This window comes from Streptosporangium vulgare (assembly GCF_042428775.1).
In the GTDB taxonomy this organism is placed as follows: Bacteria; Actinomycetota; Actinomycetes; order Streptosporangiales; family Streptosporangiaceae; genus Streptosporangium; species Streptosporangium vulgare.
The window spans coordinates 224,680-340,022 of sequence record NZ_JBHMBS010000004.1 but is presented as its reverse complement, the minus strand read 5'-3'; the positions used below and the strand labels follow the sequence as shown (position 1 = coordinate 340,022).

Below are 115,343 nucleotides of genomic sequence, written 5' to 3'. Positions count from 1 at the left end.
CCTGCAGCTCCGCGACGGACTGGCCGACGATCACCCGGTCGCCCGGCCGGACCAGCACGCGCCGGGCGAGGCCGGAGTAGTGGCTCTGGATGCGGGCGGTGCCGCCCGGGTGGGTGAGGACGCCCGGGGCGGCGACCGAGATGCGCAGCTCGGCGGCGAACGCCCAGACCAGCCCGCCGGCCATCACGATCATCACGACGAAGACCGCGATCCAGCCCCGGGGGGTGGCCAGCAGGGTGGGGGAGTCCAGCTCGTCGGGTTCGCGCATCCGTTGCAGCGCCTGGAAGCGGAATCTCATCGCGGTCTACTCCTCCGTCCGGGGCCGGGAGCCGAGGACGAGCTCCCCGACGGTGCCCTCGAGGAGCGGGTCGCGTCCCGAGGCGGTGGCGAAGGCGCCGGTGTCCCCGCCGCCCAGGCCGCACAGGGCCAGGTCCATCGCGGTGGCCACCAGGTAGAGGGTCTGGTAGAGGACGCCCACGTGCTTGAGCACCAGCGGGTAGGCGACGGTCTCGTACTTCCACATCACCCGGCCGAACCGGGCCGCCACCAGCAGCACCACCTGCGGGTCCGACTCCATCATCGCGGCGTTGCGCGCCTCCCTGACCAGCGCGTCGGTGGCCTTGCCCGGTTCGGCGACGAGCTCCAGCTCGTGCCGGTCGGTCGCGTAGTGCCACAGCCCGGACGGCAGTCCCTCGCACGCGGAGACCAGCGGGTAGACCTCCAGCTCGTGGACGGCCCCGCCGCTCGGGTACGGCCGGCTGGCCAGCCGCTGGCCGTCGCTGCCCGTCATGGTGCCCCGCCTGCGCAGGCTCCGGTAGAGCAGCTCGCCCAGCTGGGCGAGGGTGATCGGCGTCTCCTGGTCGTGGGCGCGGATCGAGGTGCGCCGTTCGAGCACCTCGGTGAACGACGGCTCCCTGGCCGCGATCTCGTCCAGGTCGGGCACCGGCAGCGTGACCGTCCGGATGCCCGAGGGCGCCGGGGAGACCGGTTCCGGCGGGAAGCGGTCGCCGAGGGGATAGGTCCCGCCGTACCCGGAGGCCGTGGCGGGGAAGCGGGTACGGGAGTGGAAGGCCAGGTCGGCGGGGTTCCACTGCGCGTAGGAGAGCTCCGTCGCCTCCAGGTCCCCGTCCGGGCCGCCGGGGGCCAGCAGCCCGGCCGTGGCGAGCAGCCGCAGCAGCGGGACGGGCGTCCCGGTGTTCCAGGTCGCCAGCTCGTCGAGCAGCCCGGCGGTCCCCGGCATCAGCTCGACGGCCAGGTGACTGCCGGGGGCCCGCAGGGTCAGCGTGCCGTCCACCAGCCGCGCCTCGGCGAAGCGCGACAGCCGTACGGGTCCGGCCGGGGCCGCCGCGGGCAGCGTCGAGCCCCGGCCGACCGGATAGAGCCTGGCCGTGACGGCGCCGTCCACCTGCACGGCGTGCTCGACCATCCCGGAGGTGTTCAGCCCGCGGAACAGCAGGTGCCAGCGCAGCAGTCCCGCCTCGCCGTCCGCGGTGGTCACCGCGGCGGCGAGGGCGGCGTCGTCGTGGTCGCCCTCGCTGAGCAGCTTCAGTGCCGTCGACTGTCCCTGGGACAGGTTCCTCAGTTCGAGGGCCGTGGTGGCGAGCTGGACGCGCTCGCCGGAGAACGACGCGCCCCGGCGGAGCCGGGAGACGATGATGGGGTTCATGGGGACCGTCCGTCTCAGAAGAACACGTTCCAGGAGTTGATCTCGTCCTGGGGGGTCGGGCGGTCGAGCCAGCCGAGTCGCACCGGTGTGTCGTAGAGGCGGCCGGGGGCGAGGCGGCGCCAGAAGTGCCGCAGGCCGGGGGCCATCACCTTGACGACGTTCAGCTCCAGGTCGGGACGGGACTGGTCGAGGACGATCACCTCGGAGCCGGCCGCCTCGATCGAGTCCACGCACCGGCGTACGCACTCGGCCAGGTCGGTGGGGGCGGGCGGGCCGACGGTGGTGGCCGGCTGGTCCGGGTCCGGCAGCAGCCAGGGCTCCCGGGCGATCACGGCGCCCTTGCACCAGGCGAGCATCTCGGGGTCGTCCACGCGGTAGAGCGTGTTGCCCTCCTCGTCACGCCGCTCCACGCTGGGCAGGAACTGGTTGAGCTCGGTGAGCGCGCGGAACGCCGCGATGCGCGGGTCGGGGTGGCTGCCGAAGCCGACCATGATGTCCTCGGCCTCGTGGCGGCGCCGGGAGACCGCGGCGAACACCGGGACGCCCACGTCGGTGGTGAGGTCGAGCATCCACAGGTCGCGGTCCATGCCGTCGTAGAAGGCCCGCAGCTCGCCCACGTAGGGGTCGTCCAGCGAGTCGAGGTCGAAGCCGGGGCGGGGCAGCCGGTTGTACCACCACAGCGCCACCGAGTCGCGTTCGACCAGCTCGCAGATGCCCTGCAGGATGGCCTCCTCCATGGTGTTGCCCGCGGCGCTGCCGTTGGAGTCGGCGATGCAGAAGAAGTGGTCGTAGAGGTCGGGGTGGCCGTACCAGGCGTAGGCGGCCGGGACGAGCCGCTCCTCGTCCCGGGTCAGCGACCAGGCCCGCGACCAGTCGAACGGCATGTTCTCCGGGAACGGGTCGGGCACCTGCTGCAGCCGGTGCGCCGGGTCGGCGTTCCACTCCTTGCGCCCGGCCCGCTGCTCGTCGGAGAAGAGCAGCATCCGGTCCGGGTGCACGGCCGTCGCCGGGTCCAGGTCGGCGTACGCGGCCCGGATGACCGGCTCGTCCCCCCGCCAGACCCCCGAGTAGCGTTCGATCGCCTCGCAGACCGCGCTGACCTTCGCCTGGATCTCCGAGCGCCCCTTGCCGCCGCTCTGGCCGCGCAGGTTGCGGCGGAGCAGGTCCATGCTGTCGTTGACCATGGCGAAGTTGTGGCCCGCGGCGTAGCTGAAGGTCAGGCCGGTGGGGTCGGCGCCGATCGACATCAGCTTGGTGATCGCGCCGAGGTGCGGGCTGATGTGCCGCTCCAGCCGTTCGAACGTCTCCTGCGGCTGGTTGACCCGGTAGCCGCCGTCGGTGACGTGGTTCGCCTGCCGCGGGGTGAGCACGATCTTGGGGTCGTCGTCGGGCGGCGTGCCGCACGACGGGCACTGCGGCTGGCGGACGAGCACGTGCCTGCTGGTCTCCAGGGTCGCGAGGTCGAGGGCGACCATCTGGCCGCAGAGCGCGCCCGGCTCGCCCGTCGCCACGATCCTGGCGACCTCGGCGGCCAGCATCCCGGCCAGCGCCAGCGGCCCCGCCGTGATCTGCGCGCGCACCGGGTGCAGCGGCGTCCGCTCGCCGCGCTTGCCGGCGAGGTAGCGCTCCAGCTGGCGGTTGCCGCTGAGCCGCTGGGCCAGGCACGACCAGCAGCCGGTGTGGTCGGGGTCGAGGTAGGGGCCGAGCCACGGGCTGACGCCGCCGGGCTTGGCCAGCAGCCAGGGCAGCCCGGACGCCAGCTGCAGCGCGTTGCGGCCTTCCAGGGCCGGGTCGAGGTAGTCGTCGACGAGCACGACGGAGACCCCCTCGGCGGGCACCTCGCCGATCGCGCCGGTGCCCACCTTCAGCCCCAGCTCGGTCAGGGCGTCCACGACCGGCGCGGCGTCCACCCCCTCGGCGGCCGAGACGGTGACCGGCGTGCCCTTCGTGACGGCCGCGGGGTCGATGCCCAGCGCGTCCCAGTAGGCCAGCACCCTGTCCGGCAGGTCGGGCCTGCCCTCCGCGAGGTGCCCCGCCGCCTCGTAGCGGCGCAGCGTGGTCAGCACCGTGGTGAACGGCACCGTTCCCGACAACTCCTGGACGATCTCGCTCACGGTCCTGCGACCGTCGAGGTAGGGCAGCACCGCCGCGGCGGCCTTCCCCGGCACGAGGTAGTCCATTCCCTCCGCGTACAGGAAGACCCGGGATCCGTCCACGACCTCGACATGGAAATGAGCCTTCAGCCGTGGACTCTCCATCGTCATCCGCCTTTTTTATATCAAGCTCTCGACACCCTCTTCATTGCGGATTTAAACACGAGAAGACCTTGATGGTGAATGCGCAAAAAATTGTACGCATCGCCCGGCCGATACTTAGGTCGCGGGCGCGGGAGCCTCAGTATCGCCGCGGCAGGCGGCGGCAATCGGCCTCACAACCGGATCCTCGCGAAAGACGGGCATGCAACCCGTTGAGATCCAGATCAAGAAAATGGGACGATGAGGCATGGCTCCACTTCTTCACCGAGACAGAGAACTGACTGTATTCGGGGAGGCAATTGACGAGCTCCGGTCAGGAAGGCCGACGGTCGCGTCAATCCTCGGGGAGAACGGGATGGGCAAGAGCTCTCTGCTCGGCGCCATTACCGAGATGCTTCCCCAGCGCAGCCGGGTGTTGCGGGCACGCTGCCATCCGAGCGAAAGTCATTTCGCCTACGGCATGGTCCGCCAGCTCTTCGACCCGGTGCTCGCCTCCGGCGAGCGGACCCGCAAACAGTTCGACCGCGCCTCCGGCGGCGACGGCGCCGCGACCCACGACCTGCTGCTCAACCTGTTCCACCTCACCCGGGACCTGGTCGCGGACCACCCGGTGGTGATCGCGATCGACGACCTGTCCTTCGCCGACACGCCGTCGCTGCGGTGGTTCTCCTACATCGCGCGCCGCCTGGACGACCTGCCGGTGATGATGGTCGCCACGCTGCCGGGCAGCACCCCGGCCGGCCCGGCCGCGGACCTGGGCAAGCTGCCGTACGCGCGGTTCGTCCAGCTCAGACCGTTCTGCGCCACCTGCACGGCCGACTTCGTCGCGGAGGCGCTGGGCGCGCCGCCCGACGTGGAGCTGGCCGCGCTCTGCCACACGCTGTCGCAGGGGAACCCGCTGGTGCTGCGTGAGCTGACCAGCCGGATGCGGCAGGCCAGGGTGAGCCCGGGTGAGCCCGACGCCGACCAGGTGCTGGAGATCGGCACGGCGGCCCTGTCCGACACCGTGCTCGAATGGCTGCACGACCACGACCCGGTGGCCTCGGAGCTGCTCACCCAGCTCGCCGTGATGGGACCCGAGACCGACATCACGGTGGCCGCGATCCTGCTGAGTCAGGGCGAGCCGCAGATCCGCCAGGCCCGCCGGGCACTCGTCCAGGCGGGCCTCGTCACGGAGGGGCCGCCGGTGCGGTTCCGCAACCCGCTGATCCGCGCGGCCGTGCTGTCGCGCATCGACAACCAGACCCGGCTCGGCCTGCACGAACGCGGGGCCGCGCTGCTGGACAGGCTGGGCGCGCCGGCCGCGCAGACCGCCGAGCACCTGATGCTCACCGACTCCGACTGGGGGGTCCCGGTGCTGCGCAGGGCGGCCACCGAGGCGGTCGCGGCCCGTGAGTACGACGACGCGACCCGGTACCTGCGCCGAGCGCTGGCCTGCTCCGGCGACGCCGCCACCATCCACGAGCTGACGTTGCAGCTCGGCATGGTCGAGCTCCGCCACGACCTGGACGCCTGCGTCCGGCACGCCGAGGCGCTGGCCACCACCGCGCCCGACCCGGCCCGGCGGGCCAGGTCGCTGCTGAACCTGGCGAGCCCCGCGCTGGCCGCCAGCACGGTGGGTGTCAGGCCGTTCGTCACCGCGGCCCACGAGCTGGCGACCGTGGCGGACCCGCCGAGGGAGCCGCTGCTGCGGCTCACCGCGCAGGGCGTGCTGTCGGGATACCGCACCGGGCTGCGCAGGTCGCTGCGGATGGCCGTGTCGGGCGTGCAGGACGCGCCGGCGAAGGAGTTCTCCGGCGCGCTGGCGGCGATGGTCGCGGCGGGCGGGCGCTATCCGGACACCGCCAGGCGGCTGGCGATGCGAGCCACCAGGGAACGATCCCGCAGGGATCGGCCGGTCGGGACCGGTCTGGTGGGCGCCGCGCTGGCGTTCGGCTGGACGGGACGGCCGGAGGAGGCGCTGGACGTGTGCGCCAGGATCCTGCAGGACGCCCGCACCTGGGACCAGCCGGATCTGCACGCGCTCGGGCTGCTCCTGCGGTCGGACGTCGGCCACCGGCGGGGCGAGTCGGCCGACAGCCTGCGGGACGCGCTCGACGCGCGGGAGGGGGCCGAGCTTATCGGCGCGCGGGTGCTCGCCACGGCGGCCCGCGCCTGCGGCGCGCGGGCCCTCATCCGGCTGGACCGCGTGGAGGACGCCGCGGCGCTGATGCGCGACACGGTGACCCCCGCGGACGCCCATCCCCTGGTCAAGAGCATGGTCCTGGAGGTCCAGGGGCTGATCGCGGCGGCGGCGGACGACCACGTCACCGCGCTGAGCCTCTTCCTCGACTGCGGGCACCGGCTCTCCGCCCGCGGCATCACCAACCCCGCCTGCCTGCCCTGGCGCGCCCACGCCGCCCAGGCGTACACCGCGCTGGGCGAGCACTCCGCGGCCCGTACGATCGCCACCGAGCCGCCGGGGAGCCGGGACCACGCGCCGGACGCGCAGCCGTCGCACGCCAGGGTCGTGCTCACCCCCGCCGAGCAGCGCGTCGTCGAGCTGGTACGGCAGGGCATGAGCAGCATGGAGGTCGCCGAGCGGCTCTGCCTGAGCAAGCGCACCATCGACACCCACCTGGGCCGCATCTACCGCAAGCTGGGCATCCGAGGACGGCACCAGCTGTCCACCGCCCTCGGTCTCTGACCGGTCTCTGACCGGCGTGGGTGATTGGTCGGACTGTTCACCGGTTTGGACTGTCACCGCCCATGGAACTCTGACCGGTCTCCGATCGGCGCGGGTCACCGGTTCGGCTGTTGACCGCCCTCGGACTCTGACCGGTTTCTGTACGGAGCGGGGTCAACCCGTCCGGCTCAGCCTCCGATCACCGTGGGGCCACCGGTTCGACGGCCCTGCCGATGCCCAGCCTCGGTTCGGTGACCAGATACAGCCCGGTCGCGTCGTCGGTGCCCGGGTGCGCCGTCCGGCTCCCGGTCTTCCCGGCGACCAGCTCGTTGGCGAGCACCATCGCGTCCAGCGGGGCCGCGCCGCCGACGCGGGTGGCGTCGTCCAGGTCGGTCAGGCCCGAGGTGATCGAGGCGAAGGCACCGTCGGAGGGCGCCGGGGAGTCGCCGCCGCGCTTTCTCATCAGCTCCGGGTACTGCCCCCTGGCCAGGCGCTGGGCGAGCCAGAAGTAGCTGTTCTTGCCCCGGTACTGCTCGTAGAACCCGGCGACCATGGAGAACATCCGGCCGTAGGCGTTGCGGTAGTGGGACTCGTGGAACCCGAGCGCCTCGCGTTCGGTGACCTCACCGGCGTGGGTGGACAGGATGCTCGCGGCCGCCAGCATGCCGCTGTACATGGCCAGGTGCACGCCGGTGGAGAGCAGCGGGTCGAGGAAACAGGCGGAGTCGCCCGCGAGGAAGTAGCCGGGGCCGCAGAAGCTGTCGGCCGAGTAGGAGAAGTCCCGCTCGACGCGGACCTCGCCCTCGAAGCGCCCGCCCGCCACCAGCTCCGTCACCGTCTCCGACTCCGCGACCAGGGCGTGGAACATCGCCTGCTGCGAGGGGAACTCGGGCCTGCGGGCCAGGAAGTGGTCCTGGTGGGTGACGAAGCCGACGCTGTAGACGTCGCCGCTGAGCGGGATGACCCAGTACCACCCGTTGAGGGCGGAGATCACGTTGATGCCGCCCCGGGGGGTGCGGGGGAGCAGGGCGCCACCCTGGTAGTAGCCCCAGATGGCGACGTTGCGGAAGACGTCGTGCGGCCGCCGGTCGCGGAAGTGCTGGGAGGAGAGCACGCCGGCACGCCCCGAGGCGTCCACCACGAAGTCGGACGGGGACTCCCGGAGACGCCCGTCGTGCGTCCACTCCACACCCACGGCGCGCTCGTCGTCGAAGAGGACCTTCTTCACCTGGGCGCCCTGGACCACCTCGACGCCCTGGTCGGCGGCGTGCCTGAGCAGGACGTCGTCGAAGTCGGCGCGGTCCACCTGCCATGACCGCACCTGGTCGCCGAAGAGGTCCGGCCAGTTGATCGTCCAGTCGCGCTCCGCGCCCCAGCGGAGCAGCAGCCCCTCCTTGACCTGGTAGCCGCGGGCCTCGATCTTCTCCCGGGCACCGACGAGGTCGATGATGGCCCGGCAGGAAGAGGAGATCGACTCGCCGATGTGATATCGGGGGAAGAAATCCCGTTCCAGCAGGCGGACCCGGGCACCGGCCCGGGCCAGCAGCGCCGACGAGATCGCTCCCGCCGGGCCGCCGCCTATCACCACCACGTCAGGCGCCATGAAATGCCCCTCCCTTGCGAGAATTGCTCACTCCGAAATCATCGCAAGAGTGGGGAATCTTGTTAATACGTATTTATGCTCATCGTGATACGCATTTATCGACTAATTTCCGCTGGTGAGGCCGAAGACCGCGCCCAGGGGGTCGGCGAACAGGCCCGATCCCAGCGGGCGGGCCCCGGCGGCCAGGGCCGCCGCGGCACCTCCGGTGTCCTCCGTGCTTGCGGCGCCTCCGGTGTTCCCGGCGGTATCTGTGTCTTCGGCGGTCCCGGCGGTCTCGGGGGCTTCGGCGGTCTTGGCGCCGATGGTGCCGGGGACGCCGAAGAACGGCACCCAGCCGGTCCTGGACGAGGGGCGGATCACCAGGGGCACGTCGCCGTACAGGCCCCGGTAGAACTCCTCCGCCGCGTCCGGTCGGGCGGTGTGCAGCTCGCAGGCGCACAGGGCGCCGGGTTCGTCCACCAGGACCACGCCCTCGTCCCTGCCGCCCTCCCAGAAGCCGACCGCCGCGCCCGAGGGGTCGACGGCCAGGCAGAGACGGCCGTCCTCACCCGCGGGCACCGGGCCCATCACGACCCGGCCGCCCAGGGCGCCGACCTCCGTCCGGGTGTGGTCGAGGTCCTTGGAGGCCAGGTAGACGTTCCACGACGAGCCGGGCGCCATGCCCGTCGGGCTGGGCCCGAGGCCGCCGATGATCTCCCCTCGCAACGTGATGAGGTGGTAGCCGCGGTTGTTCTCCCTGGTGAACTCCCAGCCGAACAGGCCGCCGTAGAACTGTTTCGCTCCGGTCAGGTCGACGGTGATGTGGTCAACCCAGCAAGGTGTTCCCGGGCCGTACGAGGTCCGCCGGGGCATGGTGTCTCCTGGATCATGTCGTCGATGAGTGCCGCGGCCTCCTCCGCGCCACCGAACTCCGGCATGAGCAGCCGGTAGCGGGGCGCGTCGGCCAGGTCCGAGGTGTTCGGCGGCCAGGCGTGCGGCTGGAAGGCCCACGGTTCCAGCCTGCAGCGGTCGCCGTCCCCCTGGCAGAGCCTGACCAGCGTGGGCGGGGCGAGCCTGGCGGTGACGGGGACGATCGGGCCCAGTACTTCCGGGCGGACCAGGACGGACTCCCCGGCCAGCGTCGGCTGGGTCCGCCGCCAGGTGCCGGGGTCGTTCTCCGGGCCGATCAGGCCGCCGGTCCTGGCCGATTCCAGGGCGCTGCCGCGCAGGTCCAGCGGGACGTGGAAGGGGAGGGTGTGGCCGGTGGCCCGGTCGACCACGAGGAGCTGTCCCGACACCGGGCGCCAGGACCGCCCGGCCAGCGCGGCCGCCAGGCCGGCGCTGGGCGAGCAGGAGCTGCCGACCAGCGCGACCGTCGCGTCGTCCTTGGTCATGACGACGGCGCGCATCGTCAGGAAGAGATGGTCGAGCACGGCGAAGGGGGGGAGAGGGGGTGGCATGGTGCTCCATCCGCGGAATACGCGACGCTGCAGCAGCATCCCGTCGGGACGGTGGACCAGCAGCTCCCCGTCCGACGACTTGCCGGTGAGAAGCTTCACGACCAGTTGTGGTTCGCCGGTCTCCACGAGGTGAGGGCCGAACATGAACGCCAGGTCGCCGGGGCTGAGCTCGGTGAGCACCATGATGGTCATGCCGAAGAAGCTGAACAGCAGGGGCAACTAACCCCCCTTACGGGTGTCTAACTGTAAACGCTCGTACAATAGCCTCAAACCCGGTCTACTCTCTCAGATAATGTCAGTCCCGCAAATACCGCTTTTGCTGACATTTCTGGCTGCTCCAGCAAGGGAAGGTGTCCCGAATTAGGGATTGTCCGAATATCGCATCCGGGCACCGTCTGCCGTAGCGTTTCCGCGTTGGTGACGAAGGTGGGCATGTCCGAGTCACCGATGATCACCATGGTGCTCGCCCTGATCCGGGTCAGGTCCTCCGGCGGGTGCCGGTGCGCGCTGAGGGCGGCCATCGCCCCCGAGTCCAGCTCGGCCCAGGAATGTCCGCCGATCACCGCGCGCAGCCTGGCCCGCAGTTCGGGGTGCGCCTCGGTGCCGCGGAAGATGTCCGGCGGTGAGCTCATCCACAGCTCGGCCATCTGTTCGCGCCCGCCGCCCGCCCTGCGCACCATCATGAGCTCCATGTAGCGCCGCCGGGCCGCCGGGTCGGGCGGCGCGCCGCCGAGCGTCGGCGCCGCGAGCACCAGGTTTCGCACGAGCTCGGGCGCCTCCAGGGCCATCTGCAGCGCGACGCTGGAACCGAAGGAGAGGCCCACGACCCGGTCCGCCCGCTCGGCCTCGGCGATTTCGGCCAGCCGTAACGCCAGCGTCGGCAATGTCGTACCGGGGCGCAGCGGTTCGGAGCCGCCGTGACCGGGAAGATCCACGCCGATGTGCCGCCAGCCCGGCAGCAGCTCCCACAGCGGCCTCCACAGCGTGAGGTCCATGGTGTAGCCGTGCACCCACAGCACCGCCGGGCCCGTCCCCGAACTGACGATCCGCAGCCCGTTCACGCGGACTCCCTGAGGGCGGGTTTCCCGAGGGCGGGTTCTCCGGCGACCGGTTTCCCGAGGGCGGGTTCTCCGGCGACCGGCTCCCCGGCGACCGGCTCCCCGAAGGTCGCGCAGAACTCCCGGTAGGCCACCACCGCCACGTCCCTGCTGTCGAAGCGGGGGACCGCCCGCGGGTTCAGCCGCTCCCAGATCACCGCGTCCTCCTCCAGCGCGCGCTCGCTGCCGTGGATGAGCAGCGGCAACTCCCCACGCTGCTCCGGGCGGACCCCGATCGCCACCCGCGCCACGCACCCGCCCCGCTCGTACGGCACGGCGGCGGTGACGATGACCTGCTCCCAGCCCGGCGGCCCGAACCGGGTGACGACCACGCCGGGACTGTAGGCGCGGGCGAGGAAGCGCGCCCGGGTGACCTGCGACCCGGAGGTGTTCCCCGGCTTCGCCCCCATGACGAACTCGCCCTCGATGACGAGCTCACCCTCGTCCCCGTCCCGGTGTGCCATCCCGCGCAGCCTCGGCACCTTGTGCACCTCGGTGAAGTGGTCGATGTCGAAGGCATTCTCCACGACCAGCGCCGGATCGGCGGCGAGCGGCCTCACCACGGCCGCCGTGAGCGGGTGGGTCGTCTCCAGCTCCTTGAGCGCCCTGGTGAGCCCCCGGTCGTCGTCCGGTCCGTCCGAGAGGCGGACGAACACGGCCTCACCGGAGACGATCACGTGGTGCTCGCGCACCGACAACCGCCCGGTGGCCTCGCCCAGCGCGATCCGGCGGCCGTGGAACGGGCAGACCAGGCAGCCGCCCGAGAGCCGCCCGCCGTACCCGAGATGCGCGCCCCGGTGCGGGCAGTCGGCGTCGAAGACGCGGATCCCCGTCTCGTCCCGTACGGCCACCAGCCGCCGGGTCCCGATCTCCAGGGGGGTCACCTCGGTTTCCAGCTCCGAGGTGAAGGCCGGAAGGTACCAGCCGGAATGCGGTGCCGTCGAATGCTCCAGGTGTTCCGGATGTCTCACGTTTGACGTCATCAGCCCATCGCCTCCAGGAGCCGGTCGGCGGCGATCGCCCCGCTGGCGATCGCCCCCTGAACCCACGGCGGTCGCGTTCCCGAGACCGTGGCCTCGCCCGCGAAGAACAGGGTGTCCGCGACCGGTTCGGCCCAGACGGCGGGAGCCCGCTCGGCGCCGAGCAGCGGCGCGGTGAACGCGCCCCGGCTCCACGGGTCGGCCCCCCAGTCGGCGACCTCGGTGTCCAGCACCCGGGCCCGCGCGGTCCAGGGCAGGGCGACCGCGAGCAGGGCCGACAGCCCCGGACCGGTCGCGGCGCGCACGCAGGCCGCCGCCGCGTCCCTGGCCACGATCAGCGCCTCGGGGCGTCCCTCGCGGCAGCTCACGAAGCCACCTGCCCCGTCCGCGTCGAACACCGACGCCGTCTCGGGCGCGAGGACGGACAGGGTCACCACGACGCAGCAGCCGTCCCCACCGGCGAGGGCCCGCGCGGCCTCGGCCTTGTGGTCGGGCAGGTCCTTGACGGTGAGCGTGCCGTGGGTCACGACGGAGGGCGGCACGGTCACCACCACCCGCTCGGCCTCCACGACCCCGGCCGGCGTCTGCGCGTCGACCCGTCCCGGCGACCAGCCGAGCACCTGGACGGGGCAGCCGGTGCGCACGTCGAGCCTCGCGGCCAGCCGTCGCGGCAGCAGGTCGAACCCGCCGGACACCACGAACTCCCCCCGCCCGGCGGTGTCCCCCCGCTGGGCCTCGGCCACGCCCCGGGCGCTGAGCCGGTCCGGATCGGCGGCCCAGATCTGGCGGAACCACTCGCTCGCCACCGGGTACGGCCCGCCCCTGTCCCCGAGCCAGTCGTTCACCGACTCACCGGCCCCGGCGCCCTCGGCGTTCAGCCTGGCCTCCAGCGCCCACGGCGGATTCGGCGTGCGGGCCAGCGCCCCCATGGGACGGCCCACCCGCCCGCTGACCACCCGGGCCGCGGTCGGCCGCGGCGCCGTCTCGGTCTTCACGATTTCGTGGACGGGGTTCCGGTCGCCGTGGACGACCTGCGCGCCCAGCTCCAGCGAGGGCCCGCCGTCCGCGGGACGGAACGTCCGTATCCGGCCACCCACCCGTGACCTGGCCTCGACCACCACGGTACGCACCCCGGCCTCGGCCAGGCGGGTGGCGCAGGTCAGCCCGCTGATGCCCGCGCCGATCACCAGGACCTCAGTACGCATCCCCGCCTCCCAGCTTCGCCGGGACGGCGCCCGGCTCCGCAGGAAGGGCGGCCAGGTCCGCCGGGAGGTCGTCCAGGTCCACGGGGAGGCCGCCCAGGTTCACCGGGAGGGAGCGCAGCCGCCGGGGGATCATGGTGGCGGCCCAGGCGGGGTTCGCGTCGGCCAGCGACGCGGCCGGGAACCGCCTGGCCAGCCGGGACAGCAGCACCGCCCCGGTCTGCCGGACGAGCTGCGCCGCCAGGCAGAAGTGCGGCCCCCCGCCGAAGGCCAGGTGCGGGTTGGGCGTCCGGTCGAGCAGCAGCTCCCCCGGCCTGTCGAAGACGGCCGGATCCCGGTTCGCGGCGGCGACGACCGCCAGCACCCGGGCGCCCTGGGGCACCTCCCCGCCGGGCAGTGTCACGTTCCCGACCGCGACCCTCGCCGTGAACGGGATCGGCGCCTCCAGCCGCAGCAGCTCGTCCATCGCCGTACGCGCCAGCTCGTCCCCGCCCTCACGCAGCGCGGCGAGCGCCTCCGGCCGGGGCAGCAGCCAGTACAGCGCGTTGCCGATCGCCTCGGCGAGCGGCTGCCACCCGCCCACCACGGAGAGCCCGAGCACCCCGAGCATCTCCGGCCGGGTGAGCCGGTCGTCGGCGGCGAGCCGGGTCAGCGGGCTGGGCGCGGCGACCGCGCAGTGCCCGTCCAGGAACCGGCTCAGCTCCGCCATGGCCGACCTGCCCAGCGCCGCCACCTGAGGCCCGGCCAGCGGATCCAGATTGATCGAGGCCGCCTGGGCGAGCTGCGCGAAGACCTTCCTGTCACGCTCGGCCAGCCCGAACAGCCGCAGGAAGACCGAGGTGGCGAGCGGGCTCCCGATCTCCCTCACCGCGTCGACCACGGTCTCGCCCGCCAGTCGTTCGAGAAGGTCGTCCACGTCGGCGGCGATCCCCTCGGCCACCGACGCGATCGCCGCCGGTCCGAGCAGCAGCAGTCCCGGCGCGCGCAGCCGCGTGTGGTCGGGCGGGTCGGTGGTGAGCATCGACGGTGGCAACTCCTCGCCGCGCGCCCGCCCCTGCTGCCCGGCGCTCGCGGAGAACCCCCGGTCACGCAGTACGGCGGCGCAGTCGGCGTGCCCGGTCACCAGCCACAGGCGTGACATCGCGTCGTAGTGGACGGGGGCACGGGAGCGCAGCCAGTCGTAGGCCGGATAGGGGTCGGCCCGTCCCGCGGGGGAGAAGGGGTGGGACAGGTGGGCGGGGAGCCGGATCTGAGTGCCTGCCGTCACGCGTCAGTTTCCCTTGCTGTCACTTGCCTGATCAGGTACCTGGCCGGATCACCGCACACGCCGGGTACCTGGATGGATCACCGCACACGCGCGTTGCGCCAGCCGAACGTCAGCGCGGTGAGCAGCAGGCCGCCGGCCGCCCACAGCCCGAGCACGAGCGCGACACGGCCGAGCTCCCAGCCGCCCGCCGGTTCCACGACGGTGAAGCTGTCCGGCAGGAAGACGGCGCGGAACCCCTGCGCCATCCACTTCACCGGGAACAGCGCGGCCGTGGTCTGCATCCACGCGGGAAGCTGGTGGAAGGGGTAGAAGACTCCGGAGATGAACTGCAGCACCATGAACACCGGCGTCACGATCGCCGCGGCGGAACGGCTGTTGGGGATCGCCGCGCTGTAGGCGATCCCGGTCAGCGCGCACGTGACGGTGCCCAGCGTCAGCACCCAGGCGAGGGTGAACCAGCGCTGCGCGGTGCTGGGCAGGGGCAGCCCGAACGCGGTCACCGCGATGCCCAGCAGCAGAGCCATCTCCACCACGGTGGTCACCACGACCTTCACCAGCTTGCCGATGAAGTAGGCGGACTTGGGCATCGGCGTCATCGCGAGCCTGCTGATGAGGCCGGTGTCCCGCTCGATCGCGATGTTGATGGCGAGCCCGGAGAAGGCGGTGCTCATCACACCGGCGGCCACGATGCCCGCCATGAAGACCTGCCGGAAATCGGTCTCGGTGCCCTGCACCTTGCCGGTGAAGATCGCGCCGAACACCACCAGCAGGATCACCGGGAAGAACAGGGTGAAGACCAGCGACTGCCTGTTGCGGAAGAACGACTTCAGCTCGACCGACGACCGGGCGGCACTGGCCCGCCACAGATCGGGCAGCAGTCCGCGGCCGGGCGCGCGGACGGATTCCATGACGCTCACGTGTTCTCCTCCGGCTGCTGTCGGTGCCGGTCGATGAGGTTGAGGTAGATCTCCTCCAGGGTGAGCCGGTGCACGATCAGCTCGGGCAGCTCGGCCCCGGCCCAGGCCCCCAGCAGGGTCACCAGCTGGGTCGGCTCCGAGGTCAGCACGGTGACCGGGTCACCCGCGCCCGTCGGCCCCGGTTCGAGCACCGCTCCCCTGGGCAGGTCGGGGAGGTCCCGGCCGGCCAGGGACTCGGAACGCCGGAACGACACGGTGGCCGGGGTCGTCTCCCGCCCGCCCAGCTCGCCCGGCGGCCCGCAGGCCACCAGCCGCCCGCCCGCGATCACACCCACCCGCGTGGCGAGCGTCTCGGCCTCGTCCAGGTAGTGGGTCGTCAGCACCGTGGTGCAGCCACGCCCGGAGAAGAACCGCACCAGCTCCCACGCCTCGCGGCGGGCGACCGGGTCGAGCCCGGTGGTGGGCTCGTCAAGGAAGATCAGTTCGGGGTCGCCGATCACGCCGACCGCCACGTCCAGGCGGCGCTGCTGGCCGCCGGAGAGTTCCGTGGTCTTCTTCTTCTCGTACGTTCCCAGGCCGACCATGTCGAGCACCTGCGTGGGCGGCAGCGGCCTGGGGTACATGGCGGCGAACTGTCTCACCACCTCACCCACGGTGAGATCGGGGTAGGCGCCGGTGGACTGGCTGACCACCCCGAGGCGCGCCCGCCATTCCCGAGGGTCCCTGGCCGGATCCTGGCCGAGGACCTTCACGTCTCCACCGCTCCGCCGCCTCACTCCCGTCAGTATTTCGACGGTCGTGGTCTTCCCCGCGCCGTTCGGCCCGAGCAGGGCGAACACCTCGCCCGGGTGCACCCGCAGGCTCAGATCGGTGAGCACGGTGTGCTCTCCGTAACGCTTGCTCAGACCGGTGACGGCGACCGGATCGTTTTCCGCGGCGGCGGAAGCCATCGACTTAATCCTCCGATGGAGACGGGAACGGGAACGGCATGGCGATTTTCAAACGACGCTGGAAAAGGCGCCGGAAATCAGGTGCAGCAGCAGCAGGGGCAGCAGCAGTAGTAGCAGGCCTCGGACTGGGCGCCGGCCGAGATGTCGGACAGGTCGCCCTCGCTGAGCTCGGCGGCGTCGACCACCGGCGTCTCAGGGATGTGGAACTCGAACTGCCCGGTGGCCAGGCCCACCTCCCACAGACCGACCTGGACGTCCAGGTTGCCCTCCTCGTGCCCCTCGGGGATGTGCCGGACGATGAGGATCTCGGCGCCCTCCGGGACGACCAGCCCGGACTCGGCCAGCGCGGCACGCGGGTTCGCGGTCAGCCGGGCCGCGTACTCCTCGTCCGACCAGGCGGTGATGAGCGTGCGGGTGTAGGCGTTGATGAATTCCGCGCGCTCCTGCGGCTCGAGTGCCATGCGATTCTCCCTCTCGGGTGTTTGCCGCCGCTTTCTGCGTTGGCAACTGAAATGGACTCTCGCATGCCCGGCGGCGCATACCAAGACTTAATTTATTCGCCATTCATGTAAGTATTGATACCTTCTTCTACGCGGTGTTACATTAGCAGCATCCCACAGTACGGATGGAATCATCAATAATACTCAATACGTATATCCGGTGCCCGTGAATACGTAATGGAGATACTTAGGCACGTTGAACGGAGGTGTCGGTGACCACTACCGGCACGCGGTTTCCCCCCGGCCCGTCCGGCCCGGTGGACATGGGAGACATGCGCAGCGACCCGCTGGGGTTCGTGACCGGCCTGGCCCGCCGCTACGGCGACGTCACCGGCCACCACGCGAACGGCGAGACCGTCTTCATGGCGCACCGCCCGGATCTCGCCCGGCACATCCTCAAGGACAACGTCGGCAACTACACGAAGGAGAACACGCCGGACGACCACATGCTGCGCCCGCTGCTCGGAAACGGCCTGCTCACCAGCACCGGCGCGGAATGGTCACGTCAGCGCCGGCTGTGCGCCCCCGCCTTCCGCCGCAGTGAGGTCGCCTCCTTCGACGAGATCATCACCGACGAGACCGCCGCCCTGCTGGCCCGCTGGCGTGGCCCCGCGGAGACCGGCGCCCCCCAGCCGATCGACCACCACCTCACCTCGCTCACCCTGTCGATCCTGACCCGCGCGGTGCTCGACGTGGACCTCGGCGCGGCGGGCGACGGGTTCGGCCGGGCGGTGGACGACGTCAACCGCTTCATCGGCCACTACGTACCCGACCCCGATCCCGACCCGGCCGACACGGTCCGCAGGCGGCAGGGCTACGTACGCGCCCGCGCCCTCCTCGACATGATCACGCGTACGGTCATCGCCTCCCGCCGCGCCTCTCCCCAGACCACCGGCACCCTGCTCGACACCATGCTCGGCTCCCTCACGGACACCGACCTCCGCGACCAGGTCCTCACCCTGATCATGGCCGGTCACGAGACCACCGCCAAGTCCCTGACCTGGACCCTCTACCTCCTGGACCGCCACCCGGAGGAGGCCGAACGGATCCGCGACGAGGTCGACCGGGTCCTGGGCACCCGCCGTCCCACGGCCGAGGACCTGCTCGACCTGCCGCTGTGCCGCCGGGCCGTACAGGAGGCGATGCGCCTGTACCCCCCGGTCTGGCTGATCTCCCGCCGCGCGACCGGGCCCGACGAGCTCGACGGCCATCCGGTACCGCCCGGCACGCTCGTCTGCGTCAGCCAGTGGGTCCTGCACCGCGACCCCCGCTACTGGGACCGCCCCGATGCGTACGTACCCGACCGCTTCGACGGCGCCGACCTCCCGAGCCACCTGTACCTGCCGTTCGGCGGCGGCGAGCGTATCTGCATCGGCCAGCACCTGGCGCTGATCGAGGCGACGCTGGTCCTGGCGATGCTGTCCCAGTCGGTACGGCTCACGCTGGAACCCGGCTTCCCGGTGGAGCCCGAGGCCCTGGTGACGCTACGGCCCAAACACGGCATGCGCATGATCGTGAGCCCCCGATGACGCCCCCGACGACGCCCCGGGAAAGCACGGCACGCGCATGGCCGTGAATCCCGGCGACCGCGGAAAGCACGGCGGCACGCACATGGCCGTGACCCCCCGATGACGACCATGGGAAGTAGGTACGGCACGCACACGGCCGTGTCCCCCGACGTCCCCCCGACGACCACCGCCCGCAGCACGTCACGCACACGATCGTGAGCCCCTGATGACGACCACCCCCACCCCCCCGCACCCCACGGCGACCGTCACCGGCCACGACGACACCGCGCGACAGGCTCTCACCCCGCGAGATCCAGCCGCCTCGGCACCTCCGGCGCCTCCGGCACCTCCGGTACCGAACGCCGGCTCGTACAACCCCGCCGCCACCACGGCGGGCGGGATGGCGGGCGAGCTGGCCCGGCTGGAGGCCCAGGCGGCGCTCTCGTTCGACGAGGAGCTGAGCCTGCTGCGCGAGCTGGGCCTGACCGCGTCGGGCGGCCCGCTGGTGGAGGTCGGCGCGGGGTCGGGCGCGATCACCAGGCGGCTGAGCCAGGCCATGCCCGACCTGTCGCTCGTCGCCGTGGACATCGACCCGGACCTGCTCGCCCACGCCGAGGGCGCCGGTGCCGAACTGGTCGTCGCCGACGCCGCCGACCTGCCGCTGGAGACGGCGAGCGCGGGATACGTACTTCTGCGGTACGTCCTTCAGCATCTCCCCGATCCCGCACCGGCCCTCGCGGAGGCCCGCAGGATCCTGCGCCCCGGTGGCCGCATCCTGGTCACCGAGGTGGACGCCTCCTGCTGGGGCCTGGCCGAGCCGGCCTACCCGGAACTGGCCGGGATCCACGCCAAGATGGCGGCGACCCAGCAAGCCGCCGGCGGCGACCGCACGATCGGCCGCCGCCTCACCCGCCTGTTACGTGACACCGGCTTCACGGAGGTCGCCCTTCGCCCGTTCGCCACGACCAACGACACCCGACCGACGGATGACTTCGCCCCCCACCTCGGCCCGGGACGGCTGCAGCCGCTCCTCACGGCCGGCGTGCTGTCGCTCCGCGAGTTCGCCCTCGCCGCCGACCGCTGGAACCGGTTCCGCGCAGACCCCAACGCCTGGGTGATGCTCCTCGGGTTCACCGCAGCCGGTACCGCCCCCGACGCGCCGCCCGGCGGCCGTCACACCCCCGAAGGAATCCAGTGAGCACCAACGTCAAGATCTTCATCACGATCTTCTGCTACATCAGCGGCGTGATGGGCATCGTCACCGCCGTCTTCCAGGCCAGCACCACCCCCGCGAACACTCCCGGAGCGATCGGCTCCGGGGTGATCGGCGGCATCTTCCTGGTGGCCGGCGTCGCCCTGAGCCGCAAACCCCGCTACTAGAGCCGTCTCTTCGAGGAGGTGGTCGGCTGACCGGATCCGTCCGTCCGGCCGGTGACCACAGATTCGAGGGGGACCGGATCGAGCCGCCGACACCGGCCGATCCGGTCCGTGGACGATGGCACCGGCCGATCCGGTCCGTGGACGGCGGCGGGCGGACCACCGCCGGACCCCTGAGGCCCTCGCGTGCGGACACCGCCCTACGGGACGAAGTGCTCCGGCACGCCCGCGCCGGCCACGGCGATGGTGACGGCGGCGGAGGGATCGTGCCTCGTCGGCGCGAGGTTACTCGGACCACGGGGAGTCCAGGATGGTGCGCACGAAGTCCCCGCGCACGAAACCGGGAACGTAGTGGGCGAGCACGTCGGCCTTCACGTTGCCGAACGTGGTCTGCGGCTTGTGCCGGATCCCCTCGGTGAAGGCGTCGAGGATGCGCCGCTTGAAGTCAGGGCGCGGGTGCAGGGCCACGACCGCCGCCCGGTCGGCCTCGCCGATGTCGTGGTAGCCGATGCCCAGCACGTCGTACTCCACCCCCGCCGTCACCAGCGCCACCTCCGGCTCCATGAACTCGGGGATGCCCGGGGTGGTGTGCAGGGCGATCGCGGTCCACACCCGGCGGACGCCGTCCTCGGGCACCTGGTGCTCCCGCAGGAAACGGCGGGCCTCGTCGGCGCTGTCGACCTCGAAACGCCGTCCGCTGTCGTGGAAGGGCTCGCCCAGGCCGAGGTCGTGGAACATGGCCGCGACGTAGAGCAACTCGGGGTCGAAGTCCAGATTCCGGTTGCGCCCCTGAAGGGCGCCGAAGAAGTACACCCGGCGCGAGTGGTCGTAGATCAGCTCGCTCGCGCTGTCACGTACCAGCTCGGTCGCCTCCCTCGCCAGCGTCGAGTCCGGCACCCGTATCCCGGCCGGTGCGGAGAAGTCCCCGGTCATCGCCATCACCCCTGCTCACGATGCCCACCGGCCCCTCCGGCGGCACCTCCAATCTACGAACCGCCCAATCGTGACGCCATGACCGTGGGGCCTTGTAACCCACCGATACGGACACCGGCCGGGGGGTTCCGTACCGGACGGGAAGTCATCGGGCGGGAACGGGAAGTCGTCGGGCGGGGGCCGGGGCGGCGAGCGCCGGGCCTACCCGGTGCTCCTCGTGGAGGCGGGGGAGCAGCCACGGGTCACGAAGTAGATCTCCATGGAGATCGACCCGTTCGGGGCGGCGAGGTCGTGGAAGTTCCGGGTCACGGCCGTCCCGAAGACGCGCGGGTACGCCTCGCGGAGGGCGGCGTTGACCCGCGTGGCCAGGCGGACGCCCGCCCCGGCGCCGTCACCGGTGCCGAAGGTGAGGACCATGCCGACGCGCCGTCCGGTCAGACGCTCCCCGTACTTACGCAGTTCCTGACGTACCTGCGCGGACAGCGCGCCGTCACCGGTGCCGGGGACGACGCGGAAAGAGATCGTGGTCGGTTCCGCCCGTACGCCTCCGACGAGATCGGCGCAGGGGGAGGGGAGAGGCCGGGAACGCGCGGACCTTTCCCCACCCGGGGACTCCTCGCCCTCTCCCCGGTCTGCCTGGTCCTCCCGGTCTGCCTGGCCCCGGTCCTCCCGGTCCCGGTCCGCCTGGTTCTCCCGTGGGAACTCCTTCGCCGGGTTCGCCGGATTCGCCGGGAGTTCTTCCGCCCGAGCTCTCTCAGTCCCGGGTTCTTTCGCCGAAAGCCGGGCCGTCTCCGGCAGGGACCGGACGGTGTCCGGCCGGAGCCGGGTGGTGTCCGCCACGGCCTCGGCGGGCGGGGAAGGTGGCGCCTGCGTCCCCAGCATGAGGATCGTGAGCCCGAGCAGCAGGTTGGCGAAGAGCCAACAGGCCGTCAGGGGCGAGAGGTAGGTCCTTCGCCGGGCCGTCATCGCGAGGCCGGGATTCGCTCGGCGGCGTCCGAGACCTTGATCATGGTCGAGGTCCGGGCCACGGCGGCGGCGAGGTCGTCACAGGTGCTGTTGATGGCTGCCAGGTGCCCGCCCAGGAGTTCGACGGCGTCGCGCACGTCGATCGCGCTGCCGGCCAGCGCGTCCGTGGTCTTCCGGGTGGCGTCGAGGGTCAGGGTGAGCGCCTCGACCAGTTCGGTGTGCACCTTGCGCGCGGTGGTCCCGACGAAACCGATGTCGGCCGCCGTCCTGCTGAGCTCGGCCCCGAACCGCTCCGGAGAGGAGAGCCGCACCTGACCGAGTACGAGGCTCGCCTGGGTCAACGCCCCGCGAAGCCGGACACGAAGGGCACGAAGCGCCCGCTCCGCGACCTCCTCCCTGTTGTTCCGCGTGATGTTCTCGTACACGGTCCAGCAGATGAGGCAGAGGACACCGGCGAGGGCGCAGAGCGCGACACCGTCGAACTCGAACAGCCAGGGCAGCCTGCCGCCGAAGCCCTGCTGCCACATCTCCAGGAAAGGTCGTCGCGCCGCGTCCGCCCCACCGGCGTCGAGGACGTCGCCGTAGGCGCCCGAGGCCATCATCACCCCGAGCCAGGCGACGAGGACCGGCACGAAGACGAGGACCGGGCCGACGCCGGCGACGAGTCGTCGGCGCCATCGCGGTTCTTTCGACGTGGTGTCCACAGGTTCGTCGTCCACGAGGATGCTGTCCTCGGGGGCGAAGGCGGCGAACAGGTCGACCTCGCACCAGCGTCCGGCTCCTCCGGGATCGGTCATCGCGTCCGCGAGGTCGTTCAGCTGGTCCCGGCGGGCCGCCAGACGAGGGTGATCGGCGAGCTCGCGAAGCTCGTCGGCGAGCTCCGAGTCCGTCACGGACAACCGACATCCTCTCCTCGATGGTGTCTCCGTTAATGCCGGGCACTTTTCCGGCAATACGGACAGGCCGTTTCACGGTCCTGGAAGCCATGATCATTTTCGCACAGGGCGCGCGCACCGGTGGACGAAGTGAGGTGGCGAGGCGGGCGGATTCACCGGTTCGCGGTCACGAGGATCGGCCGGCCTCGGCGGCGCGGGTCCGGACAGGGGTCTCGGCAGGCTCAGGTCGTGCGGGCCAGGGCGGTGGTCGTTCAGGTCGTGCGGCCAGGGCGGTTGTCGTTCAGGCTGTGCGGGCGAGGGCGGTGGCCGTGCCGTCTATCAGGGCTTGGAGGCCGTGCTCGAAGGCGTCCTCGCCGAACGAGCCGCCGCTCTCGCGGAGCGCCGTGATCAGGGTGGCCTCCATGCCCCCGTCGAGCAGTCCGGCCAGCGCCGTGAGCCGGTCCGGCGGCGCGTCCGCCTGCTCCCGGCGCTCGGTCTGCTCCTGAAGGACGCACCCGTTGACGTAACGGGTGAGGGCGGTGATCGTACGCAGTGCCAGGGCCGGGGTGAAGCCCCGGCCGACCATGGCGGTCAGTTCCTCGTCGAACATCCTGACCGTCGCCGGGCCCAGGCTCGCGGCGTTGGCGACGAGGCGGGCGCCGTCGCGGTGGGCGAGCAGGCGGTCGCGGTACGCGCGGGCCCGGCGGGCGAGCCAGTCCTGCCAGGACTCGCCGTCGCGGGGCGGTCCCATCCCGGCGGCCAGGACGATCGCGTCGGCCATCCCGTCGAGCAGCTCCTGCTTGTTGCGCAGGTGCCAGTACAGGGCGGGTGACTGGACGCCCAGCTCCGAGGCGAGCCTGCGCACCGTGAGCCCGTCCAGGCCGACCTCGTCGAGCAGCCGCAGCGCCGTGTCGATCATCATCTGCCGGGTCAGGCCGGCTCCCCGCTTGTTCTCGCCCATCGATTGACACCTTAGCAGCGCTAAGGGAACATGACGGCGACGCGCACTTAGCGATGCTAAGGAAGTGCTGCCGGGAAGGCGCCGCCAAGAAAGCGCCGCCAGGAGAAAGCTCGCGCGCCGGACGTCCCGGGCACCTCGGGGACGCCGGTCACAGAAGGGGAGAGCCATGTCCACCACGCGAGAACAGCGGCTGACGAGGGCGCTGCTCACCTGCGGAGCCGTCGCCGGACCGCTGTTCGTCCTCGTCGTCGTGATCCAGGACTACACGCGCATGGACTTCGATCCCCGGCGGCAGCCGCTCAGCATGCTGAGCCTGGGCGACCTGGGGTGGATCCAGATCACCAACTTCGTGGTCACCGGGCTGCTGAACATCGCGTTCGCGGCCGGGCTGTGGCGGGCGCTGCGTCCGGATCGTGGCGGGGCCTGGGGGCCGTTACTGATCGGCCTGTACGGGACCGGCCTGGTCGGGACCGGTGTCTTCCGCTTCGAACCGGCGTGGGGCTACCCGCCCGGCGCGCCACGGGGTCTTCCCGACACCCCCGGCCTCGGCTACGTCCTGCACGGCGCCGCCTTCGGCCTGGTATTCGCCGCACTGGTCGCGGCGTGCTTCGTCTTCACCCGCTACTTCGCCGTACGGGGAGAGCGGGGATGGGCGCTCTACTGCGCGGCCACCGGCGTGGCGCTTCCCGCCCTCTACGTGCTGGCGGGACTGCTGTCGGACGGCGGCGAGGACTCCCGGCCGCTGAGCCTGCTCCTCCGCGCCATCGCGCTCCTGGGCTGGGGGTGGGCCGCGGCACTCGCGGTGCGGATGCGCGGGTCGTACACGCCTGCCAGGTCCGGCGCCGGGTGAGGAGAAGGTCATGGTGACATAGACGTGGCAATCACCTGACCAGAAGACGCGTGGGTTCGCTGAGTACGGAGGCCGCGGCGGGAAAGTCGGCCAGGCGGGCGGCCAGTGTCTCGACGGCGAGCTCGCGTGGTAGCGCGGTGTTGAACTTGAGCCCGTTCAGCGCCCTGTCGTCCACCTGCGGGTACCGGGGGTGGAGAGCGCGAAGGTCGGCGTGTCGCAGTGGTCCGGTGAGATCGGCGCGGAGCCTGACGTACAGGTCGTCCACTCGATGCAGGGGATCGGCCAGCGATCCCAGAGTGGCCTTCAGCGTGGCGTTGCCCCGGTAACCCGCCCATGTCCACCAGCGGAGGTCGCCGTCCTCGCGCACGATCACGGTGCCGTCGGGGTGGACGGTGTCGGAGATCTCGGCACGCACCTTGGTGAGTGCGTCGACGGCCCTGCGGGTGAGCCGTACCGGGGGGTCGGCGCCCAGGGCGACGTCCCGCATGGCGCGGGCCAGTGCGAAGGACGTGCCACCGGAAGCGGCGGACGTCCAGCGGGCCTCCCCTCCGGTTCCCTCCACGGGTTCGACGAAGCAGCGCCGCCGTTTCCAGTCGATCCAGTCGACCTTCCAGGTCCGCCCCGCCAGAAGCAGCAGGCGCGGCCCCTGAACCGAGGAGGTCAGCGAAGTGGGGTCGGTACGGCCGATCTCGACACTGCCGTTCAGCACGGTGAACTCCGGCGGCGCGGTGAACACCGCGGTCAGGTCCATGAAGTGGCGGCGCCCGAAGCGCTGTTCCGCCTCCGGGCCGATGAGCAGCATGCCGCCGTCCCGTTCGAGGAATCCCTCGGTGATCAGGTGGTCGAGCACGGGTTGGGCGGAACGACGTTCGAAGGGGGGCAGGCCGTCCCACCAGTCCGGCCAGAGCGAGTCGCCGATCCGTCCCTCCTGCAGGGTGAGCGCGAGGAGCTGCTGCGCGACGATGTGCCGTGGGTCCGGTGGCGGTTGCACGGGCTCGACGTAACCCGTGCCCCACAGACGCAGCAGTCCGGCCGCGGCGAGCAGATCGTCTCGGCTCAGCGCGAGCAGCAGGCAGTTGCGGGTACCGGCCGAGCGCCGTCCGGTACGGCCCAGCCGCTGCAGGAACGAGGCGACCGACCAGGGCGCGTTGATCTGGATGACCCGGTCCAGGTCACCGACGTCGACCCCCAGCTCCAGGGTGGAGGTGGAGACGATGACGCAGTCGCGGGCCTGGGCGAAGGCCTCCTCGGCTCGGCGGCGCTCGTCGGCGGAGAGCGAGGCGTGAGAAAGGAAGGTGGTCACACCGTGACCGCGAAGTGTCTCTCCCAGCTCTTCGACCATGCGCCGGGAGTCGCAGAAGACCAGCCGCTTCTCACCCGCGTGCAACGCGGCGATGACACGCGCCGCGTTGGCCACGGAGCCGACGTGGTCAAGCTCGATGTCGGGGGAGCGGGAATCGGCTGTCGTCTCGGGAGCGATCACCCGTGCGGGCCGGCCCGTACCGGCTCCCTGCAGCCAGGAGAGCAGCTCGCCGGGGTTGCCGACGGTGGCCGAGAGACCGATCCGCTGCAGTGGGCGTCCGGCCAGGTGGGTGAGGCGTTCCAGGACGCAGAGCAGGTGCCAGCCCCGGTCGTCCTTGGCGAAGGCGTGCACCTCGTCCACCACCACCGTCCGCAACTCCCCCATGAAACGCCGGTGGTCCACCCGGGTTCCGATGAGCATCGCCTCCAGCGACTCCGGGGTGGTCAGCAACACGTCCGGTGGGTCACGCAGGATCGACTGCCGTCGTGAGGCGGAGACGTCGCCGTGCCAGAGCTCCACCCGCCTGCCCAGCCAGGTCGCGTACCTCTGCAGCCGTGGCAGCAGGTTGTTGAGCAGGGCCTTGAGCGGGCACACGTAGATGACCGACAGGCCGGTCCAGCGCCGCTCCTCCATCATCGAGAGCAGCGGGAACACCACCGCCTCGGTCTTGCCCCCGGCGGTCGGGGCGACCAGCAGCGCGTCGAGCCCGTCCCCGATCGGGGTGAGGGCATCGGCCTGCAACGGCCGGAGCCGGGGCCAGCCAAGAGTGTTGCTGACGTGGTGGGCCAACGTCGGATGCAGCGTGGTCACGGCAGGTCGAGTTCCACCTCGTCCGCCGACACGGCCCGGCGCGCGCGGCGGTTCGCGTTGCGCTCGTCGTCGTTCAGTTCGGTGTGGAGGACCGTCAGCCGGTAGTGCTCGCGGGGGTCGAACTTCTCGTGCTCGGCCACCCGGTGCAGCACGTCCGCGACGAGCTTGCGCAGGAACGTCCGCGGTGCTGTCCCCACCCCCAGGCGGCCCGCGACGGCGTCGGCCAGTTCCTTGACGTAGCCGTCGTCGACCAGCGTCCTGATCCGGGCCTCTGCGGGGTTCCCCTCGGCGTAGAGGTCGCGTACGGCGCAGCCGAGCTGGACCAGCTTGTCGGTGTCGAAACCGGTGAGCCGGATCTGCACCGCGCGGGCCGTGTCGAACCGGGGATCGGTGTCGAAGTCGGTGGCCAGCCGCTGGGCGAGTGGCGTGAGCCGCTGCACTCCCTGCTGTCCGTCGTAGAACGCGGGGGTGCCGGTGATGACGAGGTACAGGCCGGGGAAGCGGCCCTTGTCGATCTCGTCGATGAGCTGCCGGAGCGTGTTGAGGCTCCGCTCCCGGATGTCGCTGCGCATTCGCTGCAACGTCTCGATCTCGTCGAGCACGACGAGCAGCCCGGGATGACCGCAGTCGCGCAGCACTGTCAGCAGGCCCTGCAGGAAGCCGAGCGCGTTCCCCGAGTCCAGGTCTCCCTTGATGCCCGCGTAGCGGCGAACCGACGCCGCCACGTTCGGCTCCCCGCCCACCCACGCCAGCAACCCGTCCGCGGTGGCCTGGTCCCCGGCGAGCCTGGCCCGGCGGTAGAAGCGCAGCGCGGTGGCGAAGGCGGGAGCGGTCTGGGCCGCCTTCTCCAGCCGGGACTCGATGAGTTCGTCGACCGCCGAGACCATCGCCCGCCGGTCGTCTTTGGCGATCCCGGCCGCGGCGCTCGCGTCGTCCTCCAGAGTGAGCAGCCAGGTGTCGACGATCTCGCGCAGCGCGCTCGGCGGGCTGCTGGCGGTGGAGAGCCCGCCGATCAGGGCGCGGTAGACGGTCTCCAGCTTGTGCAGGGGCGTCTGGGTGTCCGAGATCTGGATCTCGCTGGTCGCCATCCTCATCCGCTTCGCCCGTTCGGCGAGCCAGCGTGCGAAGAAGGTCTTGCCCGAGCCGTACTCGCCGCGGATCGCCTTGAAACCGGCGCCGCCCCCGGTCACGGCGGTGAGATCCTCGTCGAGCGCCTTCTCGAACCGCTCCATGCCGACCGCGAAGAGGTCGAGCCCGTTCTGCGGTACGGTGCCGCGCCCCAGGGCGTCGATGATCTGCCGCCGTCTCGCCCGGCTGACCTTGCGTGTCATGGCTGGCTCTCCTCGTCGAGAAACTGTTCTTTCAGAAGTCCAAGGTTCAGGTCGACGGTCCGGTCGCCGTCCTTGAGCGTGAGGACGTCGAGGCCGTCGACGTTGAGCAGCCGCTTCACCGCGACCATCAGCAGCCGGGTCCTGTCCACCGGCTCACCGATCAGCGTCGCCACCTCCGTCACGGCGAGACGGCCACCGCGAGCCTCCAGACCGTCGAGCAGCAGGACCATCTGGTCATCGGCGATCGCGGCGGGGGAGGTCCGCCGCTGGTCGGCGAACACGTCGGACGCGGTGACCCGTTCGCCGAGCGTTGGCGGACGGTTCGGGACGGACGGTTCGGTGGGTGCCGGAGCGAGGGGAGGGCTTCGACGTGGTGCGGGAGTCAGTGACCGCATGGGTGGCGGGGGCGGTGGTGAAGGTGGCAGGGAAGGCGGTGCGGAGAAGGGCAGGGAGATCGGCAGATATACGCGAGGTTCCCCCGATGCCGCTCTCGAGGAAGATGTATCCGTTGACGCCACCGGACGGCGATTTTCCTCAGGCAGCGAGCGGATCGGCTGCGAGAGCCGCTCGGTGCCGGGGAGGTGAATGTCCGCATGCTCGGGAGGCGTGGTGACCTGCCGGACCGGCGGCCGGTTCAGCAGGATCCGCCTGCGTCCGCGAACCGCCTGGGTCCACTCCGCGGCGGTCGGGCGAAGCCCACGCGGGGCGGCTGCCTGGGCGAACAGCTCGGTGACCGCGGTGGCCACGTACGGGTCCAGCCCGGAAAGCAGATCCAGTTCCGCGCCGGGGCGGACATAGGCGTTGCGAGTCAGTAGACGGCCCATGAGCAACGCGAGTTTGTAGCGATCGGTGTCCAGGTCGGGGCCGGTGGAGGGCTGGTGGGGATCGTCCCAGTCGGGGGTGTGCGCCTGCCGCAGCACGGGCTCACCGCCGTGGCGGCGGAAGCCGTCGCAGTCGAGGACGAATATCCGATACGGCGCGGCAGGCCGCCACAGCAGGTTGCGGAACGAGATGTCGCCGAGCACGAACCCGTGGCCGTGAAGCAGTTCGACCAGCTGGGCGGCGAGAAGGGCGATGGTGACCCGGCCCGCGAGGTCCGGCTGGTGCAGGTCCTGCCAGGACCAGTTGGGGGTGTAGAGCAGGTACTGCAGCTCGACCAGCTTGGACTTGCCGCCGATACTTCCACGGAACTCGTCGGGAACCTCACGCATGAGAAACCCGGTGACCCGGTCGCCGTGCAGGACCCGTGCCACCGGCCACGCGCAGTGCGCGAACAGCAGCTGCCGCTCCCCGAGGGGGAGGGCTTGGCCGAAGTTCACCAGGTCGGCGAGGGCGTGGCCGTTCACCGTCCCGGCCTGCGGCATGTACTCCTTGTAGACAAACGGGCCGGGGCCGTGCACGCGGGTGACCACGCCCTGGCCGCCCTCGCCCAACGGCTCGAGTTCCAGCATCAGCGAGGTGCGCTGCCGATCATGGGGGTACGTGCCGGAGGCCATCTCAGACTCTCCAGACGCAGATCGCCGTACGGTCGTCGTCGTAGCTTTTGGCACGGAAGCTCGACTGCCAGAAGAACTCCGGCAGAGAGGGCGGCTCCGCCTGGCTCCACCACGCCGAGAGCTGCTCACCGACTTCGCTGTTCCGGGTCAGTGGTGTGGAGATGCCGTCCGTGCAGAGCAGCAGCATGTCACCGGGTTCGAGGTAGGCGGTCGTGACCTCGACCTGTCCGGTGTGACCGGGAAGCGCGTGGGTCGCCGAGTCGACGACCGTCTCCTCGCTCTTCTTCCCGAAGCACTCCTCCCAGGTGCCCTCGCGCAGGAGGAACGCCGTGCTGTCACCAACTCGCATGAGGCGGACGCGATGCGGAGAGGTGTCCATGCCCTGGTCGATGACGGCGGCGAGAAACGTGGTACTCAACGCGTCCGCCGACACTTTGTACTGCGCGGCCTGCTTGCTGATCTCATCGGCGATGCTGTCGATGAGATACCCCGCCGCGTTTTGGAGGTCGGGGTACGCCCGGAGATCGGCGATGTTCCGGTAGGCGGACTCACACGCCAGGGAGGCTCCCGCGTGAGACAGTTCCTTGCTGCCGAGCCCGTCGGCGACACAGGCCAGTAGCTGGGCCTCGCCGGTCTGCCACAGCCCCATCGCGTCCTGACGAGGGGTGCCGTAGTAGCGGTGTGCGTCTCCTCGGATGGAGGCGGCCCGTACGATCAGTCCGGGCAGCGTGGCGCCGTCCAGCGCAGTGTCCGGACATCCGAGGTGGCCGGGATGGGGGGCCGGTAGTCCGCCGGGGTCCGAGTCCAGCATCGGCCGCCGGCCGATGACCAGCGGCTCCGGAATCACCGGGATCGACGTCACAGGTTCGGAGAGTGCCGGGGGCGGCGTCGGTGATTCGGGGAGCGCTGGGACCGGCGCGGTCAGTTCGGCTTGTGCGCTTCCGTGCGACTGCTCCACGTGAGGGGTTCCTCTGAGGCTTGGTTGGGGCGGGATCAGACGGGTTCGGCGGCCAGCACCGTGTAGCCCTTGGCCTGTTCGGGAAAGGCCATCAGCGCGCCGTTCGACGAATTGGCGGAGGCGACCGCCGACTGGACCACGGAGTTGAGCAGTTGCCGGGCGAACTCGCGGAGCGCCTGGGCGGGCGACACATCGCCGTCGGCGATGAAGGCTCTGAAGGTGGCCACCTGCTTCAGCGTCGCGGGCTGAACCTCACCGAAGCCGAAGGCCAGTATGGTCGGGCGGGCTCTGAAGTCGGGGCTGATCAGCCGCTGGTGGGCGGCATACCAGTCGTCCGTGGGCTGGCCGTCGGTGAGGAAGAAGACGGTAGGGCGGAACGGGGCGTGTCCGGCCTGCTTGAGCTCCCTGATGTCCTGCTCAATGGTGGCGCGGAGCAGCGAGAACGCGGCGCCGTAGTTGGTGACGCCCCGGGGGGTCAGCTGCGCGAACGACTGGACCTCGTTGAGGTCGGCGAGGGGGAGCAGCACTTCGGCGCTCGTGCTGAATCCGATGAGACCGAGCCGGGTCTTGTCGGCGACCACCGGGTTGCTGGCAATCTCCTGGTAGATGTTCGGGAGTTCCTGGTTGATGGCGTCCAACGGAGCACCCTGCATCGAGTAGGACTCGTCGCAGACCAGATAGAAGGGAAGTACTTGCTCACCCATCAGGTGGATCCTCAGTTCTCGGGAGTAGGGGCGCAGCCGTCCGTCACGAAGTAGACCTCCATGGAGATCGACCCGCTGGGGGCGGAGAGGTCGTGGAAGTTACGGGTCGCCGCGGTCCGGAAGATGTTCGGGTAGGTCTTGGGCAGGGCCGTGTTGACCCGGGTGGCCAGGCGGACCCCCTCACCGGCGGCGCCGTTGGCGCCGAAGGTCAGGACCATGCCGGCGTGCCGACCGGCCAGGTGTTTCCTGTGCTTGAGGAGTTCCTTCCTCACCTTCGCGGCGAGCGCGCCGTCGCCGGCTCCAGGGTTCACCCGAAATGTGATCTTGGTTGGTCTGGCACCGACGCCGCCGATGCGGGTCGCGCAGGGAGACGGCGTTGGTGATGGAGTGGGAGTCGGGGTACCGGTGCCCTCTCCGGCCACCGGTACGACGGGCCGCGGAGGTGGTGCCTGGGCTCCCAGCATGATGATCGTAAGGCCGAGCAGCAGGTCGGCGAAGAGCCAGCCTGCCAGCAGGATCGGCGTGGATCTCCGGCGTCGGGTGGCCATCACAGGCCCCTCGGTGAGGAACCGAAAGCAGAGCCGGGGACGGGAGTGGGAGGAGAGGTGTCGCCGGAGGCGGAGGTCTCAACCGCCTCGGCCGCCCGGTCCACCGCCGACTGCAGGCGGCTGATCGCGTGCCCCAGCTCGGCGAAGTCGCCTCCTGAGATCTCCTTCACCCGGACCGGCAGCTCGGCCAGGACCGTGGAGATCGCGGCAGGGAGCCGGTCGAGGGAGTCGTGCGTCTGCTCCAGGAGGGCGATCGTCCGGCCCGAGGTGTCGGAGACCATCTCGATCCGGGAGGCGTGGGCGTGCGCGGTGCTGGACCAGTCCCCGAGGGCTTCACGGATCTCCGTACCGGTGTCTCCGAACGTTCGGCGAAACTCGGCGGCCGTGACGACGAGGGAGTCGGTGACCTGTCCGCCGATGAGACCGACGGCTTTCTCCGTTGCCGCGCCGACCGAGTCGATCGAGAGGGCCGCGCGGTTGACCGCGCCTTCGATCCCCGCGGTGGTGGTGACGAGTTCGCCGACGCGGGAGTCGAGGTCGGTAATGGTGCCCTGGACGGATTTCATGGAGCGGGTGAGTTCGCCGTTGAAGGTGTCCTTCATGGTGGTGGTAGCGGTGACCAGTTCGCCGACGCGGGAGTCGAGGTCGGTGACGGTGCCCTGGACGGATTTCATGGAGCGGGTGAGGCCGTCGTTCAGGGTGTCCTTCATGCTCCCGGCGGCGGCGACCAGTTCGCCGATGGTGCTCTGGACGGACCCGGCCGATCGTTGCAGTTCCTCGACGAACGCGTGTCGCATGTCGAGGGTGGTCTGCGTGATGGCCGCGGCCAGCTGGTCCCCGACGTTGGCGACGGCTTGACCGGTGCTGGAGCCGACGGCGTCGATCGAGGCCGAAGCCTGTTCCACCGCCGCGCTCACGTCGTCGTAAGCGATGTTGACGGCCGCCAGGTGGGTGCGGAGGGCCGCCATGGTCTCCCGCACGTCCGACGCGCCGTTGGTCAGCGTTTCGGTGGTCTGCTGGGTGGCTTGCCAGGTCCGGGAGAGGGCGTCGACCAGTTCGGTCTGTGCTTTGCTCACTGCCTCACCGACACGGTTGATCTCGGCCACCGTCTTGGTCAGCTCGGCCCCGAACCGGGCAGGAGAGGAGAGCCGGACCTGACCGAGCAGCAGGCTCGCCCTGGTCAGCGCCCGGCGAAGCCGGGCACGGAGGAGTGCCAGATCATGTTCGGAGGTGTCGCCCCTGCGCTCCTCACTGTTTCGGGTGACGTTCTCGAAAACGGTCCAGGAGATGAGCAGGGCAATCGCCGCGAGCGTGCACAGGGCGATGTTGTCGAATTTGAAGAACGCATTCAGCCGACCGTCGAAGCCCTGCTGCCACATCTCAAGAAAGGGCTGCCGGGCGGCCTCGGAGCCGTCGGCCTGGAGAACCTTGCCGTACGCCTCCGTGGCCTGCCTCAACCCCAGCCAGGTGATGAAGATCGGGGCGAACACCAGGAAGGAACTCAGGAAGATGCTGGTCCAGCGGAAGGTCTTCTTTCGCTTCGTCTCCGCCGGTTCTCTGCTCGGGACGATGCTGTCCTCGGGCGAGAAGGCGGCGAACAGGTCGACCTCACACCAGCGCTCGGCCTCGTCGGAGTCGGTGATCGCACGTGCGAGGTCACTCAACTCGGCTTCACGGGCCGCAAGGCGGGGATCGGCGGCGAGTTCACGTAGCTCAGTGGCAAGCTCGTGCTTCCTCACGTACAACCACCACCCTTTCGATAATAAATTTGGACATTTCTCCATAAAGACGACTTAATGCCTTGTGTGGGCATGCGTGCGACTATATGAAGCATGCGACGCTTCTGTAACGGACGCATCAGAAAGAAGTGGGGTTTACCATCTCAGTGGCCTGAGACGAGAACGAGACAAGGGCTCGGAATGTGTCGAATGCGCCCCAAGGTGCGACGGTTGCCGACACCAACGATTGTTCTGTCGACGGCAACGTGTCGCCCCGGGGTGGCGGGGAGATGAGGTTTCCAGGCTGTCGGGTCGTGGCAGGGGTCGCTATGTGTCCTCTGTGCGTCAATCTGTGAACTTAGCACACGGGATAAAGTCTTGTGACTAATCCTTGATTTGTGTATCGTCACTGGCTGACAGACCTCGTTCACGTCTGGCTGATCGCGGCTCAAGCCGCGACGATCCCCTCGGAGGGTGTGTGCTGCCTGTGCTGACGCGTGATCCATGCGCGTTGGCGATAGTGCACCGCCCAGCGTGGGGGAGAGGAATAACGATCTGTGCGCGGATCTCTTATTTCGAAGTGCGCCATTTTCGCGTGTGTGATGGGGTCATAGCCTGGCCGGACGGTCGTTCTGCAATCTTGAGGCAGGTGCGAGTGGACCCCCTGGACCGTTCCGATCCCAAACGCATCGGCGACATCACGTTGCACGGACGGCTCGGGGCCGGTGGCATGGGCCGAGTCTTCTATGGCCTGACACCGGACTACGAGCAGGTCGCCGTCAAGGTCATTCGTGAGGACCTGGCCGGCCGAGCCGAGGTGCGGGCCCGCTTCGCCAGGGAGATCGACGCGCTCCGCACGGTTCAGGGAGCGGGCGTCGCGGGGCTCGTCGACGCCTCCGAGGAGGAGGACGAGCAGCCGTGGCTCGCGGTCGAGTACGTCCGAGGGTTGAGCCTGAAGGAGTTCGTCGAGTCGCACGGCACGCTCGCCGTCGATGACGCGGCCGTCCTCGGCGTTCTTCTCGCCGGCGCGCTCGGAGACATTCACCGGGCCGGCCTGTTCCACCGGGATCTCAAGCCCGGCAACGTGCTGATGGGCAGGGAGGGGCCCAAGCTCATCGATCTCGGGCTGGTCGCCTTCGCGGACGGCCCGTCGGACCTTACGACGTCGGAGTCGACGCTCGGCACACCCGCCTGCATGTCACCCGAGCAGGCCAACACCCCCAAGAACGTCACGTCGGCGACGGACGTCTACGCCCTGGGCGCGACTCTGCTGTTCGCGCTGACCAAGCACTATCCCTACGACGCGCCAAACCTCGCGGCGCTGTTCGTGCGGATCGTCAACCCCGAGATCGCCCCGAACCTCGACGGGCTTCCCGCCGCGTTCGAACCGATCGTCGCCGCGATGCTCGCGCACGATCCGGCGGCACGCCCAGAACTCGCGCAGGCGACGGCATGGCTCTCCGATCTGGCGACCGGCGACGGGACGCTCCTTCCGGCGGCTACTCGCAGACTGGCGGTGGCGACTTACATGGAGCGAGTATCCGACCCTCCGGAGATCGAGCCACCGCTTCCCAGAAGGCGCGATCTCAGTCAGGTGATCGTCCCCGGCTCCGTCGTCGCCCTGCTCGCCGCACGCCTGCGCGACGCCTACGCTTCTAACGCCCGTTTCTAAGAGGAGAGCCGTGACCGAGACCCAGTATCCGCCAGGTGCCCGGATCGAGGTCCGCGACGCCGAGTGGATCGTCCGCACCTGTGAGGTCAGAGGTGGCGGGCAGCGGATCACCGCGATCGGCGCGTCGGAGTTCGTCCGCGACGAGGACGCGGTGTTCTTCACCGAATTCGACACCGTCGAGCTGATGCGTCCCGAGGACACGATCCTGGAGCAGGACGAGACACCCCGTTTCGCCAAGAGCCGCCTCTTCCTGGAGGCCGTCCTGCGCAGGACGCCGCTGCCCCAGACGGAGAAGGGCCTCGCGCTGTCCGACCGTTTCCTGCTCGACCCGCTGCCCTACCAGCGGCGCCCGGCCGAGCTGGCGCTGAGAGGGCTCCGGCCGCGCATCCTGCTCGCCGACGTGGTCGGCCTGGGCAAGACACTGGAGATCGGGCTCATCCTGGCCGAGCTGATCCGCCGAGGCCGGGGCGAACGGATTCTCGTGGTCACCCCGCAGCAGGTGCTTGAACAGTTCCAGCACGAGCTGTGGACCCGGTTCTCCATCCCGCTGATCCGCCTCGACTCGGTCGGCATCGAGCGCATCCAGCGGCAGATCCCCGCCGGCCGCAACCCGTTCACCTACTACAAGCGGATCATCGTCTCGATCGACACCCTCAAGAACCAGGGAAAGTACGGCCAGCACCTGGAGAAGATGCACTGGGACGCGGTCGTCATCGACGAGTCGCACAACCTGATCGGCGAGAACAGCTTCCGCAACCGCCTGGCCAAGCTGCTGGCCCGCAACACCGACGCGCTGCTGCTGGCGAGCGCCACCCCGCACAACGGCGAGCCGAAGTCCTTCGCCGAGCTGATCCGGATGCTCGACCCGGCCGCGATCGCCGACGACACCCGCTACTCGGCGCGCGACATCGACCACCTCTACCTGCGCCGTACGAAGATCAACCCCGAGGTACGCGACCAGATGGGGAGCAAGTGGCCCGACCGGGGGCCCTCGGTCCCGGTCCACTGCCCGGCGACCGGCGCCGAGGAGAAGATCTTCGAGGAGCTCACCCAGGTCTGGCTGGCCGGAGACCAGCGAGCCGGCGGGCCGGTGGTCGACGCGAAGAACCGGCTCTTCCCCTATACGTTGCTCAAGTCCTTCCTCTCCTCACACGTCGCCCTCGCCAGCACGGTGAGCAAGCGGTTGAAGAACGCCAAGGAGACCCGTGAGATCGACGCGCTGAAGACCCTGCGCGATCTCACGGCGCGGATGAGCGACGACGACTCGGCCAAGCTCGCCACCCTGGTCACCCGGTTGAGGGAGATCGGCGTCGGCCCGCGCAGCGAGACCCGGGTCGTGGTCTTCTCCGAGAGCGTGCCCACCCTGGAGTGGCTGCGCAAGGTCGTCCCGGCGAAGCTGGGGCTGAAGGACGACGCGATCGACGTCATGCACGGCGGCTTCTCCGACACCCAGCAGCAGGAGATCGTCGAGCGGTTCTCGCTCTCCGACAGCAAGGTGCGCGTCCTGCTCACCGGCGACGTCGCCTCCGAGGGCGTCAACCTGCACCGGCAGTGCCATCAGCTGATCCACTACGACGTGCCGTGGAGCCTGATCCGGATCGAGCAGCGCAACGGCCGTATCGACCGCTACGGGCAGGAGAACCAGCCGAAGTTCGGCGCGCTGATCCTCACCTCCGAGGTCGAGGGGGCGAAGGACGACCGGACCGTGGCCGAGAAGCTGCTGACCAAGGAGTCGGCGGCCCACCAGAGCCTGGGCACCGCCGAGGCCGTCACCGGTGAATATCGCGCCGAGCGCGAGGAGCGCCGTCTCATCCAGGACCTGCTCGACGGAAAGAGCGTGGAGGAGTCGCTGGAGTCGCACGCGGCCGACGACTTCCTCGCCGACTTCTTCAACGAGGAGAAGAGCCTGGAGAGCACGCTCCCCCCCGAATCGCCGAAAGCGAAGGTGCCGCAGCTATTCGACAGCACTGAGGAGTTCGTCCACGAGTCCATCAGGACGCTCAAGCTCCTCGACGGCATGGAGGACGACGGCGAGATGCTCGCCTTCGAACCGCCGAAGGACCTGATCCACCGGCTCTCCGTGCTGCCCTCCTCCTACCTGCGCACCCATGACGTCAGGAAGCGGATGAAGGTCACCTTCAGCCGTGCGCTCGCCCAGCGCAAGCTCGACGAGGCCCGTAAGACCAAGACCATGTGGCCGGACATCGCCTACCTGTCCGACCTGCACCCGATGGTCGACTGGCTGACCGACAAGGTCCTCGTCCGGCTCGGCCGCAAGAAGGCGCCGGTCATCACCGCCGAGGTGGACGAGCCCGTCTTCCTCATCCAGGGCATCTACTCCAACAGGCGCGGTCGGCCCACGGTCGTGGAGTGGATGGCGGTCAGCGGACCGCCCGAGGCGCTTGTCGTACGGGACGACGAGATGGTCGAGGTCCTCAAGGCGGCCAAGGTCGGACCCGGAATGATCAACACGGGTCGGCAGCTGGATCTCGGGCCGCTCCAGCAGCTGGTGAAGCCCGCCGTCGAGGTCGCGCGCACCCACCTGGAGGAGCGCCGCGCCCGCTACGACGCGGAGGTGGTCGCGCCGCTGAACGCCTACCGTGCCCAGCTCTCCGACTGGCAGCAGCTGACACTCGACGGCGTGCACGTCTCGCAGCGTGGCCGCAGGGAGGCCGACGTGCGCCAGACCGTCACCGAGCAGGAGCAGCTCCTCGAATCCCTGCAGACCACCGGCGAACCGCTGCTCCGCGTTCTCGCCGTACTTACTCCTATGCCGGACTCGGCCGTGACCAGGCAGGACGGGCAGCGATGAGCTTCGACTCGATAGTCAACCGCGGCGACTACTTCTCGGCGCACTACCTGGCCGAGGTGCTGCCCAAGGACCTGAAGAAGGCCGGTGGCCTGCTCGCCCGCTGGAGCGAGGACGAGAAGGCCGACCGCGTCACACCGCGCCGGGGTCTGCGCGAGCTGCGTAAGCCGTACTTCGCCGACCGCCCGTTCTTCGCCGACGTCGACGCGCGGCTGCGCGAGGGCGAACTCATCGGCCCCGACGACATGGCCGAGTGGCGCAAGGAGCTGGACGAGCTGCACGGCGACGTGCTGCGCGCCCTCGGGTTCGCCGCGCAGCCGCGCGAGCTCACCGTGGAGCGGGCGGGCCGGGAACACGCCGTCCCGGTGGCGTACGCCGACCAGCACCTGGTCGCCGTCGAGTGCGGCTGGGCCGCCGAGGTGGACGCCGCCCTCGACGACGAGCGGGCGGGCCTGCTGGCGGCACCGATCCGGCTGGACGGCGCCGAGCAACTGGTCTCGGGCACCAAGCTGGCGTCCTGGCTGTTCGCCGCCGACACCCCGCCGCGTTACGTGCTGATCCTCGCCGGTGGTGTGGCGGTCTTGGCCGACCGGGCCACCTGGGGTGAGGGCCGCTACCTGGCCGTCAGCCTCGACGTGGCGCTGGGCCGGAACAACCCGGCCGAGCTGGAGGTCATCGCCGCGCTCTTCGGCGCCGACTCGCTGCTGCCTCCGGAGGAGGGCGGCTCCGAGCCGCTGGCCGAGCTGCTGACGAACTCGCGCAACCACGCGGTCGGCGTCTCCACCGAGCTGCGCAAGGGGCTGAAGGACTCCGTCGAGCTGATCGCCAACGAGGTGCTCAACCGGATCCGCCAGGCCGAGATGCGCCTTGAGGACGGCACGACCCGCGCGGTGCGGCCCGAGGACATCATGGAGCCGGGCGCGCTCGCAAAGGAGCTGGGCAAGGAGTCACTGCGCTACCTCTACCGGATCCTGTTCCTGCTGTACGCCGAGGCCCGCCCGGAGCTGGGCATCCTGCCGACCGACGACGAGGACTACGGCCGCGGCTACAGCCTGTCCCGGCTGGGCGATCTCGTGGTTCGCGACCTGACCGGCGAGGAGGCACGTAACTCCTTCCACCTGTACGAGTCGCTCGACCTGCTCTTCCGCCTGGTCAACGGCGACAACCCGAAGCTGGGGGAGCCTTCGGTTCCCCGCGGCTCGGAGGACACCGACGGTTCACGGCACTCCGAGGGGTCCGCGGTTCCCGCCGGGGAAGGCCTGAGGTTCGAGCCGCTCCGCGCCGACCTGTTCAACCCGGAGAAGACCAGGCTGATCGGCCGGGCCGCGCTCACCGTGCCCGGCTACGACGAGGACGACCCGACCGCGCCGAAGATCGACACTCGGCTCAGGAACGCGACGCTGCACCGGGTGCTCCAGGCCCTCATGCTCACCAAGGGACGGCGCAAGGAGCGGGGAGGGTTCATCTCCTACGCCCAGCTCGGCATCAACCAGCTCGGCGCGGTGTACGAGGGCCTGATGTCCTACACCGGCTTCATCTCCACCGAGGAACTGTACGAGGTCGCGAAGAACGGCGACCCCCACGGCGGTACCTGGACGATCCCCGCCTCCAAGGTCGACGACTACCCCGAGGACGTCTTCGTCCGCCGGGTGGACGAAGACGGCCACAAAACCGATGAGTACATGAGGTACGTCAAGGGCTCGTTCGTCTACCGGCTCGCCGGTCGTGACCGGGAGACCAGCGCCTCCTACTACACGCCCGAGTCGCTCACCCAGGTCACCGTCGAACTCGCTCTGAAACACCGCCTCGACCAGGACGGCACGGTCACCCCGGCCCGCGAGATCCTGAGCTGGAAGATCTGCGAGCCCGCCCTCGGGTCGGGAGCCTTCCTCAACGAGGCCATCAACCAGGTGTCGGCCGAGTATCTACGCCGCCGACAGCAGGAACTCGGCGTCTCGATCGACCCGGAGCGGTACGAGGAGGAGCTGCAGCGGGTCAAGGCTTACGTCGCGCTGCACAACTCCTACGGCGTCGACCTCAACGAGACCGCCATCGAGCTGGCCGAGGTCTCCGTCTGGCTCAACGTGATGCACCCGGGACTGCAGGCCCCCTGGTTCGGCCTGCACCTGCGCCACGGCAACTCCCTCATCGGCGCAGGCCGCCGGGTCTACGACGCCGCGCGGTTGACCAAGGGGGAGTGGCTCAAGTCGGCCCCCGAGGACCTGCCGTTCTCGGCGGGGAAGCTGCCGTCGGGGAAGGTCCACCACTTCCTGCTGCCCGCAGAGGGCTGGGGCGCGGTCGCCGGAGCCAAGGAGGCCCGCGAGCTGGCTCCGGTCGAGGCCAAGAAGCTGGCCGACTGGCGCAAGAAGATGCGCGCCAAGGTCTCCGACAAGAAGAGGCAGGGGCAGAAGCTCACCCAGCTCCAGCGCCTCCAGGCCCTGTCCGGCCGCGCCGAGTATCTCTGGGACCTGGTCATCCAGCGATTGACCATCTCCGAACGCGAGATCAGCCGCAAGATCGACGTCTGGGGCGCCGACTGGATCGACCAGCCCGCCAACGCCGTCACCAAGGAGAAGGTCCTTGGCGACCTGATCGCCCCCGGCACACCGTACTGGCGGCTGAAGAAGGTGATGGACGCCTGGTGCGCGCTGTGGTTCTGGCCCCTCGACCGTGCTGGCCTGTTGGACGGTTCCGATGACGTCTACGCCCGGCTCGCTCCGCCCATCATCACCCCGGAGCCGGCACGTCCCGCCGCGACGGATGATTCTCTGGTACGTCCCGCCGCGACCAACGGTCCTTCCGACGCGATCCACGAGACGCTTCCGGCGATCGAGGAGACGATCGGCTTCCGCGTCCGCAAGCAGGAGGCCCTTTTCGCCACCGGCGACGAGCAGCTTGATCTGGTCAGCGTGGCCCACGAGCTCAAGGAGGCCAGGGCCACCCGCCCGAAGCCCGCGCCCAAGCGCCCGCCCCTCACCCCCCTCCGTCAGGTGATCCCCCTGGCCGACCTCGACGACTGGCTCGACTTCGCCGAGGCTTTGCTGGGCCGGGTGGACATCGACCACGGCGACACCGAGCAGCGCAAGGGTCTCACCACGGTCTTCACCGCGCTGGACGACATGGAGCACCACGAAGACGACATTGTCTTCTGGATGCGGATGGAATCCCCCGCCAAAATCGCCGAACGCTTTCCGTGGCTCCAGGCCGTAGAAGACATTGCGGAGCGGCAGGGTTTCTTTCACTGGGAGCTTCAGTTTTCTCAAGTTTTCAATGGAGGCGGTTTTGATCTCCAGGTTGGCAACCCGCCATGGGTTCGCCCTCGTTGGGAAGAAGCTTCTGTTTTGGCGGAGTTGGAACCGTGGTTTAAGCTCACAGAAAAGCCCCCCATTTTGGATTGGCGGCGACGCAAAGCAGATGTGCTCGCTACTGCTTCTGCTGGGTGGTTTTTTCTTGGCGAATTGGCCTCGCAGGTGGGTACAACAGTTTTCTATGGGTCACCTGTCACGTATGAGCTGCTAAGTGGGACTCAACCTGATCTCTATCGGGCATTCATGATTCGCGCCTGGGCGAACATCGGTCCACGCGGAACTATTGGATTACTCCACCCCGATACCCATTTCGTGGGCGACAAGGAGCGGAGGTTGCGTGCGGCTGCTTACGCACGTCTTCGTGTGCATGCTGATTTCGTCAACGCCGGAAATCGATTCTTTCCTCCGCCGGTGAATCGGAGTAGCCATTTTGGGCTTCATGTGTATGGTAATCGACAGAAGATTGACTTTGCTCACCTGAGCTGGCTCTTCCATACTGCTACTCTCACAGAGTCGCTCACGCTAAAGGAGAATCAACTTCGCGAAGGATCCGAGTTGCCAGGTGTGAGGTATTTAGGAGATTGGGATCTACGTCCACACCGTGCTCGTGTTGTTCAGGTTAATCAAGGCATACTTAAGACATGGAAGGCGATTTCAGGAAACTCGGAAATTCCGTCGGAAGAAGCCAAGCTGCTTTATCCGGTGACCGTAGAGGAGCAGGAGGCGATCATCCGCCTCGGTCGGATAAGGCGCCGACTGGCAGCGTTTAAGCCGAGAATTAGCCGCGGTTATGACGAGGCGAACGCGAAGAAGGATGGCCTGATTCGGTGGGGCATCAGTATGCCAGATAATTGGTCGGAGATCATTCTGAAGGGGCCGCAGTTCTCAGTGGCGACACCCTTTTTTAAGCAGCCTCCGGACACTGGTACTGGGTCCAGGCCTCAGGATCTCACTCTACTTCCGGTGGGCGAGATCCCTGGTACGAACTACCGTCGTGCTACTGATGTGGAGACCTACCGAGCTGCCCAAGATGATTGGGGAGGTAGGAAATGTACTGATTTCTACCGGCTCGCTTGGCGTCGTATGATTCCTTTCGACACCGAGCGATCGCTATTTGCTGCGCTAATTCCGCCTGGCCCGGCGCATATCGATGCGGTTCACACTCTTGCAGCGCAAGATAATCGGGGTACTGTACTTGCGGCAGGATTCTGGGCTTCCTTGCCGCTTGATTACTTCCTCCGAATTACAGGACGGTCAGATCTCCGCATTGGTGAAGCGCCGACACTGCCAGCGGGTGATCCGCAGCATCCGCTGGCCTCCGCGTTGCTGTTACGAACGCTCCGGCTCAACTGCCTCACCGAGGCATATGCTGAGCTCTGGGCCGAGCTGTACGACCCTAAATGGGTCGGTAGAAATATTGCCAATGATTTGCGGGCCGATATTTCCGAAGAAGTGAAGGCTCCTGCTGGGAACTGGGCGTTTTCTTGGCCAGGACTAGCTAAGCTTGCCGATCCGAGAATCATCGGTCCCGAATGGACGGCAACTACTCCGCTGCGCACCGAATGGGAACGCCGTGCAGCTCTCGTCGAGTTGGATGCCCTGGTCGCAGTTTGGCTCGGGCTAACTGCCGAACAGCTCGTTGCGATCTACAGCGCTCGGTTCCCGATCCTCTTCGACTACGAGCAGGAAATCTACTTCGACGCGAATGGTCGAAAGGTCGCGGGAAACTGGAACACCTTCGGTCATGGCCAGACCAAGGAGCACTTCGAGCAGCTCATGGCTCATCTCGATCCCGAGATCAACGGCCCCGTCCCCGACGGTTACACCGCCCCCTTCTACAAAGCCGATCGCGAAGCCGAGTATCGCCAGGCCCATGCCGTCTTTTCAAAGCGGCTCCGTCAGTCCGGCTGGCAGGCGTCGGCCTTACCTGAGGGCGAGGGCACCGCGTGACGAGATCCGCAGGTCTGGCGGTTGGTCAAGGAATGGCATTCTCGGCGGTGTTGCAGAGTGACTCCGCCTGCGGAAACTGCTTGACAGGGCTGTCGGTGCGGCTACGATGGGTGCTGCATGGCTCACTCGGGGTCATGAAGTGGAGCCGGGTTAACCTCCGCAGGTGGTGGCCCGGCTTTCGCGTCTCATCAGGTCATGCGGGTTCGCAGCCAACATACGAAAGCATCTCTCCCAGCCCCTGTGTTGTGGGGTCCTTGTCGAGAGCAAGCGCTTTGGCCGTGCTGCTGACGATCACATCCGCCACCCAGAGAAGCGGCTCCTTCGCGAACGGGGCATGGCTGTATTCGAAGCGTGCGGGACGGCCCGCCAGTCCGCCGAGAACCTTGCGATCGTGCCGGTCCTGGTTCGTCTCACGCTGTGCCAGCACGATCCAGCGGGCTTCGCTGGGTAGTTGCTGCACCAGCCAGGTGAGGGCTCGGGCGCGTGCGGCCTCCTTGCGCTTGGGGCGCTCGAAGCGGCAGCCATACACCCGGGCCGAGATCGGCAGCGACCCGATCTCGCGGATCAGCGCGGTGCGGGTCTGCTTGTCCTCCTGTGACCAGTGCGGTGTGCGAGCGGTGGGGATCAGGGCGCAAAGCCGCTTTCTGACGTCCTCTGTGACGGCGGGGTCCGCGAGCACCAGTCCGACCGCGTACAGGCGGGCGTCGGTATGGATCGACTCGTCGATGAAACCCGTCAGGGGGAATTCGAGGGGATGCACAGGGTCATCATTTCGTAACGCAACGGAGCGAGGCGGCTGCTTTCCATGAAACCGACGTTGGCGGCCGACGAACTGCAGCGGAGTCTGACGCAGTACCTCACGACCACCTTCGCGCTCGCGGAGAAACCGGTCCGTGACGCGCTGGAGCGGTTCCTCAACCATTCCGAGCAGGGCATCTTCCGCGGTCCTTACCTGCGGATTCGCACTCCGTTCCGTGCCGCCGACCAAGGTTGGAAAGACCATCTGGAATGGGTGCCGCCCGGTGACTGGACGCCGTACCGGCACCAGGCGCAGGCGTTCCGGCGGCTTAGCACGCTGAACAAGGCGGCCGAGCCGACGCTGATCACCACCGGGACCGGCTCGGGCAAGACCGAGTCGTTCCTGGTCCCAGTGCTCGACCACTGCCGGAGGCGGAAGTCGAGCGGCAGGCGCGGGGTGAAGGCGGTGCTGCTCTATCCGATGAACGCGCTCGCCACCGACCAGGCTCACCGGCTCAACGACTATCTCCAGCAGGCCGGCCTGCACGACGTGACCGGCGCGCTCTACATCGGGGATACCCCCGAGGTCGGCTATCCGAGGGTGATGACCCAGCGGGCGGAGATCCGCAGGAACCCGCCGGACATCCTGATCACCAACTACAAGATGCTCGACCTGCTGCTGCAGCGGGCCGACGACCTGCCGCTCTGGAACGACGCCGAGCTGGCGTACGTGGTGGTCGACGAGTTCCACACCTATGACGGCGCGCAGGGTACCGACGTCGCGATGCTGCTGCGGCGGCTCGCCTCGGCCACCGGGCACTCCCGGCCCGGCAGGCCGCTCGGTGACATCTGCCCGGTCGCCACCTCCGCCACCCTCGGAGAAGGCGGCGACAGCGCGGTCATCAGGGAGGTCGCCGAGCAGGTCTTCGGCACCCCGTTCCCCGAGGACGCCGTTGTCGGGGAGGACCGGCTCACCGCCGAGGAGTTCGTCGGCGATATCGACGTCACGCTGCCGCTGCCCGATGTGCAGGAGCTGGCGGCTTTCCCCGATCCGCTCAGAGATCCGGCCGCGATGGAGCTGATCAGCGCGGCCGTCACGGGGAAGAGGGGCCTCAGCTCGCAGGAGCTGGGCGGGATCCTGCGGCAGCACATCCTCACCCAGGCGGTGCTCGACCTGCTCAGCGACGGCCCGTCGACACCGGCCGAAATGCTCGAATTGCTGCCCCGCAGGGGCGCGTACAACTGGGGCTCGGCCATCCGCCAGGCGCCCGCCCAGGCGGCCACCGCACTTGCCCGGTTCGTGGCGCTGCTCTCGCACGCCCGCGACCCGGAGAGTCCGGAAGGCCCAGAGGACCAGAAGCGGCCGTTCCTGCACATCGAGACCCACATCTGGGTGCGGGCCGTCTCCCGGCTGCTCAGGTTGGTCAACCACACTTCGGCCTTCGCCTGGATCGGCGAGCCGGCCGTGCTGGACACCGACTCGACGTTCGACGTGCTGGGCAAGACCCTGCTGCCCTCGATCTACTGCCGCCACTGCGGACGGTCGGGCTGGGCCGCCTACTCGCCGGAGCGGGACCCGGCGGAGCTGGTCACCAGCCCGGAGAAGATCTATCGCGCCGCCGTCGGGTCGGAGAAGAAGCGCGTCCGTCCGCTGATCATGGCCACCCAGGGCGAGGCCGAGGGGCAGGTCCGGGATCTGGCGATCATGGACGGCGAGCGGGTCCGTCCCGTCGATCCGGCGAGGGACCGGTACGGCGAGGGCGACGTCGTCTTCGTCCTCACCAACCTGGCCACCACGTCCGAGGCGAACAACGCCGCCGAGCAGGACCACTGCCCGGCCTGCGGGATGGACCAGGGCATCCGCTTCCTGGGCGCCGGCCTGGCCTCGCTGGCCTCGGTGGCCGTCACCCAGCTCTTCGCGGGCAACCAGCTGGAGGCCAAACAGCGCAAGACGCTGCTCTTCAACGACTCGGTGCAGGACGCCGCCCATCGGGCGGGTTTCGTGTCCAACCGGTCGTACGCCTTCTCACTGCGGCGGCTGCTGACCACCCGGCTCGATCCCGGCACACCGATCCTGCTCAACGACCTGGTCGCGGACCTGGCCGCGGTGGCGAGCGCGGAGGACGTGCTGCCCTCGGTGGTCCCGCCCGACCTGCACGACCGGCCGGAGATCGACGCGATCCTGGCGCGGGAGACCGCCGGGTCTCCGAAGGCGTGGGATCTCATCGGCGAGCGGCTCGCGTTCGCCACCATCATGGAGCTCGGCCTGCGCTCCCGGCAGGGCCGCACGCTGGAGCTGACCCGTACGGCGGCGGCCGAGGTGGTGCTGGGCGATCCGATGAAGATCGCCGCTCTGGCGCGTGACCTGCACGTCAACATGCCCGGGATGGTCGAGCTCGCTTCCGACGACCGCTATCTCGTCTACGTCCGGGGTCTGCTGGAACGGCTGCGCTACCGCGGTGCGATCAAGCACGTATGGCTGGACAAATGGATCGGCAACGCCGGAAGCAGCAGGTACAACGCGATCTGGGGAAGGCGTCCGGAAGGGATGCCCGCGTTCCCCAGGGGGCTGTCCGCGCCGATGTTCCTGCTCGACCGGCAGAAGCGGAAGTCGGAGTTCGACAGGATCGACGCCGACCAGGGCTGGTACCAAGACTGGACCACCCGCTGCCTCGGCCTCGAACGCGGTACCGCCGGCCTTTACCTCTCCCGGCTGCTGCCGACGCTGGCCGGTGAGAGTGTGATCTCCGTACGGCCGGCTGATGACGGCGCGACCAAGGTGTACGGGCTGCAGCCGGGGCACATCCAGATCCGCCTGCTGGAGAAAGCCCAGGTCAACGATGCCGGGATCGGCTGCGACCGGTGCGCCTGGGAGCAGACCGTCCACCCCGAGATCCTCGACGACTGGTACGGCCAGCCGTGCCCGCGCTACCGCTGCGGCGGTCACCTGACCGACCGGGGCAGTCAGAACTACCAGCTCGACTACTACCGGCGGCTCTACCTCGCCCAGGGCGGCGAGGGCGCCTTCCGCGTGGTCACCGCCGAGCACACCGGAGCACTGACCCGAAGCCAGCGCGAGCAGGTCGAGCAGCGCTTCCGTGACGGCGACCGCTACAGCGACCCGAACGTGCTCTCCTGCACGCCCACCCTGGAGCTGGGCATCGACATCGGCGACCTGTCGGCGGTGATTCTCGCCTCGCTGCCGCCGGGCCCGGCGAACTACGTGCAGCGAGCCGGTCGCGCGGGCCGCCGAAGCGGCAACGCGTTCCTGGTCACCATGGTCGGGCGGTCCCCGCGTGACCTCTACTTCCTCGACGAGCCGCGTGACATGATCGACGGTGAGATCGTGCCGCCCGGCAGTTACCTGTCGGCCGTGGAGATCCTGCACCGCCAGTACACCGCCCACCTGGTCGACCTGTGCGCCAGGGGAGGGCTCGACGGTGTGCCGCCGCTGCCCAGGCTGGCCTCGGCGCTGTTCGGCGAGACCGGCTGGCTCGCCGGGTTCACCACGGCGGCCCTCGCGGTGGGCGACACGGCGGTGCGGGGGTTCCTCGACCTGTTCGGCACGGCGCTCACCCCCGAGGCGGTCGCCGACCTGCGCCGGTTCGCGACCGAGGACCTGGAACGGGTCGTCGCGGAGGCGACCGAGTCGTGGCGGCAGCGCCTCGCCGACCTGCGGGACCGAATCAGTGTCATCGACAGCGCGATCGAGGCGCTGGTGGAGTCCGACCCCGTCCAGCGCGCCCAGAAACGGGCGCTGACCGCCGAGCGGCGGGCGGTGGCCAAGCGCATCGGCGAGCTCGGCAGGGAGAACGCTCAGGGCGCGCTCGTCGAGCTCGGGTTGCTGCCGAACTACTCCCTGATCGACTCGACCACCACCCTGGAGGCGACGATCACCTGGGAGGAGGAGGTCGAGGGAGGAAAGCGATATCACAGCGAGGTGCGGGAGTATCAGCGCCCGGCCCGGCTGGCGCTCACCGAGCTGGCTCCCGGCAACTCCTTCTACGTGCGCGGCTACCAGCACGAGGTGACGGGCCTGGACATCGGCACCTCGTCGCGCCAGGCCTGGGAGCGGTGGCGGGTCTGCCCCGGCTGCGGTTACGTGCGGACCACGCTCGCCGCCGAGGACACGAGCCCCTGCCCGCGCTGCGACGGCCGCGACATCGGCGAACTGGGCTCTCTGTACGACGTGCTGCGCCCGACCCGGGTGACCTCGCACGACCGGCGCGACGACGCCCAGATCCGTGACGACCACGATGACCGGCAGCGCCGCTACTACGAGACGGCCGTCGCGGTGGACATCGAGCCCGCCGACATCGCGCCGGGATCGTGGCGGCACCGGAAGGTGGTGTTCGGCCTCGACTTCACCCGCAAGGCGGTCGTCCGCCGGTTCAACCTGGGCGCCACCCGCTACGACCGGCCCGCCACCGACCGGTTCGCCGGGGAGGACGTCCGGCTCAACCCCTTCCACACCTGTCCGGCCTGCGGCGGTACGACCGTGGACGGGCCGCCGACGGCATACCGGCAGGACGCGCTGGTCGCGAGTTCGTACACCGACCCCGGCCGCAAGCACCACCGGCCCTGGTGTTTCCATCGGCGGGACGCGGAGGATGTCGAGCACCTCCGGCTGCTCCTCGCGCACGAGTTGCGCACCGAGGCGCTGCGCGTCCTGCTCCCGGTCGCCACGCTGCTGATCGAGGAACGGATGGCCTCCTTCGAGGCCGCGCTGATGGCGGGGGTGGCCGCCAGGTACGGAGGCGACCCCGACCACCTCGCCGTCGTCACCGCGACCATGCCCGACCAGGAGACCGGCCGTCGCCGTCGCTTCCTGGTGTTGCATGACACGCTGCCCGGCGGCACCGGATACCTGCATCGCCTCTCCTCTCCCGAGGGTTTCCGCGAGGTGCTCGAAGCGGCGCTGCGGATCGTGGAGGAGTGCTCCTGCAAGGAGGATCATCGCAAGGCGGCCTGCCATCGCTGCCTGCTCTCACACGTGCCGGGTTCCAAGTACGACAAGGTCAGCCGGGCCGAGGCGCTCGTCATGTTGCGTGAACTGCTCGATACCTGGGAGCCCGCGACGGTCGCCACCACCGACGCGATCTCGCTCTGGGACCAGGTGGAGAGCGAGCTGGAGGCCAGGTTCCTCGGCGGCCTGCAGTCCTGGGCCCGCCGTACGGACACGCCGGGCACGCTGGGCATGGCCGGTGTGCTGAATGACAAGAAGACCGCGGACCTGCGCATCGAGGGCCCTGACGGCTCGATCGTGCACTGGCAGATGATCCTGCAGAACACCATCAAGGGCACCCGCCCCGACGTGCTGTTCCGGCGACTGGACGACACGCCGCTGGAGGTCGCGGTCTATCTCGACGGCTACGCCTACCACGCCTCACTGGAGAAGAACCGGCTGGCGGGCGACGCCGCGAAGAGGGCCAGGCTGCGCGCGGCCGGACGCGTGGTCTTCCAGTTCACCTGGGACGACATCGCCGCGTGGGAGGCGCGCGAACACGCGCCCTTCCTCAAGGGAGAACCGCCGCGTGCCCCCTACCTGGGCAACGCGCAGACCAGAGCGCGGCAGGTCTACCAGAAGGTCAGCTCAGGCAGGGATCCCGACGAGCTGGTCCGCACGGTGTGGGCCAACCCGGTCGACACGCTGCTCGCCTTCCTCGGTGACCCGCGGCCCGAGCTGTGGTTGCAGCGTGCCGAAGCCGCCACCGCCGGACTGATGGACCTGGCGAAGGGGCGGAGCCGCTCCGGCCCCGACGGTGTGCCGAAGAGGGTGACGGCCGCGCTCCGCGGGGCGCCACTACCGGCTCCGACCAGCGAGAAGATCATAACCATGCACGCCGTGGACGCTGCCGGCTGCCCGCTCGTCGTGGTGCTCGACGGGCGGGACAGCCAAAACTACAAATGGACCGCCTTCGCGCTGATCGACGACAGGAAAGAGACGATCAAGGCGGATCGGGAGGGTCACGAGAGGCGCTGGGCGGCCTGGCTCTACTGGGGCAACCTGCTGCAGTTTCTTGACGCGGGACCAGGAGAGGGGGGACAGCTCGCACTCACTGACCTGGACGCCTTCGACCCCTCACTGCTCGCGGTGGCCGGGGGCGAGGGGACCGCCTCCATGCTGAGCCTGTTGCCCCTCGAAGACGACGAGGGTGAGGCGACCGTTCCCGCGCACGTCGTACGACCTCCACGGGAGACCTCCCAGACCGAGACCGTTCCCTTCCCAAGGGTTCCTACCGCGCCGCAGCCCGAACGGATCGCAGAGAGCGGCGGCGCCGAGGGACCGGATCCACGCTGGGAGAAGATCTACGACGTGCTCGACCCCGGAGAGTCGGGTCTGGCCGCGTTCGCCCGCGAACTGGCCAGGCTGGAGATTCCCGCGCCCGCCTCCGACGAGGTGGGGTTCGAGCTGGGCGAGCAGGCCTGGCAGGCGGAGCTGGCCTGGCCCTCGGCCAGGGTGGCGATCGTGCTGGCCGGGGACGACGACGAGACGCACCGGCGGAACGCCGCCTTCGCGGCGGCCGGGTGGGATGTACGCGATGTGCGGGGCTGGAACCCGGAGGAGCTGGCCGAGCGCGTTCGTGCTGGAGACACCGGATGAGCGAGGAAGCGGCACTGTCTGAGCGGAGCGAGAGGACAAGGTGAACATGCAGGGTGAGGCGACGCTGCGGCTGCTCGAAAAGGCCGACAAGGAGATCCTCAAGCTTCCGAGGGACGTCAAGGGCGCGATCTACGACTTCCAGCACAAGTTCCGCAAGAGCCCGGCGAATCCCGGCCTGCACTTCAAACAGCTCAAGGGACACCCCAGGCTGTACTCGGCGCGGGTCAACCAGGAGTATCGCGCGCTGCTGCTCCACGCGGGCGAGGCGGACTACATCCTCGTGGCGGTCAAGCACCGCAAGGACGTCTACGACAACCTCGACCGGTTCGCCTACCAGATCAACCCGGTCACGGGCGGCATCGAGTTCGTCGACCTGGTCACCATCGAGAAACGGGTTCGGCATGAGCCCTCCGCCTTCGAGGAGCCGAAGCCGTTGTTCGCCGCCTTCAGCGCGGAGCAACTGCTCGGGCTCGGGGTGGCGGAGCCGCTCCTCGGGCTGATCGCGAAGATCACGACCGAGGACGAGTTGCTCGGCCTCGCCGAGTACGCCCCGCAGCTCACCACGGAGGTGCTGCTCGGGCTGCACGACGGCAAGAGCGTCGACGAGGTTCTCGACCAGATCACCACCCCGGTCACCGCGCCCGAACCGGTCGACGCTGAGGACTACCAGGCGGCCCTGGCCAGGCCGGCAACCCAGGTCACCACGGACGACACGGCCCTGCAGGAGGTGCTGGAGGAGGATTTCGGCCGCTGGCGCGTCTTCCTGCACCCCACCCAGCGCAAGGTGGTGGAGCGCGACTACAGCGGGCCCGCCCGGATCAGCGGGGGGCCGGGAACCGGGAAGACCATCGTCGCGCTGCACCGGGTGAGATACCTGGTGGACCGGCTCGGGCCAGGGGACGACAGGGCGGTCCTCTTCACCACGTTCAACAAGAACCTGGCGGCCGATCTGCAGCGGCGACTGCTTGAGCTCGCGGGGACCGAGGTGGCCCAGCGGGTGGAGATCGTCAACATCGACAAGCTCGCCACGAAGATCGTCGCGGAGGCCGAGCCCGGCGGGCGTCACCGCTGGATCGACGACGCCAAGGCGCTGCAGGAATGGGAGGAACTGCTGCTGGAGCAGGAGGAGACACGATGGGACGGCGAGTTCCTGCACGCCGAGTGGTCCCACGTCATCCTCGGCCAAGCGATCAACTCGCGGGCCGACTACTTCCGTGCCCGTCGCGCGGGACGTGGCCGCCCCATCAGCAGGGAGGACCGCGCGGCGATCTGGCAGCTCGTCGAGCGGTACGTCAAGCGGCTCGACGAGAAGGAGCTGTGGACCTTCCGCCAGGTGGCGGAACGGGCCGCGCGGCTGGAGATCGAGCGCGCCCGGGAACGGGCCTCTTACGAGGCCGACCAGGTCAGCTCGGTCAAGCTGCAGCGGGAATCGGGGATCTGGCACCGCCCCCGCTACCAGCACGTCGTCGTCGACGAGGCCCAGGATCTGAGCAGTGCCCACTGGAAGATGCTCCGCGCGATGGTCCCCGAAGGGCCGAACGACATCTTCCTCGCCGGCGACACCCACCAGCGGATCTATGGCAACTATGTCTCGCTCGGCAGCCTCGGCATCAACATCCGGGGGCGTTCGTCCAAGCTCACCCTCAGCTACCGGACCACGCACGAGATCCTCGGCGCGGCGCTGGGGCTGCTCGGCACCGAGGACTGGGACGACCTCGACGACGGCCGCGACGACCTTCTCGGCTACCGCTCTGTTCTGCACGGCACACGCCCGGTGCTGCGTTCGGCGTCCACCTGGGAGGCCGAGCTTGACGCCGTCGTCGAGCAGGTCAAGGAGTGGGACGACGTCGCACCCGCGGCGATCGCGATCTGCGTCCCCGAACGCCGCATGGTGGCCGAGGTCGAGAGGCGGCTGGGCAAGGCGGGAATCGTCGCCGCGGCCATCGGTCAGGACGGGCCGAAGCTGTACGACGCGGTCCACGTCGGCACGATGCACCGTTTCAAGGGCCTGGAGTATCAGCGGATGATCCTCGTCGGAGTGGCGGAGGGGCTGGTTCCCTCACGGCACGTCTCGCAGTATCGGGAGACCGATCCGCTGCGCCACCGGCGGGAGCTGCAACGTGCCCGCTCACTGCTGTTCGTCGCCGCCACCCGTGCCAGGGACACACTTGTGATCTCCTGGCACGGTCAGAAGAGCAGATTCCTGCCGTGAGGACGATCGCCGACCGCTACCGGCTCACCGCCCCCATCGCCCGAGGAGGGATGGGTACTGTCTGGCAGGGGTCGGACCTGCGGCTCAACCGTCCCGTCGCGGTCAAGCTGATCTACCAGGACGACCTGGTCGCGAAGAACGACGCCACCCGCCGCTTCTACCGTGAGGCACGGATCACCGCCCGCCTGCGACATCCCGGTGTGCCCGTCGTCTACGACTTCGGCAGTGAGGGGGGCGAGTTCTTCATTGTCCTGGAGTATCTCGAAGGCCACATGATCGCGGATCTGATCGCTGAGCGGTCGCCGCTCCCGGTGTCCTGGGTCGCACTCATCGGGGCCCAGGTCTGCGCGGTCCTGACCGCTGCACACGGTGCCGGTCTGCTTCATCGGGACATCAAACCGGCCAACCTGGTGATGTGCCCCGACGGCACGGTCAAAGTAATCGATTTCGGGGTGGCAACCGCGCTGGGAGCCAAGGAATTCTCGCAGATCACCCAGTCTGGACAAGTTCCCGGCACAGTGCGCTACATGGCGCCGGAACTGGTGGACGGCGCGGAGGCGAGCCGTTCCAGTGACCTGTACACGGTGGGTTGTCTGCTCTACGAACTACTCACCGGCTCGCGCCCGTTCGCCTCGAAGGACCTCCTGACGGAGATCGACCGGAGTCGACGTGAGTCTCCCCCCGATCTGGGGCGGCCCGACGTTTCTCATGAACTGGAAGGGCTGACGCTGCGATTGCTCGCGAAGTCTCCCGAACAGCGTCCCGATAGCGCTCTGGCGGTCTTCGAGGGGCTGATGCCGCTGGTGAGGGACCTGCCGCCGCTTCCTGGACTGATCAGCAAGGAACTCCAGGCCGATCCGGTGCACATGTACGCAACGGCCATCCGGCATATCGGCGGATGATGTGAATAGCGCATCCGATTCGAGGGATGGCTTGCCTTGAATCCATACACGAAAGGAATTTTCGTCCGTAGGCGATGACGACGAACCGCTCGCGAATCCTTGCTGAAAAGTGTAAGAATCGTCGAGTCCAAAAACCTTCTCGGTGGTTCCCCCGTAACGACGCTCCCTGAGGACGCATGAAGGCTGATACCCATACCCCTGCTGAGATCTTCGGTCGTGATATTCGCTATCTGGTTCCCCTTTTCCAACGCCCGTACGTATGGACCAAGGCAGATCAGTGGGAGCCGCTCTGGGACGACGTACGGGCCGTTGCCGAACAGGTCCTGGAAGGCAAATCGGGTGCGTACGGCGCCCAGGAGATTCCCCCGCACTTCCTCGGCGCCGTCGTCCTGGAACAGCAGTGGTCGCAGAGCATGTTCATCCCCGTTAGAAATGTCATCGACGGCCAGCAGCGTTTGACGACCCTGCAGATCCTGCTGGACGCCGCGCAACTGGTGGCCGAACGCCATGGCCTGCCGAGGGATGCCCAAGCGCTTCAGACGCTCGTTCTCAACCGAAAAGAACTGACCGAGAGCCCGGATGAGGTCTTCAAGGTCTGGCCCACCGATCGCGATCAGGACGCGTTCCGTGTTGTCATGGACAACGAGCGGGATGTTCCCGAAGAGCTCGCCACCAGCACGATCGTTCAGGCCCACCTGTTCTTCGTCGAGACGCTGACCGAATGGGCCGAGCCCGACGGTGACACGGAAAAGTGCAGGCACCGGATCACCGCGCTTACCCAGGTGCTGCGCAGCTACCTCAAGCTGGTGGTGATCGACCTCGAACCGGGTGACAACGCGCAGGTCATCTTCGAGACGCTCAACCACCGTGGAACACCGCTGCTCGCGGCGGACCTGGTCAAGAATCTGGCGTTCCAGCTGGCCGCGGCCCAGGGGGGAGACCTCCAAAGCCTGTATCAGCAGTACTGGAAGCCCTTCGACTCCAATCACTGGCGGCGGAACGTTCGGCAGGGACGGCTCTATCGTCCTTATGTCGACACCTTCCTCCAGCACTGGCTCACCATGCAGCGACTCCGCGAAGTGCCCGCGGACCGTGTCTTCAGCGAGTTCCGAGACCATGTGCGCCTCTCCGAACTTCAGGCCTGGGAAGTCATGCGGGACCTGGCCGCCGATGCGAAGGTCTACGAGGAGCTGGAGAACCTTCCCTGGAACTCTGTGGAGGGGACGTTCTACTACCGAGTCATCCGCATCATGGAGGCCACGGTCGTCGGCCCCTTCCTGCTGTGGATTCTGAGATGGCCCAAAGAGCGGATGTCGGCGGCGCAGCGCCTCAAGGCGCTGACATCGATGGAGAGCTGGCTGGCCCGCCGGATGCTGTGCAAACTGTCGACGAAGAGCTACAGCCGCATCCTCATAGACCTGCTGCGCGAGCTCGACCGCAACGGGCCTGAGGCGGCCGGTGACGTCACGGAGGCGTTCTTCGCCGGTGCCACCGCCAACGCCGGCTACTGGCCGTCGGACGACGAGGTCATCCAGGCCATGGAGCGGCTGCGGGTCTACAAGGATCTGACCCAGACCCGGTTGCGGATGGTGCTGGAGGCGCTTGAGGACAACCGTCGGCGCAAGTGGTCGGAACATGAGCACTGCCCTCGGGGGTGTCTGACAATCGAACACGTGATGCCCCAGAGCTGGGGGGAGCACTGGGGTGGAGACACGGTCGACCACGCCTCGCGCCAGCGCAGGGATCACCTTGTCCAGACCCTGGGCAACCTGACCCTGGTCAACGATCGACTCAACCCAAAACTCTCGAACCGGCCATGGACCAATATCGAGGTGCAGGCACGAGGCCTGACCGATCCAGAGCCGAACATCGGCAAACGGGATCTGCTCCTGAGACACGCCACGCTCAAGCTCAACGCTGAGATCGTCGCCGATCAACAGGAGGCGTGGACCGAGGAGACCATAACAGCGCGCTCGACTGAACTCGCCGAACGCCTCGTCCGGATCTGGCCGCGCCCGGCTGGTTCACCGGAAACACCTCCGGCATAGCGGTAAGGGCCTATGGCCCTCTGTACTGGCCGAAAGCTGTTTCCGGGAGGCCCACGCCTCATCGTGAGTAGATGGCGCGCCTCCCGGAAGCAGCTTTTCCCTCAGCGAGGGCACATCGCTGGTCAGATGAGTTTGTCGAAGTGGCCGTTCTTGATGCCGCCGACGAAGGCCGTCCACTCGTCACGGTGGAACAGGAGCGTTCCGCCTTCACGGTCCTTGGTGTCGCGGACGGCGACGTCGTTACCGACGAACGCCATCTCGACGCAGCTCGCGCCGTCGCCGCTGAGGGTGCTCTTGCGCCAGCGCGCACCGGAGAGGTCAGGGTTCTGCATCCTGCTTCCTTCCTCTAGTGATCTTCATGTGGGGGCGCGAGTAGCGCGGTCGTATCGGCAGGGCTGAGCGCTATCGCACGAAGATGCTCACAAATATTGTTACATCTCTGAATATCCTTTTCCTTCTCCAGGAATAGATCGCCACCCATGCTGTCGATGTAGATCACGTCGAAGTTATCCTCAGCGAACTTCAGGGAGATGAAGCTGCCCAGCATTCCTGGGTGGGCTCCGGCAGAGAACGGAATAACCTGAACGGTGATGTGCGGACGCTGGGCCTGTTGGGCCAGGTGCTTGATCTGAGCACGCATAACCGTCTCGCCTCCGACTTGCCTGTAGAGAACAGCCTGGTCCAGGATCGCCCATAGGCGAAGTGGTGCGTCCCCCTCCAGGAGGGCCTGACGCTGCATCCGGGCAGTGACGCGATTCTCCACCTCAAGGTCGGTGGCATTCGGCAGGACAGCCCGGATCACTGCACGCGCGTAGTCCTCGGTCTGCAGCAGGCCAGGGATGAACAGCGACTCGTAGTTGATGGCCTGTTCGGCCTCGGCTTCCAAGCCGATGAGGGCGGTGTACTGGTCGGGGAGACTCGCCTCGAAGTTGTGCAGCCAACCGCGTTGCTTGGCCTCCTTCTGCAGGAGGATCAGGTCGGCGCGAGTGTCACCGGTGACACCGTAGACGTCGAGCAGGGTGAGGAGTGTCCTGAGCTGCGGTTTGGTCTTGGCGGTCTCGATTCGATAGAGCGTGACGATGTTGACGTGGGTTTTCTCCACGACGTCATCCTGGGAGAGTCCGGCGGCCTGGCGGAGACGGCGTAACTCGGACGCCAGGCGGCGTAGACGCACCGTAGGAGGTTGGCGTTTGCCGGATGACGGAGGCGTCTTTTCGCCCATTCCCTACCTCTTTCGCATTTGGCGCATATCTGGATCATGCATGAGAACAAATGAAGCCCCTTGCATTAACCAAGGGTGATGATGCATGCTCTCTCCGTAAGATTTCCAGGCGGGCTCCCCACTGGAAGGCGAAACGTGTGATTTCCCCAGACGGCCGGGCGGACGATCTTCCCTCCCGAAGCGGCCCACCCCCGTACCGGGTGTCCGTCAGGCCTCAGCGGTACGACCGGCGACGCATCTGCGACGCTCCCCGGCCGTGCTTCCCGTAGGACCGGCACCGTGCCCCCGTCCCCCGTGGGGTGAGCGGCGTCCCCCGTCTGCGAACGGTGCCGGTCCTATGCCCGATGTACTGACCTGGAGCGGGTGAAATGACCGGTGTAACCACCACGGAGCACTATCTGGAACTCTCCGTCTTCCCGACCTCGCCCTACTACGCCCGCGTGCACGTCCGGCGGGTGCTGGAGGGCTGGCGGCGAGACGACCTGATCGAGACGGCCCAACTCGTCATCTCCGAGCTAGTCTCCAACGCCGTCAAGGCGCACACCTCGTGCCCCGCAGACGTGGAGGCGACCCACCTCGGCCCTGACCGCATCTGGATGGACCTCTACCTGGTCGGCGAGACGGTGGTGCTCCGCGTCTGGGACGCCGCCCGCACCCCGCCTGTACTACGCGACCCCGACCCCGACGACGAGAGCGGCCGAGGTCTCCACCTCGTCGACCTCCTCGCCACCGACTGGGGCTACTACCGCCCCGCCCCCGGCGGCAAGATCGTCTGGTGCACCCTGGCACCCTCACCTTCCGAGGAACAGGAAGGAACGATCCAACAACACCGATGAGAGAACAGCCTTCGCCGTTCGTCTTCCTGGTCCAGGCCGAGATGCTCGCCGGAATCGGGATGCTCGCCCGCGGAGACCTCGCACCCGGTATGCATGAGGTCTCCGCGGCCGACTGTGCCGCTGTCGCGGCGATCTGGCTCTCCTACTTCAACAGGTGATCGACTTGGCCATCACGGCCGACCACATCCGTACCGTCATCGGCGACTACCTCGACGCCTACCCCGAGGAGAGGAGTCTCGCCCTGGACCGGTGGCCGCTGCCCGGCGGCCACCTGTAGGCATCAGATGCCACCCTCCTGGACGCGGCCCTGCGCGAGCTCGCCGAGGAGACCGGCACATCGACTTCCGGTTCCTCCTCCGCACCGCCAACGCGGTCGGCCCGCTCCAGACCGAAGAGGTCACCGCCGCCTGGCGCAAGATCGACAGCATCGGTGACCCCATTCTGAGACAGCGCGTCACCCAGGCACTTCGCTGAGCCCCTCCAACTGGATCCGCTACCTCTCGAAGACGGATGTGGACCGTGCGGGCCGCGACGCCCCGTGCCTACGACTGGAAGGCCCATGCGTTCCGGGGAATCACGTAGAACGTGTGGTCGGCCTCGATCCAGCCACGATCGATGGGATGTCCGGTGATCCGGCCGATCAGAGTCAAGGCGGCGTCGATGCTCTCCTCGACCTCGGCGCCCTCCTCGTACGCGAGGACAAGCCCCTCCATATACGGGTCGAGCGCCTGGCGATCAGGCCCGCTGCGGTCCTCTGGAAACGTGAAGTCCATTGAGACCAGGACGCGCCCATCTGCTGCGTAGATCAGCCGCTCGTCGCCATTGGCGCTCCAGCCGATTCCAACCGCTCGCCCGGCTCCGGCGGACAATGCCTCAAGTGCCGAATACCGAGTGCAGTCCAGTCCGTTGAGCTGCAGGATCATCGTCCAGAATCCGGCTGGGCCGATGAGGAGCGCGCCCTCATCGAAGTCGGAGTCTCCCTCTTTGTGCATCAGCTCGCCGAGACTGGACACGTAGGCGCTGTCAAGGTCCGCTCGAAGGCGACGCGCGGTCTCCTCGCTGGTCAGGCCTTCGCACCAAGCCGCGCGGAAGCCGAAATCCTCGTTGTCGAGACCATATTCGTCGAGGAGATCGTAGAGGTTCGAATCATCTGTCATGTGTTATGGCTCCTTGGGGATGTGGCGCCCCAGCCTGCGTCGGAGATCCCGGTGACCATCAAGGTGATTCGGGTCATCTTTATCCGTTGTAACGGCTCTGAGCGGTATTGCCACTTTGGCTGCCCGGTAGTTGACTATATTGGCCCATTATCCCAAATGGGCTATTAAAGTAGTTTAGTCGGCTTTTGAACTTATTTTGCAGACGTGCATCATTTGGTGTTGTCTGGGTGGTATCTGGATGTTCGTCGGAATTGATAGCTATTTGAGATGAAACTAGTATCGATAAAAGATGTCCCTGGTTTGGGTGTCGACGGAGAGCGGTTGCGTGGGCAGGCATCCTCCCTGTTGTCACAGCAGGTTCTGTGCGGACTGGATATCCGAGGTATGCGAGGTTGGGTAGTCGGCTGCCCGAATGTCACATAAGAGCATAACCGCAGTTCATTGAGGGCCGCTTTCTTCTGCCCAAGGTCATGCCGGAGATGTACTGTGTGAGGCGCAAGTGAAGGTAATGGGTCAGCAGATGTGAAGTGCGAAAACCGGCTCGTGGATCCGTAACTCCTGGTGAACAAGTAAAGCAGGGAGCCTGATGTCCGATTTGGCGCGCCGTCGAAAAGGTCCCAGGGGGGCGGTTCGCCTGCTCACCTCCACGGCTCTCAATACATTTGTTGGCCTGCTTGGTCTCATTGTTCCGTTGACCGCCTGGGCGCTGGGGAAAGCCTCGGTAACAACGATCCTCTTTGTCGTTGAAACTGGCTTGTTGATTGCAATTGTCATCCGACATGCTTGGTTGCAGGCAACTTACATGCAATTCAGGCGAGCGAGCGGCAGGGCGATGTCCGATCCAACGTACTTCGAACTTATAAGCGCCACTCTCGAGGGAGAGTTGATGGAGGACACGGAGGAGATCGCCGATGGTCATCTCCTCCTGTACGCGGCGGAGGTTCCGCGGATAAGCGTGCTGCTGTATCGGACATTGATCGACTCTTCGTGTCAGCCGCGAAAGATTATGGCAACCGATCTCACAACAGATCCCCGGTTGTTGACCCAGCGCAGAGAATATCTCGTGGAGAATCGTCGGCTGATCGAGTCCGGCGGCGTTATTCTACGTATATTTGTCTGTCGGCTGTCGGATCTGACGAAACGTGGCTACGCCAAAGACCTGATCGATCTCATCGACCTTCACAGGTCATTGGGGGTTCAGTGCGGGCTCGCCGTACGTGAGTGGTTGAGGCCCGACCAGGCCGTGGACTTCGTGGTGGTGGCCGCAGCGGCCGTGCTGGTCGAGGAAGAGCAGGGCGATGCGGGATACAGCAAAGGGCGAAGTAGCGTCTACTTCAAGCGCATAGACAAATGGGTGAAGAAGTTCGACGAGATCTGGGGTGCGGAAAACTCGTCCGCGGCACCGGCCGTTCTTCATTCATACGAACAGGTGGCTCGCGAACTTCTGGTCGATTCCAGATGGAAGCCTGCGGAGATCAGCGCAGCTTTAAGTAAGCACAGATAATTGATTGCGGGAGATATGAACAGTATCGAGATCCTGAAGACCCACGGCTCGAAGAACGATATTTTCATCATCGAATCTCCTTATGACCGGTTTCCCGAAGAGGTGGACCTGGTGCAGTTGGTTCGTGGCATCTGTGACCGGAACGGACCGCTCGGCGGCGATGGGATCTACTTCGTGGATCACGTTGACGGAGTGCCGGAGGCCACCTTCTTCAATCCGGACGGTTCGCGGGCGGACCTGTGTGGAAACGGAATGAGATGTCTCGGACGGTATGTTCTTGAGCGAAGGGGCGAGACCTCGACGTCGATCATGTCAGGCCGTCATCGCTTCGTTGTTCGCACCGCCCCGGAGACAGCAGGCGGTGTGCGTCAGGTCTCGGTGGACCTGCCTCTGGTGTCTTTCGCGGCGCCCAGGCCCATAGTGGCCGGCTCCGCGCTCTGGGTTGATCGATCCATTCCTGTCCTGGATTCACACCTGACCTTCACCGCCTTGGCCGTGCCCAACTCCCATCTTGTGGCGATCGTCGATCACTACGATGAGCAGGAGCTTGTCCGTGTCGGAGGCATCGTGGCCTCGGACGTCGACCAGTTTCCTATCGGGGCGAACGTCTCATTCGTCTACCCCGTCGGACCCGACGAGATATTCGTCAGAACCTACGAGCGTGGAGTCGGTTTGACGCCATCCTGCGGCTCCGCCGTCGTAGCGTCATCGGCAGTGTATTCGCGGCTCGCAGCCGACACACAGCAGGTAAGCGAGATCACCGTCAGAAATGCGGGAGGAATGGCGAAGGTCACCCTTCGATCGGAGAACGGTGAGCTGATGCCGACCCTTGAAGGTAACGCAACATTCGTCTACCGGGCTGATGTCGCCATCGACGACATCCTGGACGCCGAGCGAGAATCCTTTGTGCAGGGCGAGTCGTTTCCCGCGGAGATCGCAGCCTATGCCGATCTGGAGAACGAGAACCGTGCCTGGCTGAAAGAAAAGGGGATATACGTCTAATGGCCAATGGGCTGGTCCTTGTTCTGGTCGGGCTGCTCGTCCGCCAGATCGATCACTGGTGGTTCTCCCCGTATCGCCGTCTTCCGGGCTCCGGCAAGGATCGTCCCGCCTGCAACGACATAGTCTCGATCAAACGACTCCAACGAGCCCGTGCCAACGACTACACACCGGCCTGCGTCGTCATCGGACACTGGCTCGAAATAGTGGGCCTCTGGGTGGTCGGCGGGGCGGCGGACAACCTCGCCGTGTGGATGCTCATCGCGCTACTGGTCTCGATTGAATTCCGCTGCCTACAGGAGGTATCCCACTACGCGGTGCATCGTTCGCTCTGTCGAACCCGTCGTGTCGGTGACCTGTTGGCCAACATGGGATTCCAGTTCCCACTCGCACTGCGAGATCTGACACAGCGGCGAGTTGTACACGTGCGGCGCCACCACCCGAACGCCATCATCCCCGGAGTCGATCCCAATCTGGAGGATCTCGCCGACGCCGGCCTTTCTCCGGGGTGCACGAAAGGCAGGTTCATTCTGGGAGTTCTGTTCCCGATGACTCCCCGAGGGGTTTACCGGACGGGGAGGGATGTCTGGCAGGTCCTGACTTCGAGCCGACAAAGAAAGTGGGTGCTGTTGTCGGCGGCGGCCATGGCGGTCGGTGCATATCTGCTGGGTGGACCACTCGGACTTGCCTTCGGCTTCCTGATCCCGCGGATCCTCATCTATCCGGAGCTGTCATGGATATCTCTGCTCGTCGAGCATCGATGGTTTGATCGCCCGCCGGATCGCGGCAACCGAGTGAGTGTCGAGGCCGCGCGCTGCCAGCGTCTTTATCATGGAAAACCCGTGCTGGAAGCTCTCGCCGGTCACACTCTGCTCCCCTACGGAGACCTGCGGCATTTCGCTCACTCGGCATATCCAATGATTCGCTGGAACTACCTGAGAGCGGTGGAGAGAGTCATCGGACATCCGCAGAGGCTGGTCCCGGCGATTTTCTTCGGCCCGCACTCGTCATTGGCATATGTCTACCGGTCCACTGTCCTTGGAGAAGCTCATGACGAAAGCAGGGCTCAGCCGCATCCACTCTGAGCAGAGGACGCTGTGAAGATCACCGTGGTCGGCGCCGGCGTGATCGGGCTCACAACGGCGCTGAGGTTGAAAGAGATGGAGGCGGAGGTCTCCATCATCGCCTCCGAACTCCCGCAGCAGACCTCCTCAGCGGTCGCGGCCGCCCTCTGGGGTCCCTTCCGCGCCGGCCCTCCCGGCGATGTCGCTCGCTGGAGCTCTCACTCACTGAGAATCTTCCGGCATCTCGCGGAGCACGTTCCGGCAGCGGGGGTGCGGATATCCTCGGGCATTCAGGCAGCCCGGCGTACGGTCTCGCCACCGGTCTGGCACGAATTGCTGAACGAGGTGGCCGAGTGGACACCGTGCGCCGCACAGGACATGCCGGAAGGCTTCGTCATGGGCTGGCGGTACAGCACGCCGATGATAGAGATGCCGACCTATCTGAGCTACCTGCAGAATCTTCTGTCGGCCACCGGGACGAAGATCGAACAAGCTACTCTCACCTTCCTCGAAGAGGCAGGCCAGCCTGATCTGCTTGTCAACTGCTCTGGATACGGGGCAGCGGAACTGGCCGTGGACCCCCTGCTACGCGCGGTGCGCGGGGATCACCTGGTGGTGGAGAATCCGGGATTGACCGACTTCTTCAGTGAAGACCGTGAATCATCGGACCGGCTCACCGCGATCTATCCTCATAGAAAGACAGTCATACTCAGCGGCACCGCGATCGACGATGTGCGGGATCGCACGCCGGATCCCGCGATAGGGAAAGAGATCCTGGCTCGTTGCCGCGAGATCGATCCACGCTTGGGCGACGCCTCCATCGTGGATCATCGGGTCGGAATCCGGCCGGTCAGGCCAACCGTCCGACTTGAGGTCGATCGCCTGGCGAACAAGGTGCCCTGTGTGCACAACTACGGACACGGTGGAGCGGGTGTGACCCTCTCGTGGGGATGCGCCGAAGACGTCCTGCGAATCGCACAGTCTCTGCTCTGATTCTGCTCTGACAACGTGATGCCGCGGCATCGGCGACCCTGTCCTGAGGCAGCGCGTCACCCAGGCACTTCGCTGAGCCTCTCCGGCCCGCTCGTAGTCGTGCCGCTAGAAGGCGAACACCTTCGCTTTCACCTCGTCTCCCGGCACGACGATCAGGTCGCTTACATAGAGGTCGACGAAGGATTCGCGTTGGGCGGCCTGAATCTCGCGGGCCCGGGCGAGCTTGTCGGGGTTGCGAAAGACCAGCTCCTGATTCCTCAAATGCGCCACCCGGAGGCTGTTTCGACTGTGAGATTCCGTCAGTCGTTGCCGTATTCGGACTCGCCGTAGTCGGCGTAACGCTCTTCGAGCGACTCCCGCTCGGTCCGCAGGTACTGTTGCTGAATCCCGGCGGCGTGGATCTCGGCAGTGCCTTCCAGGCTTAGCGTGCAGACCGGGCAGGACAGCCCCGTCGCCACGTAGACAACGTCGCGATAGACCCAGTCGTCCTCGATGCGCTCGTTCGTGCTGCGCACGGTCCTCAGCTCCAACGGGATCTTCTCGGCGCAGGCGGGGCATCCCACCTGCTCCGCAGCCTCATGAAGCAGGCTGAGGCCACCCCATCCCGGGAACAGCGTGCTGATACGGGCCCGCCGCACGATCAGCTCCTCGTCGGGCAGGCCGTCTCGGATCTTGACGGCTGCCTTGATTCGCTGCGTCACCTCATGGATCAGCCGCTTGTCCGCGGCGTCGACCAGGGCTCGTCCATGACTAAGCAGGGCGTCACCAAGCATATCCGCTGGATCCAACCCGAGGTGATCGCACAAGACTTCGACCACTCGCGTGAAGTGCGGCAACCATAGTTCAACCCCTTGCTCGTACGGTGACGAGCTGCTGTGTGCCTCCGCGTTACGCAAACCCGCCAAACCGGTGACATCGTCCGCGTGCTCTTTCGTGAAAGCAGGAACGATTACGCGCAACCGTTTCCCTCTCTGCCGGACCGATGTGACACATAAGAACAAATAGACCTTGAGTGGGCGAGAGCAGGGCCTTCTCGACCGTGCCGTTCGTCGCGGCGGCCGAGTAGTCGCCGAGGCGGCGCGTGCTAAGGGCGAGGCCGGTCCAGGTCGAACGTCACACCGGCCAGGCGGACGGTGCGCACCTTCGGGTCCTTGAGCAGCTCCCGCAGCTCGCGGACCGAACTGAGCTGGTCCACGTAGCCGTGGGCGAGCCCGGCCTCGGCCGCCTTGCGCAGTCGGTCCAGGGACAGATCGAAGGAGCGCAGGTTCGCGTTGTCGTGGTCACGCAGCAGGCCGACCCAGTCGCGGAACTGCGGCAGGCTGCCACCGCACACCTCTTCGGTCATGTCGCCGCCCTTGCCGAGGTCCAGCGCGTCGGTCCAGTAGTCGAAGCCCCAGGTGATCGGGAGGGAGCCGGGTCTGCGCTCGTACACGACCTGTTCGGCACAGGAGCGGTACCGCTTTACGAACGCCTTGAGGTCGGCCTCGCCGAGCGGCTGCTCGAACTCCACCACCGCCAGCGCGCTGAGGTCGGCGGGCAGCCGGGCGAGCACCGCGCGCGCCTCGTCCTTGGTTGTCAGCCGGGTGCCGAGGTTGAGCAGGGACTGGGAAAGCCTGGTGTTGGCGGTGTGACCCAGCGGCAGGCGTCTTACGCGGCCGAAGAGGTCCTGACTGATCGTGTACGACTCGCTCCCGGCCGGCCAGGCTCCGACAGGCCCCATGGGACGCGCCACCACCTCGAACGACATCGATGCGGGCGTGGTCTGGCAGCAGGAGTCGATCGTCACCGTATAGGCCGGACTGTAGATCTTGAAGGCGGTGCCGAGCACGGCCTGCATGCGGGCTTCCCGGTCGCCGCGGGTCTGCAGCAGGGATGAGCCCTCGGTCGCGGCCACCGTGAGCAGCGCCAGGACGGCCAAGACGATGGCGACCGTCCTGAACAGCCCCCGCCGGACCGCACGCCGGGTGCGCTTGGGGTCGAAGTCCGGCAGGTCTGGCATCTCAGGCATGTTCATTGGTTCTCCCCGTAAAGGTCGGCGAAGGCGGCTCTCGCCCGCCACACCGCGGTTTTGATCGAGTTGTGCGACCTTCCGGTCATCGCGGCCACCTCCACCATCGAGAAGCCCTCGAAGTAGACCAGCATGAGTAGTCGGCACTGCTGCTCGGGCAGCCGCTCCAGCGCGTCGCGCACGTCCAGCGATTCCACGTGAAGCGGCGGCACGCCCAGTTCGTCGGGGTTCGGGAGGGCGAGCTCGCGGTGGCTCCTGCGTACGTGATCCACCAGGGTGTTACGCGCGATCGTGAGCAGCCACGCCGCCGCGTTGTCCCCTCGCCAGCCGAGCAGCGCCCTGGTCGCCTTGATGAACGTCTCCTGCGCCAGGTCCTCGGCGAGATGCGGATCACGGGTCCTGCGCAGGAGGAACCCGCACACGAGCGGCCAGTGCTCGCGGTACAGCTCCTCGATGATGTCGCCCCCCGGATGGTTTCGATTGTCACGTCACATGCAGACGCCACCGCGGCGGGAATGGTCACAAGGCTTTCCGGGCAATGTGCCGGAAACATGACATCGCAGCCGGGCCACGGCTCGATCTCGCTGAGGGATGCTGGCGTGGAAGGGGCGCGGCCCCGTGGCGACATCGGCTTCCAGACAATCGGGGAGCAGGTTCGCCACGCCGAGGCATTCCTCGTCGGCGCTCCCAACGCGGCGATGTCGTTACCGGGTCAAACTTCATGTCATGGCGATGTCGATGAAGCAACTACGGCAGGACCTCGCCATCGGGGTGATGCGGGCGGCGAGGGCGGCGAACAGGAGCCGGATGGCCCGCCCACTGTTACGCGACCGTAGCGTCCGGTGCCTCCCCCCCTGGTCAACCGGCTCTATCACACGGTGTTCCGGCTGGGTGTCGCTACCGGGAACCGCGACGCCGAGGCGCGTCATCGGGGGGCGTGCCGACCGACCCGGTGTGGGACGCGACGATCGTGCCCTCGATCTCGGCGGGATACTACGAGGAGTGCGAGGTCGGCGTCTTCGAGTGACTGGCCTCGGTCAGCGATTCGATACTCGACGTCTGGGTGAACATCGGCTTCTACGCCTGCACCGGCTGGAGGCGCCTTTCGCGGGGCGGCAGTTCCCTGAGTCAAGCTGTTGGGGTCAGATGGAGTTGTGCTGGTGGGACGTGGTGTCGATTTCAGGTGATGGCGGCGTCACCGATCGGCTGATGGTGGGTACCCCGCTATCGCGATGTCCTCGGCAAGATCTTCCAGAGTCAGTTCGATGTTCAACGAGGACACCACTTCCCGCGTGAGGGGTCGGAGTGCATAGACGTGGCGCACGGCCTCGATATCCACAGGCACTTCGTAGTAGTCCTCGGCGAAGCGTTGGAACGCCTCTGGGGAGGGATCCATCAGCAGTGCCAACAGCCAGTCTGACCCGTCGGGGTTGTTCTGGTCCTGAGGAAAGTCGATCATTCCTGTCTGCCAGTGGTCGTCGCCGTTTTGGCGCCAGAGGCAGGCCGTCACGACGGGCATCCCAGTCTCATCGCAGAACGCCGGCTCTGTGATGTAGTGCTGGAACACCTGCGGAACAGAGTCCAGTACTCCCGGCCACGGTCCGTCGTTCCCGTACGGGCTCATCACCGACTCGTGATCAAAACACCGGATGTAGGCGCCGGCGGACGAAAAGACGATGGAGTACTCATCCCCCGAGCCGTTGTCCATCGACGCCAGCTCCTCCTTCGTGGTCCAGGCCGTGGCATAGCAGTGATGGCGGCTCTCCCAATCAGGGCTCAAGATCGCCTCCAGTACCGCCATCGACCGGCAGAGATCAGCGAGTCTTGAAACATCTGGGAGAAGGTGAGCGACATCATGAACAGTCATGCGCCTATCCAACCGGGCATCACCGACATCTCCGTAACAACATGGCGCTCCGACGAAGTGCTGCGGTCGGCTACGGGTGTCATGCGCGATGTCGAAGCTCATCGCCACTTCTCTTGCCCGTCGGCCGCTGGCACTGTCTGGATTCACCATGAGCGCTATCGATCAACAGCGAGGAAGTCACGCAGGCGTCACGCGGGCAAGGATGTGGTGCCTGGCCTGGTGGAGGGCGGGGTCGTAGGGCGTACCGTCGCGAAAGCAGGCGTGCATGACGCGAAGCCATCCTCGGCCGAGGATGCGAACGGTTTGGGGGTGGCGTTTGCCGCGCTCCCGGGCACGTCGGTAGAGCTCAGCGGCCCAAAGGTTGTCGTGTCTGCTGTTGTCGGCGAAGTGGGTGAGAGCTTTGCGTGCGGCCCGGTTGGCTGCGTGCCGGAACCCGACAGTGTGGACCTTTCCGCTGGCCTGGGTGACCGGAGCCATACCGACTTCCGCGGCGAGCTGGTCGGGGTTCAATCCACGTTCCAGCATGGGGCCGATCTCGCCGATGATCTGAGCGAGGTTGACCGTCCCGACGCGAGGCAGAGCGCGAAACAGCGCGGCGTAGGGATGGGCCTCCAGGACCTGAGTGATCGCGGCTTCGAGGGACTTGATCGCTGCGACGATCGCGCGGACCTGCCCGACCTGGACGTTCACCAGCGTGGTGACCACCTCGGGGCTGACCCGGCTGGCAGGCTTGGGTGCCGCTTTGAGCCGGTCGAGTAGCTCAGCGCCGCTCTTGCCGCCGGTGTAGGAGTGACGCCGCAGGAAGGCATCCAGCTTGGCGGGGGTGAGCGTGGCGGCGGCCTGCGGGGTGGGGAACCGGTCCAAGAACGCCAGTGAGATCTGGGCTTCGATCTGCCTGAACAGGCGCGTTGCTCCTGGCCAGTGCGCCTCCAGCAGGGCTCGCAGCTGGTTGGTGAGGCTGGTCCTGGCGGCGACCAGGTCGCTGCGCTGCCGGGACAAAGCTTGCAGCTCCAGCGTCGCGGTCTCGGTCGGGGCCAGGATGCGCAGGTGCCGGCCGTCGGTGCGCAGCAGGTCGGCGAGCATGAAGCTGTCGGCGTTGTCGGTCTTGGCGCGAGAGGCTCCCCACCGGGGCCGCATCGCGTTGAACGCGCCCGGGTGGATCGCGACGACCGGGTGTCCGGCCGCCAGCAATCGGTCGACGACCAAGCCCTTGCTGGTCTCGATCGCCACCGGCAGCTCAGCGGGGTCACCGTAGGTCGACAGGCGTCGTAGCGTGCCAGTGATCCCCGCCTCGGTGTGCGGGAGCGTCCACCGGGCGGCCTTGCTCCCTTGCTCGTCCAGCACCGTCACCGAGTGCGTCTGACCGCCCCAATCCCAACCGACCGTATGCACCTCATGTCCTTCCAAGGGAAGATCCACACCTCTGTCACGGAGAGGACGCCTGCCGGAAGCTCATTACTACGGCCCTCGTGGGGCAATTCCCTGATGCCGATCCGACGCCCTCGTCCCGGCGGGGCCGGCAACACTGTCGCAAGCCGTCCAGTGGCCGACCGATCGCAGGCCGTGCACCCACCAGGCCGAGAGATGACAACCCCTACAGGGCTGCCCTACCAGGATCCCCTAATGAGTCTGATCGCCTTTGAGCCGGTGCCGGAGAACCTCACCTACCTGCGACGCAACGTGGAGCGCAACGAACTGACCGGCTGTGTGACCGTGGAGTCGGTGGCCGTGGAGTCGATGGCCGTGGGGGCGTCGCCCGGCGAGCAGTCCGGCAGTGACATGACCTCAGCCGAGCGCCGCCGTGCGGTCACCTCGGCGAGCTCGCCTACCAGAACTTCCGCGACTCCCGCACGGACGATGCGGAGGAGAACCCAGGGCGCGGCTGGATCGGTTACCGGCCTTCGGTCGGCCCGCGCTCGAAGGTGAGGTCAGCGAGAACCCGGCGCGGCTCGTAGCGCGTCGAGCTCCTCGTTCATGGCGTCGAGGAAGGCGGCCGCGGCGCGCAGCTCCTCCGGGCTGAAACGCCGCAGGACGTTGTCGGTGCTGCGGCCGAGCGGGCGGAAGAAGACCGCGGCGAGTTCCTGCGCCGCGTCGAGGTAGTGCAGGTGGACCACGCGCCGATCGTGCGCGTCGCGGACGCGGCGGATGTGCCCGGCCCGCTCCAGCCTGTCGAGGCACGCGGTGATGGCGCCCGAGGTGAGGTTCAGCTCCTCCCGCAGCCGGCTCGGCGTGATCGGCGACGGGGCGTCGAAGATCTTCATCAGGGCCTGCACGTCGGTGGGGTGCAGCCCGTGCTCGTGGGCGAACTCGTGGGCGATGCGGTTGAACTCGGAGGTCATCCGGCGCAGGCGCACCGCGAAGGACAGCCGGTCGATGCCCTCCTCGCTGCCCTCCATGTCGCCATGCTACATTAACTCAATCATTGAGTATCTTAATCATTGAGTCATATGTCGGAAGGGTGATCTCATGGCGCGGCGACCGATCCGCTGGCTCGTCCCGGCGATGCTGGTGCTGGTCTGGCTGGCCGTCGGCGGAGGGCTGGGGCCGTTCGCGGGCAAGCTCGCCGAGGTGTCCACCAACGACCAGGCCGCTTTCCTGCCACAGAGCGCGGAGTCCACACGTGTCCTGGAGGTGCAGGAGCGGTTCCGCGAGGACGCGACGCAGCCGCTCATCGTGGTGTGGACCGCGGGCGGCAAGGACGTCACCCCCGAACAAGGCACCGCGGCGACCCAGGCGCTCGCCTCGCTGCGCGGGACGGGAGGCGTCGTCGGAACGCCCACGCCCTCCATCCCGTCGGACGACGGCCGGGCGTTGCAGGGCGTGGTCCAGCTCGGCCCCGAGGTCGAGGGCTCGCTCGGGGAGACCCTGGACCGGATCGGCTCGGCGGTGGCGGTCGACGGCCTGCGGGTCCAGCTCGCGGGGCCGGCGGCCACCCGGGCCGACCTGTCCGACGCCTTCGCCGGGATCGACGGCCTGCTTCTCGGGGTGGCGCTGATCACCGTTCTGATCATTCTGCTGGCGGTGTACCGGAGCGTTCTGCTGCCTCTCATCATCATCGGCGGCGCGGTCTTCGCGCTCGGCCTGGCGTGCGCCGTGGTGTACTTCCTGGCCGACCGCGACATCGTCCGGGTCGACGGCCAGGTGCAGGGCATCCTGTTCATCCTGGTCATCGGCGCGGCCACCGACTACGCGTTGCTGCTGACCGCCCGCTTCCGGGAGGAACTGGCCACGACCGGCGACCGCTTCGCCGCGGGCCGCGTCGCGCTGCGGCGCTCGTTCGAGCCGATCGTCGCCAGTGCCGCCACGGTGGCCCTCGCCCTGCTCGCGCTGCTGCTCAGCAGCCTGACCAACAACCGCGCGCTCGGCCCGGTGGGCGCCATCGGCATCGCGTGCGCCGCCCTCAGCGCGCTCACCTTCCTGCCCGCGGCTCTCGTCCTGCTGGGCCGCGCCGCCCTGTGGCCGGCGAAACCGCGTCCGGCAGACGAGGCCGGCGCCGAGGGGCGCGGGATCTGGAGCCGGGTGGCCTCCCTGGTCGACCGCCACCCGCGCCGGCTCTGGATCGCCACCGTCCTGCCCCTCGTCGGGCTCGCCCTCTTCGCGCCGCAGCTGAACGCCAGGGGGGTGCCGCTGGACGAGACCTTCGTGAACGACGCGCCGTCGGTGGCGGCGCAGGCGGCGCTGAGCGAGCACTTCCCCGGAGGCTCGGGGCAGCCCGCGGTCATCGTCGCCCCCGCCGGGCGTGCCGCGGCCGTGGAGAAGACGGCCGACGGCGTCGAGGGCGTGTCCGAGGCCGCGGTGGCGAGCCGGAGCGGACGGCCGGGCGACGCCCCCAAGGTCGTCGACGGGCTCGTGCTGGTGGAGGCGACGTTGAACGACGCGCCGGACAGCGACGCCGCCCAGGACACGGTCAGACGCCTGCGCGCCACGCTCGCCCCCGAGAACGGCGTCATGGTCGGCGGTTACAGCGCCCAGCGGTACGACACGACGGAGACCGCGAAGAACGACACGCTGCTCATCGTCCCGGTCGTCCTGGCGATCATCCTGCTCATCCTGATCGTCCTGCTGCGCTCGCTGATGACGCCCGTGCTCCTGGTGGTCACCGTGGCACTGAACTTCCTGGCCACCCTCGGCGTCTCCACGCTGGTCTTCACGCACCTGTTCGGATTCACCGGCGTCGACGCGTCCGTGCCGCTGTACGGCTTCGTCTTCCTGGTCGCGCTGGGAGTGGACTACAACATCTTCCTCATGTCCAGGGTGCGTGAGGAGACCGCGCACCGCGGGGCGCGGGAGGGGTTGCTGCGCGGGCTGGTCACCACCGGCGGGGTGATCACTTCGGCGGGCGTCGTGCTCGCCGCCACCTTCGCCGCGCTGGTGGTGATCCCCCTGGCCTTCCTCGCGCAGATCGCCTTCATCGTCGCCTTCGGCGTCCTGCTCGACACTCTGGTGGTGCGATCCCTGCTGGTTCCGGCGCTGGTACGGGATCTGGACGCGCGGGCCTGGTGGCCCAGCCGCCTGGGCCGTTCCGAGGTGGGACGGGAATCCCGGGAACTGACCGAGGCGTCGAGGTGACACCGGGCACGGGCGGCGGGAAAGAGGTGACACCGGGCACAGGCGCCGGGAAAGCGGTGACCTCCGGCACGGGCGGCGGGAAATAGGAAGAAGAAGGCGATATGCCGGTGCTAGCCTTCCGGGGTCGGCCGCGGGACTCCGGTGCGACTTCCGGGACCCGCCTTTGAAGCGATGATTCGCAGCTCGTGCCCCCATTCCCCGGCCGACCCCGCAACATCACCCCGGAGGCGGCGATCGAGGCTCACATCGAGACCGGTGCGGACCTGATCGCCGCCGAGGACGTCCTGCTGTTCGTGAACGCGGCGATCACCTCCACCGGCCAGCGCGAGTTCCACTCCGGCGCGGGCGAGCAGAGTCTCTCGCTTGACTTCCTGCACCGCTACCTGATGGGCAACTACCGCGACCTGTACGCGGCCACCCTCGCCCTGGACGTCAACGACCACAACGCCGTGCTGATCGCCCGGAACCTGCTGGTCACGACAGGGGAGGCGGAACCGGAGCAGCGGCGGGCCGAGGGGCGCCTGATCGCCCGGAGGCTCGCCCTGCTGCCACCGCCCCGGGTGTTCGGGCTGTTCCGCGAGCTGCGCCGGGCCAAGGTCAACAACCGGCGCACCCGGGCGATCATGCGGGACTGGCTGGGCGCCCGCCCCGACCTCGCGTTCGACGCGGTGAAGTACCGCGGCGCCGTCAAGGACGCCGTCCGTCATGCCCACCTGAGGCCGGGCGGGGAGCTGGGGCCGTTCCTGTTCACCCCGCACCGGCCGGCCGTCTACACCACACCGATCCTGGAGACCTGGCGGCGGGCCCACTACGAGCAGGCGGCGCTCTACAGGCTGCCCTACACGGTCGCGGAGGGGTTCGCGGCGAAACACCGCATCGCACGCGCCACCTTCCTGGAACGCATCGCGCCTCAGCTGACCCGGCTGGAGCGGCTACGCCTGCAGGAGTCGGCGCGCGGCCTGGGGGCCGACGCCGTGCGGGCCGACCTCACCACGATGCCGCTGACCCGGCTGGCGTCATACGTGCTCGCCCTCTCTCCGGACGATCGCGTCCGCCGCCGCGCCGAGCTGACGGCGGCGCTGCGCGCGGCCGCCCGCCGGACCGCGGGCGACCAGGCCGGGCGCTGGGGCGCGGTGGCCGCCGTTCTCGACGACAGCTTCTCCGCGTACGGTTCGGGGCACAAGCGCCGCCGTCCGCTCGCCGTCGCGCTCGCCTGCCATTTCCTGCTGGAGGCGCTGGCCTCCGAGTACACGCCGTTGTGGCTGTCGGGCCGTACGGACGCGCTGCTCGCCCGTCCGTACGGGGCGACACCGCTCGGCGAGCGCGTCCTCGACGGCCTCGAACGCGGACCCGGGCGCCTCGTCATCGTCTCCGACGGATGGGACAACTCACCGCCGGGGCTCGCGGGAGAGGTACTGCGGATCTGGCGCACCCGGCTCGACCCGGACCACGCCTGCGGAATCGTGCACCTCAATCCGGTGTACGACGCCGCCGGCTTCGACGTACGGAGGCTGGCGCCCACCGTCCCGACCGCAGGTATCCGCGACGCGGAGAATCTGGTCGCCCTGGTGGAGCTGGCCCAGTTCGCGGAGGGGCGCACCGGGATCGTCGAGCTGCGCGCCCACCTGGCGCGCCGCGTCGAGGTGTTCCTACGGGAGGACGCATGACGGATCTGGCTCTCACCGGGCTCTCCACCCGCCCCGCCCAGGCATGGGGTGGCGTACGGCTCGTCCCGCTGGTCCGCGAGGAGCCGATCGAGGACCTGCGGCTCGATGCCCGGCTCTACGACGCGGAGTTCGGTGTCGTCGCGGTGGACTCGCGGACCTCGTACCTCTCCTACATCCCGCACGGGTTCGTGGCGAGCTGGACGAGCGACGGCACCCCCGCCGCGGCGTACGGAACCCAGCTCCGGGGGCCGCGGGAGCGTGACCGTCCGCCCGGCCGGATGTCGCTGCGGTTCCACCGCCGGATGGCTCGCCGGGTCGACAGGAACCGGCTGCGCTTCCTGCCGCTGCACCTGGCGCTCGAAGGGTATCTGGCGCTGCACTTCGGCGGGCCGGAGATCGTGTGGGAGGAGTGGTCACACCGCGCGGTCAGCCGCGGGCTCTCACCCCGCGTCGAGGAGGCGTACACGGGCGCCGCGGTCAGTGGTCTGGAGGACGCCCTGCGCGTCTTCGAGATCCACCGCGGCCAGTGCGGCGTTCTCGTCTACGTCGCGGACGCGCTCGCCGCCGCGTTCGTGGTGCCGCACCCCGGCGACTACCGCGCCCTGCACAGCACCCTCGTCCACGACCTGTACGGCGAGCTGATCTACCACTACGCGATGTTCGGCGGGCCGGTGCCCGACTTCCGTGCCCGCATCGCGGACGCGACGGTACGGTCGCTCGCCGATCTGCGCGCGCAGGCCCGCCGGCAGCGGGACGAGTGGGCGGCCTTCCACGACCAGGTCATGGCGGGCGCGCTGCTGGGCGCGGATTACACCTACCAGCACGTCTACGAGATGGGTGGGTATCGCCTGTCGCGCTTCCTGCCGCCCTTCGAACGGCAGCGTGAGAACCACATCGGTGAGCTCATCACCGACGGCGCCGGCCGGGTCGCGTACCTCAAGACGTTCCGCCTGTCGGAGAACCAGGTCCGGCGCGGTCACCTGCTGACCAGGCTCGCCGCCGCCGGCTGGAACGTGGCCGACACCGCCGCCGCGCTCGGTGTGACCGAGCACGAACTCGGCCTGCGCGTCGAGGCCGCGGGCTTCGGCCACCTCCTCCGTCAGGACGTCCTCGACCACTACCGCGCCCAGGCCCGCCGCGACCGCCGGTGACCACGCCGCCGAGGACGCCGGCCGATGGTGGCCGGGCGCGCGCCTCGTCGATGACGTCGGCCGAGTTCGCCCTTCGTCGTGTTCGGCGGCACGGGCGAAGCCGTCACCCCGAAGCGGGACACCGCCCCCCAAGGGCGGACAGCGCGCCGGTGAAAGCCCGCGCGTGCCCCAGCTCGTCGCTCGCGGTGTCCGTCAGCAACTCCGCCACGGTCGTGTCACCGATCGTGGCGGCCTGGCGGGCGTAGGTCGGGTACATCCGGTTGCCCTCACGGTTCTCACCGGCGATCGCCTCGCACAGGTTGGACTTGGTGTCGCGAACCAGACCGGCGAGCTTCGCCTCCTCGGCGAAGTGCTCGGTCAGTTCGACCTGTGCGGTGCGGTCGAACAGCGCGGCGAGTTCCGGCTGGCCGGTGGCGCGGGCGCGTTCGGCGTAGAGGGCGTACTTCGCGTGGGCGAACGCCTCTCCGCCTATCGCGCTCCGCAGGTTACGCAGCGTCCGTGGCGACGACACCTCCGGCTTTCCCGCCGGGACGCTCACCGGCTCGGCGGTCACTCCCGCCGGGACGGTCACGCCGGACGCGGGATCGCTGACGGCTTTCAGCGCCTGGACGAACTGGCGATGATGCCGGGCCTCGTCCGAGCTGATCTCTTTGAAGAGCCTGGCCGCGTTCAGGTCGCCGTCCACCTCGGCCTGCGTGGCGAACTCCTTGTACATGCTGGTCGCCTCGTAGGACTCCCCGGCGATGGCGTCGCGCAGATTGGCGATGTTGTCGCCGGACGGCCCGGTCATCTTCGCCTGTTCGGCGAAATGTTCGCCGAGTTCGACGGCCGCGGTGCGCTCGAAAAGCGCCTGCACGTCCGGCAACCGTTCCCTGGCCGCCTGGGCGGCGTAGGCGCGGTACCTGGCGTAGGCGAACGCCTCGCCGCGCATGGCCGCGGTGATGTCGGCCCGCGTCGACGGATCGATGCTGTCGGCCCCATGGCCGAGCGAGGCGGTGGCGCCATCGGCCGGTGCGGCGAGAAGCGCGACCGTGCCGACAACGGCGGCACCGATCCGCCACCAGGCGAAACCTCGGACTCTCATATGGCCCCGATCCGCGGACTCCTACGGCCCGACCCCGTGCGAACGCGGTCCAGCTGAGTCGCCGTGTGGGTGCTAATGCATCAGATTCGTACCCTTACGCGAGCTTTCGGCTTCCTCGAAGATTAAAGTTCGACTGATCATTGATTAAAGGCGGCCTCGGTGGCCTCGGCGGCCCGACCGCCGACGCCGTTCCGCTCCGCCGGCGGTCCCGCACGTGGAGGCGAGGGTGACTCGCCCGGCTGCGGAGTTCCTCCGCCGCCTCGCGCATTTCCGCGATCGTCGGGTCGCGGTGCGCGCGGACGTGGTCGAGCGGGGCGCGAGCTGGTCAGCCGAAGCGGACGAGCCCTTGCTCGAAGGCGAAGACGACGGCCTGGACCCGGTCGCGGAGGTCGAGTTTGGTGAGGATGTGACTGACGTGCGTGCGGACCGTCCCCTCCGACAGGTGCAGGCGGGCCGCGATCTCGGCGTTCGTCAGACCACCGGCGATCTCGGCGAGCACCTCGTGTTCGCGCGGACTGAGCAGCGCGGCCCGCCTGTCCCGGGTCTTGCCCGCATCGGGAAGGCGGGGGACGAAGTGCGACAGGAGCCGCCGCGTGGTGGAGGGGGCGATGACCGCGTCGCCACGGTGCACGGTGCGGATCGCCTCGATGAAGGAGGCCGACCCCGTGTCCTTCAACAGGAACCCGCTGGCACCGGCTTTGATCGCGCCGAAGGCGTACTCGTCCAGGTCGAAGGTGGTGAGGATGAGCACCTTGGGACCGCCGCGCGCGCAGATGCGCCGGGTCGCCTCGATCCCGTCCATGCGAGGCATTCGCACATCCATCACCACCACGTCGACCTCGACCTCGTCCAGCAGGTCGAGCGCCTGCTGACCGTCCGCCGCCTCGCCGACGACGTCGATGCCGGGCTCTCGGCGCAGCACCAGCCGGAAGCCGGTGCGGACCAACTCCTGATCGTCGGTCAGCAGGACGCGGATCACCTCGTCCATGGATCAGGCCCAGGGAATGGTCGCCCTGACCTGGAAGCCGCCGCCGGGCAACGGCGCGGCCCGCGTCGCACCGCCGAACATCGCGGCGCGCTCGGCGATGCCGACCAGGCCGTATCCGGCCCCGCCGGGGCTGGGCGATGTCGTCGGCCTGCGACGACTCTCACCGGCACCGTCGTCGGTGACCTGGATGTGCAGTCCGTCTTCGGCGTAGCGTAGTAACACCTCGGCGTTCGCTTCCTTGCCAGCGTGCTTGAGCGTGTTGGTCAGAGCCTCTTGCACGATCCGGTAGGCGGCCAGGCCCAAGCTGGCCGGTGGTTCACGAACTCGTCCTTCGACCCGTAACCGTACCCTTAGCGGCAGCCGTTCGACCAGATTTTCGATCGCCTCGATACTGGGCTGTGGCGCGACGGGCGCCTCACGCAACACCCCCAGAAGCAACCGCAGCTCGCCCAGCGCGACCCGGCCCGACTTCCCGATCGCGTTGAGCGCCTGCCCCACCTCGGCGAGGTCGTCGTCCAGCAACGCGGCCGAGGCGCCGTCCGACTGGACCACCATCGCGCTCACGTTGTGCGCCACGATGTCGTGCAGTTCCCGTGAGATCCGCACCCGCTCCTGGGCCAGCACCAGCCTCACCCGCGCGTGGGCCACGGCCTCGGCCTCGGTGTGCCTGAGCCTGCCCAGCCACCAGGCCGCGACGCACACGACGGCCGATATCACGAACAGGTCCTCGGGAGGCACGGGCTGTGGGAACGGCGCCAGGTCCGGACCGCCCCAGATCCGGACAGCGGTCAGCGCGGGAGGCAGCAGCATGCCGGCGAGGAAGAGGCCGACCCGTTTGGAGGAGACCCACCGTCCCGCCGTGTAGAACATCAGCATCAGCGCGGTCGGGGTGCTCAGTTCGGCCCACGAGGCGTTCCACTCCGTCCAGATGTCCCACCTTCCGCTGACGAACCACAGAGTCCAGACCAGGGCCAGCACCGACAGCGGGAACCTGCGTCGCCACGCCAGAGCGGCGTACGCCAGCAGGTCACCCCAGAACATCATCGGGAGCCGGGTGAAGTCGGTGATGCTCTGGTCGTAGTAGGGCACCTCGATCAGTAGGTACGCGCAGGCCGCGACGGCGAGCAAGGCGTCGGACACCTGCGGGTGACCGCTCCACCACACCAGCAGGCGCCGCACCATGCCCCCGACGCTACGGCAGGATCTCCGTACCGGCATCGTCCGTCCCGCGTAGGTTCGCGTGCCCATCCGCCCTGTGGGGAATCAGCCGTGAGACGGATGCGCGCCGGGCGCGCGTCCCTCTCCTCCCCGCCGCGACCATCTCGCCGGGGCCTCCGCATGGTTTTTCCCCGTTTCGGCCGGTGTCCCGTCCATCGGGGCTACGTAGATCCGCCGACGACGAATTCCGCGACGCGGCCGATGTGGACCGATCCGCTCGCGTCGCACTCTTGGGACGTCAGCGAATCCCGGAACCTGTCCGGTGAGACGCCGGACCCGGATCCCGGGCTCCGACCACCGAGGAAAGGAGTTCACATGGCGTTCCTGAGCAGGCGCCTTCTCAGCAGGGGGGTGGTGACCGCCGCCGCCGTCTGCGCGCTGGGCGCCTCCGGCGCGACCCTCGCCTACGCGGAGGGCCAGTTCACCACCAGGCTGGAGAACGTCGGCGCGGGCTTCGAGTCCCGCACCTGGAAGGATGCCAACAGCGACCACTGGAGGACGGCGGTCGAGCTGTCCGGCTGCTCGGCCAACTCGAGAGCGGCGGTGCCGAGTCTGGGGCTGTACCGGGAGCGCACCGGCCCGGACACGCACTACGGCACCAAGGGCTACGGCGGCTGCAACTCACGGAAGGTCCGGGGCGACTGGGGAGACGTCCGCTCCGGTAAGTACCACTTCACCGTGAAGAACATGGGCGCGGACTTCTACCGGATCTCCGCACGCAAGGTCCAGGTCTACTGGTAAAGAGCGCGGGGTCACGGCCGTCCAGGGTTTCGCCCGAGGGGGGCCGGCCGTGACCCCGCCCGATCGCGATCCCATCGAGGAAAAAATGCCGATCTCATTTCAGGGGTGCGGATTCGGCCACCGCCGAGGCTCCCTCGTTCTCACCGGTCTGGACCTCTCCCTTCCCGAGGGCCGCACGGTGCTGCTCGGACCGAACGGGGCCGGTAAGTCGACGCTCCTCGGGCTGGCCGCATCGCTGTTGCGCCCGCACACGGGCCGAGTCCTCTACCGGGGACTCGATCCCGCCCGCCGCCGGGACAGGGCACGCTACCGGTCGCTGGTCGGCTGGATGCCCCAGGAGATCCGGCCGCTGCCCGGACTGACGGTGCGCGAGCAGGTCGGCTACGCCGGCTGGCTCAAGGGGCTGTCGCGGCGGGAGGCCTGGCGCAGGTCACTGGAGGCACTGGAGGTGGTGGAACTGGGCGCGCTGGCGGACGGCCCCTGCGCGGAGCTGTCGGGCGGCCAGCTCCGCAGGGTCGGGCTGGCTCAGACGTTGGTGCACGACGCCGAGGTGATCCTGCTGGACGAGCCCACCGCGGGGCTGGACCCCGACCAGCGCGAGCGGTTCCGGGAGATCGTCTCACGGGCCGGGGAGCACGCCCACCTGGTCGTGGCCACTCATGACATCGCGGACCTGGCCGGCACGTACGACTCGGCCGTGGTGCTCGACACGGGCGGGGTGGGTTACGCCGGGCCACTCGCGGGCCTGGTGACATCCGTCGGGGGATCCGTCCGCGGCTCCTTCTCCGACCAGGTCGGGCGCGCCTACCGGCGGCTCGTGACGCGGGAGGTCTGACCCGTGCCGCTGCGCCGCTGGCTGCGCTCCTCCGCGGCCGTGACAGCCCTTCCTCTCATGGCCGTCTACATGTTCCTCGTGTTGGGCGACTCGGCGAACTCCCTGGAGGACAACTGGCTGTCCGCCACCGTGCTCGTCGCGTCGGCCGGGGTGATGGCGATGGGCCCGGTGTGCGCGGGGGCAGGCGCCTGGGAAGGGGCCAGACTGTCGCGTGGCCGGGTGGAGGGCGCCACCCCGGTACGGTCTCCGGCGGAGATCCTCGCCTGGTCGTTGCTCCCGATCCTGGGCGCCGCCGTGTCCGGGCTGCTGGGCGCGCTCTCATTGGTGGCGGTCGCGATGACGGACGTCCCGGGGTTGCCGGCCCCCTCGGTCCTCGCGGTGGCGCTCCTGGTGATCGTCGCCTGGACTCTCGCCGGGTTCGCCGTCGGCCGGTTCCTGCCTCCGCTCCTCGGCGTGCCGTTGCTGTTGGCGGGCACGTGGTTGTGGCTGGCCTACCCGGCCGCCCTGGAGACCTTCTGGGTACGCCACCTCACGGGCAACAACCTGGGCTTCTGCTGCGAGACCGGCACGACGTTCCACCGGGGCGCCCTGATCGCCCAGACGATCCTCGCCGTGGCCGTCGCCGGGGCGGCGTTTCTGGCCTGGGCGCGTCGCAGGGGCACCCGCCGGGCGTGGGCGGGGATCGTCGGCATCCCGCTGGCCGCGGTCGTCGCGGCCTTCCCCCTCGTACGAGACATGGGCCCTGAGGCCCAGGTGCCACGCGCCGGCGGCCTGGTGTGCTCCCGGTGGGACGGGGGCGAGGTATGCGTGTGGCGGGAACGTGGGAAACGGCTGGGGTTCGCCGCCGGGATCGTCCTCCCCGCGGTGCGGCGGCTGTCGGCGGCGACCGGGCTGCCCGCGCCCGGTCGCGTCACGGAGGGGCCCGCCGACGGCCGGACGTCCTGGCGCTTCGCGGTGCCACCTGGGGCCGGTGGCGATGACGTGCTCTTCGGCCTGGCCACGGGCCTGCTGCCCGCCGATCCGCCGTCGTGCGGGCCTGACTGGTCCGGTGCCGACGCCTACGCGCCGCTGAGCGCCTGGCTGGCCCTGACGGCGGGTGCCGGGCGAGACTCGGTCGAGCGCAGGACCGGTCCGGCCTCCCTCGGTGCCGCCGGTCGGGCACTGGCACTGCCACCGGCCGGGCAGGCCCGGTGGTTCCGGCACAATCTCGCGGCGCTGCGCCGCTGTGACATCCCTCCCCGGGAGGTGACCCCGCTGTGAGGACCTGGTTCCACGTACACCACGTCGCCTGGTCGGCGCTTTCTCTCGCGATGACGGCGGGGGTGGTCGCGATGGCCGGTGACGTCCTCGTACCGGTCCCGAACCTCTCGCGAGGGGATCTGGACGGCGTGCCGCTGGCCCTGATCGCGCCGCTGGCGGCGAGCGCCGTGCTCGTGCGCGGCGTGTACGCGGGCCCCGCGGACCTTGAGGCCGTCGCGGTCCGTCCCACCGGCGCCTATCGCGCCGGCCTGGTCGCCGCCGCCTGCGCGGCGTCACTGCTGGCGGGACTTCTCCTCACCGGTGCGGTGCCGTACGGGACGGCGGCGGCCCGCAATCTGGTGGGCTTCACGGGACTGGCACTGGTGGCCTCCCGGTGGCGGCGTGACGCGGCCACCGGGGTGCCGGTCGCCTACATGATCGCCGCGATGCTCTTGGGCGGCGGATCCGGCACCGGATCACCGTGGGATTGGGCGATCATCGACTCCCCCGGCCCCTCCTCCTGGGCCGTCCCTGTGACGGCCCTGGCACTCGGCCTGACCTGCTCGGTGTTTCCCGGGCGAGAGCGCGCGCCGAGTTGACCGGTATCCGCCCGCCTCTCCGCAAAGACGATCGGCCGGTCCTTGCCGAGAGGTCAGGACGGCCGCATGGTCTGGGTGCCGATGACGGTGAGGAGTTTCAGCCTGTCGGCGGCGTCGGTGCCGGGAGCGGTGCTGTAGACGATGATGCGGAGATCGCTGCCGGGCACGGTGAGCACGTCGCAGTCGAGCGTGAACGTGCCGACGTCGGGGTGGTGGACGGTCTTGCGGTCCGACTCGTGGACGCCGACGACGTGGCTGTCCCACAGCTCCGCGAAGCGCGGGCTGGCGTTCCGGAGGTCGGTGACGAGCGAGCGCAGACCGGTGTCGGCGGGGTAACGGGCGGTCGCCGACCGGAGATCGGCGACCGTGACCGTCTCGAAGCGGATCTCCTGTTCCGGGGTGTGGCTGACGCGCCCCAGGCCGCCCGTGAAGTGGCGCCAGATCACGTTGCGGTCGCGCCCGACCAGCAGGGAGGGGTCCCCGAAGAGCGCGGCCCACAGCGGGTTCCAGCTGATCAGGTTCCAGGCGGCGTCGTTGACGCTGAGGGGTGTGCCGTCGAGTTGATCGAGCAGTCGCTGCACACTCGGGGTGATGTGGGAGGACATGCGCCCGGCGGTGGGTGGGGGCTGTCCCGCGAGGAGGAACAGGTGCTCGCGTTCCTGGCCGGACAGCCGCAGCGCCCGCGCCAGCGCGGTGAGGATCTGCGCGGACGGGGAGGTCGCCCGGCCCTGTTCGAGGCGGGTGATGTAGTCGGCCGACACCCCCGCGAGCATCGCCAGTTCCTCGCGCCGCAGGCCCGCCGCGCGGCGCGGCCCGCCGCCGGGCAGCCCGACCGCGGCCGGGGCGACCCGGTCACGCCAGTGCCGCAGCGCGGGGCCCAGTTCTCCGCTTTCGGTCATTCACCCAGTATGCGCCGGTTGCCGGGAGACTGCCTGGTACCGCCTGTACCAGGCAGGACGGGTGTTTCCCGTCGATGATCAGGGCCCGGCAGAGGGCGGGACGCCCCCCCGGGGCGTTCCCTGCCTGCTCCCTGCCTGTTCTCTGTCCACAGCCTGGTATCGCCCGTCCCAGGAAGGGCCGGGCACTACCTGGGCGCTCACGTCGCGACGACAGTGGGGCGCATGACAACGACACTGATCACCGGAGCGAACAAGGGGCTCGGCTTCGAGACCGCCCGCCGCCTGGTCGCGGAGGGACACACCGTCTACGTCGGGGCGCGCGACGCCCGGCGGGGGGAGGAGGCGGTGGAAAAGCTCAACGCCGGGACCGGGGCGGGGCTCGACGCCGGGAACGGGGTAGAAGGAGCCGGTGACGGGCACGCACGGGAGGCGGGGAGGGGCGAGGCCCGTCCGCTGTTGATCGACGTCACCGACGACGACTCCGTCCGGGCCGCCGTGGCGGTCGTCCGCGAGCAGGCCGGCCGCCTCGACGTCCTCGTCAACAACGCGGGCGTCGCGGGCCCCCACAGGCCGGTCGAGGAGATCACCGTCGCCGACGTGCGGACGGTCTACGAGACCAACGTCTTCGGCGTCGTACGCGTCACGCGGGCGTTCCTGCCGCTCCTCGAGAACGGGGACGCCCCCGTCGTGGTGAACGTCGGCAGCGGCCTGGGGTCGCTGGCCGTGACCCTCGACCCCGGGCGCCTGGAGTCGACCGTCCCCGCCCTGGCGTACGCCTCCTCCAAGAGCGCCCTCAACATGATCACCTCGCAGTACGCCAAGGCCTACCCGAAGATCAGGATCAACGTGGTGGATCCCGGCTACACGGCCACCGACCTCAACGACAACAGCGGCGTCCAGACCGTCGAGGAGGGCGCCGAGATCATCGTGCGCATGGCCCTGGTCGGAGAGGACGGCCCCACCGGCGGCTACTTCGACGCCGCCGGTCCCGTTCCCTGGTGAGAGCCGCCCCCGCCGGGCACGGCCGTGGGACGCCGGCCGTGTCCCGCCCTCCCGGGAATGGGGATGGGCCTGGGCATGGGCCGGCCGGGAGGGCGGGGGGCCGGTGCCGGAACCACGCGACGGCCACGGGGGCCCGCGTCGCGACGGCCACGGGGTCCCACGTCGGGACAACGACGAACTCCCGGTGTCGGGTCGGCGACGGGGTCCCGGTGTCGAGGACGCGGTCCCGGCATCCGGACGGTGAGGGGCTCCCGGCGTCAGGCGCCGGGGTACTTCCTGAGCCAGGCGTCGGTGATCTCGTGCTTCCCGGCCGACCAGGCCGCGAGGTCGTCGGCCAGTTCGGCGATGGTCTCGCGGCCCTCAAGGTGTGCGAGCCAGGCGGCGGGGAGCGCCGCCTCACCGTGGAGGGTGCCCAGGAGGTTGCCGCAGAGGGCGCCGGTGGAGTCGCTGTCGCCGGAGTGGTTGACCGAGAGCAGCAGCGCCCTCCCGACGTCGCCGGGCGCGGGATACGTCAGGGCGCAGTAGACCGCGATGGCGAGCGCCTCCTCGGCGACCCACGCGCCGCCCAGCGACTCGACCTTCTCCGGGCTCGGGCCGCCCTCCGCCGCGAGGGACACGGCGTCGCGCAGCGCCAGGCCGGTCTCCTCGTGCGAGGGGTACGTCGCCAGCAGGTCCGTCGCCTTCCGTACGGCCCGCGCGAGCGTCTCGGCCGGTTCGTCCGGCTTCGAAGGCCCGTTCGCCTCGGCGGGCTCGTGCTCCGTCGGGAGATCGTTCTCCGCCAGGAAGTGGACGATGGCGGCGAAGGCACCGGCGGCGAGGTAACCGGTGGGGTGGCCGTGGGTGATCTGGGCGCACTCGGCGGCCAGGTCGAAGGCGTGGCGAGGGCTCCGCGCGCCCAGGCCGAAGGGGGCCGAGCGCATCACCGTCCCGCAGCCCTTGGAATCGGGGTTGACCGGTCCCGGCTCACCGAACGGGGCGGGGGCGAAGGCCCGGGAGCCGCGCAGGCCCGACAGGCAGGCGTTCCCGGGGGCCCGCTGGGAGTAGAGCCACTCCTGCTCGCGGAGCAGGCCCGTACGGACCAGGTCGTTCCGGGACGAGGCCGGATCGGGCCCGCTCGCCGGACGGCTGTGCGCCGGACGGTCGTCCGGCGCACGGTCATTCGCCGGACGGTCGTTCGCGGCCGGGGAGGAGGCGCGCGCCGGGCGGGCGGCGGAGCGGTCGTGCGCGGGAGAAGCGGGAGAAGCGGGAGAAGCAGGGGAACCGGGGGAGGTGGGTGGTGGGGACCGGTGGTGCTGGGTGTCCAGCCAGCGCAGGTAGGCGCGCCGGACGGCGGCGACGTCACCGCCGCGGATCAGTCCCTCGACGGTGAACAGCGTCATCTGCGTGTCGTCGGTGATCAGGCCGACCTTGCCGCGCCAGTCGGGGACCAGGCCGGTCAGCCCTCTGGGGCCGTACTGCCTGCGGATTCTTTTGATCGACTCGAACTCGACGGGAGCCCCCAGCGCGTCGCCGAGCGCGCCGCCCAGCAGGCAACCTCTCACACGGTCGCGGTGGTCCGGCAGATCACGGGCGGGAGGACGCACGGGCACGATCCTTTCGTCGTCAGTTGACATCAAGAAAACTTGAGGTTTGAGACTGTGCGCTAACCAATCGAGGGAGAGCGACCGACATGCGCATTGTCCAGGTAATCGCGTTCGGGGGACCAGAGGTACTGGTCGTGGACCGGGTGCCGGAACCGGTCGCCGGGGCCGGGCAGGTCGTGGTCGGGGTGTCCGTCGTGGACGTCCTGTTCCTCGAGACGCAGCTCCGCGCCGGCTGGGGCGTCGAGTTCTTCGGCCAGAGCCCGCCGTACGTGCCCGGGGGAGGGGTGGGCGGGCGGGTGGTCTCGGTGGGGGAGGGGGTCGATCCCGGCTGGATCGGCCGTGACGTCGTCGCCATGACCGGCGACGGAGGTTACGCCGAGCGAGTCGTGGTCCCGGTGGACGCGCTGGTCCCCGTACCGGACGGGCTGGGTGTACGGGAGGCGACGGCGCTGCTCCAGATCGGCCCGGCGGCGCTGGGCCTGGCGGACGCGGCCGAGATCAAGCCGGGGGAGCGGGTGCTGGTCACCGCGGCGGCCGGGGGGCTCGGCAGCCTGCTGGTACAACTCGCCCACGCGGTCGGCGCCCACGTGGTCGCGGCCGCCAGGGGCGAGCGCAAGCTCGGCCTGCTCCGGGAGCTGGGAGCCGACACCGTGGTCGACCACTCCGAGCCCGGCTGGGCCGAGCGGGTGCGAGAGGCGGCCGGTGACGGGGGACCGCTCAGGACGGCCGACGACGCCGGGGTGGACGTGGTCTTCGACGGTGCCGGTGGGCGGATCGGCGAGGACGCGTTCGGGATCACGGCGCGCGGGGGCAGGTTCTTCACCTACGGCGTGCCCGGCGGGAGCTTCGCGCGGATCGACCCTGAGGAGGCCGAACGGGGTGGGGTGAGCGTGCGCGGGATCGAACAGGTGCAGTTCGCCCCGGAGGAGGGCAGGCGGCTGGCCGGGCTGGCGCTGTCCGAGGCGGCGGCGGGCCGGATCAGGCCGGTCGTCGGGCAGACCTTCCCGCTTGAGCGGGCCGCCGACGCGCACGCCGCGATCGAGGCGCGCGACACCGTGGGCAAGACCCTGCTGCTCGTCTGAGCACCCCGTGCCGTCAACCAGGCGCGCACGCGCTCGAAGGGAGAAGGCCATGTCGCAGGCCATCCGCTATGACCGCTATGGCGGCCCCGAGGTGCTCACCCTCGACGAGGTTCCCATTCCCGAACCCGGTCCCGGGCAGGTGCGGGTCGCGGTACGGGCGGCCGGGGTCAACGGCATCGACTGGAAACTTCGCTACGGGTTCATGGACCGTGGCGGGCTGTCGGCCGGGCCCGCGGGCGTCGGTGTCGAGTTCGCCGGAACGATCGACGCCATCGGCGCCGGCGCGGGGGGCGGGGTTGGGACGGGTGCTGATGTCGGTCTGGGTCCTGGTCCGGACCCGAGTCCGGAGCCGAGCCCGAGTCCGAGTCCGGGTGCGGGGTCAGGCGCTGGGGTGGATGCCTTCGCGGGGGCCGGTGCCGGGGGCTGGAGCCTGGGGCAGGCCGTCTTCGGCAAGGTTCTCCCCGGTGCCGCGGCCACCCATGTCGCGGTCGGCACGGACAACCTGCTGGCCATGCCCGCCTGGCTGTCCTTCGAGCAGGCCGCCGCGCTGCCGGTGGCCGTCGAAACCGCCTGGCGTACCCTGCGGCAGCTCGACGTGAAGGAGGGGCACACGCTGCTGATCCACGCGGTCGCCGGTGGCGTCGGGCTGGTCGCCGCGCAGCTCGCCCGGGCCAGGGGCGTACGGGTGGTCGGCACGGCGAGCCCGGCCCGTCACGACTTCCTGCGCGAGCTCGGCGTGCGGCCGGTCGAGTACGGCGACGGCTGGGCCGGGCGGGTGCGCGCCGCGGCCCCGGAGGGCGTCGACGCGGTCCTGGACGCCTCCGGCCGTGACGTGCTCGCCGGCTCGGTCGACCTGGCCGGTGGGCCGGACAGGGTGGTCACCATCGCCGACGGGCGGGCCGCCGAGTACGGTGTGCGCTTCTCCACCGGTGGTGCCGGCGGGGTCCCGTTGGCGGAGGTGTTCGCCGAGGTGCTTCCCCTGCTGGAGCGCGGCGCGCTGCGCGTGCCGATCGAGAGGACCTTCCCGCTGGAGGAGACCGCCGACGCCCACCGGCTGAGCGAGGAGGGGCACCTGCTCGGCAAGATAGTGATCACCGTTCCGTGACGCCGGGGCCGAGGTGACCGAGAGCTTCTGGCTCCCGGGCCCCGGACGTACGGAGCCGTGATGTGAGGGCCCGTGGCGCGCGCGGAAGGTGCGGGACGCGGAGCCTTGATGTGCGGGGCTTCGGCAGTGGGAACCCGAGGCGTGTGGAGCCGTGGTGTGCGGAGCCGAGGTAGGAGGGGGCGCGGTTGTGCGAATCCGCGGTGCGAGGGCCTGCGGAGCGCGGGGAAGCGGAGGAGCGGGGAAGCGAGGGAGCAGGAAGCGGAGAAGCAGGGAAGCAGGGGAGCAGGGGAGCAGGAGGCGGGGGAAGCGGCGCGCGGGTCCGGACGGGGAACGAACGGGGAACGAGGTGAAACCCTCGTGAAACCGGCTTCGTCTATTTTGGCCTTGACCAGCACAGATACCGTCCGCAGACGGCATCCGAGCTGGGTGTGAGGTGAAGGGGTCGTCCGTACAGGGGCTTAACGACACGACACCGGGGCGGTATGGGTACGGCCGACGGCGGCCGTACCCATACCTGGAACCTCGCTTCTCAGTGGGCTGGGCGGAGAGGAAGTTCAACAGCGAGATCCCATACGCGGCACCCGGCGATCGTGGTATTGCTATCGATCACCAAGCCCGCGGGGGTGTGGACCGATCCGTTGACGAACGAGGAGAAAGATGAAGAAGATCAAGGCGGGGTTGCTGGCGCTGATGGTGGCCGGGCTGCTGGGCGCGAGCGCCGCGCCGGCCTCGGCGATCGAGCTGCCGTGTCAGAGCCTCGGCTTCAACTGCGACAGCCACTGGATGGACCCGGGCGAGTAGCCCGCCGACGAGAGGTCAGCACGGGGTGGGCGGTGTGGAGAGCGTGCCGTCGAGAGCGCGCCGGGCGTCGAGTGCCCGCTCGTGCCAGACGGGCAGGCCGATGTCGGCGAACTCCCGCACCGCCCGGTCCAGCATGGCCACGGCCAGCTCGCGCTCACCGCGCTCACCGGCGAGCCGCCCGCAGGCCAGGCGGGCGCGGGCCGCGACGAAGGGCTCCCCGAGCCCCTCGGCCAGCAGCAGCGTCGCGTCGAGCAGGTTGGCCGCGTGGTCGAGTTCGCCCGCCAGCAGCTCGGCCTCGCCCATCCCGAGCATGCCGTACGCCTCGCCGATGCGGTCTCCGGCCGCCCTGGCGGCCACCAGCACCTGCTCGAACGCGTCCTTCGCCCGAGCGGGGTCGTTCTGGCGAAGGTGAAGCAGCCCCAGCCTGTTGAGGATCTGCGCGACCCCGCGCGTGTTGCCCAGCTCGCGGTAGACGGCCAGCGCCGTCTCCAGGAGCGGGGCCGCCGCGTGGGGGCGGTCGTGCTCGATGTGGATCTGGGCCATGCTGCCGAGCACGTGGGCCTCGGCGTGCCGGTCGCCGACCTCGCGGAGCATCCGCAGCGCCCGCCGGTAGCTGTCGAGCGCGGTCTCGGCCCGTCCCTCCACCCTCTCGATCAGCGCCGCGTTGCGCAGGGTGAGAGCCTGGCCGTGCCGGTCGTCCACCGCCTCGAAGAGCGGCAGCGCGGCCTCCAGGTAGGGCCGCGCGTCGGTGTAGCGCTGCCGGAACAGGGCGAGCGTGCCCAGCGAGTAGCGCATCGCGGCCTCGCCGCGCCGGTCGCCCGCGCGCAGGGCGGCGGCCAGCGCGGTCTCCGAGGTGTGCCGCCAGTCGTCGAAGTGGCCCTGCGCCTCGAACAGGGTGACCGCCGTCATCGCCAGGTCCCAGCACATCTCGCTCAGGTCGAGCCGGGCGGCCTGCTCCACCGCCGCCACCAAGCCGAGCCGCTCGCCGCGCAGCCAGCCGGACGGGTCGGCGAGCAGGCGGTCGGAGGTGGCCTCACCGCAGTCCCAGCGTGGCCCGTCGCCGTGCAGCACGGTGTAGTCGCCGCCGTACTGCCGCCGGTGCGCCCGTTCGGCGAGCGCGAGGTACCCGCCCGCGAGCCGGGTCAGCGCGGCGGCGGTGGCGCCGGGAGGGTCGTCGGTCTCGGCGCGTTCCCTGGCGTGCAGCCGCACCAGGTCGTGGACGCGGTAGCGGGGCTCGCCGGTGCCGTCCTGGCCCGCGTAGTCGACGAGCCGCGCCTCCACGAGCCCTTCGAGGATCTCCTCGGCGTCGCGCGGCCCGGTGTCACGCGGCCTCACCTCCTGGGGCCCGGTGTCACGACGGCCGACGTCACCACGGCCGACGTCACGATGGTCGGTGTCGCGCGGGTCGGTGTCGTGGGGGCCCATGTCGAGCAGGGCCGCGGCGACCCATCCGGCGAAGTCGGGCGTGTCGACCAGGCCGAGCCGGCGGAACAGGGTACGGCCGGGCTCGTCGAGGCCGGAGTAACCGAGCGCGAGGCTGGCCCGTACCGACAGGGTGCCGTGGGTGAGCTCGTCGAGCCGGTCGTGCTCGGCGGCGAGCCGGGAGAGCAGCCGGTCGACGCTCCAGTGCGGCCGGGCGGCGAGGCGTGCCCCGGCGATCCTGAGCGCCAGCGGGAGGTGCCCGCACAGCTCGGCGAGCCGCCTGGCGGCGGCGGTGTCGGAGGTGAGCTCGACCCGGCCGGTGATCGTACCCAGCAGCCGGACGGCGGCGGCGTTCCCGAGCACCCCCAGGGCGAGCCGCTGCGCGCCGGGCAGGGCGGTCAGCGCGCCGCGGCTCGTGACCACCACCGCGCAGCCGTTCCCCGCGGGGATGAGCGGCTCGACCTGCGCCTCGTTCGCGGCGTCGTCCAGCAGCACCAGCACGCGCCGGTCGGACAGGTGGGCGCGGAACACCTCGGCGCGCTCGTCCAGGCCGTCGGGAATGGCCGTCCCCGCCACGCCGAGGGCGCGCAGGAACCGGCTGAGCGCGTGCGACGGCTCGACCGGTTCGGCTCCGGCGCCCCGCAGGTTCACGTACAGCCGCCCGTCGGGGAAGGCGTCCCGCAGGTCGTGGGCGGCCCGCAGGGCCAGCGCGCTCTTGCCCACCCCCGGCATGCCGGAGACGGCGCAGATCACCGGCGCCGCGGCGGGGCGGTCGCGCAAGGTGGAGACGAGCCAGCGCAGCTCGGCGTCGCGCCCGGTGAGGTCGCCCACCCCGGCGGGGAGCAGGGACGGGGCCACCGGGGCCGCAGCGGGGGCGGGGGCCGGGTCCTTCGCGGGTGCCGCCTCGGGCCGGGGGCCCAGGTCGACCCGGGTGTCCCCGCGCAGGATGGCCCGCTCCAGCGCGCGCAGCTGCGGTCCCGGTTCCAGGCCCAGCTCCTCGGCGAGGACGGCACGGGTGCGCCGGTAGGTCTCCAGCGCCTCCGTACGCAGCCCGGCCCGGTGCATCGCCACCATCAGCCGCGCGGCGGTGGACTCCACCAGCGGATCCTCCGCGAGCATCGAGAGCAGCTCCGGGATGACCTCCGCGTGCCTGCCCAGCGCCAGGTCGGTGTCGATGCGCTCGGTCAGCAGCCGCCTGCGGTCCTGCTCCAGGCGTTCGGCCGCCTCCGCGAGCTGGGCCACGTCGTCCAGTCCCGAGAAGGCCCGGCCGTTCCACAGCGCGAGCGCCTCGCGCTGCAGGACGGACGCCGCCTCCGGCTCCCCCCGGTTCAGCGTCCGCCTGGCGCGCTCGGCCAGGTCGGCGAAGTGCCAGGCGTCGACCTCCTCCGGCCGCGCGGACAGGGTGTAGCCCGAGCGGTCGTGCCGGATCCGCTCGGGGGCGTCGAGCGTCCTGCGCAGCCGGTGCACGAGCACCCGCAGATTCTTGCCGGCGCGCGGCCCGAGCCGCTCGCCCCACAGCGCGTCGATCAGGGTCTCGGCCGCCACGATGCGTCCTCGCGCGCAGACGAGGAGCGCGAGCAGCTGCTCCTGCCTGCGTGAGGACAGGGGAACGGGATGGTCGTCGGCGACGATCGCCACATCGCCCAGCACCTGGAATCTCATCAAGCTCCCCGAACGGCTCACGGATCCCAGGAGGCGAGGTGAACGGCGCCACGCCCTGGAGGATATGGACTGCCCGATTCCGGCGAGGATAGCTCGGATGATCTTTTAACGGTAGTCGGCGTGTTCGTCCGCGCCGGGGCTTTTTCCTCCCTCGACACGTCTCACGAACGCCGGGGCGGTACCGTGCCCGTTTGGTAACGGTGATGTAACAAGCCTTTACTGATGATTCCGTCCGGTGGTTGACTCCGACCATTCACTGTAAGCGCTTCCACTTTTCGTCGCCGTCGAGTGTAAGCGCTTCCACTCCTGGGAGATCGGACGACGGGTGCCAAACAGTGACGAGGGTCAGGGCGCGACCATCTACGAGGTCGCGCAGCGGGCAGGCGTCTCCATCGCCACCGTCTCCCGGGCGCTGCGCAACACCGGCCCCGTCGCGGCCGGAACGCGCGAGAAGGTGCTCAGGGCGGTCGAGGAGCTGAGCTTCACCCCGAGCCGCCTCGGCGTCTCCCTCGCCCAGGGCCGTCACGCGGCCAACGGGATCGTCTTCCCCGACCTGTCGGGCCCCTACTTCGCCGAGGTCCTCCTCGGGTACGAGGAGGTGGCCGCCGAGCTCGGCCGCTCCGTGCTCATCCTGTCCACGCGCGGGCGAGCGGCCGTGCAGGACCTGGTGAGGGACCTCGTCGGCCGGGTGGACGGCATGGTGATCTTCGGCAGGACCGTCGAGGACGCCGTGGTGGACGAGATCGTCAAAAGCAGGACGCCGCTGGTCCTGCTCGCCCGCGACCCCGTCGAGCGGGCGGACGCGGTCTGCAGCGAGAACACCGCGTCGGCCGAGGCGCTCGCCACCCACCTGCTCGGTCACGGCTACTCCACCTTCGCCCTCGCCGGGGGCGACGACCTGGGTGACATCACCCAGCGCTGGACGGGTGTCAGACGGGTCCTGTCCGGCCACGGGATCCGGCCCCCCGAGCCACTGCCCTGCGAACTCACCGTGGAGGGCGGGTACGCGGCCGGGCGGACGCTGCTCGGGGGAAAAACGAGCGGGAAGGCGCGTGGAGCGCGACGTCCCCAGGCGGTGATCTGCGCCGACGACCAGGTGGCCCTCGGCGTCATCCTGGCGGCCGAGGAGCTCGGCCTCGACGTGCCGGGCGACGTGGCGATCACCGGCTGGGACGACATCATGGCCGCCCGCCACGCCAGGCCCGCCCTCACCACGGTGCGCCAGCCCATGCGCCTGCTCGGCGCCCGCGCCGCCCGCGCGCTCGACGAGCTCATCAAGGGCACTCGTACCGTCCCGAACTCCGAGATTCTCCCCACCCAGCTGATCGTCCGATCCAGCTGCGGGTCTCACCCCCTGGAGGAAAAGTGAAGAAGTACGCCGTAGGGATCCTCGCGCTGGGGCTGGTGCTCACCGGGTGCGGCCGGAGCACCGGAGGGGCCGCGGAGCAGGCGAGGGACGTCGACACCGGCAAGGCCACCGGCGAGGTCACGGTCTGGGCGATCGGGGCCGAGGGGGAGGCGCTGGGCGCCTTCGCCAAGGACTTCGAGACGGCCAACCCCGGCATCACGGTCAAGGTGACCGCGCTCGGCTGGGACTCGGCCCACGACAAGATCACCGCGGCCATCGCCGGGAACGCCACCCCCGACGTCACCATGCTGGGCAGCACCTGGATGGGCGAGATGGCCAAGACCGGCGCCCTCGACCCCACCCCGGCCAACCTGATCGACAAGTCGGCGTTCTTCCCCGGAGCGTGGGGCACGGTCGAGGTGGAGGGGACCGCGTACGGCGTGCCCTGGTACGTCGAGACCCGCGCCCTGTACTACCGCAAGGACCTCGCCGGGAAGGCGTCGGTGAAGCCGCCCGCCACCTGGGAGGAGACCACCGCCTTCGTGAAGGCGCTCAAGGAGAGGGGCGGCGCCTCGCTCGGCGTCGAGCAGAACTTCCGGCAGGGCTCCTGGCAGGAGGTGCTGCCGCTGGTGTGGCAGGCGGGCGGTGAGATCGTCTCGGGTGACAAGTGGACGCTGGACACGCCCCAGATGGTCCAGGCGCTCAAGCACTACGGCTCGTTCTTCGAGAGCGGCCTCGCCAGCACCGACCAGCCGACCGGCGCCTTCCCGCAGACGTTCGTCAAGGGGAAGGTCGGCGCCTTCTACTCGGGGCCGTGGATGATCGCGGGCCTGGAGAAGGACGGCGGCGAGGGCTTCGGCGACAAGTTCGCCGTCGCGCCCTACCCGAAGGGGAGCGCCGGAGGCCCCAGCCTGGTCGGCGGCAGCGACATGGTGGTCTTCAAGGACGCGAAGAACCGCGAGGCCGCCTGGAAGTTCCTGCGCTGGCTCGTCGACCCCAAGGTCCAGGCCACCTGGTACACCAAGGTGAACGCGCTGCCCAGCGTCGAGGCCGCCTGGCAGGACCCGGCGCTCACCGCCGACGAGCGCGTCACCGTCTTCGGCGAGCAGCTCAAGGACGCCAAGGCCGTCCCCGCCGTCCCGACCTGGGAGCAGGTGGCCAAGGTGATGGAGACCGAGGTCGAGAAGATGGCCCTGGGCAAGCAGACGGCCGAGGAGACGGCCAGGCGGATCCAGGAACAGGCCGAGACCATCGGGACCGGGGTCTGACCATGGTGGTCAGCGAGCGGGTGGGCTCGCGCGAGTCCACCGAACCCGCGCCCGCGAGGGAGCGGCGATCCGGGGGAGGATTCCGCCGCACCGGCCTGGCCTGGGTCTTCGTCACGCCCTTCGTGGTGATGTTCGCGGTCTTCTGGGCGGGGCCGCTCCTCGTCGAACTCGGCATGAGCTTCACCGACATGCGCAGCACCGACGTGCGCGACCCCCTCGGGGTGAACCTCGTCGGGCTCGACAACTACCTGCGGCTGTTCGACGACGAGCTCATGCGCAAGGCGGCGGTCAACACGCTGATCTTCGTGGTGACCGCGCTCCCGCTCACCATCGCGCTCGGCCTGGGCGCGGCCGTGGCGCTCAACTCGGGGATCGCCCGGCTGCCCGCCGCGTTCTTCCGGCTCGGCTACTACCTGCCGTACGTCACCAGCATCATCGGCGTCGCGGTGGCCTGGAGGTTCCTGCTCGAACCCGACGCGGGGCTGGTCAACCAGGTGCTCGGAGCGGTGGGCGTGGACGGTCCCCGCTGGCTCGCCGACGAGGACCTGGCGCTCCCGGTGATCATCGTCATGACCGCGTGGCGGAGCTTCGGCTTCGACATGGTCGTCCTGCTCGCCGCCCTGCAGGGCATCCCCAGGGAGCTGTACGAGGCGGCGGAGGTCGACGGCGCCGGACGCTGGGAGCGTTTCCGCTCCGTCACGCTGCCGATGCTCCGCCCGGCGCTGCTGTTCTGCACCGTCTACAGCTCCATCGGGTTCGCCCAGTTCATGGAGGAACCGCTGGTGATGACCCAGGGCGGCCCGGCGGGAGCGACCACCTCGGCGTCGCTCGCCATCTACGGCCAGTTCGGCTCCGGCAACTACGGCTACGCCGCCGCCGCGGCGAGCGTCCTGTTCACCGTGATCGTGGCCCTCGCGGTCCTGCAGTTCCGGGTCGGGAGGTCCAGATGAGATCGGTCCAGGGCCGTCACGTCCCCGCGAAGCCGGCTCCCGGGCGCAAGCCCCTGGTCAAACGCCGTTTCTCCACGTACGCGCTGCTCAGCGCCGGGCTCGTGGTCGTCGTGCTGCCGTTCGTCTGGACGCTGCTCACCTCGTTCAAGCCGGAGACCGAGATCAGGCGGACCCCGCCCGACCTCCTGCCGGTGCAGTGGACGCTCGCCAACTACGGCGAGCTGCTGGAGAAGATGAACATCACGCAGGTGTTCGTCAACAGCGCGGTGGTGGCCCTCGCCACCGTCGCGGGCAACCTGCTGTTCTGCTCGATGGTCGGGTACGCCTTCGCCAAGCTCTCCTTCCGCGGCAAGAACGTGCTCTTCGCGCTGGTCCTCACGCAGATGGCGCTCCCCGCCATCGTGGTGATGATCCCGCAGTTCGTGCTCATCGCGAAGCTCGGCCTGGTCAACACCTTCCTCGGGATCATCCTGCCCGGCCTGGTCACCCCGCTCGGCATCTTCCTGATGCGCCAGTTCATCGCGGACATCCCCGACGAGCTGATCCACGCCGCGCGGGTGGACGGCGCCAGGGAGTTCCGGATCTTCTTCAGGATCGTGATGCCGCTCTGCAGGCCCGCGCTCGCCACGCTCGGCCTGATCACGTTCCTCGGCTCGTGGAACAACTTCCTGTGGCCCGCGGTGGTCGCCCAGAGCGAGGACAAGTACACGCTGCCCGTCGCGCTCGCGATCTTCAACGGCTACCAGGGAACCCAGTACGGCCTGCTCATCGCCGGGGCGGTGGTCGTCGTGCTGCCGGTCCTCGTCCTCTTCGTCTTCCTGCAGCGCTTCTTCATCCAGGGAATCGCCTCCACCGGACTCAAGTAACCCCCCACGTGTAAGGAGCCCCCGTGCGTCGTCGTCACGCGGCCGCCCTCCTGGCGGCCGGCCTCGCCCTGATCACGGCAGCCCCCTCTCCCGCCTCGGCCGCCCCTTCCCCCGCCCCCTCCGCTTCCCCTTCCGCGTCTCCCCCGGTATCCCCTGATGCCCCCTTGACAGCGGGGCGGCAGCGGGAAACGCTGCGCCGCTACGCCGCCGACACCTGGAAGTCCATGGCCGCGATGGCCGACCCGGCGACCGGGCTGCCCTCCGACAAGATCGACGGCTCGCTCGACCCCGCCACCCGCGCCAAGGTGACCTCGCCGACCAACATCGCCACCTACCTGTGGAGCACGGTGGCCGCCCGCGACACCCACCTCATCTCCAGAAGCGAGGCCCTGCGCCGCGTGACCAGGACGCTCGCCTCGACCGCGAAGCTGGAGCGGCACGCCCCGACCGGCCAGTTCTACAACTGGTACGACCCGCGCACGCTCCAGATCGTCCGCACCTGGCCGGAGAACGGCTCCGCCGTCCAGCCGTTCCTGTCCAGCGTCGACAACGGCTGGCTCGCCGCCGCCCTCATGATGCTCCGAAGCGCCGTGCCCGAGGTCTCCAAGCAGGCCGGGGCGCTGGCGAGGAGCATGGACTTCGAGTCCTACTACGACCCGCAGGCGCGGCCCGACGCGGGCACCGGCCTGCTGCGCGGCGGGTTCTGGCCGGACAAGCCCACCGGCTGCTCGGTCGAGAGCGACTACAACGGCTCGGGGACCACGGTCCACTCCACCTGCCACCACTACGGCGCGCTCACCGAGGCCAGGATCGCCAGCTACGTCGGCATCGTCCTCGGCCAGCTCCCGCCCGAGCACTACTACGGCATGTGGCGCACCTTCCCCGACACCTGCGACTGGTCGTGGGCCGAGCAGAAGCCGGTCGGCGCCTGGCGCACGTACATGGGCGTCAACGTCTTCGAGGGCACCTACGGCTACCGCGGCATGCGCCTGGTGCCCACCTGGGGCGGCAGCATGTTCGAGGAGCTGATGGTGACCCAGCTCGTGCCGGAGGACGTCTGGGGCGCCAGGAGCTGGGGCCGCAACCAGCCGGTCTACATCGCCGCCCAGATCGAGCACGGCATGAACGAGGCGAAGTACGGCTACTGGGGCTTCTCCCCGTCCAACGACCCCGCGGGCGGCTACCGCGAGTACGGCGTGGACGCGATCGGCATGGACACCCCCGGCTACACCTCCGACCAGGAGCGCACCTCCGTCGACTACGGCTTCGAGGGATGCCGCGAGGGAGCGCCCGAACCGGCGTCGTACGGGGACGGCGTGGTCACCCCGCACGCGTCGTTCCTCGCGCTGCGCCACGCGCCGGACGCGGCCCTCGCCAACCTCGCGAGGCTCAGGGCGAACTTCGACGCCTACGGGCCCGGCGGTTTCTACGACGCGGTCGCCGTGCGCAGCGGCAAGGTCGCCAAGCAGTATCTCGCCCTCGACCAGGGAATGATCATGATCGCGCTCGGCAACGCGCTCGCGGACGACAGCCTGCGCCGCCACTTCGCCACCCGCGACGTCACGGCCAAGCTCGCCCCCGTGCTGCGCCAGGAGGAATGGGCCGTCGTGCCTCCCAAGTGAGCCGCACTCCAGCAACCACCCATCGACCATCGGGGAGACGTATTCATGAGCACGGCCGACGCCGCACGCCGGGACTGGCAGGCACGCATCTACCGGGCGTCGGGGGAGGTGACCGCGGCCGGACGGGTCGAGGTCACCGCCCCCCGCGACCTGCGCGCCGACAGCGGAGGCGGGCACGTCACGCTGACCTGGGAACCGGTGGCCGGGGCCATCGGCTACCTCGTCCACCGCGCGCCCGCCGAGGCGGGGCCGTACACGCCGACCGAGCAGCGCGACGTCGACGTGCCGGCCGTGCCGGATCCGCGCTACGTCGACACGCGCGGGGAACCCGCCTGGTACCGGGTCGCCGCCGTCACCAGCATGGAGCGGACCGGGCCCTTCGGCGAGGCGGTGTTCGCCGCGCCGCTCGCCGAGCCGGGCGCCGCGGCCCTGCGGGTCGACGCCTCAGTGACCACGCGGCCGCTGCCCAGGCCGTGGAAGTACATGATCGGTTCCGAGCACCTGTCGTACATGCTGTCCGCCGACAGCGTGGGCGGGCGCCCGATCGGTCCCGAGCTGACCGAGGCGCTGCGGACGATGCGCGACGAGCTCGGCGTCGAGACCGTGCGCGCCCACGCGATCCTCTGCGACGACCTCGGCGTCTACCGGGAGGAGGACGGCAAGCCCGTGCACGACTTCAGCCGGGTGGACGAGGTCTACGACACGATCACCGCGTTCGGCATGCGGCCGATCGTGGAGCTGTCGTTCATGCCGCGCGACCTCGCCTCCGACCCGTCGAAGACGGTCTTCGGCTACGAGGCGATCATCTCGCCGCCCAGGGACTACGACCGCTGGGGCGACCTGGTCCGCGACCTCACCCGGCACCTCGTCGACCGGTACGGCCTGCGCGAGGTGGTCGACAACTGGGCCTTCGAGGTGTGGAACGAGGCCAACCTGGAGGTCTTCTGGAGCGGCACCCCGCAGGAGTTCTTCCGCCTCTACGACGTGTCGGCGGCGGCGGTCAAGGACGTCCACCCGGACATCCGCGTCGGCGGCCCGTCGTCGGCGGCCAACGGCTGGGTCCAGGAGCTGATCGACCACGTGGACGCCTCGGGCGCGGCGCTCGACTTCGTCTCCACCCACACCTACGGCAACGCCCCGCTCGACTGGCGGCCCACCCTGGAACGGCACGGCCGCGCGGGCACGCCGATCTGGTGGACGGAGTGGGGGCCGACCCCCACCCACTTCCACGGCATCGGCGACGGGCCGTTCGGGGCGGCGTTCCTGCTGCACGGGATGAGGTCGGCGGCCGGGCGGGTGGACGCCCTCGCCCACTGGGTGGCCTCGGACCACTTCGAGGAGCTGGGCCGCCCACCGGCGCTCTTCCACGGCGGGTTCGGCCTGCTCACGGTCGGCAACCTGCGCAAGCCCCGCTACCTCGCGCTCACCCTGGCCGACCGGCTGGGCGAGGACGAGCTCGCCTGCTCGGCCACCGGCGACGTCGCGGGGGTCGAGGCGTGGGCGGCGCGCTCGGCCACCGGCGCCGTCGGGGTGCTGGTGTGGAACGGCACCCTCGACCAGGACCGGGCCGACGGCGCGGAGCTCCTGTCGCGAGAGGTCACCCTCACCGTCGAGGGCCTGGCCGAGGGGGAGTACGCGGTCGGCCACCACCGGATCGACGAGCGGCACTCCAACATCCGGGCGGTCTGGGCGGAGATCGGCGGGGACGCCGACTGGCCCGAGGGCGAGCAGTGGGAACGGCTCCGCGCCGCGAACACCCTGGACGAGCTGGAACCCGCCCGTACCCTCCGCGCGGAGGACGGGACCCTGCGGCTGGAGTTCACCCTGCCCATGCCCGCCGTCTCCTACCTGGAGTTCGTCCCGGTGTGAGGGGTACGTCCGCCCACGTCCGCCCGTCCGCCCACGAGCGGCCGGAGGGACCGGAGGGGCCGTCGGCGCGGGGTACCCGTGAGGGAGGTGGGTGAGAGGCGCCGGGGCGCGTACGAAGGGCCGGGTGAGGGGCGCGGGGGCCGGTGAGTCTCGCGCCCGGCGGAAGCGCCCGGCCGCTTTCGGGAACCGCGGGCACGCGGGAGGGCAACAACGGTTGTCCTGACCGAGAGCCGAGAGGCCGGATATGAGTGAGACGAGCCGGGACCGGCGGAGCTGCGCGCGGAGGAGCGGCGGTTGCTGTCGGCGATCGCCGCATCCGGCGCGGCACCGGCCGGCCGCGAGCGCCGCCCGGCGAGCCGCCGGATCCCGGGGATCGCCGCCCTCGGCGGCCACGGGGCCCGCCGCCCGGCGAGCCTTCGCGGGAACCTCCGGCTGAGCCTGGGGACGAGCCTGGCGGTGGGAGCCGGGGCCGCGCTGGTCGTGGGACTCGGGTTCGTCGACACCGGCTCGACCCCCCGGCCGGAGACGGTCGTCCGGGTGACGCCCGTGGCGATGTCGGCGGTCCTCCAGCGGGCCGCCGAGACCGCGGGCGAGCGGGACGAGCTGGACCCGAAGCCCGGACAGTTCCTCGCCTACGAGATACAGAGCATGTTCCCGGTCAAGCTGAAGGAGGGCGGCAAGGAGGTCCGCTACCTCGACCGCAGCCTGTTCAAGGTGTGGCTGCCGGTCGAGGGCTCCCCACTGGACGGGGGGGTCATGTCGAGCGAGCATCTGGAGCCGAGGCCGTTCCCCGGGGAGCCGCTGCCCGCCGAGGCCGAACGGCGGGCGGGAAGCGTCGGGGCGCCGTCGAAACTCACCGGCTACGACATCAGCGCCGAGCACCAGCGCACCGACTACGCCTACCTGAGCCGGTTGCCCGCCGATCCCGCGAAGATGCGCGAGCACCTCTACCGGGGCCTGGCCCGGGACCCGCTGGCCGACTACAAGGCGTGGGGGAAGGTCGGCTCGATGATCACGCAGGCGTACCTGCCGTCCGCCCAGCGGGCCGCGCTGTTCCGGGCGGCCGGTACGATCCCCGGCGTCGAGACCGTCGGCAGGGCCGAGGACGCCGCCGGGCGCGAGGGGGTCGCGGTGGCGATGGCCAACGCGCTCGGCGGGGTGCGGCACGAGTACATCTTCGACTCCGCCACCCACCTGTACCTGGGCGAGCGCGTCGTCGTGACGGACGCGGCCAGGGCGGGAGCGCCCGAGGGTACCCTGCTGACCTCGACGGCGCAGCTGAAGGTCGAGGTGGCCGACAGCGCGCCCGAGGTGACCGGCCCCGCGCCCGGCGGCGCCGGCCCCGCTTCCGAAGCGCGGCACGGGTGGACCGGCAGCGCACGGGAAGCACACGGCTAACACAGACCGTGTAATCGTGACGCACAGGTCGAGTGGTATTAATCCACACTCTTTTCCACAGTTCAAGGGCTGGCGGATTCACCATTCTCTGTCACCATTGCCCCATGCATGCCTTCCGTTTTGTTCGCGCCGCGGTGTTCGCGGTCGTGTGCGTGACGGCGTCGCTGGCCATGCATGTGCTGGCCGGAGGCAGCCCGGTGGGACCGGGTGTGCTGGCCTGGGCGATACTGCCGACCGCGGCGGGCGCGTTCGCGCTCGCCCGGCGGCAGCGCGGTTTCGGCATGCTGCTGGGGGCGAGTTTCGCCGCCCAGTACGGCATGCACCTGTGGTTCACCTCCGGCGCGGTGCCGCCGTCGACCGGACACGAGCACGGCGCCGGTGATCTGTCCACCGGCCTGTTCATGGTGCTGGTGCACGTCGTGACGGCGTTGCTGTCGGCCCACTGGCTGGAGCGGGGGGAGTGCGGCCTGGCCGCGCTCCTGTTCCTGCTCTTCGCCTCGGTCCTCACCCTGCTGCGCTGGCGCGCGCCCGTCGTCCAGCGCGCCGCACTCCCCGCCGCGCCCGGCGACCGGGTGCCACCGGTCGTCCGGTTGCTCGCCGCCGCCGTCTCGCGCCGCGGGCCGCCCGCGCCCTCGTACGCCGTCTGACATCGGGCCGTCGCGCCCGGACACCGTCGCACCCCTCGCGGGCCCGCGTCTCCGAGCGCCGTACCCTTCCCGGTCGCGGGTCGTCGCGCCGTCGCGCCCTCCCCGGCCGGTGGACCCGAGTGTCGACGCTCGACGGCTCCCGGTAGTACCGGCACCGCCCGCGTAGTGCGGGCGGCATCCGCCGACCGGTGGTACCGGCAGCACCCGCAAGCACCTGCCGACAACAACGCCAACGGGCCGCGCGCCCGGCTCCCACCATGCCTCCGGCGGGTGAGGGCCGGAATCCCGCCCGCCCTTTCGCGACGCCGAACCGAACCTCACACCGCGGTGGCGCGTACCTGACGGTGCGCGCGTTCCCTGTGAACGGAGAACTCTCCCCATGACGTCTGACGTCGAGATCCAGCCCGAGACCGGGCCCTCCGGGTCCTCCCCGGCCCCCGCGTCGGTGACCCCTGTCTCCTCAGTGTCCCCGGCGCCCTCCACCTGGGCGACGCTGCGCTCGCTCCTGCTCCGCCTGCACTTCTACGCCGGCATCCTCGTCGCGCCCTTCCTGCTGGTGGCCGCGACGACCGGCCTGCTGTACGCCGCCTCCTTCCAGCTGGAGAAGGTGGTCCACTCCCACGAGCTGACGGTCCCCGTACCGGCCGGGCAGCAGAAGCTCCCCCTGGCGCGGCAGGTCGCCGCCGCCACCGCCGCGCATCCCGGGGGAACGATCGGAGCCGTATGGACCTACGACGAGCCTGACGCGACGACCCGGGTGCTGTTCAACGACCCCGGCCTCCCGGAGAGCGTCCGCACGGCGGTCTTCGTCGACCCGTACACCGCCCAGGTCCGCGGGACGCTGGAGAGCTACGGCAGCTCGGGCGCCCTGCCCGTGCGGACCTGGATCTCCCAGCTCCACCGACACCTGCACCTGGGAGAACCGGGACGCGTCTACAGCGAGATGGCCGCCAGCTGGCTGTGGCTGGTCGCGCTCGGCGGCCTGGTGCTGTGGCTGACCCGCCGCCGTCGTGCCGGTCGGCGGCTGCGCCGCGTCGTCGCCCCCGAGCGCGGCGCCCGCGGCCTGCGCAAGACCCTCTCCTGGCACGGCTCGGTCGGCCTGTGGGCGCTGGTCGGCCTGCTCGCCCTGTCGGCCACCGGCCTGACCTGGTCGAAGTACGCGGGAGTCAACGTCGACGTGATCCAGAGGGCGATCGGCTGGGGCACCCCGTCGATGCCCGTCTCCGGCGGTCACGGTGACCACGGTGGCCACGCCGGAGGGGACGCGGGCGCCACCACGGCCGCCGACCCCGACCAGGTCGTCCGGGCGGCGACGGGCAAGGGCCTGTCCGGGCCCCTGGAGATCGTCTGGCCGGCCGAGTCCGGCGACCCGTACGTCGTCAAGGAGACGGACCGCCTCTGGCCGCAGCGCAACGACCAGGTGGCGGTCGACGCCGGCGGCCAGGCGGTCGCCGAGCTGCGCTTCGACGACTTCCCCATCGGCGCCAAGCTGACCCGGTGGGGCATCGACGGGCACATGGGAGTGCTGTTCGGCCTGGTCAACCAGATCCTGCTCGCCGCGCTGGCCGTGGCGCTGATCTCGGTCATCGTGTGGGGCTACCGGATGTGGTGGCTGCGCCGCCCGACCCGCGGGTTCGGCGTCCCCTACGAGCGCGGCGGCCTGCGGCGGCTGCCCCTCGCCGTGGTCCTGCCCCTGGCGGCCGTGGCGATCGCGGTGGGCGTGTTCCTCCCGCTGCTGGGCATCTCGCTGCTCGCCTTCCTCGTGGTCGACGTCGTCCTCGCCCGGGTCGCGGCGTCACGCGCGGGCAGGCCGGAAACCGGCGGGCCCGGTGAGCACGGTGAGCACGGTGAGCTCGGCGGACACGGCGGACACGGCGGACACGGCGAGCCCGGCGAGTCCGGTGCGTCGGGCGAGCAGCCCGGCGAGGTCGGCGAGGTCGGCGAGCCGGGCGAGCCCGGTGGGCTCGAAAAGGCCGGCGGGCCGGACGGGCCCGGCGAGCTCGGCAGGTCCGGGGCGGGGGTCCCCGGCTGAGACCCGCCGGCGGCGACCGAAGACCTTCCAGGACCCGGTCCGGCCGGTGACGAGTGACACCGGCCGGACCGGCCGAGACGGCGGGGGTGCGGTGTGGGGCGCACGCCACGTCCCCGCCTGTCCCCGCCTGCCCCCGCCCGTCCCCGGCCCCTCGGGCTCAGTCGGGGTGGTGCTGGTGCTGCAGGTAGGCGGCGGTCTCGGGGTTCGCCGGGAAGTACGCCTCGATGGCGAGCTCGGCGACGGTGATGTCCAGCGGGGTGCCGAAGGTGGCCATGGTGCTGAAGAAGGCCAGCTCCCGGTAGCCGCGGCGGAGCCGGAGGGGTATCACGATGTCGCCGGGCCCCGGCCGGTCTATCTCCGGCTCGGGCTGGTCGCAGGGGTAGTCGTCGAGCTCCTGCCAGAGCGCCGCCAGGTCGGGGTCGGCGGTGAGGCTCATCTGGCGGCGGAGCCGGTGCAGCAGGTGGGCCCGCCACTCGCCCAGGTTGATGATCCGCTGCGCCATGCCCTTGGGGTGCAGGCTCAGCCGCAGCACGTTCACCGGGGGGACGAGCAGCTCCGGCGCGACCCCGCGCAGCAGCAACCCGGTCGCGGCGTTGCGGTCGATGAGGTTCCAGCGCTGGTCGACGACGACCGCCGGGTACGGTTCGTGCCCGCTCAGCACCTGCCCCAGCGCCTCGCGCACCGACGCCATGTGCGGTGAGTTGAGCGGTGTCTCCGCGTAGAGCGGCGCGAACCCGCCGGACAGCAGCAGGTGGTTGCGCTCGCGCAGCGGGAGCTCCAGCTCCTCCGCGAGGTGCAGGATCATGTCCCTGCTCGGTTTGGACCGGCCCGTCTCCACGAAGCTCAGGTGCCGGGTGGAGATGTCGGCCTGGATCGCGAGGTCCATCTGGCTCATCCGCCGTCGTTCCCGCCACTGGCGCAGAAGCTCGCCTACCGGCCGGGACGCGCTGGTGGTGGTCATGAAGGTCACGATAACCGGGAGAGCGCGGTGAAACCATTACCGCGCGCGTAACGCACATCATGATGTCAGCCCCGTGTCTCGCACGCCGCACCACTGTCATGAATTCGATGACGCGCCGCGTTGCGTTCGAGTCGTGTGAACGAGGCGCTGGAATTTATCGCCATGTATCACGGCAAACCGCTGCCCTGTTGTCCAGTTCGCTGGACGCCCTTCGTCCAGTACGCTAACTTCCGTGCGTGCTTCAGACATACCCCGAAATCCGCGATCGGATCTACGAGCTCGCGCGTTGGCACGCCTTGCGTCCCGACTGGGTCGACGCGGGCAGGACCACCCGGTCCCTGTTGCTCTACAACTCCGAGCAGGTGGTGGTCGCCCGGTCCCGGGTTCCCCTGCGGCATATGGATCCCGACCTGCTCGCGGCTCTTGTACATGACTTGGAAAACGTGTTCGGAAAGGGATGGTTGGAGTGACCGGTGCACCCCTGCAGCTCACGATGAAGGCTGTGCGTAAGACCGATTACTGGATCGCACTCCCGATGGATGCCCCCATCGAGGGAGGGGTTTCCGGCGACACTCTCATGGAGCTGTACGAAGAAGTGGAAGCGGCCAAGCACTTCATCCTCGATGCTCCTCCGGAGGCCGAGATCGTCGTGACATACCTGTACGAGGTGGCCGGTGTTCCGCCCACGGTGCTCGACACCTACAAGGAGCTTCGGGCTCAGCGCGATCAGGTGACGGCCCGGCTCGGCGAGACGGCCAAGGAGGCTGTGGCGGCTCTCCGGGCGGCGGGCGTCTCCGTCCGCGACAGCGCGGCCCTGCTTGAGCTGTCGAAGTCGCGCGTTGACCAGCTCAGCGCCTGAAGGGCGGCCCTCAGCGGTGTGAAGGCCGCCCCTCAGGAGGCGTCAGCGGCGGCGGACCTTGGTGGCGAGGCGGTTGAGGATGCGGTCCCACTCGGTGCCGAAGGGGTTGTCCTGGACGAGGTAGGTCCAGGTGGCGGTGGGGCGCTTGAGGCCCGCGCCCTCCAGGTCGAGGCCGTCCTCGGTGACGGTGGCGGTCTCGAAGGTCTCGACCGAGCGTGACTCGATCTCGGCCAGCAGGCGCTGGTAGGCCGGGACGGCGTCCTTGTGGAACTCGTCGATCGGGTTGAGCCTGCCGAGGACCCGCAGGTGGATGCCCTCCCGCAGCTCCGCCAGGTACGCCAGGTGGTCGGCCCAGCCGCGGTCGAGGTGGAACAGCACGATCTGGCGGGCCGCCTCGTGCAGCACCTCCTCGTCGACGCTCTCCGCCAGCTCCGCCCACCGCTCGGGAGCCGCCGCGGCCAGCGCCTCACCGGCGACCCGGTCGCGCAGGACCCGGTCGCGGCGCTCCAGCAGCTGGCCGCGCTGGCGCTCAAGCAGGCGGGTGTAGCGCCAGGTGTTGCGGTGGATCTCCATGTTGACGCCCTCGGCGACCCGCTGGGCGTGGCCCACGAGGGAGTGCTCCGGCACGCCCTTGGCGTACTCGTCGGCGACGTAGTGGGTGATCAGCTCGTCCTCGCCGCTGACGAGGAAGACCGAGCCGCCGGGGTCACCCTGGCGGCCCGCGCGCCCGCGGAGCTGGTCGTCCAGGCGGCTGCTGGTGTGCCGGCCCGAGCCGATGACGTACAGGCCGCCGAGCTCGTCGACGCCCTCGCCGAGGCGGATGTCGGTGCCGCGCCCGGCCATCTGGGTGGAGACCGTGAGCGCGCCGCGCTCCCCGGCCCGGGAGATGATGGCCGCCTCCTCGGCGTCGTTCTTGGCGTTGAGGACCACGCACTCCAGCCCGCGCCCGCTCAGGGTGAGCGCGAGGCGCTCGGACTCGGCCACGTCCAGGGTGCCGATCAGGATCGGCCGGCCGGTGGCGTGCACCTCGACGATCTCCTCGACCAGCGCGAGGTCCTTCTCCATGCGGTACTCGAAGAGGCGGTCGGGCTCGTCGATCCGCACGTTCGGCCGGTTGGGCTGGATCACGGCCACCTTGAGGTCGTAGAACTCCCTCAGCTGGTCGCCGACCGCCACCGCGGTGCCGGTCATGCCGCACTTCTCCGGGTAACGGGTGATCAGCGCCTGGACGGTGATCGAGTCGAGGATCTCGCCGGTCTCCGACGGAGAGAGCGCCTCCTTGGCCTCCACCGCCGCCTGCAGCCCGTCGGGCCAGCGCTGCAGCAGCGCCACCCGGCCCCGGGAGGGGTTGATCAGGTGCACCTTGCCGTCGCGGACGATGTAGTCGACGTCCTTGGTGAGCAGGGCGTGCGCGTGCAGCGCGAGGTTGACGTCCGTCAGGGTGGCCGGGGTGTCGTAGAGGTCGAGGCCGAGCGCCTGCTCGACGGTGTCGATGCCCTTGCTCGTCAGGTGGACGTTGCGCGCCTGGTCGTCGAGCTCGTAGTGGTAGCCCTTGACCAGCTGCCTGACCAGCACGGCCATCTCCGGGACCGCGTCGCCGGGGTCGGCGGCACCGGCCAGCACCAGCGGCACCCGGGCCTCGTCGACCAGCACGGAGTCGGCCTCGTCGACCAGCGCCACGGCCGGGGCGGGCACGATCAGGTCGTCCACGCTGGTGCTCAGCCGGTCGCGCAGCACGTCGAAGCCGATCTCGCTGACCGAGCCGTACGTCACGTCCGCCGCGTAGGCCGCCCGGCGCTCCTCGGGGGTGGAGTTCTGGCCGATCCAGCCGCAGGAGACGCCGAGCGCCGTGTAGAGGGGACCCATCCACTCGGCGTCACGCTGGGCCAGGTAGTCGTTGACCGAGATGACGTGGACGCGCTTGCCCTGCAGGGCGTATCCGGCGGCGGCCATCGCGCCGGACAGGGTCTTGCCCTCGCCGGTGGCCATCTCCGCGACGTTTCCCGACAGCATCGCCAGCATGCCGACCAGCTGCACGTCGTACGGCCGCAGGTCGAGCGCGCGGCGCGCGGTCTCGCGCATGATCGCGCAGAACTCGGGAAGGTCGTCGACCGACGGCGCGGGCAGCTCGTCGAGCGCGCGGATCCGCTCCTCGCGGGTCCCGGCCTCCGCGACGACCCGCTCGAACTTCGAGAGGTCGATGGTGCCGGGGCGTTCGAGGAACCGCCTGAAGAGCTGGGTAATCGAGGCCACGTTCCCTCCAACGCCCGTCCCCGGGCTCGCGTTCCGTCTCTCCGCACATTGTGGTGCAAAGATCGGCCGTTCAGGATCGGGGTGCCCCCGCCAGGTTTCCGAGGCACCAGTGACTTGTCACGCAATAGTGGGATAAGTCGGATGTGATTTTAGCCAACATGCCGTAGACATCCACGATCATCGGAACAAAGGTTGGAACATGGCCTTCTCCGATTACCAGTACGAGATCTACCTCAACGGCCTGGTCGGGACCCCGCCCCCGTACTCGACGTCCGTCGCCGAACTGGAGCGGGTCGCGCGCGAGCGGCTCGACCCGGGACCGTACTGGTACGTGGCAGGTTCCGCCGGGACCGGCGCGACCGAGCGCGCCAACCGCGAGGCGTTCGACCGCCGTCGGATCGTGCCCAGGATGCTCCGCGACGTCCCGGTCAGGGACCTCGGCGTCGAGCTCTTCGGCAGGACCTACCCCGCGCCGCTCGCCCTCGCCCCGATCGGGGTGCAGTCGATCGTGCACCCGGACGGCGAGCTGGCCACCGCGAGGGCCGCCGCCTCGCTCGGCATTCCCACGGTGCTGAGCACCGCCGCGTCCCACACGCTGGAGGAGGTGGCCGAGGCCGACGGCCCCCGGTGGTACCAGCTCTACTGGCCGCACGACGACGACGTCACGCTCAGCCTGCTCGACCGGGCCGCGAAGAACGGCTACGACACCCTGGTCGTCACCCTCGACACCTGGACCCTGGCCTGGCGCCCGCACGACCTCGACCACGCCTACCTGCCGTTCCTGCGCGGGACCGGCCTGGCGATCCCGCTGTCGGACCCGGTGTTCCGTGCCAAGCTGGCCCGCCCGGTCGAGGAGGACCTCGACGCGGCGATCATGCAGTGGGTGCCGATGTTCAACGGCCGCCCCCACACCTGGGACCGGCTGGCCCTGCTCCGCGACAACTGGGACGGGCCGATCGTCCTCAAGGGGATCCAGCACGTGGACGACGCCCTGCGCGCCGCGGACGCGGGCATGGACGGCGTGGTCGTCTCCAACCACGGGGGCCGCCAGATCGACGGCGCCACGGCCTCGCTCGACGCGCTCCCCGCGATCGCGGCGGCCGTGGGCGACCGGCTCACCGTGCTGTTCGACTCGGGCATCCGCACCGGCTCCGACATCGTCAAGGCCCTCGCCCTCGGCGCGCGGGCCGTGCTCCTCGGCAGGCCGTACGTCTGGGGCCTGGCCGCGGGCGGCGAGGAGGGCGTGCGCCACGTGGTGCGCGGCCTGCTCGCCGAGCTCGACCTCACCCTCGGCCTGGCGGGCTACAGCCGTCTCGCCGATCTCGACCCTTCCGCCCTGGAGGAACCGTGAGCCTGTCCGACCTGCGGCCCGTTCCCAGCGACCAGCTCGTCCTCCGGCGCCCCCGGAAGTTCGGGACCGTGCAGGAGGAACGCCGCCACCGCCGGGAACGCCTGGTCGCCGCGCTGCGGCTGTTCGGCCGGTTCGGCTTCGAGGAGGGGGTGGCCGGGCACATCACCGTCCGCGACCCCGAGCACACCGACCACTTCTGGGTGAACCCGTTCGGCATGTCGTTCAAGCAGATCAAGGTGAGCGACCTGATCCTCGTCAACCACGAGGGCCAGGTGGTCGACGGCCGTCACCACGTCAACCGGGCCGCGTTCGCGATCCACTCGATGGTCCACCAGGCCAGGCCCGACGTGGTCGCCGCCGCGCACAGCCACTCGGTACACGGCAAGGCGCTGTCGTCGCTCGGCACGCTCCTGGAACCGCTCACCCAGGACGCCTGCGCCTTCTACGAGGACCACGCCCTGTTCGACGACTACACAGGTGTCGTCCTGGAGACCGAGGAGGGGCGCCGCATCGCCCAGGCTCTGGGCTCCCACAAGGCGGTGATCTTACGAAACCACGGCCTTCTGACGGTGGGCGGCAGCGTGGACGCCGCCGCCTGGTGGTTCATCACGATGGAGCGTTCGTGCCAGGCCCAGCTCCTGGCCAAGGCCGCGGGCCCCACCGTCCGGATCACCCACGAGAACGCCAAGCTCACCCACGGCCAGATCGGCGACGACACGGTCGGCTGGTTCAACTTCCAGCCCCTGTACGACCAGATCGTCGCCGCCGAACCCGACCTGTTCGACTGAGGTCCCGCGAGGGCCCCGTATGGATCTTTTGCTACGGGACCCTCGCGGGAGCGGTCACACCGGGACGGTCACCTGTCCTCTCTCCTTCAGGGCGAGCAGGGCGACCGCGCCGAGCAGCAGGGCGCTCCCGCACGCCGCCGCCGGGGTGAGCCGCTCGCCGAGCAGCAGGATTCCCAGGATCGCCGCGCCGACCGGCTCCACGAGGGAGATCACGGCGGCCGTCGTGGCGCGTACCGCCACGAGACCGGTGAAGAAGAGCCCGTAGGCCAGTGCCGTCGGGACCGTACCGAGGTAGACGACGACCGCCCAGGAGGCGAGCGGGTCACCGGAGGGCAGCAGCCCCTGGGCCGGCGCGACGGGGAGCAGGCAGAGCCCGCCGACGACGAAGCCGCCCGTCGCGGTGGCGTACGGCCCGTCGGTGGAGGCCCGGTTGAGCAGGGTCACGCCCGCGTACCCGGCCGCCGACAGCAGGGCCCACCCGACACCGGCCGCCGAGAAGGCCGCCGACCCGTCGCCGAGCGTCAGCAGGGCCAGGCCGGTCAGGGCGATCGCGACCGCGCCCAGCCCGGCGGCGCTCAGCCGCTCGCCCAGCAACAGCCGCCCGCCCGCGGCCACCAGGACGGGGGTGGCGCCTATCGTGACCACGGTCGCCACGGCCAGGCCCGACTCGGCGATCGCCGCGAAGTAGGCCGTCTGGTAGACCGCCATCGCCACGCCGGTGACCAGGACCCGTCCGAGCACCGAACCCCGCCGGGCGAGGCGGACCCGCCGGAGGACGGCGAGCGGCCCGCCGAGGGCCGGGCCCCATCCGGTGGGGCGGGCCGGCTGGAGGGGGGTGAGCAGCGGTTCGGTGGAGTGGACCGGCCGGACGGTGAGTGGTTCGACGGGGTGGGGTTGTTGTGCGGCGGTGAGTGGTTCGGCGGAGTTGGATCGTTGTGCGGTGGTGATTGGCCTGGTGGGGCGGGTCCGCTGGACGGTGGTGAGCGGTTCGGTGGGACGGGGGGCGCCGAGGCCGAACAGGAGCCTGGCCAGCAGGAGCACGGCCGCTCCGGCGGCGAACCGCCAGAAGGAGACGGCGACGGGGCCGAGCCCGCCCGTCTGGTGGAGCAGCGCGCCGGCGGCGCCGCCGGTGCCCCAGGCGGTCGCCGCGATGGACACGTACAGCAGGCCCCGCCGTACGGAGACATGCGTCATGGAGATCTCTCCAGATGAGGTGGTCGTCGTCAGGTCGCACGTATGCGGACGGCAAGCACCCACCGGACCGCTCGGGTCCGGTCGTCAGGAGAGAGGGGCGCCCGCTAGCGGGCGGTCGGCGGGGAAACGATCAGAAACACGGAGACACCCTAACCAGGCACTCCTCACGGCGGCCACCACTTATTCCGGCCATCCCCTCGTTCCAGTCCGCGCCCCGGCGCCCGTTCCCGTTCCCGTGCGCGGTTCCGGTTCCGTACTCCGATGTCCGTACTCGCTCCCGCGCTCCGGCCCGTGCTTGCGTTCAGCCCCCCGCGATGCCCTACCTGTACCTGCGCCCAGGGCGGCGCCTGTGCTCTGGGTCGTCTCTGTGCCGGGAACTGTGTCGGCATCCGTTCCGGGAAGTGTCCCGCCACCTGTGCCGGGACCTGTCGGTCGAACTGTCCCGGCAAACATGACAGCGGTTGACAGGTATGGGCGGGACGATCGTTCCATGACCACGAAAGCACAACTTGTCGCCGTGACCATGGACTGCGCCGAGCCCAGGCGGCTGGCCGAGTTCTACGCGGCCGTCCTCGGCGGTTACGAGGTCCAGTACGCGGAGGACACCTACGCCGGTATCGGTGACGGCACGACGAGCATCTACTTCCAGCAGAACCTCGACCGCAAGCCGTCCACGTGGCCGGGCCCCGACAAGCAGTTCCACCTGGACGTCCGCGTGCCCGACCTGGAGAAGGCCGTCCGGGACTACCTGGAACTCGGAGCCACCCGGCCCGACTTCCAGCCCGGCGAGGGAAAGTGGGTCGTCCTCGCCGACCCCGAGGGGCACCTGTTCTGCGTCTGCCCGCCCAGCGGCCAGTGACCACCGTCCACTGAACACCGACCGTGCGGGGTGATCGTCTGGGCTCCGTCAGGCACGGGATGACCGTCTGCCGACCGTACGGACCCCCGGGAGTCCCCGGATCGAGGTGATCAACGGCCGCGCGGTCCCCGGACCGCGCGGCCCCCGTCCGGAGTCAGGAGGCCGGGGAGCCAGGAGGTTCGGGGTCCGGAGGTTCGGAGGCCGAGGGGCACGGGATTCACCCGGACCACTGGACGATCAGGGAGGGATGCGCTGGAGTTGCCTTCCGGACTCTCTCCTCCCCGGAGGCGACCGAGAGCTCGTTCTCCCTCGCCCGAGGCTCGTCCGAAGGTGGAGGTCCCCACCCGAGGAGGACTGATGAGGCGACACCCCCGGCGCGGGACGGTCGGCGTGATCTCGCTCGTCGCGGCGGTGGCGGTGGCGGCGTCCGTGCTGGTGACGAGCCGCGCCGGGGCGCAGGACCTGGCGCCTTACGTCCCCCTGCCCGGCCTGCTCGCGCTGGTGGCCGTGGTGCTCGCGGGGGTGGGCGCCGGATTGGCCCTGGCGAGTCCCCGGCGGGGCGACCGCGCGGCACTGCGCGTCCTGTCCTGGTGGTGGGTCCTCGCCGGGGTCGTGCTCATCGTCGTGTCCATGTGGAGCGCCACGGCCGTTTTTCTGTTCCTCGCGGACACGGCGCCGGACGCGTCCAAGCGCGTCGAGATGCGCCTGGACGCGGTGAAGACCGGCCTGACCGTGGGTGCCGGGGCCGTGGGGTTGGTGGCGCTCCTCCTGGGCGTGCGCCGCCAGTGGCTCGGGGAGCGTACGCAGGCGTACCAGGAGTACGATGCCGGCGAGCGGCGTGTGACCGAGCTCTACACCAAGGCGGCCGACCAGCTCGGGCACGACAAGGCCGCCGTGCGCCTGGCCGGCCTGTACGCCCTGGAGCGCGTCGCGCAGGACAACCCCGAACACCGTCAGACGATCGTCGATGTGATCTGCGCCTATCTCCGGATGCCTCCCCTCCCGGCCTCGCCGGTGGAGACGGAACCCGCCGGCCGGGATGAGACCATCGACCCGCAGGAACTCCAGGTGCGCGCCACGGCCCAGGGAATCCTCAGGAACCACCTGCGCTGGAGCAGGTCCGAGCCTGTCAGGCCCGTCATGTTCTGGCCGGACATCGACCTCGACCTCACGGGCGCGTGGCTCGTGAAACCGGGGTTCGTCGATTGCCGTATGCGCCGGGCCCGGTTCGGGGGAGCCAGGTTCGAGGGAGCCGCCCGCTTCGACAGGGCCGTTTTCGAAGGCGTGGCGATGTTCGGGGGAGCCGTCTTCACCGGCGGGGCGGTCTGGGGGGAGGCCAACTACAAAGTGGGTTTCGAGGGTGCGGTGTTCAGGGACGAGGCCGTGTTCCGGGAGGCGGTGTTCGCCCTCCGGGCGGACTTCAGGGAGGTCGTGTTCGAGCGGGCGGTGTTCTTCAATCGGGCCGTCTTCAAGGACCGGGCACTCTTCCGTAAGACCGCCTTCGCGGGGACCACGCTCTTCGGCGATGCCGTGTTCGAGAACGAGGCCGTCTTCCGCCAAGCCCTCTTCGAGGGAGGGGCGTCCTTCGCCGAGGCCGTTTTCACGACCGCGCCCGCCTTCTGGGAGGCGACGGTACGGGAGGTTCCCGGCGTCCGGCGCTCCTGGCCCACCGGCTGGCGGGAGAGCGCCCGCGACGACGACTCCGACACCACGCGTCTCGTCCGCGAGGACCGAGAGAACCGCGACCGTGGGGACTCCCGGCCCGGTGGCGACGGTGTCGCGCATCTCGCCGATGAGGACCCCGAGGACCTCGAAGACCGTGAGGACTCCCGGTCAGGGGAACCCGTCACCGATCCGGGTGTCGACGGGTTCGCCGGGCCGGGTGCCGGTCGGATCCAGGCCGGCGGACAGGACGCCGGTCATGCTCGGAGCGGCGGTTCGTGAGAGTGTTTCCCGCCGGAAAGGGCGCCGCGCTCTCGCCGGTACCGGCAGGGTGGTGCCTCGCCACATCTCGGACGAACCGGGGAAGTTCCCTACCCGTTCGTCATGCGCCTTAAGCTTGCGGGATGACCCGTGAATCGCTTCTTTCCGGATGCCCCGTCCGTTATGTGAGGTGGCGATGACCTGGGTCGGGATATCGATCGCCCTGGTCGGCGCGCTGGGCTACGCCCTCGGAGCCGCGCTCCAGCAGTTCGAGGCGGTCTCCGAGGGCGCCTCGCTGAAGCTGATGAGGCGGCCCCGCTGGTGGCTCGGCGGCGTCATCGGTTTCACCGGGGCGTCCCTGCACGCCGTCGCCCTCAGCTTCGCGCCGCTGATCGCGGTGCAGCCGATCAGCGTGGCGACGCTGGTGTTCGCGGTGCCGCTGGCGGCGATGCTGCACGGCAGGCGCCCGCACAAGGCGGAGATCGTCGGTTCGATCGCGGTGGCCATCGGGCTGCTCGGGTTGCTGTTGCTCGTCCCCGCGCACCCGGTGAAACCCCACATGACGAACCAGGAGGCGCTGGGCTTCCTCGGCTGCGTCGGGCTGGTCGTGCTGGTGTCCCATCTGCTGGCACGGAAGATGACCGGCTCGGCCCACGCGCTCGTACTGTCGGTCGGCGCGGGGGCGGTGACGGCCAGCGTCTCCACCTTCGTCCGGGTGGTGGGCGGCAACTTCGACGGCGACCTGGGCACGTTGCTCAACTGGTTCGCGCTGGCCATCCCCCTGCTGCTCATCTGCGCGGTCGTGCTGCTGCAGAAGACCTACGAGGTGGGTTACTTCGGCATCTCCTACGCCGCCGTCCAGATCGTCGACCCGATCACCTCGATCCTCGCGGGCGCGCTCCTGCTCGACGAGGCGGTGCCCAGTGGCTGGCTGAACGTGATCCCCGCCCTCGTCGCCGCCGCGCTGCTCGTCTGGGGGACGATCACCCTGGGACGGCTCTCCCCCGACCAGGGGGTGCCCGCCCCGATGCGCGAGAAGGCGAGCGTCACACCGTAGACGCGCCGTGGTCGCGCCGTGGCCGTGTCGGGGCCGTGTCGGGGCCGTGTCGGGGCCGTGTCGTGGTCGCGAAACGGCCGCGGGTCAGTCGGGCGGGGTCAGGTGGAGGGCGGTGTCCAGGCGAACACCTCGTCCATCGCGCCGTTCACCCTCGACGGGGCGAGCCGCCAGCTGAGCGCCACCATCGTGTCGCGCAGCCGTACGGCCAGCGGGCCGCGCATCCGGGTGACGCGGCAGATCGCGGCGGACCGGGCCACGATCCTGGACGTACGCTCCAGCCGCGCGGCGGTGTAACCGGCCAGCACGTCGTTCCCGTCGGCCGATCCGCCGCTTCCGCCCTCCGCTCCCGGGGCGCCGGTGAACCTTCCGCCGTCGCCGGCCACGTGGGCCAGCACCACCGCGTCCTCGATCGCCTGGCAGGCGCCCTGCCCCAGGTTGGGGGTCATGGCGTGCGCGGCGTCGCCCAGCAGGGCGACCCGGCCCCGGTGCATGGCGGGCAGCGGGGTGGCGAGGTAATGGACGTCGTTCCTCAGGACCATCTCCGGCGAGGCCGCGGCGAGCAGCTCCGGGATCGGGGAGTGCCAGTCCCCGAACAGCCGTCGCAGCTCGGCCAGCTGGTCCCCGCCACCGCCGCCCGCCGGGACGGTGTCGGTGGCGTAGCAGTAGGACGTGCCCCCGGCCAGCGGCATGACGCCGAAGACCTTGCCGCGTCCCCAGCTCTCGTACGCCTGACCTGGCACGCCCTCGGCGGGGATGAGCAGCCGCCAGCTGGTGACACCCGCGTAGCGGGGGGCGGGATGGCCGGGGAACAACGCCGACCTGACGGGGGAGTGGATGCCGTCGGCCGCCACCACCAGATCCGCTCCCATCCGCCCGTCGGGGAGGGTCACCACGCCGTTCTCCGCGTCGACCCCCGAGACCTCGGTGTTCAGCCGGACCGTGCCGGGTTCGAGGTGGGAGGAGAGCACGTCGACCAGGTCCGCGCGGCGCAGCAGCACCACGGAGTCGCCGCCGTTGCGCGCCGAGGCGGCCTCCACGCTGGTCCTCGCCAGCCATCCGCCGTCGGAGCGCCGCATGCCGCCCGTGCCCTGGACCGCGGACAGCTTACGGATCTCGTCACCGGCCCCGATCGTGTCGAGCGCCTTGAGCGCGTTGGCGGCGACGGCGAGCCCCGAGCCGACCGGCTCCAGGGACGCCGCCCTCTCGAACACCGTCACGTCCCAGCCCCGCCGCTGTAGCGCCACCGCCGCAGTCAGCCCGCCGATGCCCGCTCCGATGACCGCCGCACGTGCCATGACCTTCTCCTTTACTACGGATGTAGTGGATATTACTACGCCTGTAGTTGAACTACAAATGTAGTATCCAAGGGTGAAGTCCCAACGCGCGGAGCTCGTCGCCGACACCGCCATCGCTCTGCTGGCGGATCGGGGAATGCGCGGCCTGACCCACCGAGCCGTGGACGAGGCGGCCGGGTTGCCGCCGGGGTCGACCTCCAACCTGGCCCGCACCCGCTCCGCGCTCCTGGAGCTGACCCTGGCCCGGCTCGCCCAGCTGGAGTCCGCCGCGTTCGCGCCGCTCCTGGAGTCCCCGGCGCCGGACCTGGTCGAGGTTCTCGCCGAGATGACGGCCCAGGCGCTCTGGACACAGCTGACCGTCGGCCGTCACCGGACGGTCGCCCG

At 69.6% G+C, this 115,343-nt stretch carries 93 protein-coding genes (2 of these 93 only partly in view); 48 read left to right on the top strand and 45 right to left on the bottom strand.

The features are described from left to right. The 3 genes in view from ACFFRH_RS11050 to ACFFRH_RS11040 are tightly spaced (at most 14 nt apart) and all read right to left on the bottom strand, a layout consistent with a single transcriptional unit that may run on beyond the window. Positions 1 to 298, bottom strand: partial view of a biotin/lipoyl-containing protein gene (locus tag ACFFRH_RS11050; RefSeq protein WP_344743237.1) — the 5' portion only. It extends 515 nt beyond the left edge of the window; 298 of the gene's 813 nt are visible here — the first part of the coding sequence; it begins with the start codon at positions 296 to 298; its stop codon lies beyond the left edge, outside the window. A gap of 6 nt (positions 299 to 304) precedes the next feature. Next, positions 305 to 1,666 (bottom strand): SagB family peptide dehydrogenase, encoded by a 1,362-nt coding sequence (locus tag ACFFRH_RS11045; protein ID WP_386156023.1) that lies wholly within the window; start codon positions 1,664 to 1,666, stop codon positions 305 to 307. Positions 1,667 to 1,680: 14 nt separating this feature from the next. Beyond that, a complete protein-coding gene (locus ACFFRH_RS11040) occupies positions 1,681 to 3,930 on the bottom strand; it encodes a TOMM precursor leader peptide-binding protein (protein ID WP_386156021.1) in 2,250 nt (749 codons plus the stop codon). A 238-nt stretch (positions 3,931 to 4,168) separates the two neighbouring features. On the opposite strand from ACFFRH_RS11040, the gene ACFFRH_RS11035 reads away from it, so the two are divergent. After that, positions 4,169 to 6,607, top strand: a complete 2,439-nt coding sequence (locus ACFFRH_RS11035) for an ATP-binding protein (RefSeq protein ID WP_344743239.1) — start codon at positions 4,169 to 4,171, stop codon at positions 6,605 to 6,607. 178 nt (positions 6,608 to 6,785) lie between these two features. On the opposite strand, the gene ACFFRH_RS11030 is transcribed toward ACFFRH_RS11035, so the two are convergent. From ACFFRH_RS11030 to ACFFRH_RS10985, 10 genes are all read right to left on the bottom strand, one after another. Further along, positions 6,786 to 8,189: an NAD(P)/FAD-dependent oxidoreductase gene (locus ACFFRH_RS11030; protein ID WP_344743240.1), complete on the bottom strand. Its 1,404-nt coding sequence runs from the start codon at positions 8,187 to 8,189 to the stop codon at positions 6,786 to 6,788. 102 nt (positions 8,190 to 8,291) lie between these two features. Next, positions 8,292 to 9,041, bottom strand: a complete 750-nt coding sequence (locus ACFFRH_RS11025) for a VOC family protein (RefSeq protein WP_344743241.1) — start codon at positions 9,039 to 9,041, stop codon at positions 8,292 to 8,294. After that, positions 8,975 to 9,847 carry a hypothetical protein gene (locus ACFFRH_RS11020; protein ID WP_344743242.1) on the bottom strand — a complete coding sequence of 291 codons (873 nt, stop codon included), beginning with the start codon at positions 9,845 to 9,847 and terminating at the stop codon, positions 8,975 to 8,977. Before ACFFRH_RS11020 ends, ACFFRH_RS11025 begins: the two co-directional genes overlap by 67 nt. Before the next feature lie 47 nt (positions 9,848 to 9,894). Next, on the bottom strand, positions 9,895 to 10,689 hold the full coding sequence (locus tag ACFFRH_RS11015) for an alpha/beta fold hydrolase (RefSeq protein WP_344743243.1): 795 nt from the start codon (positions 10,687 to 10,689) through the stop codon (positions 9,895 to 9,897). Next, entirely contained in the window at positions 10,686 to 11,708 is a 1,023-nt protein-coding gene (locus ACFFRH_RS11010; protein ID WP_386156017.1) for a Rieske 2Fe-2S domain-containing protein, read from the bottom strand. The genes ACFFRH_RS11015 and ACFFRH_RS11010 overlap by 4 nt, the downstream gene beginning before the upstream one ends. Beyond that, positions 11,708 to 12,910: a flavin monoamine oxidase family protein gene (locus ACFFRH_RS11005; protein WP_344743245.1), complete on the bottom strand. Its 1,203-nt coding sequence runs from the start codon at positions 12,908 to 12,910 to the stop codon at positions 11,708 to 11,710. Before ACFFRH_RS11005 ends, ACFFRH_RS11010 begins: the two co-directional genes overlap by 1 nt. Beyond that, on the bottom strand, positions 12,900 to 14,174 hold the full coding sequence (locus tag ACFFRH_RS11000) for a cytochrome P450 (protein ID WP_344743246.1): 1,275 nt from the start codon (positions 14,172 to 14,174) through the stop codon (positions 12,900 to 12,902). Before ACFFRH_RS11000 ends, ACFFRH_RS11005 begins: the two co-directional genes overlap by 11 nt. Before the next feature lie 77 nt (positions 14,175 to 14,251). After that, a complete protein-coding gene (locus ACFFRH_RS10995; RefSeq protein WP_344743250.1) occupies positions 14,252 to 15,082 on the bottom strand; it encodes an ABC transporter permease in 831 nt (276 codons plus the stop codon). 5 nt (positions 15,083 to 15,087) lie between these two features. Next, positions 15,088 to 16,041, bottom strand: a complete 954-nt coding sequence (locus ACFFRH_RS10990; RefSeq protein WP_344743247.1) for an ABC transporter ATP-binding protein — start codon at positions 16,039 to 16,041, stop codon at positions 15,088 to 15,090. A gap of 77 nt (positions 16,042 to 16,118) precedes the next feature. Next, positions 16,119 to 16,502, bottom strand: a complete 384-nt coding sequence (locus ACFFRH_RS10985; protein ID WP_344742643.1) for a hypothetical protein — start codon at positions 16,500 to 16,502, stop codon at positions 16,119 to 16,121. Between the two features lie 251 nt (positions 16,503 to 16,753). Between ACFFRH_RS10985 and ACFFRH_RS10980 the strand changes: the two genes are divergently transcribed. The 3 genes from ACFFRH_RS10980 (at position 16,754) to ACFFRH_RS10970 (ending at position 19,429) form a co-directional block, all read left to right on the top strand. Further along, complete coding sequence (locus ACFFRH_RS10980) at positions 16,754 to 18,070, top strand: cytochrome P450 (protein WP_344742642.1); 1,317 nt, start codon at positions 16,754 to 16,756, stop codon at positions 18,068 to 18,070. Positions 18,071 to 18,275: 205 nt separating this feature from the next. Continuing rightward, a complete protein-coding gene (locus tag ACFFRH_RS10975; RefSeq protein WP_344742641.1) occupies positions 18,276 to 19,247 on the top strand; it encodes a class I SAM-dependent methyltransferase in 972 nt (323 codons plus the stop codon). Beyond that, a complete protein-coding gene (locus tag ACFFRH_RS10970; protein WP_344742640.1) occupies positions 19,244 to 19,429 on the top strand; it encodes a hypothetical protein in 186 nt (61 codons plus the stop codon). Before ACFFRH_RS10975 ends, ACFFRH_RS10970 begins: the two co-directional genes overlap by 4 nt. A gap of 282 nt (positions 19,430 to 19,711) precedes the next feature. On the opposite strand, the gene ACFFRH_RS10965 is transcribed toward ACFFRH_RS10970, so the two are convergent. The 4 genes from ACFFRH_RS10965 to ACFFRH_RS10950 all read right to left on the bottom strand — a co-directional run bounded on the left by ACFFRH_RS10965 (position 19,712) and on the right by ACFFRH_RS10950 (position 23,161). After that, positions 19,712 to 20,365: an HD domain-containing protein gene (locus tag ACFFRH_RS10965; RefSeq protein WP_344742639.1), complete on the bottom strand. Its 654-nt coding sequence runs from the start codon at positions 20,363 to 20,365 to the stop codon at positions 19,712 to 19,714. A 195-nt stretch (positions 20,366 to 20,560) separates the two neighbouring features. Next, positions 20,561 to 21,325, bottom strand: coding sequence for a hypothetical protein (locus ACFFRH_RS10960; protein ID WP_344742637.1), 765 nt, complete (start codon positions 21,323 to 21,325; stop codon positions 20,561 to 20,563). Beyond that, a complete protein-coding gene (locus tag ACFFRH_RS10955) occupies positions 21,322 to 22,218 on the bottom strand; it encodes a hypothetical protein (RefSeq protein ID WP_386156013.1) in 897 nt (298 codons plus the stop codon). The genes ACFFRH_RS10960 and ACFFRH_RS10955 overlap by 4 nt, the downstream gene beginning before the upstream one ends. 283 nt (positions 22,219 to 22,501) lie before the next feature. Beyond that, the gene (locus tag ACFFRH_RS10950; protein WP_344742634.1) at positions 22,502 to 23,161 is read right to left on the bottom strand and encodes a TetR/AcrR family transcriptional regulator C-terminal domain-containing protein; all 660 of its coding nucleotides are present in this window, start codon (positions 23,159 to 23,161) and stop codon (positions 22,502 to 22,504) included. 166 nt (positions 23,162 to 23,327) lie between these two features. Between ACFFRH_RS10950 and ACFFRH_RS10945 the strand changes: the two genes are divergently transcribed. Further along, a complete protein-coding gene (locus tag ACFFRH_RS10945; protein WP_344742632.1) occupies positions 23,328 to 24,011 on the top strand; it encodes a DUF998 domain-containing protein in 684 nt (227 codons plus the stop codon). 31 nt (positions 24,012 to 24,042) lie between these two features. Here ACFFRH_RS10945 and ACFFRH_RS10940 read toward each other — a convergent pair whose 3' ends face one another. From ACFFRH_RS10940 to ACFFRH_RS10910, 7 genes are all read right to left on the bottom strand, one after another. Continuing rightward, complete coding sequence (locus tag ACFFRH_RS10940) at positions 24,043 to 26,124, bottom strand: DEAD/DEAH box helicase (protein ID WP_344742631.1); 2,082 nt, start codon at positions 26,122 to 26,124, stop codon at positions 24,043 to 24,045. Beyond that, entirely contained in the window at positions 26,121 to 27,455 is a 1,335-nt protein-coding gene (brxD, locus tag ACFFRH_RS10935) for a BREX system ATP-binding protein BrxD (RefSeq protein WP_344742629.1), read from the bottom strand. Before brxD ends, ACFFRH_RS10940 begins: the two co-directional genes overlap by 4 nt. Further along, positions 27,452 to 28,951, bottom strand: coding sequence for a hypothetical protein (locus ACFFRH_RS10930; RefSeq protein ID WP_344742628.1), 1,500 nt, complete (start codon positions 28,949 to 28,951; stop codon positions 27,452 to 27,454). The genes brxD and ACFFRH_RS10930 overlap by 4 nt, the downstream gene beginning before the upstream one ends. Position 28,952: 1 nt before the next feature. Beyond that, positions 28,953 to 29,813 (bottom strand): protein phosphatase 2C domain-containing protein, encoded by an 861-nt coding sequence (locus ACFFRH_RS10925; RefSeq protein ID WP_386156010.1) that lies wholly within the window; start codon positions 29,811 to 29,813, stop codon positions 28,953 to 28,955. Positions 29,814 to 29,944: 131 nt separating this feature from the next. After that, positions 29,945 to 30,613 carry a vWA domain-containing protein gene (locus tag ACFFRH_RS10920; RefSeq protein WP_344742624.1) on the bottom strand — a complete coding sequence of 223 codons (669 nt, stop codon included), beginning with the start codon at positions 30,611 to 30,613 and terminating at the stop codon, positions 29,945 to 29,947. Between the two features lie 11 nt (positions 30,614 to 30,624). Then, complete coding sequence (locus tag ACFFRH_RS10915) at positions 30,625 to 31,161, bottom strand: hypothetical protein (RefSeq protein WP_344742622.1); 537 nt, start codon at positions 31,159 to 31,161, stop codon at positions 30,625 to 30,627. Continuing rightward, the gene (locus ACFFRH_RS10910) at positions 31,161 to 32,945 is read right to left on the bottom strand and encodes a methyl-accepting chemotaxis protein (protein WP_344742621.1); all 1,785 of its coding nucleotides are present in this window, start codon (positions 32,943 to 32,945) and stop codon (positions 31,161 to 31,163) included. Before ACFFRH_RS10910 ends, ACFFRH_RS10915 begins: the two co-directional genes overlap by 1 nt. A gap of 583 nt (positions 32,946 to 33,528) precedes the next feature. Here ACFFRH_RS10910 and ACFFRH_RS10905 point away from each other — a divergent pair. Genes ACFFRH_RS10905 through ACFFRH_RS10895 form a run of 3 tightly spaced genes read left to right on the top strand, consistent with a single transcriptional unit; the run spans position 33,529 to position 42,618 of the window. After that, positions 33,529 to 34,551 (top strand): serine/threonine-protein kinase, encoded by a 1,023-nt coding sequence (locus tag ACFFRH_RS10905; protein ID WP_386156007.1) that lies wholly within the window; start codon positions 33,529 to 33,531, stop codon positions 34,549 to 34,551. Positions 34,552 to 34,561: 10 nt separating this feature from the next. Next, a complete protein-coding gene (locus ACFFRH_RS10900) occupies positions 34,562 to 37,363 on the top strand; it encodes a helicase-related protein (RefSeq protein WP_386156005.1) in 2,802 nt (933 codons plus the stop codon). Continuing rightward, positions 37,360 to 42,618 carry a class I SAM-dependent DNA methyltransferase gene (locus tag ACFFRH_RS10895; protein ID WP_386156002.1) on the top strand — a complete coding sequence of 1,753 codons (5,259 nt, stop codon included), beginning with the start codon at positions 37,360 to 37,362 and terminating at the stop codon, positions 42,616 to 42,618. Before ACFFRH_RS10900 ends, ACFFRH_RS10895 begins: the two co-directional genes overlap by 4 nt. 193 nt (positions 42,619 to 42,811) lie before the next feature. Here the strand turns inward: ACFFRH_RS10895 and ACFFRH_RS10890 are convergent, their stop codons facing one another. Next, positions 42,812 to 43,378 (bottom strand): hypothetical protein, encoded by a 567-nt coding sequence (locus tag ACFFRH_RS10890; RefSeq protein ID WP_386156000.1) that lies wholly within the window; start codon positions 43,376 to 43,378, stop codon positions 42,812 to 42,814. A gap of 45 nt (positions 43,379 to 43,423) precedes the next feature. On the opposite strand from ACFFRH_RS10890, the gene ACFFRH_RS10885 reads away from it, so the two are divergent. From ACFFRH_RS10885 to ACFFRH_RS10870, 4 genes are all read left to right on the top strand, one after another. Beyond that, positions 43,424 to 49,960 (top strand): DEAD/DEAH box helicase family protein, encoded by a 6,537-nt coding sequence (locus ACFFRH_RS10885; protein ID WP_344748649.1) that lies wholly within the window; start codon positions 43,424 to 43,426, stop codon positions 49,958 to 49,960. Positions 49,961 to 50,006: 46 nt separating this feature from the next. Further along, the gene (locus ACFFRH_RS10880) at positions 50,007 to 52,172 is read left to right on the top strand and encodes a UvrD-helicase domain-containing protein (protein ID WP_344748653.1); all 2,166 of its coding nucleotides are present in this window, start codon (positions 50,007 to 50,009) and stop codon (positions 52,170 to 52,172) included. Then, positions 52,169 to 53,074, top strand: coding sequence for a serine/threonine-protein kinase (locus ACFFRH_RS10875; protein ID WP_344748648.1), 906 nt, complete (start codon positions 52,169 to 52,171; stop codon positions 53,072 to 53,074). Before ACFFRH_RS10880 ends, ACFFRH_RS10875 begins: the two co-directional genes overlap by 4 nt. 176 nt (positions 53,075 to 53,250) lie before the next feature. Next, on the top strand, positions 53,251 to 55,122 hold the full coding sequence (locus ACFFRH_RS10870; protein WP_344748647.1) for a DUF262 domain-containing protein: 1,872 nt from the start codon (positions 53,251 to 53,253) through the stop codon (positions 55,120 to 55,122). Positions 55,123 to 55,244: 122 nt separating this feature from the next. Here the strand turns inward: ACFFRH_RS10870 and ACFFRH_RS10865 are convergent, their stop codons facing one another. Together ACFFRH_RS10865 and ACFFRH_RS10860 are read right to left on the bottom strand one after the other, a co-directional pair. After that, positions 55,245 to 55,454 carry a DUF397 domain-containing protein gene (locus ACFFRH_RS10865; protein ID WP_344748646.1) on the bottom strand — a complete coding sequence of 70 codons (210 nt, stop codon included), beginning with the start codon at positions 55,452 to 55,454 and terminating at the stop codon, positions 55,245 to 55,247. A gap of 14 nt (positions 55,455 to 55,468) precedes the next feature. Then, the gene (locus ACFFRH_RS10860; RefSeq protein ID WP_344748645.1) at positions 55,469 to 56,344 is read right to left on the bottom strand and encodes a helix-turn-helix domain-containing protein; all 876 of its coding nucleotides are present in this window, start codon (positions 56,342 to 56,344) and stop codon (positions 55,469 to 55,471) included. A 368-nt stretch (positions 56,345 to 56,712) separates the two neighbouring features. Between ACFFRH_RS10860 and ACFFRH_RS10855 the strand changes: the two genes are divergently transcribed. Genes ACFFRH_RS10855 through ACFFRH_RS10845 form a run of 3 tightly spaced genes read left to right on the top strand, consistent with a single transcriptional unit; the run spans position 56,713 to position 57,457 of the window. Then, positions 56,713 to 57,180 carry an ATP-binding protein gene (locus ACFFRH_RS10855; RefSeq protein WP_344748643.1) on the top strand — a complete coding sequence of 156 codons (468 nt, stop codon included), beginning with the start codon at positions 56,713 to 56,715 and terminating at the stop codon, positions 57,178 to 57,180. Then, on the top strand, positions 57,177 to 57,338 hold the full coding sequence (locus ACFFRH_RS10850) for a hypothetical protein (protein ID WP_344748642.1): 162 nt from the start codon (positions 57,177 to 57,179) through the stop codon (positions 57,336 to 57,338). The genes ACFFRH_RS10855 and ACFFRH_RS10850 overlap by 4 nt, the downstream gene beginning before the upstream one ends. Continuing rightward, positions 57,335 to 57,457, top strand: coding sequence for a hypothetical protein (locus ACFFRH_RS10845; protein ID WP_386155993.1), 123 nt, complete (start codon positions 57,335 to 57,337; stop codon positions 57,455 to 57,457). The genes ACFFRH_RS10850 and ACFFRH_RS10845 overlap by 4 nt, the downstream gene beginning before the upstream one ends. Before the next feature lie 265 nt (positions 57,458 to 57,722). Here ACFFRH_RS10845 and ACFFRH_RS10840 read toward each other — a convergent pair whose 3' ends face one another. Beyond that, positions 57,723 to 58,337 carry a DUF6461 domain-containing protein gene (locus ACFFRH_RS10840; protein ID WP_344748641.1) on the bottom strand — a complete coding sequence of 205 codons (615 nt, stop codon included), beginning with the start codon at positions 58,335 to 58,337 and terminating at the stop codon, positions 57,723 to 57,725. Positions 58,338 to 58,923: 586 nt separating this feature from the next. Here ACFFRH_RS10840 and ACFFRH_RS10835 point away from each other — a divergent pair. Genes ACFFRH_RS10835 through ACFFRH_RS10820 form a run of 4 tightly spaced genes read left to right on the top strand, consistent with a single transcriptional unit; the run spans position 58,924 to position 62,897 of the window. Beyond that, positions 58,924 to 59,841, top strand: a complete 918-nt coding sequence (locus ACFFRH_RS10835; protein ID WP_344748640.1) for a hypothetical protein — start codon at positions 58,924 to 58,926, stop codon at positions 59,839 to 59,841. Between the two features lie 15 nt (positions 59,842 to 59,856). Further along, entirely contained in the window at positions 59,857 to 60,843 is a 987-nt protein-coding gene (gene dapF / locus ACFFRH_RS10830; RefSeq protein WP_344748639.1) for a diaminopimelate epimerase, read from the top strand. Next, entirely contained in the window at positions 60,843 to 61,925 is a 1,083-nt protein-coding gene (locus ACFFRH_RS10825; protein ID WP_344748638.1) for a fatty acid desaturase, read from the top strand. The genes dapF and ACFFRH_RS10825 overlap by 1 nt, the downstream gene beginning before the upstream one ends. 12 nt (positions 61,926 to 61,937) lie before the next feature. After that, on the top strand, positions 61,938 to 62,897 hold the full coding sequence (locus tag ACFFRH_RS10820; protein ID WP_344748637.1) for an FAD-dependent oxidoreductase: 960 nt from the start codon (positions 61,938 to 61,940) through the stop codon (positions 62,895 to 62,897). A 105-nt stretch (positions 62,898 to 63,002) separates the two neighbouring features. Here the strand turns inward: ACFFRH_RS10820 and ACFFRH_RS10815 are convergent, their stop codons facing one another. The 6 genes from ACFFRH_RS10815 to ACFFRH_RS10790 form a co-directional block, all read right to left on the bottom strand. Continuing rightward, the gene (locus ACFFRH_RS10815) at positions 63,003 to 63,167 is read right to left on the bottom strand and encodes a hypothetical protein (RefSeq protein ID WP_344748636.1); all 165 of its coding nucleotides are present in this window, start codon (positions 63,165 to 63,167) and stop codon (positions 63,003 to 63,005) included. Positions 63,168 to 63,196: 29 nt separating this feature from the next. Next, entirely contained in the window at positions 63,197 to 63,856 is a 660-nt protein-coding gene (locus ACFFRH_RS10810) for a hypothetical protein (RefSeq protein ID WP_386155989.1), read from the bottom strand. A 125-nt stretch (positions 63,857 to 63,981) separates the two neighbouring features. Further along, positions 63,982 to 64,905: a hypothetical protein gene (locus tag ACFFRH_RS10805; protein WP_344748634.1), complete on the bottom strand. Its 924-nt coding sequence runs from the start codon at positions 64,903 to 64,905 to the stop codon at positions 63,982 to 63,984. 2 nt (positions 64,906 to 64,907) lie between these two features. After that, a complete protein-coding gene (locus tag ACFFRH_RS10800; RefSeq protein WP_344748652.1) occupies positions 64,908 to 65,351 on the bottom strand; it encodes an RNA polymerase sigma factor in 444 nt (147 codons plus the stop codon). Between the two features lie 749 nt (positions 65,352 to 66,100). Beyond that, positions 66,101 to 66,772, bottom strand: coding sequence for a hypothetical protein (locus tag ACFFRH_RS10795; RefSeq protein WP_344748633.1), 672 nt, complete (start codon positions 66,770 to 66,772; stop codon positions 66,101 to 66,103). Between the two features lie 177 nt (positions 66,773 to 66,949). After that, positions 66,950 to 68,164, bottom strand: a complete 1,215-nt coding sequence (locus ACFFRH_RS10790) for an IS110 family RNA-guided transposase (protein ID WP_344748651.1) — start codon at positions 68,162 to 68,164, stop codon at positions 66,950 to 66,952. 231 nt (positions 68,165 to 68,395) lie between these two features. On the opposite strand from ACFFRH_RS10790, the gene ACFFRH_RS10785 reads away from it, so the two are divergent. Then, a complete protein-coding gene (locus ACFFRH_RS10785; protein ID WP_344748632.1) occupies positions 68,396 to 68,698 on the top strand; it encodes a class I SAM-dependent methyltransferase in 303 nt (100 codons plus the stop codon). Positions 68,699 to 68,700: 2 nt separating this feature from the next. Here the strand turns inward: ACFFRH_RS10785 and ACFFRH_RS10780 are convergent, their stop codons facing one another. Further along, a complete protein-coding gene (locus tag ACFFRH_RS10780) occupies positions 68,701 to 69,168 on the bottom strand; it encodes a MarR family winged helix-turn-helix transcriptional regulator (RefSeq protein WP_344748631.1) in 468 nt (155 codons plus the stop codon). Positions 69,169 to 69,238: 70 nt separating this feature from the next. On the opposite strand from ACFFRH_RS10780, the gene ACFFRH_RS10775 reads away from it, so the two are divergent. From ACFFRH_RS10775 to ACFFRH_RS10765, 3 genes are all read left to right on the top strand, one after another. After that, positions 69,239 to 71,341, top strand: a complete 2,103-nt coding sequence (locus tag ACFFRH_RS10775; RefSeq protein ID WP_344748629.1) for an MMPL family transporter — start codon at positions 69,239 to 69,241, stop codon at positions 71,339 to 71,341. A gap of 185 nt (positions 71,342 to 71,526) precedes the next feature. Next, positions 71,527 to 73,008: a hypothetical protein gene (locus ACFFRH_RS10770; RefSeq protein ID WP_386155985.1), complete on the top strand. Its 1,482-nt coding sequence runs from the start codon at positions 71,527 to 71,529 to the stop codon at positions 73,006 to 73,008. Next, positions 73,005 to 74,159: an ARPP-2 domain-containing protein gene (locus ACFFRH_RS10765; protein WP_344748627.1), complete on the top strand. Its 1,155-nt coding sequence runs from the start codon at positions 73,005 to 73,007 to the stop codon at positions 74,157 to 74,159. Before ACFFRH_RS10770 ends, ACFFRH_RS10765 begins: the two co-directional genes overlap by 4 nt. A 103-nt stretch (positions 74,160 to 74,262) precedes the next feature. Here the strand turns inward: ACFFRH_RS10765 and ACFFRH_RS10760 are convergent, their stop codons facing one another. From ACFFRH_RS10760 to ACFFRH_RS10750, 3 genes are all read right to left on the bottom strand, one after another. Further along, on the bottom strand, positions 74,263 to 75,243 hold the full coding sequence (locus ACFFRH_RS10760) for a ferritin family protein (protein WP_344748626.1): 981 nt from the start codon (positions 75,241 to 75,243) through the stop codon (positions 74,263 to 74,265). A 325-nt stretch (positions 75,244 to 75,568) separates the two neighbouring features. Continuing rightward, on the bottom strand, positions 75,569 to 76,222 hold the full coding sequence (locus ACFFRH_RS10755; RefSeq protein ID WP_386156224.1) for a response regulator: 654 nt from the start codon (positions 76,220 to 76,222) through the stop codon (positions 75,569 to 75,571). 12 nt (positions 76,223 to 76,234) lie between these two features. Next, on the bottom strand, positions 76,235 to 77,413 hold the full coding sequence (locus ACFFRH_RS10750) for a sensor histidine kinase (protein WP_386155982.1): 1,179 nt from the start codon (positions 77,411 to 77,413) through the stop codon (positions 76,235 to 76,237). 351 nt (positions 77,414 to 77,764) lie between these two features. On the opposite strand from ACFFRH_RS10750, the gene ACFFRH_RS10745 reads away from it, so the two are divergent. From ACFFRH_RS10745 to ACFFRH_RS10730, 4 genes are all read left to right on the top strand, one after another. After that, positions 77,765 to 78,190 carry a hypothetical protein gene (locus ACFFRH_RS10745; RefSeq protein WP_386155980.1) on the top strand — a complete coding sequence of 142 codons (426 nt, stop codon included), beginning with the start codon at positions 77,765 to 77,767 and terminating at the stop codon, positions 78,188 to 78,190. An 85-nt stretch (positions 78,191 to 78,275) separates the two neighbouring features. Further along, complete coding sequence (locus ACFFRH_RS10740) at positions 78,276 to 79,025, top strand: ATP-binding cassette domain-containing protein (RefSeq protein WP_386155978.1); 750 nt, start codon at positions 78,276 to 78,278, stop codon at positions 79,023 to 79,025. 3 nt (positions 79,026 to 79,028) lie between these two features. Next, the gene (locus ACFFRH_RS10735) at positions 79,029 to 80,285 is read left to right on the top strand and encodes a DUF7224 domain-containing protein (RefSeq protein WP_386155976.1); all 1,257 of its coding nucleotides are present in this window, start codon (positions 79,029 to 79,031) and stop codon (positions 80,283 to 80,285) included. After that, positions 80,282 to 80,863, top strand: a complete 582-nt coding sequence (locus ACFFRH_RS10730; RefSeq protein WP_386155974.1) for a hypothetical protein — start codon at positions 80,282 to 80,284, stop codon at positions 80,861 to 80,863. The genes ACFFRH_RS10735 and ACFFRH_RS10730 overlap by 4 nt, the downstream gene beginning before the upstream one ends. 53 nt (positions 80,864 to 80,916) lie before the next feature. On the opposite strand, the gene ACFFRH_RS10725 is transcribed toward ACFFRH_RS10730, so the two are convergent. Then, positions 80,917 to 81,762, bottom strand: a complete 846-nt coding sequence (locus ACFFRH_RS10725) for a helix-turn-helix transcriptional regulator (RefSeq protein WP_386155972.1) — start codon at positions 81,760 to 81,762, stop codon at positions 80,917 to 80,919. A 222-nt stretch (positions 81,763 to 81,984) separates the two neighbouring features. Between ACFFRH_RS10725 and ACFFRH_RS10720 the strand changes: the two genes are divergently transcribed. Continuing rightward, a complete protein-coding gene (locus ACFFRH_RS10720) occupies positions 81,985 to 82,764 on the top strand; it encodes an SDR family NAD(P)-dependent oxidoreductase (RefSeq protein WP_386155970.1) in 780 nt (259 codons plus the stop codon). 257 nt (positions 82,765 to 83,021) lie between these two features. On the opposite strand, the gene ACFFRH_RS10715 is transcribed toward ACFFRH_RS10720, so the two are convergent. After that, positions 83,022 to 84,347 carry an ADP-ribosylglycohydrolase family protein gene (locus ACFFRH_RS10715; protein ID WP_386155968.1) on the bottom strand — a complete coding sequence of 442 codons (1,326 nt, stop codon included), beginning with the start codon at positions 84,345 to 84,347 and terminating at the stop codon, positions 83,022 to 83,024. Positions 84,348 to 84,433: 86 nt separating this feature from the next. Here ACFFRH_RS10715 and ACFFRH_RS10710 point away from each other — a divergent pair, with 86 nt between their 5' ends. The 3 genes from ACFFRH_RS10710 (at position 84,434) to ACFFRH_RS10700 (ending at position 87,335) form a co-directional block, all read left to right on the top strand. Then, a complete protein-coding gene (locus ACFFRH_RS10710) occupies positions 84,434 to 85,429 on the top strand; it encodes a zinc-binding dehydrogenase (RefSeq protein WP_386155966.1) in 996 nt (331 codons plus the stop codon). Positions 85,430 to 85,478: 49 nt separating this feature from the next. Then, entirely contained in the window at positions 85,479 to 86,534 is a 1,056-nt protein-coding gene (locus tag ACFFRH_RS10705) for an NADP-dependent oxidoreductase (RefSeq protein ID WP_386155964.1), read from the top strand. A 657-nt stretch (positions 86,535 to 87,191) separates the two neighbouring features. Continuing rightward, positions 87,192 to 87,335 (top strand): hypothetical protein, encoded by a 144-nt coding sequence (locus ACFFRH_RS10700; protein ID WP_386155962.1) that lies wholly within the window; start codon positions 87,192 to 87,194, stop codon positions 87,333 to 87,335. A gap of 15 nt (positions 87,336 to 87,350) precedes the next feature. Here ACFFRH_RS10700 and ACFFRH_RS10695 read toward each other — a convergent pair whose 3' ends face one another. Next, entirely contained in the window at positions 87,351 to 90,419 is a 3,069-nt protein-coding gene (locus tag ACFFRH_RS10695) for an AfsR/SARP family transcriptional regulator (RefSeq protein WP_386155960.1), read from the bottom strand. Positions 90,420 to 90,744: 325 nt separating this feature from the next. Here ACFFRH_RS10695 and ACFFRH_RS10690 point away from each other — a divergent pair, with 325 nt between their 5' ends. From ACFFRH_RS10690 to ACFFRH_RS10650, 9 genes are all read left to right on the top strand, one after another. Next, a complete protein-coding gene (locus ACFFRH_RS10690) occupies positions 90,745 to 91,788 on the top strand; it encodes a LacI family DNA-binding transcriptional regulator (RefSeq protein ID WP_386155958.1) in 1,044 nt (347 codons plus the stop codon). Continuing rightward, positions 91,785 to 93,035, top strand: coding sequence for a sugar ABC transporter substrate-binding protein (locus ACFFRH_RS10685; RefSeq protein ID WP_386155956.1), 1,251 nt, complete (start codon positions 91,785 to 91,787; stop codon positions 93,033 to 93,035). Before ACFFRH_RS10690 ends, ACFFRH_RS10685 begins: the two co-directional genes overlap by 4 nt. A gap of 2 nt (positions 93,036 to 93,037) precedes the next feature. Beyond that, positions 93,038 to 93,985 carry a carbohydrate ABC transporter permease gene (locus ACFFRH_RS10680; protein WP_386155954.1) on the top strand — a complete coding sequence of 316 codons (948 nt, stop codon included), beginning with the start codon at positions 93,038 to 93,040 and terminating at the stop codon, positions 93,983 to 93,985. Beyond that, a complete protein-coding gene (locus tag ACFFRH_RS10675) occupies positions 93,982 to 94,851 on the top strand; it encodes a carbohydrate ABC transporter permease (protein ID WP_386155952.1) in 870 nt (289 codons plus the stop codon). Before ACFFRH_RS10680 ends, ACFFRH_RS10675 begins: the two co-directional genes overlap by 4 nt. A 164-nt stretch (positions 94,852 to 95,015) precedes the next feature. Further along, positions 95,016 to 96,473 carry a glucoamylase family protein gene (locus ACFFRH_RS10670; protein ID WP_386155950.1) on the top strand — a complete coding sequence of 486 codons (1,458 nt, stop codon included), beginning with the start codon at positions 95,016 to 95,018 and terminating at the stop codon, positions 96,471 to 96,473. A gap of 45 nt (positions 96,474 to 96,518) precedes the next feature. Next, positions 96,519 to 98,342, top strand: coding sequence for a GH39 family glycosyl hydrolase (locus ACFFRH_RS10665; protein ID WP_386155948.1), 1,824 nt, complete (start codon positions 96,519 to 96,521; stop codon positions 98,340 to 98,342). Between the two features lie 294 nt (positions 98,343 to 98,636). Beyond that, the gene (locus ACFFRH_RS10660) at positions 98,637 to 99,740 is read left to right on the top strand and encodes a CU044_5270 family protein (RefSeq protein ID WP_386155947.1); all 1,104 of its coding nucleotides are present in this window, start codon (positions 98,637 to 98,639) and stop codon (positions 99,738 to 99,740) included. Positions 99,741 to 99,844: 104 nt separating this feature from the next. Further along, positions 99,845 to 100,387: a hypothetical protein gene (locus ACFFRH_RS10655; RefSeq protein WP_386155945.1), complete on the top strand. Its 543-nt coding sequence runs from the start codon at positions 99,845 to 99,847 to the stop codon at positions 100,385 to 100,387. A gap of 379 nt (positions 100,388 to 100,766) precedes the next feature. Then, complete coding sequence (locus ACFFRH_RS10650; RefSeq protein WP_386155943.1) at positions 100,767 to 102,419, top strand: PepSY-associated TM helix domain-containing protein; 1,653 nt, start codon at positions 100,767 to 100,769, stop codon at positions 102,417 to 102,419. A 157-nt stretch (positions 102,420 to 102,576) separates the two neighbouring features. On the opposite strand, the gene ACFFRH_RS10645 is transcribed toward ACFFRH_RS10650, so the two are convergent. Further along, complete coding sequence (locus ACFFRH_RS10645; protein ID WP_386155941.1) at positions 102,577 to 103,380, bottom strand: helix-turn-helix domain-containing protein; 804 nt, start codon at positions 103,378 to 103,380, stop codon at positions 102,577 to 102,579. A 236-nt stretch (positions 103,381 to 103,616) separates the two neighbouring features. On the opposite strand from ACFFRH_RS10645, the gene ACFFRH_RS10640 reads away from it, so the two are divergent. Continuing rightward, complete coding sequence (locus ACFFRH_RS10640; RefSeq protein ID WP_386155939.1) at positions 103,617 to 103,850, top strand: hypothetical protein; 234 nt, start codon at positions 103,617 to 103,619, stop codon at positions 103,848 to 103,850. 32 nt (positions 103,851 to 103,882) lie between these two features. Continuing rightward, complete coding sequence (locus tag ACFFRH_RS10635; RefSeq protein ID WP_386155937.1) at positions 103,883 to 104,239, top strand: hypothetical protein; 357 nt, start codon at positions 103,883 to 103,885, stop codon at positions 104,237 to 104,239. A 42-nt stretch (positions 104,240 to 104,281) separates the two neighbouring features. On the opposite strand, the gene secA2 is transcribed toward ACFFRH_RS10635, so the two are convergent. Continuing rightward, on the bottom strand, positions 104,282 to 106,492 hold the full coding sequence (gene secA2, locus ACFFRH_RS10630; RefSeq protein ID WP_386155935.1) for an accessory Sec system translocase SecA2: 2,211 nt from the start codon (positions 106,490 to 106,492) through the stop codon (positions 104,282 to 104,284). A gap of 199 nt (positions 106,493 to 106,691) precedes the next feature. Here secA2 and ACFFRH_RS10625 point away from each other — a divergent pair, with 199 nt between their 5' ends. Further along, on the top strand, positions 106,692 to 107,843 hold the full coding sequence (locus tag ACFFRH_RS10625; protein ID WP_386155933.1) for a lactate 2-monooxygenase: 1,152 nt from the start codon (positions 106,692 to 106,694) through the stop codon (positions 107,841 to 107,843). After that, positions 107,840 to 108,631 (top strand): class II aldolase/adducin family protein, encoded by a 792-nt coding sequence (locus ACFFRH_RS10620; RefSeq protein WP_386155931.1) that lies wholly within the window; start codon positions 107,840 to 107,842, stop codon positions 108,629 to 108,631. The genes ACFFRH_RS10625 and ACFFRH_RS10620 overlap by 4 nt, the downstream gene beginning before the upstream one ends. 54 nt (positions 108,632 to 108,685) lie before the next feature. Here ACFFRH_RS10620 and ACFFRH_RS10615 read toward each other — a convergent pair whose 3' ends face one another. Then, a complete protein-coding gene (locus ACFFRH_RS10615) occupies positions 108,686 to 109,825 on the bottom strand; it encodes a DMT family transporter (protein ID WP_386155929.1) in 1,140 nt (379 codons plus the stop codon). Positions 109,826 to 110,315: 490 nt separating this feature from the next. Between ACFFRH_RS10615 and ACFFRH_RS10610 the strand changes: the two genes are divergently transcribed. The 3 genes from ACFFRH_RS10610 to ACFFRH_RS10600 all read left to right on the top strand — a co-directional run bounded on the left by ACFFRH_RS10610 (position 110,316) and on the right by ACFFRH_RS10600 (position 113,664). Beyond that, positions 110,316 to 110,684, top strand: a complete 369-nt coding sequence (locus ACFFRH_RS10610; protein ID WP_344745328.1) for a VOC family protein — start codon at positions 110,316 to 110,318, stop codon at positions 110,682 to 110,684. 357 nt (positions 110,685 to 111,041) lie between these two features. Further along, the gene (locus ACFFRH_RS10605; RefSeq protein WP_344745329.1) at positions 111,042 to 112,628 is read left to right on the top strand and encodes a pentapeptide repeat-containing protein; all 1,587 of its coding nucleotides are present in this window, start codon (positions 111,042 to 111,044) and stop codon (positions 112,626 to 112,628) included. A 175-nt stretch (positions 112,629 to 112,803) separates the two neighbouring features. Beyond that, positions 112,804 to 113,664, top strand: coding sequence for a DMT family transporter (locus tag ACFFRH_RS10600; RefSeq protein WP_344745330.1), 861 nt, complete (start codon positions 112,804 to 112,806; stop codon positions 113,662 to 113,664). A 98-nt stretch (positions 113,665 to 113,762) separates the two neighbouring features. On the opposite strand, the gene ACFFRH_RS10595 is transcribed toward ACFFRH_RS10600, so the two are convergent. Continuing rightward, positions 113,763 to 114,959, bottom strand: coding sequence for an FAD-dependent oxidoreductase (locus ACFFRH_RS10595; RefSeq protein ID WP_344745331.1), 1,197 nt, complete (start codon positions 114,957 to 114,959; stop codon positions 113,763 to 113,765). A 73-nt stretch (positions 114,960 to 115,032) separates the two neighbouring features. Here ACFFRH_RS10595 and ACFFRH_RS10590 point away from each other — a divergent pair, with 73 nt between their 5' ends. Further along, on the top strand, positions 115,033 to 115,343 hold the 5' portion of the coding sequence (locus ACFFRH_RS10590) for a TetR/AcrR family transcriptional regulator (protein ID WP_344745332.1). It continues 268 nt past the right edge of the window; only the first 311 of its 579 coding nucleotides appear in the window; it begins with the start codon at positions 115,033 to 115,035; its stop codon lies off the right edge, out of view.

What these genes read in the sequence shown, in the direction of transcription:
- ACFFRH_RS11045 (WP_386156023.1), bottom strand. Translation starts at nt 1,666, where the DNA reads ATGAACCCCATCATCGTCTCCCGGCTCCGCCGGGGCGCGTCGTTCTCC.
- ACFFRH_RS11040 (WP_386156021.1), bottom strand. Translation starts at nt 3,930, where the DNA reads ATGACGATGGAGAGTCCACGGCTGAAGGCTCATTTCCATGTCGAGGTC.
- ACFFRH_RS11035 (WP_344743239.1), top strand. Translation starts at nt 4,169, where the DNA reads ATGGCTCCACTTCTTCACCGAGACAGAGAACTGACTGTATTCGGGGAG.
- ACFFRH_RS11030 (WP_344743240.1), bottom strand. Translation starts at nt 8,189, where the DNA reads ATGGCGCCTGACGTGGTGGTGATAGGCGGCGGCCCGGCGGGAGCGATC.
- ACFFRH_RS11025 (WP_344743241.1), bottom strand. Translation starts at nt 9,041, where the DNA reads ATGCCCCGGCGGACCTCGTACGGCCCGGGAACACCTTGCTGGGTTGAC.
- ACFFRH_RS11010 (WP_386156017.1), bottom strand. Translation starts at nt 11,708, where the DNA reads ATGACGTCAAACGTGAGACATCCGGAACACCTGGAGCATTCGACGGCA.
- ACFFRH_RS11005 (WP_344743245.1), bottom strand. Translation starts at nt 12,910, where the DNA reads ATGCGTACTGAGGTCCTGGTGATCGGCGCGGGCATCAGCGGGCTGACC.
- ACFFRH_RS10995 (WP_344743250.1), bottom strand. Translation starts at nt 15,082, where the DNA reads ATGGAATCCGTCCGCGCGCCCGGCCGCGGACTGCTGCCCGATCTGTGG.
- ACFFRH_RS10990 (WP_344743247.1), bottom strand. Translation starts at nt 16,041, where the DNA reads ATGGCTTCCGCCGCCGCGGAAAACGATCCGGTCGCCGTCACCGGTCTG.
- ACFFRH_RS10985 (WP_344742643.1), bottom strand. Translation starts at nt 16,502, where the DNA reads ATGGCACTCGAGCCGCAGGAGCGCGCGGAATTCATCAACGCCTACACC.
- ACFFRH_RS10975 (WP_344742641.1), top strand. Translation starts at nt 18,276, where the DNA reads ATGACGACCACCCCCACCCCCCCGCACCCCACGGCGACCGTCACCGGC.
- ACFFRH_RS10965 (WP_344742639.1), bottom strand. Translation starts at nt 20,365, where the DNA reads ATGGCGATGACCGGGGACTTCTCCGCACCGGCCGGGATACGGGTGCCG.
- ACFFRH_RS10960 (WP_344742637.1), bottom strand. Translation starts at nt 21,325, where the DNA reads ATGACGGCCCGGCGAAGGACCTACCTCTCGCCCCTGACGGCCTGTTGG.
- ACFFRH_RS10950 (WP_344742634.1), bottom strand. Translation starts at nt 23,161, where the DNA reads ATGGGCGAGAACAAGCGGGGAGCCGGCCTGACCCGGCAGATGATGATC.
- ACFFRH_RS10945 (WP_344742632.1), top strand. Translation starts at nt 23,328, where the DNA reads ATGTCCACCACGCGAGAACAGCGGCTGACGAGGGCGCTGCTCACCTGC.
- brxD (WP_344742629.1), bottom strand. Translation starts at nt 27,455, where the DNA reads ATGACACGCAAGGTCAGCCGGGCGAGACGGCGGCAGATCATCGACGCC.
- ACFFRH_RS10930 (WP_344742628.1), bottom strand. Translation starts at nt 28,951, where the DNA reads ATGGCCTCCGGCACGTACCCCCATGATCGGCAGCGCACCTCGCTGATG.
- ACFFRH_RS10920 (WP_344742624.1), bottom strand. Translation starts at nt 30,613, where the DNA reads ATGGGTGAGCAAGTACTTCCCTTCTATCTGGTCTGCGACGAGTCCTAC.
- ACFFRH_RS10915 (WP_344742622.1), bottom strand. Translation starts at nt 31,161, where the DNA reads ATGGCCACCCGACGCCGGAGATCCACGCCGATCCTGCTGGCAGGCTGG.
- ACFFRH_RS10910 (WP_344742621.1), bottom strand. Translation starts at nt 32,945, where the DNA reads ATGGAGAAATGTCCAAATTTATTATCGAAAGGGTGGTGGTTGTACGTG.
- ACFFRH_RS10895 (WP_386156002.1), top strand. Translation starts at nt 37,360, where the DNA reads ATGAGCTTCGACTCGATAGTCAACCGCGGCGACTACTTCTCGGCGCAC.
- ACFFRH_RS10885 (WP_344748649.1), top strand. Translation starts at nt 43,424, where the DNA reads ATGAAACCGACGTTGGCGGCCGACGAACTGCAGCGGAGTCTGACGCAG.
- ACFFRH_RS10880 (WP_344748653.1), top strand. Translation starts at nt 50,007, where the DNA reads ATGCAGGGTGAGGCGACGCTGCGGCTGCTCGAAAAGGCCGACAAGGAG.
- ACFFRH_RS10870 (WP_344748647.1), top strand. Translation starts at nt 53,251, where the DNA reads ATGAAGGCTGATACCCATACCCCTGCTGAGATCTTCGGTCGTGATATT.
- ACFFRH_RS10865 (WP_344748646.1), bottom strand. Translation starts at nt 55,454, where the DNA reads ATGCAGAACCCTGACCTCTCCGGTGCGCGCTGGCGCAAGAGCACCCTC.
- ACFFRH_RS10860 (WP_344748645.1), bottom strand. Translation starts at nt 56,344, where the DNA reads ATGGGCGAAAAGACGCCTCCGTCATCCGGCAAACGCCAACCTCCTACG.
- ACFFRH_RS10855 (WP_344748643.1), top strand. Translation starts at nt 56,713, where the DNA reads ATGACCGGTGTAACCACCACGGAGCACTATCTGGAACTCTCCGTCTTC.
- ACFFRH_RS10850 (WP_344748642.1), top strand. Translation starts at nt 57,177, where the DNA reads ATGAGAGAACAGCCTTCGCCGTTCGTCTTCCTGGTCCAGGCCGAGATG.
- ACFFRH_RS10840 (WP_344748641.1), bottom strand. Translation starts at nt 58,337, where the DNA reads ATGACAGATGATTCGAACCTCTACGATCTCCTCGACGAATATGGTCTC.
- ACFFRH_RS10835 (WP_344748640.1), top strand. Translation starts at nt 58,924, where the DNA reads ATGTCCGATTTGGCGCGCCGTCGAAAAGGTCCCAGGGGGGCGGTTCGC.
- dapF (WP_344748639.1), top strand. Translation starts at nt 59,857, where the DNA reads ATGAACAGTATCGAGATCCTGAAGACCCACGGCTCGAAGAACGATATT.
- ACFFRH_RS10825 (WP_344748638.1), top strand. Translation starts at nt 60,843, where the DNA reads ATGGCCAATGGGCTGGTCCTTGTTCTGGTCGGGCTGCTCGTCCGCCAG.
- ACFFRH_RS10805 (WP_344748634.1), bottom strand. Translation starts at nt 64,905, where the DNA reads ATGCCTGAGATGCCAGACCTGCCGGACTTCGACCCCAAGCGCACCCGG.
- ACFFRH_RS10795 (WP_344748633.1), bottom strand. Translation starts at nt 66,772, where the DNA reads ATGACTGTTCATGATGTCGCTCACCTTCTCCCAGATGTTTCAAGACTC.
- ACFFRH_RS10785 (WP_344748632.1), top strand. Translation starts at nt 68,396, where the DNA reads ATGAGTCTGATCGCCTTTGAGCCGGTGCCGGAGAACCTCACCTACCTG.
- ACFFRH_RS10780 (WP_344748631.1), bottom strand. Translation starts at nt 69,168, where the DNA reads ATGGAGGGCAGCGAGGAGGGCATCGACCGGCTGTCCTTCGCGGTGCGC.
- ACFFRH_RS10775 (WP_344748629.1), top strand. Translation starts at nt 69,239, where the DNA reads ATGGCGCGGCGACCGATCCGCTGGCTCGTCCCGGCGATGCTGGTGCTG.
- ACFFRH_RS10765 (WP_344748627.1), top strand. Translation starts at nt 73,005, where the DNA reads ATGACGGATCTGGCTCTCACCGGGCTCTCCACCCGCCCCGCCCAGGCA.
- ACFFRH_RS10760 (WP_344748626.1), bottom strand. Translation starts at nt 75,243, where the DNA reads ATGAGAGTCCGAGGTTTCGCCTGGTGGCGGATCGGTGCCGCCGTTGTC.
- ACFFRH_RS10750 (WP_386155982.1), bottom strand. Translation starts at nt 77,413, where the DNA reads ATGGTGCGGCGCCTGCTGGTGTGGTGGAGCGGTCACCCGCAGGTGTCC.
- ACFFRH_RS10745 (WP_386155980.1), top strand. Translation starts at nt 77,765, where the DNA reads ATGGCGTTCCTGAGCAGGCGCCTTCTCAGCAGGGGGGTGGTGACCGCC.
- ACFFRH_RS10740 (WP_386155978.1), top strand. Translation starts at nt 78,276, where the DNA reads ATGCCGATCTCATTTCAGGGGTGCGGATTCGGCCACCGCCGAGGCTCC.
- ACFFRH_RS10725 (WP_386155972.1), bottom strand. Translation starts at nt 81,762, where the DNA reads ATGACCGAAAGCGGAGAACTGGGCCCCGCGCTGCGGCACTGGCGTGAC.
- ACFFRH_RS10720 (WP_386155970.1), top strand. Translation starts at nt 81,985, where the DNA reads ATGACAACGACACTGATCACCGGAGCGAACAAGGGGCTCGGCTTCGAG.
- ACFFRH_RS10710 (WP_386155966.1), top strand. Translation starts at nt 84,434, where the DNA reads ATGCGCATTGTCCAGGTAATCGCGTTCGGGGGACCAGAGGTACTGGTC.
- ACFFRH_RS10705 (WP_386155964.1), top strand. Translation starts at nt 85,479, where the DNA reads ATGTCGCAGGCCATCCGCTATGACCGCTATGGCGGCCCCGAGGTGCTC.
- ACFFRH_RS10700 (WP_386155962.1), top strand. Translation starts at nt 87,192, where the DNA reads ATGAAGAAGATCAAGGCGGGGTTGCTGGCGCTGATGGTGGCCGGGCTG.
- ACFFRH_RS10695 (WP_386155960.1), bottom strand. Translation starts at nt 90,419, where the DNA reads ATGAGATTCCAGGTGCTGGGCGATGTGGCGATCGTCGCCGACGACCAT.
- ACFFRH_RS10680 (WP_386155954.1), top strand. Translation starts at nt 93,038, where the DNA reads ATGGTGGTCAGCGAGCGGGTGGGCTCGCGCGAGTCCACCGAACCCGCG.
- ACFFRH_RS10675 (WP_386155952.1), top strand. Translation starts at nt 93,982, where the DNA reads ATGAGATCGGTCCAGGGCCGTCACGTCCCCGCGAAGCCGGCTCCCGGG.
- ACFFRH_RS10665 (WP_386155948.1), top strand. Translation starts at nt 96,519, where the DNA reads ATGAGCACGGCCGACGCCGCACGCCGGGACTGGCAGGCACGCATCTAC.
- ACFFRH_RS10655 (WP_386155945.1), top strand. Translation starts at nt 99,845, where the DNA reads ATGCATGCCTTCCGTTTTGTTCGCGCCGCGGTGTTCGCGGTCGTGTGC.
- ACFFRH_RS10650 (WP_386155943.1), top strand. Translation starts at nt 100,767, where the DNA reads ATGACGTCTGACGTCGAGATCCAGCCCGAGACCGGGCCCTCCGGGTCC.
- ACFFRH_RS10645 (WP_386155941.1), bottom strand. Translation starts at nt 103,380, where the DNA reads ATGACCACCACCAGCGCGTCCCGGCCGGTAGGCGAGCTTCTGCGCCAG.
- ACFFRH_RS10625 (WP_386155933.1), top strand. Translation starts at nt 106,692, where the DNA reads ATGGCCTTCTCCGATTACCAGTACGAGATCTACCTCAACGGCCTGGTC.
- ACFFRH_RS10615 (WP_386155929.1), bottom strand. Translation starts at nt 109,825, where the DNA reads ATGACGCATGTCTCCGTACGGCGGGGCCTGCTGTACGTGTCCATCGCG.
- ACFFRH_RS10610 (WP_344745328.1), top strand. Translation starts at nt 110,316, where the DNA reads ATGACCACGAAAGCACAACTTGTCGCCGTGACCATGGACTGCGCCGAG.
- ACFFRH_RS10605 (WP_344745329.1), top strand. Translation starts at nt 111,042, where the DNA reads ATGAGGCGACACCCCCGGCGCGGGACGGTCGGCGTGATCTCGCTCGTC.
- ACFFRH_RS10600 (WP_344745330.1), top strand. Translation starts at nt 112,804, where the DNA reads ATGACCTGGGTCGGGATATCGATCGCCCTGGTCGGCGCGCTGGGCTAC.
- ACFFRH_RS10595 (WP_344745331.1), bottom strand. Translation starts at nt 114,959, where the DNA reads ATGGCACGTGCGGCGGTCATCGGAGCGGGCATCGGCGGGCTGACTGCG.